Annotated in this window: 108 protein-coding genes, 6 tRNA genes and 1 pseudogene (1 of these 115 only partly in view); 79 read left to right on the forward strand and 36 right to left on the reverse strand. The window is 61.2% G+C overall.

Annotated elements, in window-relative coordinates; all coding sequences use genetic code 11:
* From CAF80_RS23450 to CAF80_RS23460, 3 genes are all read left to right on the forward strand, one after another.
* On the forward strand, positions 1-548 hold the 3' portion of the coding sequence (locus CAF80_RS23450; protein WP_064598671.1) for a hypothetical protein. 58 nt of this gene lie to the left of the window's left edge; 548 of the gene's 606 nt are visible here — the last part of the coding sequence; the start codon falls outside the window, past its left edge; the stop codon is at positions 546-548.
* Between the two features lie 104 nt (positions 549-652).
* Positions 653-1330, forward strand: coding sequence for a response regulator transcription factor (locus CAF80_RS23455; protein ID WP_039772894.1), 678 nt, complete (start codon positions 653-655; stop codon positions 1328-1330).
* Positions 1327-2673: an ATP-binding protein gene (locus CAF80_RS23460; protein WP_039772893.1), complete on the forward strand. Its 1347-nt coding sequence runs from the start codon at positions 1327-1329 to the stop codon at positions 2671-2673. Before CAF80_RS23455 ends, CAF80_RS23460 begins: the two co-directional genes overlap by 4 nt.
* 4 nt (positions 2674-2677) lie before the next feature.
* On the opposite strand, the gene CAF80_RS23465 is transcribed toward CAF80_RS23460, so the two are convergent.
* Positions 2678-3676, reverse strand: coding sequence for an AraC family transcriptional regulator (locus CAF80_RS23465; RefSeq protein ID WP_085668008.1), 999 nt, complete (start codon positions 3674-3676; stop codon positions 2678-2680).
* Between the two features lie 353 nt (positions 3677-4029).
* Here CAF80_RS23465 and CAF80_RS23470 point away from each other — a divergent pair, with 353 nt between their 5' ends.
* Both CAF80_RS23470 and CAF80_RS23475 read left to right on the forward strand, forming a co-directional pair.
* Entirely contained in the window at positions 4030-5364 is a 1335-nt protein-coding gene (locus tag CAF80_RS23470) for a dicarboxylate/amino acid:cation symporter (protein WP_039772890.1), read from the forward strand.
* A 145-nt stretch (positions 5365-5509) separates the two neighbouring features.
* Positions 5510-6691, forward strand: a complete 1182-nt coding sequence (locus CAF80_RS23475) for a CaiB/BaiF CoA-transferase family protein (RefSeq protein WP_074688170.1) — start codon at positions 5510-5512, stop codon at positions 6689-6691.
* A 110-nt stretch (positions 6692-6801) separates the two neighbouring features.
* Here the strand turns inward: CAF80_RS23475 and CAF80_RS23480 are convergent, their stop codons facing one another.
* On the reverse strand, positions 6802-7296 hold the full coding sequence (locus tag CAF80_RS23480; protein ID WP_007957760.1) for a SprT family zinc-dependent metalloprotease: 495 nt from the start codon (positions 7294-7296) through the stop codon (positions 6802-6804).
* A gap of 160 nt (positions 7297-7456) precedes the next feature.
* The gene (locus tag CAF80_RS23485) at positions 7457-8059 is read right to left on the reverse strand and encodes a Yip1 family protein (protein WP_007957761.1); all 603 of its coding nucleotides are present in this window, start codon (positions 8057-8059) and stop codon (positions 7457-7459) included.
* A gap of 289 nt (positions 8060-8348) precedes the next feature.
* Between CAF80_RS23485 and ttcA the strand changes: the two genes are divergently transcribed.
* Together ttcA and CAF80_RS23495 are read left to right on the forward strand one after the other, a co-directional pair.
* Positions 8349-9173 (forward strand): tRNA 2-thiocytidine(32) synthetase TtcA, encoded by an 825-nt coding sequence (gene ttcA / locus CAF80_RS23490; RefSeq protein WP_064598661.1) that lies wholly within the window; start codon positions 8349-8351, stop codon positions 9171-9173.
* A 68-nt stretch (positions 9174-9241) separates the two neighbouring features.
* On the forward strand, positions 9242-9916 hold the full coding sequence (locus tag CAF80_RS23495; RefSeq protein ID WP_074688168.1) for a DNA-3-methyladenine glycosylase I: 675 nt from the start codon (positions 9242-9244) through the stop codon (positions 9914-9916).
* A gap of 129 nt (positions 9917-10045) precedes the next feature.
* Here the strand turns inward: CAF80_RS23495 and CAF80_RS23500 are convergent, their stop codons facing one another.
* The 3 genes from CAF80_RS23500 to arsC are packed head-to-tail and all read right to left on the reverse strand — an operon-like array spanning position 10046 to position 11419.
* Positions 10046-10471, reverse strand: coding sequence for a DUF2069 domain-containing protein (locus tag CAF80_RS23500; protein ID WP_074688166.1), 426 nt, complete (start codon positions 10469-10471; stop codon positions 10046-10048).
* 1 nt (position 10472) lies between these two features.
* On the reverse strand, positions 10473-11069 hold the full coding sequence (gene wrbA / locus CAF80_RS23505; protein ID WP_007957765.1) for an NAD(P)H:quinone oxidoreductase: 597 nt from the start codon (positions 11067-11069) through the stop codon (positions 10473-10475).
* Positions 11066-11419, reverse strand: coding sequence for an arsenate reductase (glutaredoxin) (arsC, locus tag CAF80_RS23510; protein WP_011335489.1), 354 nt, complete (start codon positions 11417-11419; stop codon positions 11066-11068). The genes wrbA and arsC overlap by 4 nt, the downstream gene beginning before the upstream one ends.
* Positions 11420-11533: 114 nt before the next feature.
* On the opposite strand from arsC, the gene CAF80_RS23515 reads away from it, so the two are divergent.
* Positions 11534-12001: a TlpA disulfide reductase family protein gene (locus tag CAF80_RS23515; protein WP_074688164.1), complete on the forward strand. Its 468-nt coding sequence runs from the start codon at positions 11534-11536 to the stop codon at positions 11999-12001.
* A gap of 142 nt (positions 12002-12143) precedes the next feature.
* Here the strand turns inward: CAF80_RS23515 and CAF80_RS23520 are convergent, their stop codons facing one another.
* Both CAF80_RS23520 and CAF80_RS23525 read right to left on the reverse strand, forming a co-directional pair.
* Positions 12144-12548 carry an META domain-containing protein gene (locus CAF80_RS23520; protein WP_007957769.1) on the reverse strand — a complete coding sequence of 135 codons (405 nt, stop codon included), beginning with the start codon at positions 12546-12548 and terminating at the stop codon, positions 12144-12146.
* A complete protein-coding gene (locus tag CAF80_RS23525; RefSeq protein WP_007957770.1) occupies positions 12548-12982 on the reverse strand; it encodes a hypothetical protein in 435 nt (144 codons plus the stop codon). The genes CAF80_RS23520 and CAF80_RS23525 overlap by 1 nt, the downstream gene beginning before the upstream one ends.
* Before the next feature lie 133 nt (positions 12983-13115).
* Between CAF80_RS23525 and CAF80_RS23530 the strand changes: the two genes are divergently transcribed.
* The gene (locus tag CAF80_RS23530) at positions 13116-13556 is read left to right on the forward strand and encodes a hypothetical protein (protein WP_074688522.1); all 441 of its coding nucleotides are present in this window, start codon (positions 13116-13118) and stop codon (positions 13554-13556) included.
* 10 nt (positions 13557-13566) lie between these two features.
* On the opposite strand, the gene CAF80_RS23535 is transcribed toward CAF80_RS23530, so the two are convergent.
* Entirely contained in the window at positions 13567-14556 is a 990-nt protein-coding gene (locus tag CAF80_RS23535) for a 2-hydroxyacid dehydrogenase (RefSeq protein ID WP_039772878.1), read from the reverse strand.
* A gap of 83 nt (positions 14557-14639) precedes the next feature.
* Positions 14640-17393, reverse strand: coding sequence for a response regulator (locus CAF80_RS23540; protein WP_074688520.1), 2754 nt, complete (start codon positions 17391-17393; stop codon positions 14640-14642).
* A gap of 216 nt (positions 17394-17609) precedes the next feature.
* Here CAF80_RS23540 and CAF80_RS23545 point away from each other — a divergent pair, with 216 nt between their 5' ends.
* From CAF80_RS23545 to CAF80_RS23575, 7 genes are all read left to right on the forward strand, one after another.
* A complete protein-coding gene (locus CAF80_RS23545) occupies positions 17610-18332 on the forward strand; it encodes a response regulator transcription factor (protein WP_074688162.1) in 723 nt (240 codons plus the stop codon).
* Positions 18319-19743, forward strand: coding sequence for a sensor histidine kinase (locus tag CAF80_RS23550; RefSeq protein WP_074688160.1), 1425 nt, complete (start codon positions 18319-18321; stop codon positions 19741-19743). Before CAF80_RS23545 ends, CAF80_RS23550 begins: the two co-directional genes overlap by 14 nt.
* A 140-nt stretch (positions 19744-19883) precedes the next feature.
* On the forward strand, positions 19884-20786 hold the full coding sequence (gene cysM, locus CAF80_RS23555; RefSeq protein ID WP_039772872.1) for a cysteine synthase CysM: 903 nt from the start codon (positions 19884-19886) through the stop codon (positions 20784-20786).
* The gene (rlmD, locus tag CAF80_RS23560; RefSeq protein ID WP_074688158.1) at positions 20786-22171 is read left to right on the forward strand and encodes a 23S rRNA (uracil(1939)-C(5))-methyltransferase RlmD; all 1386 of its coding nucleotides are present in this window, start codon (positions 20786-20788) and stop codon (positions 22169-22171) included. The genes cysM and rlmD overlap by 1 nt, the downstream gene beginning before the upstream one ends.
* An 88-nt stretch (positions 22172-22259) precedes the next feature.
* Positions 22260-24503: a GTP diphosphokinase gene (relA, locus tag CAF80_RS23565; protein ID WP_007957789.1), complete on the forward strand. Its 2244-nt coding sequence runs from the start codon at positions 22260-22262 to the stop codon at positions 24501-24503.
* Between the two features lie 5 nt (positions 24504-24508).
* Complete coding sequence (gene mazG, locus CAF80_RS23570; protein WP_074688518.1) at positions 24509-25342, forward strand: nucleoside triphosphate pyrophosphohydrolase; 834 nt, start codon at positions 24509-24511, stop codon at positions 25340-25342.
* A gap of 26 nt (positions 25343-25368) precedes the next feature.
* Entirely contained in the window at positions 25369-25911 is a 543-nt protein-coding gene (locus tag CAF80_RS23575; RefSeq protein ID WP_007957793.1) for a DUF2058 domain-containing protein, read from the forward strand.
* 97 nt (positions 25912-26008) lie between these two features.
* On the opposite strand, the gene CAF80_RS23580 is transcribed toward CAF80_RS23575, so the two are convergent.
* The 6 genes from CAF80_RS23580 to CAF80_RS23605 form a co-directional block, all read right to left on the reverse strand.
* Entirely contained in the window at positions 26009-26197 is a 189-nt protein-coding gene (locus tag CAF80_RS23580; RefSeq protein ID WP_039772867.1) for a hypothetical protein, read from the reverse strand.
* 278 nt (positions 26198-26475) lie between these two features.
* The gene (gene fabB, locus CAF80_RS23585) at positions 26476-27696 is read right to left on the reverse strand and encodes a beta-ketoacyl-ACP synthase I (protein WP_007957797.1); all 1221 of its coding nucleotides are present in this window, start codon (positions 27694-27696) and stop codon (positions 26476-26478) included.
* Between the two features lie 11 nt (positions 27697-27707).
* Positions 27708-28223, reverse strand: a complete 516-nt coding sequence (gene fabA, locus CAF80_RS23590) for a 3-hydroxyacyl-[acyl-carrier-protein] dehydratase FabA (RefSeq protein ID WP_003227150.1) — start codon at positions 28221-28223, stop codon at positions 27708-27710.
* 247 nt (positions 28224-28470) lie between these two features.
* Entirely contained in the window at positions 28471-30372 is a 1902-nt protein-coding gene (locus CAF80_RS23595) for an ATP-binding protein (RefSeq protein ID WP_039772865.1), read from the reverse strand.
* Positions 30369-31301 (reverse strand): ABC transporter substrate-binding protein, encoded by a 933-nt coding sequence (locus CAF80_RS23600; protein WP_039772863.1) that lies wholly within the window; start codon positions 31299-31301, stop codon positions 30369-30371. The genes CAF80_RS23595 and CAF80_RS23600 overlap by 4 nt, the downstream gene beginning before the upstream one ends.
* A complete protein-coding gene (locus CAF80_RS23605; protein WP_074688155.1) occupies positions 31302-33425 on the reverse strand; it encodes a TonB-dependent siderophore receptor in 2124 nt (707 codons plus the stop codon).
* 196 nt (positions 33426-33621) lie between these two features.
* On the opposite strand from CAF80_RS23605, the gene CAF80_RS23610 reads away from it, so the two are divergent.
* The 9 genes from CAF80_RS23610 to CAF80_RS23650 all read left to right on the forward strand — a co-directional run bounded on the left by CAF80_RS23610 (position 33622) and on the right by CAF80_RS23650 (position 41495).
* Positions 33622-34647 carry an NAD(P)H-dependent glycerol-3-phosphate dehydrogenase gene (locus CAF80_RS23610; RefSeq protein WP_039772860.1) on the forward strand — a complete coding sequence of 342 codons (1026 nt, stop codon included), beginning with the start codon at positions 33622-33624 and terminating at the stop codon, positions 34645-34647.
* Between the two features lie 18 nt (positions 34648-34665).
* Positions 34666-35013: a DUF4389 domain-containing protein gene (locus CAF80_RS23615; RefSeq protein ID WP_039772859.1), complete on the forward strand. Its 348-nt coding sequence runs from the start codon at positions 34666-34668 to the stop codon at positions 35011-35013.
* Entirely contained in the window at positions 35010-35462 is a 453-nt protein-coding gene (gene sixA, locus CAF80_RS23620; RefSeq protein ID WP_007957806.1) for a phosphohistidine phosphatase SixA, read from the forward strand. The genes CAF80_RS23615 and sixA overlap by 4 nt, the downstream gene beginning before the upstream one ends.
* An 81-nt stretch (positions 35463-35543) precedes the next feature.
* Positions 35544-37199 (forward strand): AMP-binding protein, encoded by a 1656-nt coding sequence (locus CAF80_RS23625; protein WP_074688153.1) that lies wholly within the window; start codon positions 35544-35546, stop codon positions 37197-37199.
* A 31-nt stretch (positions 37200-37230) separates the two neighbouring features.
* Positions 37231-37674: a hotdog fold thioesterase gene (locus CAF80_RS23630; protein ID WP_074688151.1), complete on the forward strand. Its 444-nt coding sequence runs from the start codon at positions 37231-37233 to the stop codon at positions 37672-37674.
* Positions 37675-37792: 118 nt separating this feature from the next.
* On the forward strand, positions 37793-38599 hold the full coding sequence (locus CAF80_RS23635) for an alpha/beta fold hydrolase (protein WP_039772855.1): 807 nt from the start codon (positions 37793-37795) through the stop codon (positions 38597-38599).
* The gene (locus CAF80_RS23640) at positions 38596-39450 is read left to right on the forward strand and encodes an alpha/beta hydrolase (protein WP_074688149.1); all 855 of its coding nucleotides are present in this window, start codon (positions 38596-38598) and stop codon (positions 39448-39450) included. The genes CAF80_RS23635 and CAF80_RS23640 overlap by 4 nt, the downstream gene beginning before the upstream one ends.
* Positions 39451-39577: 127 nt before the next feature.
* Positions 39578-40384: a DUF4892 domain-containing protein gene (locus tag CAF80_RS23645; RefSeq protein ID WP_007957816.1), complete on the forward strand. Its 807-nt coding sequence runs from the start codon at positions 39578-39580 to the stop codon at positions 40382-40384.
* Between the two features lie 70 nt (positions 40385-40454).
* Positions 40455-41495, forward strand: coding sequence for an AI-2E family transporter (locus CAF80_RS23650; RefSeq protein WP_039772850.1), 1041 nt, complete (start codon positions 40455-40457; stop codon positions 41493-41495).
* Between the two features lie 677 nt (positions 41496-42172).
* Here the strand turns inward: CAF80_RS23650 and xopAW are convergent.
* From xopAW to CAF80_RS23670, 3 genes are all read right to left on the reverse strand, one after another.
* Complete coding sequence (gene xopAW / locus CAF80_RS23660; RefSeq protein ID WP_074688147.1) at positions 42173-43030, reverse strand: XopAW family type III secretion system calcium-binding effector; 858 nt, start codon at positions 43028-43030, stop codon at positions 42173-42175.
* Positions 43031-43140: 110 nt separating this feature from the next.
* A complete protein-coding gene (locus CAF80_RS23665; RefSeq protein WP_074688145.1) occupies positions 43141-44190 on the reverse strand; it encodes a cell wall metabolism sensor histidine kinase WalK in 1050 nt (349 codons plus the stop codon).
* Positions 44190-44939, reverse strand: coding sequence for a response regulator (locus tag CAF80_RS23670; RefSeq protein ID WP_085668032.1), 750 nt, complete (start codon positions 44937-44939; stop codon positions 44190-44192). The genes CAF80_RS23665 and CAF80_RS23670 overlap by 1 nt, the downstream gene beginning before the upstream one ends.
* Before the next feature lie 295 nt (positions 44940-45234).
* On the opposite strand from CAF80_RS23670, the gene pyrF reads away from it, so the two are divergent.
* Complete coding sequence (gene pyrF, locus CAF80_RS23675) at positions 45235-45933, forward strand: orotidine-5'-phosphate decarboxylase (RefSeq protein ID WP_007960372.1); 699 nt, start codon at positions 45235-45237, stop codon at positions 45931-45933.
* Positions 45934-45985: 52 nt separating this feature from the next.
* On the opposite strand, the gene CAF80_RS23680 is transcribed toward pyrF, so the two are convergent.
* Complete coding sequence (locus CAF80_RS23680; RefSeq protein WP_039772847.1) at positions 45986-46990, reverse strand: NADP-dependent oxidoreductase; 1005 nt, start codon at positions 46988-46990, stop codon at positions 45986-45988.
* A 228-nt stretch (positions 46991-47218) separates the two neighbouring features.
* Here CAF80_RS23680 and CAF80_RS23685 point away from each other — a divergent pair, with 228 nt between their 5' ends.
* The 4 genes and pseudogenes from CAF80_RS23685 to CAF80_RS29330 all read left to right on the forward strand — a co-directional run bounded on the left by CAF80_RS23685 (position 47219) and on the right by CAF80_RS29330 (position 51650).
* Entirely contained in the window at positions 47219-47980 is a 762-nt protein-coding gene (locus CAF80_RS23685) for an SDR family oxidoreductase (RefSeq protein WP_007917441.1), read from the forward strand.
* A gap of 196 nt (positions 47981-48176) precedes the next feature.
* A complete protein-coding gene (locus CAF80_RS23690) occupies positions 48177-49577 on the forward strand; it encodes a PLP-dependent aminotransferase family protein (protein WP_085668009.1) in 1401 nt (466 codons plus the stop codon).
* Positions 49578-50564: 987 nt separating this feature from the next.
* Positions 50565-50789, forward strand: a pseudogene (locus tag CAF80_RS29325) (HAMP domain-containing protein); the annotation flags it as partial.
* Positions 50787-51650: a methyl-accepting chemotaxis protein gene (locus CAF80_RS29330; protein ID WP_371916413.1), complete on the forward strand. Its 864-nt coding sequence runs from the start codon at positions 50787-50789 to the stop codon at positions 51648-51650. The pseudogene CAF80_RS29325 and the gene CAF80_RS29330, both read left to right, overlap by 3 nt.
* Positions 51651-51995: 345 nt before the next feature.
* Here CAF80_RS29330 and CAF80_RS28750 read toward each other — a convergent pair whose 3' ends face one another.
* Both CAF80_RS28750 and CAF80_RS23705 read right to left on the reverse strand, forming a co-directional pair.
* Positions 51996-52148 carry a hypothetical protein gene (locus CAF80_RS28750; protein WP_170928292.1) on the reverse strand — a complete coding sequence of 51 codons (153 nt, stop codon included), beginning with the start codon at positions 52146-52148 and terminating at the stop codon, positions 51996-51998.
* A 172-nt stretch (positions 52149-52320) separates the two neighbouring features.
* A complete protein-coding gene (locus tag CAF80_RS23705; RefSeq protein WP_011335462.1) occupies positions 52321-53079 on the reverse strand; it encodes a hypothetical protein in 759 nt (252 codons plus the stop codon).
* Between the two features lie 388 nt (positions 53080-53467).
* On the opposite strand from CAF80_RS23705, the gene CAF80_RS23710 reads away from it, so the two are divergent.
* The 6 genes from CAF80_RS23710 (at position 53468) to CAF80_RS23735 (ending at position 54095) form a co-directional block, all read left to right on the forward strand.
* Positions 53468-53543 (forward strand) — tRNA-Glu (locus CAF80_RS23710).
* Positions 53544-53545: 2 nt separating this feature from the next.
* Positions 53546-53621, forward strand: a tRNA-Gly gene (locus tag CAF80_RS23715).
* A gap of 104 nt (positions 53622-53725) precedes the next feature.
* Positions 53726-53801 (forward strand) — tRNA-Glu (locus CAF80_RS23720).
* 3 nt (positions 53802-53804) lie between these two features.
* Positions 53805-53880 (forward strand) — tRNA-Gly (locus CAF80_RS23725).
* A 61-nt stretch (positions 53881-53941) separates the two neighbouring features.
* Positions 53942-54017, forward strand: a tRNA-Glu gene (locus CAF80_RS23730).
* Between the two features lie 2 nt (positions 54018-54019).
* Positions 54020-54095 (forward strand) — tRNA-Gly (locus CAF80_RS23735).
* 343 nt (positions 54096-54438) lie between these two features.
* Here the strand turns inward: CAF80_RS23735 and CAF80_RS23740 are convergent.
* From CAF80_RS23740 to CAF80_RS23780, 9 genes are all read right to left on the reverse strand, one after another.
* Positions 54439-56004, reverse strand: a complete 1566-nt coding sequence (locus tag CAF80_RS23740) for a type VI immunity family protein (RefSeq protein WP_085668012.1) — start codon at positions 56002-56004, stop codon at positions 54439-54441.
* A 2-nt stretch (positions 56005-56006) separates the two neighbouring features.
* A complete protein-coding gene (locus tag CAF80_RS23745; RefSeq protein WP_074688139.1) occupies positions 56007-56885 on the reverse strand; it encodes a VRR-NUC domain-containing protein in 879 nt (292 codons plus the stop codon).
* Complete coding sequence (locus CAF80_RS23750; RefSeq protein ID WP_085668013.1) at positions 56885-59251, reverse strand: type VI secretion system Vgr family protein; 2367 nt, start codon at positions 59249-59251, stop codon at positions 56885-56887. Before CAF80_RS23750 ends, CAF80_RS23745 begins: the two co-directional genes overlap by 1 nt.
* Before the next feature lie 25 nt (positions 59252-59276).
* A complete protein-coding gene (locus tag CAF80_RS23755) occupies positions 59277-59534 on the reverse strand; it encodes a PAAR domain-containing protein (RefSeq protein WP_074688135.1) in 258 nt (85 codons plus the stop codon).
* Between the two features lie 29 nt (positions 59535-59563).
* Positions 59564-60385, reverse strand: a complete 822-nt coding sequence (gene icmH / locus CAF80_RS23760; protein ID WP_085668014.1) for a type IVB secretion system protein IcmH/DotU — start codon at positions 60383-60385, stop codon at positions 59564-59566.
* A gap of 524 nt (positions 60386-60909) precedes the next feature.
* Complete coding sequence (locus CAF80_RS23765) at positions 60910-62649, reverse strand: dipeptidase (protein WP_085668015.1); 1740 nt, start codon at positions 62647-62649, stop codon at positions 60910-60912.
* 195 nt (positions 62650-62844) lie between these two features.
* Positions 62845-63483, reverse strand: a complete 639-nt coding sequence (locus CAF80_RS23770) for a LysE family translocator (protein WP_085668016.1) — start codon at positions 63481-63483, stop codon at positions 62845-62847.
* 1 nt (position 63484) lies between these two features.
* Positions 63485-64255, reverse strand: coding sequence for a 2OG-Fe(II) oxygenase (locus tag CAF80_RS23775; protein WP_085668017.1), 771 nt, complete (start codon positions 64253-64255; stop codon positions 63485-63487).
* Positions 64256-64345: 90 nt separating this feature from the next.
* Positions 64346-64972: a hypothetical protein gene (locus CAF80_RS23780; protein WP_085668018.1), complete on the reverse strand. Its 627-nt coding sequence runs from the start codon at positions 64970-64972 to the stop codon at positions 64346-64348.
* 90 nt (positions 64973-65062) lie between these two features.
* On the opposite strand from CAF80_RS23780, the gene CAF80_RS23785 reads away from it, so the two are divergent.
* Positions 65063-66058 (forward strand): LysR family transcriptional regulator, encoded by a 996-nt coding sequence (locus tag CAF80_RS23785; protein WP_064598590.1) that lies wholly within the window; start codon positions 65063-65065, stop codon positions 66056-66058.
* Positions 66059-66111: 53 nt separating this feature from the next.
* On the opposite strand, the gene CAF80_RS23790 is transcribed toward CAF80_RS23785, so the two are convergent.
* Both CAF80_RS23790 and CAF80_RS23795 read right to left on the reverse strand, forming a co-directional pair.
* The gene (locus CAF80_RS23790) at positions 66112-66519 is read right to left on the reverse strand and encodes a PA2817 family protein (protein ID WP_039770706.1); all 408 of its coding nucleotides are present in this window, start codon (positions 66517-66519) and stop codon (positions 66112-66114) included.
* A gap of 74 nt (positions 66520-66593) precedes the next feature.
* Complete coding sequence (locus CAF80_RS23795) at positions 66594-69041, reverse strand: acyl-CoA dehydrogenase (RefSeq protein WP_085668019.1); 2448 nt, start codon at positions 69039-69041, stop codon at positions 66594-66596.
* Between the two features lie 248 nt (positions 69042-69289).
* Between CAF80_RS23795 and CAF80_RS23800 the strand changes: the two genes are divergently transcribed.
* From CAF80_RS23800 to CAF80_RS23815, 4 genes are all read left to right on the forward strand, one after another.
* Complete coding sequence (locus CAF80_RS23800) at positions 69290-69949, forward strand: transglutaminase family protein (protein WP_039770701.1); 660 nt, start codon at positions 69290-69292, stop codon at positions 69947-69949.
* Positions 69950-69992: 43 nt separating this feature from the next.
* Positions 69993-70616, forward strand: coding sequence for a glutathione S-transferase family protein (locus CAF80_RS23805; protein ID WP_085668020.1), 624 nt, complete (start codon positions 69993-69995; stop codon positions 70614-70616).
* Between the two features lie 133 nt (positions 70617-70749).
* Complete coding sequence (locus CAF80_RS23810) at positions 70750-71682, forward strand: ABC transporter ATP-binding protein (RefSeq protein ID WP_085668033.1); 933 nt, start codon at positions 70750-70752, stop codon at positions 71680-71682.
* Complete coding sequence (locus CAF80_RS23815) at positions 71679-72458, forward strand: ABC transporter permease (RefSeq protein ID WP_007950763.1); 780 nt, start codon at positions 71679-71681, stop codon at positions 72456-72458. Before CAF80_RS23810 ends, CAF80_RS23815 begins: the two co-directional genes overlap by 4 nt.
* A 54-nt stretch (positions 72459-72512) precedes the next feature.
* On the opposite strand, the gene CAF80_RS23820 is transcribed toward CAF80_RS23815, so the two are convergent.
* A complete protein-coding gene (locus tag CAF80_RS23820) occupies positions 72513-73031 on the reverse strand; it encodes a DUF2062 domain-containing protein (RefSeq protein ID WP_064598575.1) in 519 nt (172 codons plus the stop codon).
* Between the two features lie 136 nt (positions 73032-73167).
* Between CAF80_RS23820 and CAF80_RS23825 the strand changes: the two genes are divergently transcribed.
* From CAF80_RS23825 to CAF80_RS23880, 12 genes are all read left to right on the forward strand, one after another.
* On the forward strand, positions 73168-75411 hold the full coding sequence (locus CAF80_RS23825; protein ID WP_085668021.1) for a DNA internalization-related competence protein ComEC/Rec2: 2244 nt from the start codon (positions 73168-73170) through the stop codon (positions 75409-75411).
* A 78-nt stretch (positions 75412-75489) separates the two neighbouring features.
* On the forward strand, positions 75490-76125 hold the full coding sequence (locus CAF80_RS23830) for a MotA/TolQ/ExbB proton channel family protein (protein ID WP_163976130.1): 636 nt from the start codon (positions 75490-75492) through the stop codon (positions 76123-76125).
* On the forward strand, positions 76122-76550 hold the full coding sequence (locus tag CAF80_RS23835) for a biopolymer transporter ExbD (RefSeq protein WP_039770694.1): 429 nt from the start codon (positions 76122-76124) through the stop codon (positions 76548-76550). Before CAF80_RS23830 ends, CAF80_RS23835 begins: the two co-directional genes overlap by 4 nt.
* Positions 76550-77560 carry a tetraacyldisaccharide 4'-kinase gene (lpxK, locus tag CAF80_RS23840; protein ID WP_085668022.1) on the forward strand — a complete coding sequence of 337 codons (1011 nt, stop codon included), beginning with the start codon at positions 76550-76552 and terminating at the stop codon, positions 77558-77560. Before CAF80_RS23835 ends, lpxK begins: the two co-directional genes overlap by 1 nt.
* 24 nt (positions 77561-77584) lie before the next feature.
* Positions 77585-77770: a Trm112 family protein gene (locus CAF80_RS23845; RefSeq protein WP_003179363.1), complete on the forward strand. Its 186-nt coding sequence runs from the start codon at positions 77585-77587 to the stop codon at positions 77768-77770.
* Positions 77767-78531: a 3-deoxy-manno-octulosonate cytidylyltransferase gene (gene kdsB / locus CAF80_RS23850; protein ID WP_074688122.1), complete on the forward strand. Its 765-nt coding sequence runs from the start codon at positions 77767-77769 to the stop codon at positions 78529-78531. Before CAF80_RS23845 ends, kdsB begins: the two co-directional genes overlap by 4 nt.
* A complete protein-coding gene (locus CAF80_RS23855) occupies positions 78531-78995 on the forward strand; it encodes a low molecular weight protein-tyrosine-phosphatase (RefSeq protein WP_064598568.1) in 465 nt (154 codons plus the stop codon). The genes kdsB and CAF80_RS23855 overlap by 1 nt, the downstream gene beginning before the upstream one ends.
* A complete protein-coding gene (gene murB, locus CAF80_RS23860) occupies positions 78992-80011 on the forward strand; it encodes a UDP-N-acetylmuramate dehydrogenase (protein ID WP_085668023.1) in 1020 nt (339 codons plus the stop codon). Before CAF80_RS23855 ends, murB begins: the two co-directional genes overlap by 4 nt.
* A gap of 247 nt (positions 80012-80258) precedes the next feature.
* Positions 80259-80729, forward strand: a complete 471-nt coding sequence (locus CAF80_RS23865) for a (2Fe-2S)-binding protein (protein WP_039770687.1) — start codon at positions 80259-80261, stop codon at positions 80727-80729.
* Positions 80726-83047, forward strand: coding sequence for a xanthine dehydrogenase family protein molybdopterin-binding subunit (locus tag CAF80_RS23870; protein ID WP_074688116.1), 2322 nt, complete (start codon positions 80726-80728; stop codon positions 83045-83047). The genes CAF80_RS23865 and CAF80_RS23870 overlap by 4 nt, the downstream gene beginning before the upstream one ends.
* Positions 83047-84027 (forward strand): XdhC family protein, encoded by a 981-nt coding sequence (locus tag CAF80_RS23875; RefSeq protein WP_074688114.1) that lies wholly within the window; start codon positions 83047-83049, stop codon positions 84025-84027. The genes CAF80_RS23870 and CAF80_RS23875 overlap by 1 nt, the downstream gene beginning before the upstream one ends.
* Positions 84024-84620 carry a nucleotidyltransferase family protein gene (locus tag CAF80_RS23880; RefSeq protein WP_074688112.1) on the forward strand — a complete coding sequence of 199 codons (597 nt, stop codon included), beginning with the start codon at positions 84024-84026 and terminating at the stop codon, positions 84618-84620. The genes CAF80_RS23875 and CAF80_RS23880 overlap by 4 nt, the downstream gene beginning before the upstream one ends.
* Positions 84621-84687: 67 nt before the next feature.
* Here CAF80_RS23880 and rne read toward each other — a convergent pair whose 3' ends face one another.
* Entirely contained in the window at positions 84688-87918 is a 3231-nt protein-coding gene (gene rne, locus CAF80_RS23885) for a ribonuclease E (protein ID WP_085668024.1), read from the reverse strand.
* Positions 87919-88617: 699 nt separating this feature from the next.
* On the opposite strand from rne, the gene rluC reads away from it, so the two are divergent.
* The 3 genes from rluC to sppA are packed head-to-tail and all read left to right on the forward strand — an operon-like array spanning position 88618 to position 91243.
* Positions 88618-89580, forward strand: a complete 963-nt coding sequence (gene rluC, locus CAF80_RS23890; RefSeq protein WP_039770677.1) for a 23S rRNA pseudouridine(955/2504/2580) synthase RluC — start codon at positions 88618-88620, stop codon at positions 89578-89580.
* Positions 89567-90229, forward strand: a complete 663-nt coding sequence (locus tag CAF80_RS23895) for an HAD-IA family hydrolase (protein ID WP_039770675.1) — start codon at positions 89567-89569, stop codon at positions 90227-90229. The genes rluC and CAF80_RS23895 overlap by 14 nt, the downstream gene beginning before the upstream one ends.
* A 24-nt stretch (positions 90230-90253) precedes the next feature.
* Positions 90254-91243 carry a signal peptide peptidase SppA gene (sppA, locus tag CAF80_RS23900; protein WP_039770673.1) on the forward strand — a complete coding sequence of 330 codons (990 nt, stop codon included), beginning with the start codon at positions 90254-90256 and terminating at the stop codon, positions 91241-91243.
* Between the two features lie 47 nt (positions 91244-91290).
* Here the strand turns inward: sppA and CAF80_RS23905 are convergent, their stop codons facing one another.
* Positions 91291-91869, reverse strand: coding sequence for a nucleoside triphosphate pyrophosphatase (locus CAF80_RS23905; RefSeq protein ID WP_074688108.1), 579 nt, complete (start codon positions 91867-91869; stop codon positions 91291-91293).
* A 106-nt stretch (positions 91870-91975) separates the two neighbouring features.
* Between CAF80_RS23905 and CAF80_RS23910 the strand changes: the two genes are divergently transcribed.
* The 23 genes from CAF80_RS23910 (at position 91976) to araH (ending at position 112082) form a co-directional block, all read left to right on the forward strand.
* Positions 91976-92503 carry a YceD family protein gene (locus CAF80_RS23910; RefSeq protein WP_003204262.1) on the forward strand — a complete coding sequence of 176 codons (528 nt, stop codon included), beginning with the start codon at positions 91976-91978 and terminating at the stop codon, positions 92501-92503.
* Between the two features lie 13 nt (positions 92504-92516).
* A complete protein-coding gene (gene rpmF, locus CAF80_RS23915; RefSeq protein ID WP_003179396.1) occupies positions 92517-92699 on the forward strand; it encodes a 50S ribosomal protein L32 in 183 nt (60 codons plus the stop codon).
* A 4-nt stretch (positions 92700-92703) separates the two neighbouring features.
* Positions 92704-93714 carry a phosphate acyltransferase PlsX gene (gene plsX / locus CAF80_RS23920; protein ID WP_074688106.1) on the forward strand — a complete coding sequence of 337 codons (1011 nt, stop codon included), beginning with the start codon at positions 92704-92706 and terminating at the stop codon, positions 93712-93714.
* A 125-nt stretch (positions 93715-93839) separates the two neighbouring features.
* Positions 93840-94778: an ACP S-malonyltransferase gene (gene fabD, locus CAF80_RS23925; protein ID WP_007950787.1), complete on the forward strand. Its 939-nt coding sequence runs from the start codon at positions 93840-93842 to the stop codon at positions 94776-94778.
* A gap of 16 nt (positions 94779-94794) precedes the next feature.
* A complete protein-coding gene (gene fabG, locus CAF80_RS23930; protein WP_007950790.1) occupies positions 94795-95538 on the forward strand; it encodes a 3-oxoacyl-ACP reductase FabG in 744 nt (247 codons plus the stop codon).
* Between the two features lie 196 nt (positions 95539-95734).
* On the forward strand, positions 95735-95971 hold the full coding sequence (acpP, locus tag CAF80_RS23935) for an acyl carrier protein (RefSeq protein ID WP_003175607.1): 237 nt from the start codon (positions 95735-95737) through the stop codon (positions 95969-95971).
* A gap of 108 nt (positions 95972-96079) precedes the next feature.
* Positions 96080-97324, forward strand: a complete 1245-nt coding sequence (gene fabF, locus CAF80_RS23940) for a beta-ketoacyl-ACP synthase II (protein WP_007908259.1) — start codon at positions 96080-96082, stop codon at positions 97322-97324.
* The gene (gene pabC / locus CAF80_RS23945) at positions 97324-98139 is read left to right on the forward strand and encodes an aminodeoxychorismate lyase (protein ID WP_074688103.1); all 816 of its coding nucleotides are present in this window, start codon (positions 97324-97326) and stop codon (positions 98137-98139) included. The genes fabF and pabC overlap by 1 nt, the downstream gene beginning before the upstream one ends.
* A 3-nt stretch (positions 98140-98142) precedes the next feature.
* A complete protein-coding gene (gene mltG, locus CAF80_RS23950) occupies positions 98143-99324 on the forward strand; it encodes an endolytic transglycosylase MltG (RefSeq protein WP_074688101.1) in 1182 nt (393 codons plus the stop codon).
* Between the two features lie 19 nt (positions 99325-99343).
* Positions 99344-99976, forward strand: coding sequence for a dTMP kinase (gene tmk / locus CAF80_RS23955; RefSeq protein ID WP_007950797.1), 633 nt, complete (start codon positions 99344-99346; stop codon positions 99974-99976).
* Positions 99969-100952: a DNA polymerase III subunit delta' gene (locus CAF80_RS23960; RefSeq protein ID WP_039770660.1), complete on the forward strand. Its 984-nt coding sequence runs from the start codon at positions 99969-99971 to the stop codon at positions 100950-100952. The genes tmk and CAF80_RS23960 overlap by 8 nt, the downstream gene beginning before the upstream one ends.
* Positions 100953-100994: 42 nt before the next feature.
* A complete protein-coding gene (locus CAF80_RS23965) occupies positions 100995-101351 on the forward strand; it encodes a PilZ domain-containing protein (protein ID WP_039770657.1) in 357 nt (118 codons plus the stop codon).
* A gap of 15 nt (positions 101352-101366) precedes the next feature.
* The gene (locus CAF80_RS23970; protein ID WP_085668025.1) at positions 101367-102152 is read left to right on the forward strand and encodes a TatD family hydrolase; all 786 of its coding nucleotides are present in this window, start codon (positions 101367-101369) and stop codon (positions 102150-102152) included.
* A gap of 341 nt (positions 102153-102493) precedes the next feature.
* Positions 102494-103132, forward strand: coding sequence for a TetR/AcrR family transcriptional regulator (locus CAF80_RS23975; RefSeq protein ID WP_007950805.1), 639 nt, complete (start codon positions 102494-102496; stop codon positions 103130-103132).
* Between the two features lie 138 nt (positions 103133-103270).
* Positions 103271-104239 carry a GTP 3',8-cyclase MoaA gene (locus tag CAF80_RS23980; RefSeq protein ID WP_039770652.1) on the forward strand — a complete coding sequence of 323 codons (969 nt, stop codon included), beginning with the start codon at positions 103271-103273 and terminating at the stop codon, positions 104237-104239.
* 121 nt (positions 104240-104360) lie between these two features.
* Positions 104361-104966: a DUF4823 domain-containing protein gene (locus tag CAF80_RS23985; protein ID WP_007950810.1), complete on the forward strand. Its 606-nt coding sequence runs from the start codon at positions 104361-104363 to the stop codon at positions 104964-104966.
* A gap of 15 nt (positions 104967-104981) precedes the next feature.
* Entirely contained in the window at positions 104982-105542 is a 561-nt protein-coding gene (locus tag CAF80_RS23990) for a DUF1285 domain-containing protein (protein WP_085668026.1), read from the forward strand.
* 102 nt (positions 105543-105644) lie between these two features.
* Positions 105645-106361 (forward strand): FadR/GntR family transcriptional regulator, encoded by a 717-nt coding sequence (locus CAF80_RS23995; protein WP_007950814.1) that lies wholly within the window; start codon positions 105645-105647, stop codon positions 106359-106361.
* A gap of 25 nt (positions 106362-106386) precedes the next feature.
* A complete protein-coding gene (locus CAF80_RS24000) occupies positions 106387-107262 on the forward strand; it encodes an SMP-30/gluconolactonase/LRE family protein (protein ID WP_039770647.1) in 876 nt (291 codons plus the stop codon).
* A 270-nt stretch (positions 107263-107532) separates the two neighbouring features.
* On the forward strand, positions 107533-108351 hold the full coding sequence (locus CAF80_RS24005) for an SDR family oxidoreductase (protein WP_085668027.1): 819 nt from the start codon (positions 107533-107535) through the stop codon (positions 108349-108351).
* 144 nt (positions 108352-108495) lie between these two features.
* The gene (locus CAF80_RS24010; RefSeq protein ID WP_039770643.1) at positions 108496-109500 is read left to right on the forward strand and encodes a substrate-binding domain-containing protein; all 1005 of its coding nucleotides are present in this window, start codon (positions 108496-108498) and stop codon (positions 109498-109500) included.
* Between the two features lie 56 nt (positions 109501-109556).
* Positions 109557-111101: an L-arabinose ABC transporter ATP-binding protein AraG gene (gene araG / locus CAF80_RS24015; RefSeq protein WP_039770641.1), complete on the forward strand. Its 1545-nt coding sequence runs from the start codon at positions 109557-109559 to the stop codon at positions 111099-111101.
* A gap of 12 nt (positions 111102-111113) precedes the next feature.
* Positions 111114-112082, forward strand: a complete 969-nt coding sequence (gene araH / locus CAF80_RS24020) for an L-arabinose ABC transporter permease AraH (RefSeq protein ID WP_011335422.1) — start codon at positions 111114-111116, stop codon at positions 112080-112082.
* The last annotated feature ends 340 nt before the right edge of the window (positions 112083-112422 follow it).

Here is a 112422-nt window from a genome sequence, read left to right on the forward strand (position 1 = left end):
CCCACGCCGACACCACCAGCAACTTCGCCGGCCTGACCTTTGGCCAGACCAGCGACAAGATCAAGAAATCCAACGCCCTGAACGACAACCTCGGCCACCCGGACGCCACCGCGGCCATCGACGGCAACAACACCTACGGCCTGCGTCTGGGTCAGCAAAACAGCCAGGGTCGCTACTACGCCACCTACGACAACGTGTCGGGCTCGCACAATGGCATTAAACTGCGCCAGGAAAACCTGCTGGGCAGCTACGATCTGTTCTACCCGGTGGGCGGCAGCACCAAGCTGTTCGGCGGTGCCACGGCGGGTCTGACCAAGCTGACCCAGGATTCGCCAGGCTACAGCCGCGACAGTGACATCGGTTACGCCGTCGGCGGTCAGTTCGGTGTGCTGCAGCAAGTCTCGCAGAACACCTCGGTCGAACTCGGTTACCGTTACCTGCGCAGCAACGCCAGCACCGAGATGAAAGAGAGCGGCGGCAGCAAGCAAGGCTCGCTGGACTTGACCAGCAGCGCCCAGACTTACCTGTCGGCCAACTACGCTTTCTAAGCGATTGGCGTCAGGCCCGCGCCGGGTCGTCCTTTGAGGGGCGACCCGGCGCAGCCATGTGAGGCGAAAGCCTTTGGAGTTGTCGATTTACCCGGGAGAGCGTCATGAAACTGTTGGTCGTCGAAGATGAAGCGCTGTTGCGCCATCACCTGCAAACCCGCCTGACGGAGAGCGGTCACGTGGTCGAGTCCGTGGCCAATGCCGAAGAGGCGTTGTACCAGACCGGGCAATTCAACTTTGACCTGGCGGTGATCGACCTCGGCCTGCCGGGCATGGGCGGGCTCGACCTGATCCGTCAGTTGCGCTCGGGCGGCAAGACCTTTCCGATCCTGATCCTCACCGCGCGCGGCAACTGGCAGGACAAGGTCGAAGGCCTGGCCGCCGGCGCCGACGATTACGTGGTCAAGCCGTTCCAGTTCGAAGAGCTCGAAGCGCGGCTCAATGCGTTGCTGCGCCGCTCCAGCGGTTTCACCCAGTCGACCATCGTCGCCGGCCCGCTTTTGCTGGATCTGAATCGCAAGCAGGCGAGTCTCGACGAGCAACCGCTGGCGCTGACGGCCTACGAATACCGGATCCTCGAATACCTCATGCGCCATCACCAGCAAGTGGTGCCCAAGGATCGGCTGATGGAGCAGTTGTACCCGGATGACGACGAGCGCGATCCGAACGTGATCGAAGTGCTGGTCGGCCGTCTGCGCCGCAAGCTCGAAGGCCCGGCCGGATTCAAGCCGATCGACACCGTGCGCGGCCTCGGTTACCTGTTCAATGAGCGCTGCACTTGATCCGTTCCCTTCGCGTCCGGCTGATGCTCGCCGCCACCACCCTGGCGGTGTTGTTCATGCTCGCGTTGCTCCCGGCGATGCAGGGCGCATTCAGCCTGGCGCTGCAGGACTCGATCGAGCAGCGGCTGGCGTCCGACGTCACCACGCTGATCTCCGCCGCGCGGGTTGAAAACAACCACCTGATGATGCCGGCACAGTTGCCCGACGAGCGCTTCAACCTCACGGACAATCGCCTGCTCGGCTACATCTATGACCGCGAAGGCCATCTGGTCTGGCGTTCGAAAGGCACCCAGGAAGAGAAGATCAACTACACGCCGCGCTACGACGGCCTCGGCAACGAGTTCGCGCGGATCCGCGAAGCCAACGGTCAGGAATTCTTTGTCTACGACGTCGAAGTCAAACTGCTCGGCGGCAAGAGCGCAGCCTTCAGTATCGTGGCCCTGCAACCGGTGCGCGAATACGAAACCACCCTCGAAGGTCTGCGGGAAAATCTCTACCTCGGTTTCGGCGCGGCGCTGCTGGTGCTGCTCGCACTGCTGTGGATCGGCCTGACCTGGGGCCTGAAAGCCTTGCGCCGGCTCAGTCAGGAACTCGACGAGATCGAAGGCGGAACCCTCGAAAGCCTCAGCGAACAGCACCCGCGAGAGCTGCTGCGCCTGACCGGCTCCCTCAACCGCCTGCTGCACAGTGAACGCCAGCAGCGCAGCCGTTATCGCGACTCCCTCGACGACCTGGCCCACAGCCTGAAAACCCCGCTGGCGGTATTGCAAGGCGTCAGCGAAGACATGGCCCAGCGACCCGAAGACCGCGATCAGGCCTGGGTGCTGCAAACCCAGATCGAACGCATGAGCCAGCAGATCGGTTACCAGTTGCAACGCGCCAGCCTGCGCAAAAGCGGTCTGGTGCGCCATCAGGTGCGCCTGCGCCCGGTGCTGCAAAGCCTGTGCGACACGCTGGACAAGGTCTACCGCGACAAACACGTGCGCGTCGCCTTCGATCTGCCGGAGCACTGTTACGTGCCGATCGAGCAGGGCGCCTTGCTGGAGATGATGGGCAACCTGCTGGAAAACGCCTATCGCCTGTGCCTGGGCGAAGTGCGCATCAGCGTGCGTGAAAGTCTGGACGGAATCGAACTGTGCATCGAAGACGACGGCCCCGGCGTACCACCGGATCAGCGCGCACGGATTCTCGAACGCGGCGAACGTCTGGACCGCCAGCATCCGGGGCAGGGCATCGGGCTGGCGGTGGTCAAGGACATCATCGAGAGCTACAGCGCCAAGCTGACCCTGGGGGATTCGCCGATGGGCGGGGCGGCGTTCAGGATTCATTTTCCGGCGGTGTGACCGCTCACTGCTCCTGCGCTCGATAAGCCCCCGGCGTCAGCCCCGTCCACTTCTTGAACGCCCGATGAAACGCCGACGGCTCGGAAAACCCGAGCTGTTCGGCGATCTGTTGCAACGACAGATCCGCGCGCCCCAGGTGATAAATCGCAATGTCCCGCCGTAACTGGTCCTTCAATTCCTGAAAACTGGTGCCTTCTTCGCGCAGATGCCGGCGCAGGGTTTGCGGGCTGATGTGCAGGTGCGCGGCCACGGCTTCCAAGTCCGGCCAGCGCGTGCTGTCGTGGCTGAGCAAGCGGCGCAGCCGGCTGCTCAGGCTGTTGCCGTCGTCCGGGCGGGACAGCAGATCGGCGGGGGAGCGTTCGAGAAAATGCTTGAGGGTGCGTTCGTCCTGCAACAGCGGCATATGCAGATAGCGGCTGTGAAACACCAGGCTGCTTTGCGTTGCGGAAAATTCCAGCGGGCAGGAAAACAGCAAATCGTATTCCGCCCCGTGCGCCGGTTTCGGGTAGCTGAAGTTCGCCTGTTCGAGGCGAATCCGCTGGCCGATCAGCCAGCTGCCGAGGCGATGCCAGATCACCAGCAGGCTCTCGCTGAGAAAGTGATCCGGGTCCCACAATTGCGCATCGTCGAGACTCAGGCGCACCCATTCGTCTTCATGGCTCAGGGTCAGGCGCGGGGCTTCGGGGAATAGGCTATAAAACAATAAGCCGCGTTGCAGAGCCTTTTCCAGGCTGCGGCAATGAATAATCGCGTGGCACATCATGGCGAAGCTGCCGGGTTTGCTCGGTGCGTTGCCGAAGCCCAGGTATTCGTCGTTCAGGGCCAGCCACAGGTTCTGGATCAGCTGGGTGAATTGCTCCGGGGCGATCCGCGCGCGCGGCTCGTCGAGCAGTTCGGGGCTGATGCCCAGTTGCTGCAGCAGGTCCGAATAGTCGTAACCCGAGCGCCGCGCGCCACCGAGGGCGGCGCGGGCAAAGTGACTGGCGATGGTGCGTTCGCGCATGGGCGGCAGGTCCTTCCTCTGGCGACCGATGGTAGCGGCTGCCTTTGATCGGTAACAAGGCGGATTTCCGCCAAATTGTAGGACGAGGTCGGGCGAGTTGGCGGAAATCCGCCACACTTGAGTCACCGAACGGTGACACAGAAAAACCCGTATCCCCTGATATCAAAAGGCTTGCAGCGATTTGCACCAAAGTGGCACGACGTTTGCGATAAGAGCCACAGAAGCGTGCGCCGAGCCGGTCCGGAAAAGCGCCGTTCGACACAACAAATCCCTCCAGTGCAGGAGGGTTCGCAATTCAGGTTTCGCGTTCAACAGATGGATGTTGCCACGCGGGACTCTTGAGGAACTTTGCAATGACGACTCGTCAGCCACTGTACAAATCCCTGTATTTCCAGGTGATCGTTGCCATCGCCATCGGCATCCTGCTCGGTCACTTCTACCCACAGACCGGTGTGGCGCTCAAGCCACTGGGTGACGGGTTCATCAAACTGATCAAAATGGTCATTGCGCCGATCATCTTCTGTACCGTTGTCAGCGGCATCGCTGGCATGCAGAACATGAAATCTGTGGGCAAGACCGGCGGCTACGCGCTGCTGTACTTCGAAATCGTTTCCACCATTGCCCTGCTGATCGGTCTGGTCGTGGTCAACGTTGTGCAACCGGGCGCCGGCATGCACATCGACGTCACCACCCTGGACGCCTCGAAAATCGCCACTTATGTGACGGCCAGTAAAGACCAGAGCATCGTTGGTTTCCTCCTCAACGTGATCCCGAACACCATCGTCGGCGCATTCGCCACCGGTGACATCCTGCAAGTGCTGATGTTCTCGGTGATCTTTGGCTATGCGCTGCATCGCCTGGGTTCATACGGTCGTCCGCTGCTGGACATGATCGATCGCTTCGCCCACGTGATGTTCAACATCATCAACATGATCATGAAACTGGCGCCACTCGGTGCGCTGGGCGCCATGGCGTTCACCATCGGTGCCTACGGTGTCGGCTCGCTGGTGCAGCTGGGTCAGCTGATGATCTGCTTCTACATCACCTGCGTACTGTTCGTCGTGCTGGTGCTGGGTGCGATCTGCCGGGCTCACGGTTTCAGCGTGTTCAAACTGGTGCGCTACATCCGTGAAGAGCTGTTGATCGTACTGGGTACGTCCTCGTCGGAATCGGCGCTGCCACGCATGCTGATCAAGATGGAACGTCTGGGCGCGAAGAAATCGGTGGTAGGTCTGGTCATCCCGACCGGCTACTCGTTCAACCTCGACGGTACCTCGATCTACCTGACCATGGCGGCCGTGTTCATCGCTCAGGCGACCGACACCCACATGGACATCACCCATCAGATCACCCTGCTGCTGGTGCTGCTGCTGTCCTCCAAAGGCGCAGCCGGTGTGACCGGTTCGGGCTTCATCGTACTGGCGGCCACCCTGTCGGCCGTAGGTCACCTGCCGGTGGCCGGTCTGGCGCTGATCCTCGGTATCGACCGCTTCATGTCCGAAGCCCGCGCCCTGACCAACCTGGTCGGCAACGCCGTAGCGACTATCGTCGTGGCCAAGTGGGTCAAGGAGCTGGACACCGACGTGCTGCAATCCGAGCTGGCCTCGGGCGGTCGCGGTATCTCTGACGAGCGTCAAGAAGACGACCTGGGCGTGGCCGAAGGCCCGACCCCGAGCAATGTGAAGTAAGCATCGCTCGAATGGAAAAACCCGCTTCGGCGGGTTTTTTCTTGTCTGCTGTTTGAGCGCAACGGTCAGCGCAACTGATGGATCCGGTAATTGCCCCATCGCCGATGGCTGCCTAGGCTGCATGCATCGTTGATGGAGAATGCCCATGTCTGCACCGCTGGCCTCACTGAAGATTCTGGATTTCTCGACCCTGCTGCCGGGGCCGTTCGCCTCGCTGCTGCTGGCGGACATGGGCGCCGAGGTACTGCGCATCGAATCGCCGACCCGCCTCGACCTGGTGCGGGTGTTGCCGCCCCACGATCACGGTGTCTCGGCCAGTCACGCTTATCTCAATCGCAACAAGCGCAGCCTGGCCCTGGACCTCAAGCAGCCCGAGGCGCTGGAGCTGGTGAAGCAGTTGCTGGTGGATTACGACATCGTGCTGGAGCAATTCCGACCCGGAGTGATGGAGCGGCTGGGGCTGGGTTACGAGACGCTGAAGGCGATCAATCCGAAGCTGATTTACGTGTCGATCACCGGTTACGGCCAGACCGGACCGTACAGGGATCGCGCCGGCCACGACATCAACTACTTGGCGCTGGCGGGGCTCTCCAGTTACACCGGGCGCGCCGACAGCGGGCCGTTGCCGCTGGGCATGCAGGTGGCGGACGTCGCGGGCGGCTCGCTGCACGGGGTGATCGGTCTGCTGGCAGCGGTGATTTCCCGCCAGCAAACCGGGCAGGGCACGCATCTGGACGTGAGCATGACCGACTGCGCGTTCAGCCTGAACGCCATGGCGGGTGCCGGCTATCTGGCCTGCGGCGAGGAGCCGGGCTGGGAAGATCAGATGCTCAATGGCGGCAGCTTCTACGATTACTACCGCTCTCGCGACGGGCGCTGGATGTCGGTGGGCAGTCTGGAGCCGGCCTTCATGCAGCAACTGTGTGCGGCGTTGGGCCGGCCGGAACTGACGGCGCAGGGCTTGTCGCCCAAGCCCGAGCAGCAGCGGGCGCTCAAGGACGCCTTGAAGGTCGAGTTCGAGAAGCATGACTTTGCTGAACTGTGCGAGCTGTTCGCCGGGATCGATGCCTGTGTCGAACCGGTATTGAATCTGGGCGAGGCGGTGCAGCATCCGCAATTGCAGGCGCGGGAACTGGTGACGCAGGTGTCGCGTGGGGATGGCACGGTGCAGGCGCAGATCGCCTGTCCGCTGAAGTTTTCCGTAGCGTTGCCGGCGCCGCGGCATGTCGGCGCGGCGCTGGGGCAGCATACGGATCAGGTGTTGGCGGAGTTGGGGGTGAGCCCTGAGCGGATTGCCGAACTACGTGCCGCGAAAGTGGTTTTGTAGCTCGTTCCCACGCTCTGCGTGGGAATGCCGCCATGGACGCTCTGCGTCCACTGTGACGCAGAGCGTCACGGGATACATTCCCACGCAGAGCGTGGGAACGAGGTGGGGACTTACTCGACCCGCATCTCGCCACTGAACACCAGCGTGTTGCGGCAACGCCGGCACAGATAGCGCCGCCCCTGCCGGACCAGACTATGGCGCTGCGCCGAAAACGGAAAATCGCTATCCGCACACGGGCACTTATAGATATAGCGGGTCACGCTGCGGCGTTTGACTTCATAGGTATGGCAGCGGTCCGGCGGCAATTCGTAAACGCCGCGCATGATCAGTTGCCACTCCTCGCCGTGGGGCTGGATGCGGTCGCCGAACAGCTGGTGGGCGATCAGGTGCGCGACTTCGTGGGCCACGGTCTGCTTGAGGAAATGTTCGGTGTTCTCCCGGTACAGCTGCGGATTGAAGCGCAGCAGGTTCTCGTGCAGATGCGCGACTCCGGCTTTTTGCCCGCGCAGCTTGAGGCTCACCACGGGGCGTTTGAAGGGACGTTTGAAAAAGGATTCAGCGAGTTGGAAACAGTCTTCGACGCGGGTATTGAGTTGCTCGGGCATGCTTGATGGATCTCCAGAGGCGTCGAGTATGCCGCAACCCCGGGGCGTTGCGAATCGTCGAACTGCCGAATGGTCGTCGCTCTTTTTCAACCGGCACGAGAAGGCCGCCTTGCGGCGGCCTGTGTTGGCGGATCTTGTTTTTCTCGGGATGAACCGATTGCTAATTGGTGTAGACGGGCCCCACGCCCAGTCCCCAGACAATCACGGTGAACGCCATGATGGCCACCAGCACCACCAGACCCACCGCCAGTACCGAGCTGGAAAACAGGAAACCCTCGTCGGACGGAATGTTCATGAAGGTCGGCAGCCCCACATACAGCAGGTACACCGTGTAGCAGATGGCCGCCGTGCCGACGATCATCCCCAGCCACATGTGCGGGTAGAGCGCCGCCAGCCCGCCGACGAACAACGGTGTCGCGGTGTAGGTGGCAAATGCCACGCAACGGGCCAGGCTCGGGTTGGCGTCATAGGTGCGGGCCATCCAGTGCACGAAGGCACCCATGACCGCGACCCCGCCGAGCATTGCCAGATAAGACATGATCGTCATCCACAACGCGCTTTCGACGGTGAGCATCACCGGTGCGCGGTTGCCGATCACCCAGCCGACCTGGGTGGTGCCGATAAATGCCGAAACAGCGGGGATCGCCGCCAGAATCAGCGTGTGCGTCAGGTACATGTGGCTGATGCTTTCTTCCTGGTCGCCACGGATTTCCTTCCATTCCTGATCGGGGTGGGTAAAAAGTCCCACTACGTGATGGATCATGCCAGTCACTCCTCTCGTTATTGCCATCGCCCCCCAGCGGAGCGCCTACGGGCCAATGCGGCCGAGCAAATACAGGTCTTCAGATTGTGTGCGACCTTATGTCGCAGTATAGAAAGGTCTTAACCGCACGGGTGATAGGGGCTTAGAGCAAATCGCGCTGTAAAACCTCGGGGTAATCGCGTCGAGGTCTGTGTAGAAGGGCGCTGCGAGCGGCGACAACCTGTGGCCACAAGCCCAGTGTTTTTGCGTAAAATGCCCGCCTTTCGTCACACCTCACGGATTTCGCGTCATGGGCACTCTTACGGTCAACCAGAACAAACTGCAAAAGCGCCTGCGCCGCCTGGCGGGCGAAGCCGTCACCGACTTCAACATGATCGAAGACGGCGACAAGGTCATGGTCTGCCTGTCCGGAGGCAAGGACAGCTACACCATGCTCGACGTGCTGATGCACCTGCAGAAGGTTGCACCGATCAAGTTCGAGATCGTCGCCGTGAACATGGACCAGAAGCAGCCGGGCTTTCCCGAGCACGTGCTGCCGGCCTACCTGAAAGAGCTGGGCATCGAGTATCACATCGTCGAGAAGGACACCTACTCGGTAGTCAAGGAGCTGATCCCGGAAGGCAAGACCACCTGCTCGCTGTGCTCGCGCCTGCGTCGCGGCACGCTGTACACCTTTGCCGACGAAATCGGCGCGACCAAAATGGCTCTCGGTCATCATCGCGACGACATCGTCGAGACATTCTTCCTCAACATGTTCTTCAACGGCAGTCTCAAGGCCATGCCGCCGAAGCTGCGCGCCGACGATGGTCGCAACGTGGTGATCCGTCCGCTGGCCTACTGCAACGAGAAAGACATCCAGGCCTACTCGGACTTCAAGCAATTCCCGATCATCCCGTGCAACCTTTGCGGCTCCCAGGAAAACCTGCAGCGTCAGGTGGTCAAGGAAATGCTGGTGGACTGGGAACGCAAGACCCCGGGCCGTACCGAGAGCATTTTCCGCAGCCTGCAGAACGTGATCCCGTCGCAACTGGCTGACCGTAACCTGTTTGACTTCACCAGCCTGAAGATCGACGAGACGGCGGCTTCGCGTTTCGTCAATGTGGTGAACCTGTAAGTGATCTGATCGCTCGAAAGAAACGGCGCTCGCGGGCGCCGTTTTCAATTCATTTTTTAGGAGAGGGCATGCGCGACTACAAGTGGCTGCACGAATACTGTCTGAACCGCTTCGGTTCGGCGGCTGAACTGGAAGCCCATCTGCCCGTTCCCAAGACCCCGGCGCAACTGCGCAAGATCAGCGACGACCGTTATCTCTCGACCATGGCCCTGCGGGTATTTCGTGCCGGGCTCAAGCACAGTCTGGTGGACGCCAAGTGGCCGGCCTTCGAGGAAGTGTTCTTCAAGTTCGACCCGGAAAAGGTCGTGTTGATGAGTGCCGAACACCTTGAGCGGCTGATGCAGGATGCGCGGATCATCCGTCACCTGGGCAAGCTGAAAAGCGTGCCACGCAATGCGCAGTTCATTCTGGACGTCGAGAAAGAGAAGGGCAGTTTCGGTGCGTTGCTGGCCGACTGGCCGGTGACCGACATCGTCGGTTTGTGGACCTACCTGAAAAAGCACGGCCATCAATTGGGCGGGCTGTCGGCGCCGCGGTTTTTGCGGATGGTCGGCAAGGATACGTTTGTGCCGAGCTACGACGTGGTCGCGGCGCTGAATGCTCAGAAGATCGTCGACAAGGTGCCGAGCAGTCTGCGGGATCTGGCCACCGTGCAGAATGTGTTCAACCAGTGGCATGAAGAGAGTGGCGGACGGCCGATGAGCCAGATCTCGATGATGCTGGCTTACACCGTCAATCATTGAGCCTAGGGTGATCGTTCCCACGCTCTGCGTGGGAATGCCGCCCGGGACGCTCTGCGTCCCTGAGACGCGGAGCGTCTCTTGATGCATTCCCACGCGGAGCGTGGGAACGATCTTGGAGTTGGAGCGCAGTCAGGCGACGGAGATTTCGCCTTCGCCCGCCAGTTTGCGGTTCAGCTGATACCGCCACCGCACATACAGCAACGCCGAGCAGAACACCGCCAGACTGGCGATCATTTCCAGCACGCCGAACAGCTGCCGGCTCGGGTCGTATGCGGCCAGCGCGCCCTTGATGAAATACAGGTTCACCACAAAGCACATCCACGAATGCCCGCGTGCGCTGCCCATGATCATGCCCGGTGCGAGCACGACCCATGGGATCAGCTCGATCAGCAGAATCACCCACGGCCGCGCGCCGTGCAGGTCGGCGAACACCAGGTAATACGCGGCGAGCAATCCAGCCAGGCCGAAAAAGCACAGCAGACTGATCACCCGCATGGCCCGCACCCGTGGCTCCAGCCACTCGACGGCGGGCAGGACTTTCGGCTTTCTGGCCATCTCAGTTCCCCAGTTTCTGGGCGGTCTTGGCCAGACGTGCGCCGAGTGCGCGGCACAGCGCCACTTCGTGCTGATCGAGACCACTTTTGCCGTCGGCCCCGGCGTGATGGCTGGCGCCGTACGGCGTGCCGCCGCCCTGGGTTTCCAGCAGCGCCGATTCGCTGTAGGGCAGGCCGGTGATCAGCATGCCGTGGTGCAGCAGCGGCAGCATCATCGACAACAGGGTAGTTTCCTGGCCGCCATGCAGGCTGGCGGTGGAGGTAAACACCCCGGCCGGTTTGCCGACCAGCGCGCCGGTCAGCCACAGGTTGCTCGTGCCATCGAGGAAATACTTGAGCGGCGCGGCCATGTTGCCGAAACGGGTCGGGCTGCCGAGGGCCAGGCCGGCGCAGTTCTTCAGGTCATCCAGCGTGGCGTACAGCGCGCCTTCATCCGGAATGTCCGGTGCCACGGCTTCGCACTCGGTGGAGATCGCCGGCACGGTGCGCAGGCGTGCTTCGAGGCCGGCCTGCTCGACGCCACGGGCAATCTGCCGGGCCATCTCGTTGGTCGAGCCGCTGCGGCTGTAATACAGAACCAGAATGTACGGCGCACTCACGGCAGCAGCTCCAGGATCTGCTCCGGTGGACGGCCGATGACGGCTTTGTCGCCGGCTTCGAGAATCGGTCGCTCCATCAACTTCGGATGTGCCGCGATGGCTTCGATCAGTTGTTTTTCGGTGAGACTGGCGTCGGCCAGGTTCAGGGTCTTGTATTCGTCTTCGCCGGTGCGCAGCAGTTGCCGTGCGCTGATTCCCAGCTTGCCGAGCAGCGCCTTGATCTGCGCGGCGTCCAGCGGGGTTTCGAGGTAGCGCACCACGTTTGGCGTCAGGCCGCGGGCTTCGAGGAGTTCGAGCGCACCGCGGGATTTCGAGCAGCGCGGGTTGTGATAAAGCGTCAGATCGGTCATGGGCGGGTCGCTTCTTGCGTAGAGTGGCGGCTATTCTAACTGTGCAGCGCGCAATCCAGAACCTTGGGAGGCGATGGGTCGCAGGCGCATTCAATTTTTCACAAGGAACACGACATGACACGGGCACTGGCAGCGGCATTGACGATCATCGGGGCGTTGATGCTGGGGGGCTGCGGTAACGACTACGGCATCGACCAGAACGGGCAGAAAGTGGCGTCCGAGCGCCTCGACAAACAATGGGTCGTGCTCAACTACTGGGCCGAATGGTGCGGCCCGTGCCGCACGGAAATCCCGGAACTCAACCATCTGGCCGAAGAGCTCAAGGGCAAGAAAATCGGCGTGTTCGGGGTCAACTTCGACAACGTGCAGGGTGACGAGCTGAAGAGCGCCAGCGAAAAACTGGGCATCAAATTCACCGTACTGGCGCAGGACCCGGCGGAACTGTTCGAACTGCCGCGCAGTGAGGCCTTGCCGGTGACCTACATCATCGACAACAAGGGCAAGGTGCGGGAGCAGTTGATGGGTGAGCAGACGGCGGCGGGGGTGATGGCCAAGCTTGAGGCGTTGCAGGCGACCAACTGATTCGCCTTGGCTGTTCGTCGCTGATCGTTCCCACGCTCCGCGTGGTAACGCCGCCCCGGACGCTCCGCGTCCGCTGTGACGCAGAGCGTCACGGGATGCATTCCCACGCAGAGCGTGGGAACGATCATTCAGGGCAGCAGGATCAGCCTTCTTCCAGCCACCAGCGCAATGGCTTGCCTTCAGCCGGCCAGAAGCGCATCTGCTCGATCGGCGAGATATCCCAGCGTTCCACGTGTTCCAGGGCCTGGAGGAAGCGTTGCTCCTGCTCCATGAGCGCCGGTGCGCAGAGTTTGCGGGTCTTGCCGATCTTGCCGAAGCTCAGCTTGTCGCCTTCCAGGGTGTACGGCGCGAACCAGTGGTTGCAGCCGCCATTGCCATACGCCCGCCCGTCATCGCCGAGGGTCACGGTCAGGTGGCTGTAATCCATCAGCGGACGCTCGCCGATCCATTCCAGAATGTAGCTACGGTTCTGTTGCAGTTGCACAGGCTCCGCGGCGCAACCCATCAGGCCGGCGCCGACAGCGGCGGTCAGGGCCAGGTGTTTCATCACGCCGGCTCCTGGCATTTCGGGCACAGATGCTTGTCGCCGACGGCTTTCCAGCCCAGCTCCGCAATACGTGCCGTGGCGGCCGGTTTTTCCGCAGGCTTGCCCAGTTTGGCGTCCACGGCGAATTCGAAGCTCAGCTCCTTGGCGCAGCTGTCGCAGTTGACCTGCCAGGTGTGGATCGCCAGTTCACCGAACACCGGGCCGGTGGTCATGGCAGTCCATTGACCCGGCGGGTTGATCAGGTGGCGGACGGTGTCGACGGTCAGGCGCATGGACAAGTCCTTGCTGCCTTTGAGGGTCACGACCAGCACGTCGCCGATGCGGATCGAGCCACCGTTGCCGGTGACCTGATAACGGCCCGGAACCAGGGCGCGGCATTCGGTGAGGGTGTGTTGCGGGTTCATCAGGGTGTAGCGGAAATCGTGTTCGACCATGGGTCCTCCAAATATGCGCGACATGCTAGCACGGGCTTGATTGCAGAATGATGCGCGCGTGCAACCTTCGATCAGGTTCAAATCGACACCGCAGTCGTGGCAAACTGCCGCCTTCATTTTCAAGGAACGGAACATGGCGCTGATCGAATGTTATGAATGCAAGCGGAGCATCAGCTCCGAAGCCACGGCGTGCATTCATTGCGGGGCTCCGCTGGCAGAGGCGCAGGCGTCTCACGCCGAAAAGGGCGCGTCGACGATTTCCTTTGGCAGCCTGCCGCGTAACAAGGCAGTGCCCGAGGCCCACGTTCCGCCACCGGCCCCCGAGCGGCCGAAGATCATGCCGGCCGCGGCGGGGCGACGTCGTCGTTCGCAGCCTGTCGAGCCCGTGGCAAACCCGGACGGCTCGCGTCCGGTGGAAGGCTGGCTGAAGATCATGGCGTTTCTGATGCCGCTGGTGTTTGTCTGGTTCCTGCTGCGCAGCGGGCACTCCCTCAAGCAACGTTTACTGGGGTTCGGCTGGCTGGCGCTGTTGATCCTGTGCGTAGCGATTACCCCGACGCCACCTCCGGTCTGAGTCCGACCGTTCAGCCCTCGACCTGGTTCTGCGGCGTACCCGCCGCCCAGGTCGCGATGTTGTGCAGGGTGGTCGCGGCAATCGCGCCCAGCGCCTCATGGGTCAGAAACGCCTGATGGGCGGTGACGATCACATTGGGGAACGTCAGCAGCCGCGCCAGCACGTCGTCCTGTAGCGGCAGGTCGGAACGGTCCTCGAAGAACAGCTGCGCCTCCTCTTCATACACATCCAGTCCCAGATAACCGAGCTGGCCGTCCTTCAGGGCGTCGATCAGCGCCGGCGTGTCCACCAGACCGCCGCGCCCGGTGTTGATCAGCATCGCCCCCGGTTGCATGTGCGCCAGCGAATCACGGTTGATCAGGTGTCTGCTCTGTTCGTTGAGCGGGCAGTGCAGGCTGATGATCCGCGCTTGCGCCAGCAGGTCCGGCAGACTCAGGTAGCGCGCGCCCAACGCTTCGACGGCAGGGTTCGGATAAGGGTCGTAGGCCAGCAGTTCGCAGCCGAAGCCATGCATGATTTTCGCGAAGGTCGCGCCGATCTGTCCGGTGCCGACGATGCCGACCGTCTTGCCCACCAGATCGAAACCGGTGAGCCCGTGCAGGCTGAAATCGCCTTCGCGGGTGCGGTTGTAGGCACGGTGCAGGCGTCGGTTGAGGGCGAGGATCAACGCCACCGCGTGCTCGGCCACCGCGTGGGGCGAGTAGGCCGGTACACGCACGACGGCCAGCCCGAGGCGTTTGGCGACGGCCAGATCCACATGGTTGTAGCCGGCCGAACGCAAGGCGATCAGGCGAGTGCCGCCGGCGGCCAGACGTTCCAGCACCGGCGCGCTCAGGTCATCGTTGATGAAGGCGCAGACTACTTCGTGATGTTCGGCCAACGCTGCGGTATCGAGACTGAGCCGGGCGGGCTGAAAGTGCAGTTCGATCCCGTCCGGGCAGTCGGCGGCGAGGAAACTGTCGCGGTCGTAGGTCTGGCTGCTGAAAACGATCGTGCGCATGAAATCCTCCTGGAGCATCGACGCGGGCGCAAATCACCCGCGACAACTGTAGCCGCGTCGGCGTTGACCGGCATTGCCGTGGATCAGGCGCTGATCTTCGCCTGGGCCGCCAGACGATTGATCGCCCGTTCCAGCTCGTCCAGCGCGGTCGAGGCCTTGGGATCCTGCTGCTTGAGCAGGGTTTCGCTGCGCTGGCAGGCGGCGCGCAGTTGCGGCACGCCGCAGTAACGGGTGGCACCATGCAGGCGGTGCACCCGTTCGAGCAGACCGTTCTGATCCTGACTGTCGCGGGCGGTGCGAATGGCTTCGCGATCGGCCTCGAGCGAAGCCAGCAGCATCGCCAGCATGTCCGCCGCCAGATCCGCCTTGCCGGCAGCCAGGCGCAAACCTTCTTCGTGATCGAGAATCGGCAGTTCCTGATTGCCCAGCAGGCTTTCGCCGCCACGATCCGGCGCCTGATTGCGCAATGCCAGGCCGGTCCACTTCAGCACGACCTGCGCCAGTTGCCGCTCGCTGATCGGCTTGGTCAGGTAGTCGTCCATGCCGCTTTGCAGCAGCGCGCGTTTTTCATTGGCCATGGCGTGGGCGGTGAGGGCAACGATCGGCAGCGGCGTGCAGTGCCGCTCGCTTTCCCACTGGCGAATCGTCTCGGTGCTCTGGCGTCCGTCCATGCCGGGCATCTGCACGTCCATCAGCACCAGATCGAAGGTTTCGTTCTGCACCGCCTTGACCGCGGCATAACCGCTTTCCACGGCCAGCACCTTGGCGCCCATGTCTTCGAGCAGCGTCTGCACCAGCAACAGGTTGGCCGGGTTGTCGTCGACGCACAGCACTTTCGGCGCGCGGCTCGACAACGGTTCGCCCGGTTCGCTGCGCTGCTGGCGCGGGTTGACCATGTCCGACAAGGCCCGGCGCAGTTTGCGGGTGCAGGCCGGTTTCGATTGCAGCTGACTGTGAGGGTTGGGCACCGAAAGGTGATAGAGCGTCAGCTCGGTGGTCGGGCACAACACCAGCACCCGGCAACCGAGGTGCTCAAGGTCCCAGATGTGCTGGTTGAGGCGCTCCGGCGGCATGTCGTTGCTGGTGATGCCGAGCACCGCCAGATCGATGGCCTGATCGGTCTGATGGGCGCCGGTAACGCCATTGGTCAGGCTTTCCAACGTGTTGAACGGCGTGACGTCGAGGCCGCAGTCTTCCAGTTGATGCTGCAGGGCCTGACGCGCCAGTTCGTGATTTTCCAGCACCGCCACCCGGCGCCCGAGCAACGGCGCGGCGGGCAGGTCTTCGGCATCGTCGCGGGTCTTGGGCAGGTTCAGGCTGATCCAGAATTCCGAACCTTCGCCCGGCGTGCTGTCGACGCCGATTTCGCCGCCCATCTGCTCGATCAGGCGCTTGGAAATCACCAGCCCCAGGCCGGTGCCACCGGGTTGGCGCGACAGCGAATTGTCGGCCTGGCTGAAAGCCTGGAACAACGCGCGCACATCCTGGTTCGACAGGCCGATGCCGGTGTCCTGAATGCTGATGCGCAACTGCACGCTGTCGTCGTTTTCTTCTTCGAGCATGGCGCGGGCGACGATGGTGCCCTCGCGGGTGAACTTGATTGCGTTGCTCACCAGATTCGTCAGGATCTGCTTGAGCCGCAGCGGATCGCCGACCAGCGACAGCGGCGTATCGCGGTACACCAGACTCACCAGTTCCAGCTGCTTGGCGTGGGCGGCGGGGGCGAGAATGGTCAGGGTGTCCTGCAACAGGTCGCGCAGGTTGAACGGAATATGGTCGAGCACCAGTTTGCCGGCTTCGATCTTCGAGAAATCGAGGATCTCGTTGATGATCCCCAGCAGGCTGTCGGCGGATTTTTCGATCGTGCCCAGGTAGTCGAGCTGGCGCGGGGTCAGTTCGCTTTTCTGCAACAGGTGGGTGAAACCCAGAATGCCGTTGAGCGGCGTGCGGATCTCGTGGCTCATGTTGGCGAGGAATTCGGATTTGATCCGGCTCGCTTCCAGCGCTTCCTTGCGGGCCAGGTCCAGCTCGATGTTCTGGATCTCGATGGTTTCCAGGTTCTGGCGCACGTCTTCGGTGGCCTGATCGACGCTGTGCTGCAATTCTTCCCGGGCGTTCTGCAGGGTGCCGGCCATGCGGTTGATGCCGGACGCCAGTTCATCCAGTTCCTGACTGCCCAGCGGTGGCAGGCGGGTTTCCAGGTGACCGTCCTTGAGCTGCGCGACGGCCTGTTTGATCTGGCTCAGCGGGCGGTTGATCGTGCGGCCCATGCGCAAGGCCAGCAGCGCGGCGCCGGCCAGCCCCGCACCAATCAGCAACAGACTGGCGAACAGGCTCCGATAGCCGCGCAACAGCATGCCGTTGTGCGACAGCTCCAGCTCGACCCAGCCGAGCAGGCGGTCGGACTCTTGCGGGATCAGCTCGCCGGCGAGGTTGCGGTGTTTGCCGAAGACCGGCAGCAGATAGCGGGTGGCATCGTTGCCGCTGCGTCGCAGCAGGTGCGCGCTGTCGCCGCTCGGCGCCTGGTTGAGCATGGTCGGGCCGGCGTGGGCGAGGGGAGAGCGATCGGGCGCGAGGAAGGTGACGGCGCGCACGTCTGGTTGTTCGAGGGACTGGGTGGCGATGCGCTCGAGCAGTTCGGCATCGCCGCGGCCCATGGCCGGTGCCACCAGCGGAGCCAGTTGCTCGGCGATCATTTCGCCGCGCTGCATCAGTTGGGTTTGCAGGTCGGACTGCTGCGTCCAGGTGAAATACCCGCCCAGCACCAGTGCCATCAGGCTGGTCGGCAACAGGGTCAGCAACAATACGCGACCTTTGATTCCCAGTTTCTTGAGCACGCCTTTCTCCTGCATCCCGCTGATCGTTGACTCACACGTGCGTCCGGCACGCGGTATCGGCGCAGTGTAGCGATTTGCTTGCGGGCAATCTTGGGAAAAATGATGTCGTGTTTGTTCACTTGCAGGCCGGTCATCTGTCCGACAGGTCAAGCTTGGGTTGCCGGGCGCCGGGCAATCTTGAATAATCGCCCAACTGAGAATTATTTGCAGATAGTCATGACTCCTGTCTCTATTGGCCAACCCCGCATTCTTTCCATCGAAGACGATCCCGTCCTCGGTGCCTATGTCCATGAACAACTGGGCCGCAGCGGCTTCCAGGTCACCTGGTGCCAGAACGGCAGCGAAGGCCTGAGCATTGCCCGGCGCCAGCCGTTCGATGTGGTGTTGATGGACATTCTGTTGCCGGGGCTGGATGGATTGAACGTCCTGACTCAACTGCGTCAGAGCCATTCCACGCCGGTGCTGCTGATGTCAGCCCTCGGTGCCGAAGCCGACCGTATCAGCGGTTTCCGCCTCGGCGCCGACGACTATCTGCCCAAACCCTTCAGCATGGCCGAGCTGCATGTGCGGATCGAAGCGATCCTGCGCCGTGTCGCCCTCGACCGTCGTCCGGCGGCTATCGCTCCGGCGGTGCCGGTCGGCGGACTGCGTTTCGACGATGAGCAGTGCGATGTGTTCTACGTCGACCAGCCCGCCGGCCTGACTCGCAGCGAATACCGCCTGCTGGAAACCCTCAACCGCAACGACGAGGAAGTGCTGAGCAAGGCCTTCCTTTATCAGCACGTTCTGCAACGCGGCTATGCGGCCCACGACCGCAGCCTCGACATGCACATCAGCCAGATCCGCCGCAAACTCAAGTCGGTCGGTTACACCGAGCGGGAAGTACGCACGGTGTGGGGCAAGGGTTACGTCCTGAGTGCCGTCGATGAAAGTGTCTGACCTGCCGGGCCGGCACTCGCTGTTCTGGAAACTCGCCTGCCTGCTGGTGGCGTTCTGTCTGTTGATGATCTGGCTGAGCTGGTCCTGGGGCCGGTACATGGAACAGCGCAACCAGTTCCTCTCCGACGACGCCCGTCGCACGCTGAGCCGTTATGCCTCCGAGGCCGAGCGCGCCTGGCAGCAGGGCGGGCGCGATGGCATCGATAGCTGGTTGCAGAGCATGGAGTTGCGCGAAGCCGGCTGGGTCGGCGTGATCGGCGGCAACCTGCAGTCGCTGGGCAGCCAGCCGTTGAACGCTCAAGAGCTTCAACGCCTGACCTTCCTGCGTGGCCTTGACTGGCCGATTCACAAAAAGGGCCGGCCGTGGATGCGGGTCCCATTTCCCAATGACCCGACCGCCGGCAGTCTGGTGATCGAGTTGCCCGAGCGATTTCTGCCGGGCAAATACCGGGTGTTCTGGCGGGTCATCACCAATGGTGTGATTCCCGGTCTGTTCACCTTGCTGCTGTGCGTCGGCCTGTATCGCCTGCTGGTGGTGCCGCTGAACAATCTGCGCGAGCAGGCCAATGCGTGGCGCGCCGATCAACTGAATGTGCGGTTGTCGAGCGGCATCACTCAGCGCCCCGATGAGCTCGGTGAACTGGCCCGCGCCTTCGACTCGATGTCCGAACGCCTGCAATCCACCGTGGCCCTGCAACAGCAACTGCTGCGCGACCTGTCCCACGAACTGCGCACGCCCCTGAGCCGGTTGCGGGTTGCCAGCGAAAGCGAGCAGCAGCTGCAACCGTTGCGCGAACGTATCGGTCGCGAAGTCGACGTGATGCAGCGGCTGGTGGAAGACACTCTGCAACTGGCCTGGCTCGACACCGAACGCGCGCCGTTGCCGGATGAAGCGATCCAGATTCAGGCGCTGTGGGAAATGCTCACGGAAAACGCCTGCTACGAAAGCTGCTGTCCGATGGGCCGGTTGCGGTGCGGGGTGGAGGCTTCCTGCTGGGTGCGCGGCAATCTCAACACCCTGGCCCAGGCCCTGGAAAACATTCTGCGCAATGCGATTCGTCATTCGCCACCGGGCGGCATCGTGCGGCTCGACGGTCGACGGGACGGCGATTACTGGCACCTGTGGCTGGAGGACGAGGGCGGCGGCGTGGCCGAGGCGGATCTGGAGCGGATCTTCTCGCCCTTCATCCGACTCGACGGCTCGCGGCCGGGAGACGGTGGATTTGGGTTGGGGCTGAGCATCGCCAGGAACGCGGTGCAACGCCAGGGCGGAACCCTGTGGGCCGAGAACGGGCCATCGGGATTGCGACTGAATCTGCGGTTGGTGGCGGATGACAGTGCTGTCAGTCCCGACGTCTTCGCTGGCAAGCCAGCTCCCACCGTGGACTTGAACCGCCCGCAGATTGTGTGAGCGGCACAGGAAAGTCTCACCACTGGTCAGACTTTTCTGCTTATTCCAATAAACCATAAGCACCACACTTTGCGTGATATGGCCTGCGCAGGTTTGCCGGTATGATAGGCGCCCCCGCTGTCCGGATTGCGAAAAACGCCATGACCTTGCAGTACCCAACCATCGCCGATTGCGTCGGCAACACGCCGCTGGTGCGTTTGCAGCGCCTGCCCGGTGTCACCAGCAACACCCTTTTGCTCAAGCTCGAAGGGAACAACCCGGCGGGTTCGGTCAAGGATCGTCCGGCGCTGTCGATGATCACCCGTGCCGAGTTGCGCGGGCAGATCCACGAAGGCGATACGCTGATCGAAGCGACCTCGGGCAACACCGGGATCGCCCTGGCGATGGCCGCCGCGATCAAGGGTTACAAGATGATCCTGATCATGCCGGACAACTCCAGCGCCGAGCGTAAGGCGGCGATGACCGCTTACGGCGCGCAGCTGATTCTGGTCAGCCAGGAAGAGGGCATGGAAGGCGCTCGCGATCTCGCCCAGCGGATGGAAGCCGAAGGCCGTGGCAAGGTGCTGGATCAGTTCGCCAACGGCGACAACCCTGAAGCGCACTACACCACCACCGGCCCGGAAATCTGGCGTCAGACCCAGGGCTCCATCACCCATTTCGTCAGCTCCATGGGCACCACCGGCACCATCATGGGCGTGTCGCGCTACCTCAAGGAACAGAACGACAACGTGCAGATCATCGGCCTGCAACCGATGGAAGGCTCGGCCATTCCCGGCATCCGCCGCTGGCCGCAGGAATACCTGCCGAAGATCTACCAGGCCGACCGCGTTGACCGCATCGTCGACATGGCGCAAAGCGAAGCCGAGGACGTCACCCGGCGTCTGGCCCGCGAAGAAGGCATCTTCTGTGGCGTGTCCTCGGGCGGTGCGGTGGCAGCGATGCTGCGCCTGTCCAAAGAAGTTGAAAACGCGGTGATCGTCGCGATCATCTGCGACCGTGGCGACCGTTACCTGTCGACCGGCATTTTCGACGCGCCCAACTGATGGCCAAGCATGAGAGAGGCCTGCGCTTCCAGCCCACCGGCGGCAGCAAGGCCGCGCAAATCCCGACCGGCAAAAAGCAGCGCCTGAGCATCGAGCGCCTGGCCAATGACGGTCGCGGCATCGCGTTTTTTGAAGGCAAGACCTGGTTCGTCCTCGGCGCTCTGGCGGGTGAGGAGGTCGAAGCGCGGGTGCTCGGCGCCCACGGCAAAGTGGTCGAGGCGCGCACCGAGCGCGTGTTCAGCGCCAGTCAATTGCGTCGTCCCGCACCTTGCCAGCACGCCGGCCGTTGCGGCGGTTGCAGCGTCCAGCATTTGCCCCACAACGAACAGCTTGCCCTGAAACAGCGCATGCTCGCCGAGCAGTTGTCGCGAGTCGCCGGTGCCGAGCCCGAAGAGTGGGCGGCGCCGTTGACCGGCCCCGAATTCGGCTACCGTCGCCGCGCCCGGATCGCCGTGCGCTGGGACAGCAAGGCCAAACAGCTTGAAGTCGGTTTCCGTGCCGCCGGCAGTCAGGATATCGTCGCGATCAGCGAATGCCCGGTGCTGGTACAGCCCTTGCAGCCGATCATGACCCGCTTGCCGGAGATGCTGCGACGCTTGAGCAAACCTCAGGCGCTGGGGCATGTCGAATTGTTCAGCGGCTCGTCACTCGCCGTCCTGCTGCGTCACATGGCGCCGCTGTCCGAGGCCGACCTGACGATCCTCAAGGATTTCTGCGCGTTCCATGAAGCGCAGCTCTGGCTGCATGGCGAAGGCGAACCGCAGCCGGTGGATGATGCACAGTCGCTTGGCTATCACCTGGAACAGTGGGATCTGCAATTGGCTTACCGGCCGGGGGATTTCATCCAGGTCAATGCCGGGGTCAACGAGGCCATGGTCGCCCAGGCGCTGGACTGGTTGAAACCGACGAGCGATGAGCGCGTGCTCGACCTGTTTTGCGGCCTCGGCAACTTCGCCCTGCCGCTGGCGAAAGCTGCGCGTGAAGTGGTGGCGGTCGAAGGCGTGCAGACCATGGTCGATCGCGCGGCAGCGAATGCCGCCAGCAACAATTTGCATAACACAAAGTTTTTTCAGGCCGATTTATCCCAGCCTTTGACCGATGCCCAGTGGATCGGAAACGGCTTTTCTGCGGTACTCTTGGATCCACCGCGCGACGGTGCTTTCGAGGTGGTGCGCAAGCTGGCGGCCTTGGGCGCCAAACGGTTGGTGTACGTGTCGTGCAACCCTGCAACTCTGGCGCGCGATACGGTCGAATTGATCAAGCAGGGCTACCGGTTAAAACGTGCCGGGATTCTCGATATGTTTCCTCAGACGGCACATGTCGAGGCCATGGCGTTATTTGAAGCGAGCCAGGATGGCTCGTCTGATCCGACTGGTCGTCCGTAGCGCTCGCCTTGGCCCCGCGAGCGCGAACGGGCATTGACGGTCAGTGATTTGACGCATTGAATCTGCGTCGTAGGGAAGGTAAAGCAAGATGGTACAGGTGAGAGCACACCAGCCGATCAACACTGACGGCAGTATCAATCTCGAGGCTTGGCTCGATCACGCGGTCAGTGTCGATCTGGCACTGGATCGCGAAGCCTTGAAAGAGGCCTGCGAGTACGCTCGCCAGGCCGAGCAGCAATCCAATGCGGCGAAGAATCTCTGGTCCGAAGGCAGCGGCAGTTTCAGCACCGGCCTTGAGATCGCCGAGATCCTCGCCGACCTCAAGCTCGATCAGGATTCGCTGGTTGCCGCGGTTCTGTATCGCGGCGTACGCGAAGGCCAGATTGAACTCGCAGCGGTCAGCCAGCGCTTCGGCCCGGTGGTCGCCAAGCTGATCGACGGCGTGCTGCGCATGGCGGCGATCAGTGCCAGCCTCAGCCCGCGCCAGTCGATGGTGCTCGGCACTCAGGGCCAGGTGGAAAACCTGCGCAAGATGCTGGTGGCGATGGTCGACGACGTGCGTGTCGCGCTGATCAAACTCGCCGAACGCACCTGCGCGATCCGTGCAGTGAAAACCGCCGACGACGAAAAACGTAACCGGGTCGCCCGGGAAGTGTTCGACATCTATGCGCCGCTCGCGCATCGACTCGGCATCGGTCATATCAAATGGGAACTGGAGGACCTGTCCTTCCGTTACCTGGAACCCGATCAATACAAACAGATTGCCAAGCTGCTGCATGAGCGGCGGCTGGATCGTGAGCGTTTCATCGCCGACGTGATGACCCAGCTCAAGGACGAACTGCAGGCCACCGGCGTCGAAGCCGACATCAGCGGTCGGGCCAAACACATCTATTCGATCTGGCGCAAAATGCAGCGCAAGGGTCTGGAGTTCAGCCAGATCTACGACGTGCGTGCGGTGCGCGTGCTGGTGCCGGAAATGCGCGACTGCTACACCGCGCTCGGTATCGTCCACACCCTGTGGCGGCATATCCCGAAAGAGTTCGACGACTACATCGCCAACCCGAAAGAGAACGGCTACCGCTCGCTGCACACGGCGGTAATCGGCCCGGAAGGCAAGGTGCTGGAAGTCCAGATCCGGACCCATTCGATGCACGAAGAGGCCGAACTCGGTGTCTGCGCGCACTGGCGCTACAAGGGCACCGACGTCAAGTCCGGCTCCAATCACTACGAAGAGAAAATCTCCTGGCTGCGTCAGGTCCTCGAGTGGCACGAAGAGCTGGGCGACATCGGTGGTCTGGCCGAACAGCTGCGGGTCGATATCGAGCCGGACCGGGTCTACATCTTCACCCCGGACGGTCACGCCATCGACTTGCCGAAGGGCGCGACTCCACTGGACTTCGCCTACCGCGTGCACACCGAAATCGGTCACAACTGCCGTGGCGCGAAGATCAACGGGCGCATCGTTCCGCTCAACTACAGCCTGCAGACCGGTGAACAGGTCGAGATCATCACCAGCAAGCACGGCACTCCGAGCCGTGACTGGCTGAACCCGAATCTGGGCTACGTCACCACGTCCCGGGCGCGGGCGAAGATCGTGCACTGGTTCAAGTTGCAGGCGCGCGATCAGAACGTCGCGGCGGGCAAGACCCTGCTCGAGCGCGAGCTCAATCGCCTCGGCCTGCCGGCGGTGGATTTTGACAAGCTGGCCGACAAGGCCAACATGAAAACCGCCGAAGACATGTTCGCCGCCCTCGGTGCCGGCGACCTGCGTCTGGCGCAACTGGTCAACCTGGCGCAACAGCTGGTCGAGCCGGAACGCGGCAACGAACAGCTGGAACTGATCCCGCGCAAGGCCACCGGCTACAAGCCGGGCAAGCGCGGCGACATTCAGATCCAGGGCGTCGGCAACCTGATGACGCAGATGGCCGGCTGCTGCCAGCCGTTGCCGGGCGATGCGATCGTCGGTTACATCACCCAGGGCCGTGGCGTGAGCATTCACCGTCAGGACTGCGCCTCGGTGCTGCAACTGGCCGGGCGCGAGCCGGAGCGGATCATCCAGGTCAGCTGGGGGCCGGTGCCGGTGCTCACCTACCCGGTGGATATCGTCATCCGCGCCTACGACCGATCCGGTCTGCTGCGTGACGTTTCGCAGGTGTTGCTCAACGAGCGGATCAACGTGCTGGCGGTCAACACCCGCTCGAACAAGGAGGACAACACCGCGCTGATGTCCCTGACCATCGAGATTCCGGGTCTGGACGCGCTGGGGCGGTTGCTGGGGCGGATTTCCCAGTTGCCGAACATCATCGAAACGCGGCGTAACCGGACTCCATGAAACCGATCTACAGCCTTGAAGATCTGCTGCACCTGATGAACCGTCTGCGCGACCCGCAGTATGGTTGCCCGTGGGACATCAAGCAGACTTACGCGACCATCGTCCCGCACACCCTTGAAGAGGCCTACGAAGTCGCCGACGCCATCGAGCGCGGCGACTTCGACCACTTGCAGGGCGAGTTGGGCGATCTGCTGTTTCAGGTGGTGTATTACAGCCAACTGGCGCGGGAGGAGGGACGGTTCGAATTTGCCGGGGTGGTCGACAGCATCACTCGCAAGCTGATCCGTCGCCATCCGCACGTGTTCCCCACTGGCGATCTGTATGCGCCGCTGGACGTGCCGCGTCTGAACGAGGAGCAGGTCAAGCAGCGCTGGGAGGAGATCAAGGCCGAAGAGCGTGCCGAGAAATCCGCCGAGCCGCAGCAACTGTCACTGCTCGACGATGTGCCGGCTGCATTGCCGGCCCTGTCCCGCTCGGCCAAGTTGCAGAAGCGCGCAGGGCAGGTCGGTTTCGACTGGCCGGATGCGTTGCCGGTGCTGGACAAGGTCCGTGAAGAACTCGATGAAGTGCTCGAAGCCATGTCCGAAAATGACCCGCAAGCGGTGGCCGACGAGATCGGCGATCTGCTGTTTTCGGTGGTCAATCTGGCCCGGCACCTGAAGGTCGATCCGGAAACTGCGTTGCGTGGCGCCAACGCCAAGTTCGAACGACGTTTCCGTTTTATCGAACAGGCATTGCGCGAAACCCACCGACCCATGGAAGATTGCACCCTCGAAGAGTTGGACGCCCTGTGGGGCGAAGCCAAACGTCAGGAAAAGAATTCGCCCAGCTGTGGCTGAGCCGTTGCCCAAGTGAGTAAGCATCAATGAGCCTTTCCCTTCGCGACCAGTTGCTCAAGGCAGGACTGGTCAACCAAAAGCAGGCCAAGCAGGTCAGCAAAGACAAACAGAAACAACAGCGCCTGGCCCACAAAGGCCAGATCGAACTGGACGACTCCCAGCAGCGTGCTGCCCAGGAAGCCCAGGCCGAGAAGGTCAAGCGCGACCAGGAGCTGAACCGTCAGCAGCAGGAGAAGGCCGAGGCCAAGGCCCGCGCCGCCCAGGTCAAGCAGTTGATCGAGGTCTCGCGTCTGCCGAAGCTGACCACCGAGGACTACTACAACTTCGTCGACGACAAGAAGGTCAAGCGCATCTCGGTCAACACGCTGATGCGCAACAAGCTCAGCAGCGGTTCGCTGGCGATCGTGCACCACGCCGGCGGCTACGAAGTGATTCCTCGTGAGGCCGCCCTGAAGATTCAGGAGCGCGATCCACAGCGCATCGTCCAGCTCAACGAGAAGGTCGAAGAGGTCAATGCCGAGGACGATCCGTACGCGGCCTACGTGATCCCTGATGATCTGATGTGGTAATCGGGTCTCGCCGGGCTGCGAAGCGGCCCTGAAGCACTCAACAACGACAAACCCCGCTCATGGCGGGGTTTGTCGTTTTCAATGCTGTGGTTTTGTTTCAGGCGGATTTCCGATCCCGCTGCTGTTCCTGCAGTTCCAGTTCGGCCTTGTAGTTGTGGGCGTCGATCTCGTTGTGGAACATGCCGACCAGCAAGTCTTGTTGATGCACATCCCAGATCCGTACGCCGGCGGCTACGCCTTCATGGGACATGTGTGAATCGTCGCGTTCAGTTACTTTTACAGTCATCTGCTAGCTCCAAATCTCAAGTTATCTGCAGCAAGGCGTGTGCAGGACTCTGTTATAGATTTTGTTAGCCTGCTAAGTAAACGCCCGATTCGTGCAATGTATTCTTGCGAAATCTGCAACAGCGCTGGAGCCCGCAGAAACCGCGACATTCAGTCGCAGGGCGGTAAGTTGCATGACAAACGTTTCATCTTGGCGCCGCTGAAAATGCCTTTCTCCAGGCAAAAAAAAACGCCCCGAACCAGTCGGGGCGTTTTCATGTGCGGCTCAGCGGGAGGGAATTACTTGCCTTCCCAGCGCTTCAGCACGAGGGTGGCGTTGGTGCCACCGAAGCCGAAGCTGTTGCTCATCACGGTGTTGATGGTGGCGTTCTCGCGGGTCTTGGTCAGCACCGGCAGATCGGCCACTTCAGGGTCCAGTTCGTCGATGTTGGCCGAACCGGCGATGAAGTTGCCTTCCATCATCAGCATGCAGTAGATCGCTTCGTGAACGCCGGCGGCGCCCAGGGAGTGACCCGACAGGCTCTTGGTGGAGCTGATAGCCGGGGCCTTGTCGCCGAACACTTCGCGCACACCTTTCATTTCCGCGACGTCGCCGACCGGAGTCGAAGTGCCGTGGGTGTTCAGGTAGTCGATCGGGGTGTCGACGGTGGACAGCGCCTGCTGCATGCAGCGGATCGCGCCTTCGCCGCTTGGAGCCACCATGTCGTAGCCGTCGGAAGTCGCGCCGTAGCCAACGATTTCCGCGTAGATCTTCGCGCCACGGGCGAGAGCGTGTTCCAGTTCCTCGACCACCACCATGCCGCCACCACCGGCGATGACGAAACCGTCACGGTCGGCGTCGTAGGCGCGGGAAGCTTGTTCCGGGGTGTCGTTACGCTTGCTGGACAGTGCGCCCATCGCGTCGAACAGGAACGACTGGCTCCAGTGCTCTTCTTCACCGCCACCGGCGAACACGATGTCCTGCTTGCCCATCTGGATCTGTTCCATGGCGGTACCGATGCAGTGAGCACTGGTGGCGCAGGCAGAAGCGATGGAGTAGTTCAGGCCCTTGATCTTGAACGGTGTGGCCAGGCACGCCGAAACGGTGCTGCTCATGGTCCGCGTTACACGGTATGGGCCGACGCGCTTGACGCCTTTCTCGCGCAGGATGTCCAGCGCTTCCATCTGGTTCAGGGTCGATGCGCCGCCGGAACCTGCGATCAGGCCGGTACGCGGGTTGGACACCTGCTCTTCGGTCAGACCGGAGTCGGCGATGGCGTCTTTCATGGCCAGGTAGGCGTAAGCCGCTGCGTGGCCGACGAAGCGATAGATCTTGCGATCGATCAGCTCTTCAAGGTTGAGGTCGATGGAGCCGGAAACCTGGCTACGCAGACCCATTTCGGCGTATTCCGGGTTGAACCGGATGCCAGGGCGGCTTGCACGCAGGTTAGCGGAGACGGTCTCTTTGTCATTGCCCAGGCACGAAACGATGCCCAGACCAGTGATAACGACGCGGCGCATGCGAATAACCCTTAGAAGTTGTCAGTGGAGGTGAACACGCCGACGCGAAGGCCTTCGGCGGTGTAGATTTCGCGACCGTCGACAGTCACCGAACCGTCGGCGATGGCCAGGTTCAGTTTGCCCTTGAGGACGCGCTTGATATGAATGTTGTAGGTGACTTTCTTGGCGGTCGGCAGGACCTGACCGAAGAATTTCACTTCGCCCGAACCCAGCGCTCGGCCGCGGCCCGGCAGGCCTTGCCAGCCCAGGAAGAAGCCGACCAGTTGCCACATGGCGTCCAGACCCAGGCAGCCCGGCATCACCGGATCGCCTTCGAAGTGACACGCGAAGAACCACAGGTCAGGGTTGATATCCAGCTCGGCGACCAATTCACCTTTGCCGTACTTGCCGCCTTCTTCGCTGATCAGGGTGATGCGATCCACCATCAGCATGTTCGGGGCGGGCAGTTGCGCGTTACCTGGGCCGAACAGCTCACCGCGACTGCAGCGCAGCAGGTCTTCCCGAGTAAAGGCGTTTTGTTTGGTCATGCGAGCTCCTCAATAATCCCATGCGGCAGGTGGGGCAAATCTTCCCGGCCGATCGACGCGTTCATGCCTCGAACCGGCAGCCTACTCATAGACTATTGCGTTGTGGTGAAAGTCACAGCACCAAGGACATGAATGTACACTTGTGCACTGAAATTTTTAATCAAGCCCCTTTTGAGGCCCGTTCGGGTGCCTAAGACTGCCGCACTTTCGCTTTTCACGCCAGTCGCAGATGCTCGAAAGGGCCTCTCTACTGCACCCAGCGCTGCAGAATCTGCTGCAGGTCATTGCGTTTGAATGGCTTGGCCAGGTAATCGTTCATCCCCGCCGACAGGCAGTTTTCGCGATCACCCTGCAACGCGTTGGCGGTCAGGGCGATGATCGGCACCTGGCCGCAGCCGGGCAGGCGGCGGATCTGTCGGGTCGCCTCGTAACCGTCGATGAGCGGCAGGCGGCAATCCATCAGGATCGCTTCGAAACGGCTGTCCCCGGCACTGCGCACCGCCTGCACGCCATCGGTGGCGACGCTGACGGTAAAGCCCAGGCTGCGCAGCATCGCTTCGATCACGGTCTGGTTGACCGGGTTGTCCTCGACCAGCAACACATGGCGTCCTTCGCCGTGACCGTTACCGTTCAATGCGCGCGGTGCCGCCAGCGCGGGCAGTGCCTGCTTATATAGGGCCAGTGGTATTTCCAGGGTGAACACCGAGCCGCGACCTTCTTCACTCTGGGCACGCAAGGTGCCGCCCATCCGCTCGGCGAGGGTGCGGGCAATCGGCAGGCCCAGGCCGGTGCCGCCATAACGACGGGAAATCGAGCTGTCGGCCTGCTGGAACGCGTTGAACATCAGCTCCAGGCTCTGCGGCGAAATCCCGATGCCACTGTCACGCACCGCGCAGGTGAACCACAACAACTCGTGATCCAGCGACTGCCACTGCGCCTCGATGCTGACGCGCCCCTGCTCGGTGAACTTCAGCGCATTGCCCACCAGGTTGACCAGAATCTGCCGGATCCGCGTCGGATCGCCCTGTACCTGCAAGTCGTGCATGTCATCGGGGATCCGCAGTTGCAGGGCCAACCCGCGTTGCGCCGCGCTGTGCTGGAAGGAATGGGCGCAGGCGCCGATCAGGTCGGCTAGGTTGAACGGAATGTGCTCCAGCTCCAGCTCCGAACGTTCGATGCGCGAGAAATCCAGAATGTCGTTGATCACCTTGAGCAAGTGCTCGGTGGACTCGGAAGCCAGCGCCGCGTACTCGACCTGCTCCTCGGTCATGTCGGTGGTTTCCAGCAATTGCAGCATGCCCAGCACGCCGTTCATCGGAGTGCGCAGCTCATGGCTCATCATCGCCAGGAAATCCGATTTGGCGTTGTTGGCCTTTTCCGCCTCTTCGCGGGTCTGGATCAGTTGCGCCATCGCCTGATGCTGTTCGCGGCTGGCCTGCTCCAGCGCCTGGGCCAGGTTGTTGATGTGCTGGGACAGTGCGCCCAGCTCGGTGTCATCGACGATCGGCAGCGGGGTTTTGTAGTCGCCCTCCTGAATCGCCTTGACCGCATTGCCGATGTCGCGGATCGGCTGCGACAGGCTGCCGGCCAGTCGCCGCGCCAGCACAAAGGTGAAGAGCAGGGCGAACAACGCCAGAATCCCGGCCTTGAGCAGGATCTCCTGTTGGCGCTGACTGAAGGCATCGTTGGACAGACCGACGATCACCCGCCCCAGATAATCCTCGCTGGCCACCCCGGGGCTGCTTTTGCCGTCCTGAAAGAAATCGTTGTGCAAGGCGATGCGTTGCAGCCGCACCGGTGCCTGGAACACCTCGACCTGATGCGGACGATTGTGCGCATCCGCCGGCTGTTCGACGTAGGCCAGAATCCGGTTGGCGCTGTCCTGCACTTCCAGAAACCGCACGTTCGGCGTGGCCAGCGTGGCCTTGAGCAGGCTTTCCAGGACTTCGTTATTGCCGGAAATCACCCCGTACTCGGTGGCCGGTGCGAGTTGGTTGGCGATCAACTGGCCGGTGTGGTTCAGCTCCTGACGCAAATCCTGAATGCGCACGAAGGTGAAAAAGCTGATCAGCAGCAAGGTCAGCAACAGCGCAGGGCCCAGACTGATCAACTGAGTGCGGGTGTTGATGTCCCAACGGCGGAAAATCATGGGCGGCGCTCTCCTTCGGCCAGCTCTGCGGCGACAGACGCTTCATTGATCGGTTCTATCCCTAAGGAACGAGCCACCTGCGCATTACTTGAGACTTTAAAACGTCCGGGGTAGAGCGTGCGCGGCCAGGTGGCCGGTGGCCGGTCCAGCAATTCGTCGAGGACGGCCAGCCAGTCGTTCTGATCGCTGTAGGTACTGGCCAGGCTGCCGGCGCGAACGAACGAGACATTCGGCCCGACCAGTGCCAGTTGCCGAGAGTAACTGCTGAGCAACAGGTTCTTCGCGGTTTTCGGGTTGTACAGGTCAGGGTCGTCGAGGCCCAGCAGCACGTCGCTGCTTTTCAGCACGGTCTGCAAGGGGCGGCTGTCATGGGTGTTGTCCCAGCGCTGCGGGACGATTTGCAGATTCAGCGGCTGGGCGGCCGATTGCAGCTCCTTGAGCAGGAACTCGCTGTGCTGATCGAACAGCACGCCGACGCGCCCGGCCTGGGGCAGAATCCGGCGGATCAGTTGCAACTGACGACTCAGCGGCGGATCGGCCCACAGCAGGCTCAAGTGGGGTGGTTGCGCGTCGCCGAAGCGTTGCCGGGCCTGCAAACGGCTGATGCGCAGGACCAACGTCGCCGGCCCTTGGGATTCCTGCATGCGCCAGTCGAGGCTCGGCAGATCCAGCAGAATCAGGCGCAGGCTCGACGGCAACTTGCCCGGCGCCGGCAGGCTGGCCAGCGGCTGGAAATGCACGCGGTCGGTCGGGCGCAGTTCGCTCAGGGCCTGAACGAAGGACTGCACACCGGGGCTTTCCTCGGCGCCGGTCAGCAGAATATCGGCCGCCTGCACGGCCACGCCATGCAGCCACGCTGTCAGGAACAGACACAGCCCGGCCAGCCATTGGCCGAGCGTTGGCATCTTCCGTGACATGGCGTAACGCATCTAGAACTCCAGCTCGGCGCTGAAATACACCACGCGGCGTTCGTCGTAATTGTTGTCGACGAAGGTGGTCGGCTCATGGTCGAGGCGTTGTTGCAGCACGCCGGCCAGTTGCAGCTGGGCCTTGCCCAGGGCGATGCGTTTGGCGATCCGCGTGTCCACCCGCTCGAAGCGGTAACCGTTGAGCGCGTTGTCACCGTAATAGAAGAGGGCGCTGTTCCAGCCGTGGCCCCAATCGCGCAGCCAGCCCGCCGAACCGCTGTTGCGCGCGGTGAATTGCTGATCCAGCGGATTGCTCGCCTCGGCGTCGACGAAGGCGTATGTCAGGCGCAAGCGGTCAGCCGCACTCAGGCGCCAGTCCAGTTGCGTCTCGGTGCCGCGAAACCGCGAATCGTTGGCGTTGCTGGCGATGTACTGATTGTTGCGCAGCGGCTCGCTGATCATCCCGGTGATTTCGTCGTAGAACAGCTTCACGTCCAGCGCCAAGCCCCACTCCGGGAAATAGCCGTTGTAGCCCAGTTCCCGCGAGCGCATGTGCTCCTGGTCCAGATCGCCGGGGCCCCGGGTCTTGACGAAGTAGCGTGCCGAAGACTGGCCATAGGCGGCGGGCCGCAGGTTGGTCACCTGATAACTCCAGTTGACGTTGTTCTCGAACATGTCCGGCGAACGGATGGCTTCCGAATACACCGCGCGCAGGCTGTGGCGTGGATTGAACAGGTAGTTGACCGCAAACCGGGGCGTCAGCGAGCTGCCGATCAATTGCGTGTCTTCGAACATGGCGCCGCCCTGCAACAGCCAGTGTTCGCTGGCGCGCCATTCGAGTTGGCCGAAAGCGCGCCAGGTGGTGTCGTCCAGCGTGCCGTTGAAATAGGTCTCGGAATCGGCCCGGTCGTAACGATAGTTCAGGCCGCTGACCAGACGCAGGCTATCGGACAGGCTGAGGGTGTCCTGCAATTCCAGGTCGTAGCGCGATTCCCGGGCACTCTGATCAATGTCGCCGCACAGAGTCTGGCGCGCGCCGTTGCGCCACTGATCCAGCACCTGATTGGCCAGGGTCATTTCCTGTGGCGTGCCGGCGGGTGCGCCGGGCCCGGTGAACAGCGTCATGTTGCGGGCCAGGCGTTCGGTGTAGTTCGGATTGAGTTGCCACAGCTCGGTCAATTGCGGGCTGAACGACACTTCGGCGTCACAGGCGCGCCAGGTCTGCTGGCGATCCCAGTGTTGCGCCGAGCCTTGCACATAAAGGCTGTGATCGGGGTTGATGTCCAGGTTCCAGCGCACCGAACCGGCGTAGTCCTTGGCAACCACGTCGGAATTGTTCCCGGCAGCGGTAATTCCGGAGAACACCGGGCGGTAGGTGTAAGGCCGCTGATTGGTCCCGTCCTTGGCATTGACCTGCCAGTCCAGGCTCTGGTTGTCGCTCAGGGTCTGGCTGACCGCGAGGCTGAAGCGGTTCAAGCGACGGTTGTCGCGGTAATCGGCGCCGGTGCGGTCGCTGTCAAAGCCGTCGTCCTCCTGGCCGGACAGCGACAGACGCAGGTCGCCGCCATTCCAGCCGGTGCTCTGGCTGGCATAGAAATCGTTGATGCCGCGTTGGCCGCGGGTCAGCTTCAGTCGTGTGCCGTGGCTGTCCGCCGGGTTGCGGGTGATGATGTTGATCACCGCCATCAGCGCGTTGGCGCCGTAGCTGACGGTGTTCGGGCCGCGAAAGACTTCGATGCGCTCGATGTCTTCCATGGCCACCGGGATATCGCTCCAGTCCACGGTCGCCAGACCGGCGCGGTACACCGAGCGGCCGTCGATCAACACCTGCATGCGCCGGGCTTCGCTGGCGTTGGTCCCGTGATAGTTCACCGCCGCCTGATTGCCGCTGATATTGCCGACCATCATCCCCGGCACCAGGCGCAGCAGTTCACTGATGTCCCGGGCGCCACTGGCGGCAATCAGTTCGCTGTCGAGCACGGTCATGCTGCCGGGTACTTCCGCCGGTGACTGTTTCAGGCGGGTGGCGGTCAGGATCTGCGGCAAGGCCTCACTGTCGACAAACAGGTCGTCCGCCAACAGCACCGGGCTGAACAGCAGCGCCAGCAGCAGGGACGAACGCGGGGAAGGGGGGCCAGAAAACACGACGCAGCCTTGATAGCAAAGAATTGGCGCGCATGTTAACCGAGGTCGACGACTTTTCCAGTCACGTTGCAGGCATTTTCCTCGGTTTTATTGGTCTTCTTCCTACAAGTGCGGGTAATTGACGCCGGGGCTGTCCGAGAAGGGGACGCTCCGTATAATGCCGGCATCGCCACTGGTATGGATTAACGGATTACATATGACTGAACAGCGCCCGATTGCGGTCCTGGGAGGCGGAAGTTTCGGTACCGCCGTGGCCAATCTGTTGGCCGGGAACGGCCATCATGTCCGGCAGTGGATGCGTGACCCCGAACAGGCCGAGGCCATCCGGGTCAATCGCGAGAACCCGCGTTACCTCAAAGGCATCAAGATTCTGCCCGGCGTGACGGCGGTCACCGACCTGCAGGAAACCCTCGACGCCTGCGATTTGTGTTTCGTCGCGTTGCCGTCCAGCGCGCTGCGCACGGTATTGGCGGCACACGCCGAACGCCTGAGCGGCAAGATGCTGGTCAGCCTGACCAAGGGCATCGAAGCCCACACCTTCAAACTGATGAGCCAGATCCTCGAAGAGATCGCCCCGCAGGCACGTATCGGCGTGCTGTCCGGGCCAAACCTGGCGCGGGAAATCGCCGAGCACGCGCTGACTGCCACCGTGGTTGCCAGCGAAGACGAAGAACTCTGCAAAGCCGTGCAGGCCGCGTTGCATGGCCGCACTTTCCGCGTCTACGCCAGCGCCGACCGTTTCGGCGTGGAATTGGGCGGCGCACTGAAAAACGTCTACGCGATCATCGCCGGCATGGCGGTGGCGCTGGAAATGGGCGAGAACACCAAGAGCATGCTGATCACCCGCGCCCTGGCCGAAATGACCCGGTTTGCGGTGAATCAGGGCGCCAACCCGATGACCTTCCTCGGTCTGGCCGGTGTCGGTGACCTGATCGTCACTTGCTCGTCGCCGAAAAGCCGCAACTACCAGGTCGGTTTCGCCCTCGGTCAGGGCTTGAGTCTCGACGAAGCAGTGTCGCGCCTGGGTGAAGTGGCCGAAGGGGTCAACACCCTGAAAGTGCTCAAGGCCAAGGCCCAGGAGGTCGGCGTGTACATGCCGCTGGTCGCCGGACTGCATGCAATCCTGTTTGAAGGGCGCACGCTTGAGCAGGTGATCGGTCTGCTGATGCGTGCCGAACCGAAAACCGATGTCGACTTTATTTCCACAAGTGGTTTCAACTGATTCAGCAGGGAGCAGGCCATGAACGATCCGAAAACCGAAGCCAAATATGAATCCATCCTCCTGCGGGTGTTGTGGATGATTGTTTACATCCTGGTCTGGCAGGTGGCGCAGTTCATCCTCGGCGCGGTGGTGCTGGTGCAGTTGATCTATCGTTTGTTCTATGGCGCCCCAAGCGCCAGCCTGATGAATTTCGGCGACAGCCTGAGCCAGTTTCTGGCGCAGATCGGCCGTTTCGGCAGCTTCCACAGCGACCAGAAACCCTGGCCGTTCGCCGACTGGCCGGCGCCGCGTACGCCGGAAGGTGAAGCGCCACACGTTGTCGCGCCGGCACCGCATCCGGCCCGGGATGAGGAACCCAAGCTATGAAACTCTGGGTATTGCGTCACGGTGAGGCCGAGCCCTATGGCTCGCGCCCCGACTCCGAGCGAGAACTCACCGCCCACGGTCGCAAGGAAGTGTTGAGCAGCGCGGCCCGTTTGATGGGTCAGCCGCTGACCGCCATCTACGCCAGCCCGTACCTGCGGGCGCAGCAGACGGCGCAACTGGTGCGCGAGGCGCTGGGCTTCGAGCCGGAAATCCGTACAGTCGAGTGGTTGACCCCGGAAGTTGACCCGGACCGCGTGGCCGAGCAACTGGTGTCGGTGAGCAACGTGCTGCTGGTCAGCCACAATCCGCTGGTGGGCAATCTGCTCAGCTACCTGCAACACGGTGCGGGCTACCCACCGGAAAAGGTCAGCACCGCCGGGCTCGCCGAGCTTGAACACAGCGAGTTGCTGATCGGCTCGATGACGCTCAACAGCCTTAAACATCCCTGAAATTTTTTGTATGAAATAGTCAACCAAGCACTTGCTTGGTTGACTACGCTTGCTCCAGACCAAAAAACAGGAGCGAGTCGAATGTCTTCCGCCTTCCGTTTGCCGCTGGACGTGTTTTACGAACGCGAGGCCCGGCACCCGCGTCAGCGTTTTCTGGTGCAGCCGATCGGCGGCGGGCAGGTCGAGACACTGACCTGGGCCGACGTCGGCCATCAGGCCCGCTGCGCGGCGCACTGGCTGCGCTCCCGGGAATTGCCGCAAGGCAGCCACATCGCCCTGATCTCGAAAAACTGCGCGCACTGGATCATCGCCGATCTGGCGATCTGGATGGCCGGGCATGTCTCGGTGCCGCTCTATCCGAACCTCACCGCCGAGTCGGTGAATCAGGTGCTGACCCACTCGGAAAGCGTGCTGGCGTTCATCGGCAAGCTCGATGACTGGCCGAGCATGTCAGCGGGCATACCGGCCGGCCTGACCACCGTCAGCCTGCCGCTGCATCCACCGGGCACATTCGATTTCAACTGGGATGACCTGCAACGCAGCTCGCCGATCCAGGACGATCCGCGTCCCGCCGCCGAGCAACTGGCGACCATCATTTACACCTCCGGCACCACCGGCCTGCCCAAGGGCGTGATGCACAGCTTCGCCAATCTCGGGTTTGCGACGACGCGCGGCACGCAGCTGTTCGGCCTCAATGAGAACGACCGGCTGCTGTCGTATCTGCCGCTGTGTCATGTGGCCGAACGGATGTTCGTTGAACTGGCGTCGATCTATACCGGGCAGACAGTTTTTTTCGCCGAAAGCCTCGACACCTTTCTTGCCGATCTCAAGCGGGCGCGGCCGACGGCGATGTTCGGGGTGCCGCGGATCTGGACCAAGTTCCAGATGGGCGTCTACAGCAAGATCCCGGCAAAACGTCTGGATTTCCTGCTCGGTCTGCCCTTTATCGGCAAACGGATCGGCCACAAGGTATTGGCGGGGTTGGGGCTGGATGCGTTGCGCGTGGCGCTGTCCGGTGCGGCGCCGGTGCCGCTGACCCTGTTGCGCTGGTATCAGAAACTCGGGCTCGACGTGCTGGAGGTCTACGGCATGACCGAAAGCTGCGGTTATTCGCACATCTGCCTGCCGGGGCAATACAAGGAAGGCTGGATCGGCCGGCCGTGCCCCGAAGTTGAAGTGCGGATCGACGAGTCGGGCGAAGTGCAGGTGCGCAGCCAGGCGAACATGCTCGGCTATTTCAAGGAACCGCAGAAAACCGCCGAGACCCTCACCGAAGACGGCTTCCTGCGCACTGGCGACAAGGGTGAGCAGGATGCGGAAGGGCGTTTGCGCCTGACCGGGCGGCTCAAGGAAATCTTCAAGACCAGCAAGGGCAAATACGTCGCCCCGGCGCCGATCGAAAACCGTCTGGCGGTGCATTCGCGGATCGAGCAGGTCTGCGTGGTCGGCGATGGCCTGAGTGCGCCGCTGGGGTTGTGCGTGCTCTCGGCGGTGGGCCGGGAAGAGCCCCGCGCGCCGCTGCATTCGAGCCTGGAAAAATTGCTGGAGGAGGTCAACGCCGTGCTCGACAAGCACGAGCGCCTGCGTCGGCTGGTGGTGGTCAAGGACAGTTGGGCAGTGGAGAACGGCTTCCTCACCCCGACCTTGAAGATCAAACGCAACATCATCGAAGACACCTACGGGGCACGTTTCGAAGAATGGAGCGAGCGCAGCGAGGCGGTGCTGTGGCAGGATTGAGCGTCGATCAAAACAACAAAGGAAGCCTGCGATGACCTTGTGGCGCACCACTCCGAACATCGAGCAGTTGAACGCAATCCAGAATAACACCATCGGCGAAGTGCTGGACATTCGCTTCGAGTCCTTCGACGAAGAATCGCTGACGGCCAGCATGGTCATCGACCATCGCACCCATCAGCCTTACGGCCTGTTGCACGGCGGCGCCTCGGTGGTGCTGGCGGAAACGGTCGGGTCGATGGCCAGTTACCTGTGCATCGACGCCAGCAAGTTCTATTGCGTGGGTCTGGAAATCAACGCCAACCACTTGCGCGGCTTGCGCAGCGGACGAGTGACGGCGGTGGCCAAACCGATTCACATCGGCCGCACCACCCACGTCTGGGACATCCGCCTGACCAGCGATGAAGGCAAGGCCAGTTGTGTGTCGCGCTTGACCATGGCAGTGGTGCCGCTGGGAGAACAACCGCCGGCGCGTTAATGGCCGCAGCGTCATAGCCCTGACCGGACTGTCATCATTCCTGGCAGTTACGGTCATTGCTGTGGGACGCGGTCTTACGGACAATCAACGCCTGTTTTCCGCTCATGGATTTGCCGGTATGTCGCAACCGATCTTCTTCGCCCACGCCAACGGTTTCCCTTCGGGCACCTACGGCAAACTGTTCGCGGCGCTGGCGCCCGAGTACCGGGTCGCGCATCTGGAACAACATGCCCATGACCCGCGTTTTCCGGCGGGTGACAACTGGTATCACCTGGTCGATGAACTCATCCATCATCTTCAACAGCAAGACGAGCCGGTGTGGGGCGTTGGCCATTCCTTCGGCGGCATGCTGCATTTGCACGCCGCACTGCGTTGCCCAGAACTGTATCGGGGCGTGGTGATGCTCGATTCACCGGTGCTGACCCGCACCGATCAATGGGTGATCCGCGCCGCCAAGCGCTTTGGTTTCATCGACAAACTGACCCCGGCCGGCCGCACGCTGGGGCGCCGCGAAGAGTTTGCCGATCTGGACAGTGCCCGCGGTTATTTCGCTGGCAAGACGTTGTTCCGCAGCTTTGATCCGGAATGTTTCGATGCCTATCTGCAACACGGTCTGCACAAGGTCGGTGACAAGCTGCGTCTGCGCTTCGATCCCGCGACCGAGATCAGCATCTATCGCGGCGTGCCGCACACCAGTCCTGCGCATACCCGGCAATTGAAAGTGCCGCTGGCGGTGGTGCGTGGACACAAGAGCCGCGTGGTGATGAACCATCACACCCGATTTGTCGGACGCCTGCCTCAGGGCGAGTCGCTGACCGTACCCGGCGGGCACATGTTTCCGCTTGAGCGTCCGCAGGACACCGCACAATTACTGAAAAACCTGTTCAATCGCTGGGAGCGCCGGCAAGACAAGGATTGCGCATGAACCCCGCCGTTGAAGAAGTGCGCCTGAGCCTGCCGCATATCGAACTGGCGGCACACCTGTTCGGCCCGGAAGACGGGTTGCCGGTGATCGCCCTGCACGGCTGGCTGGATAACGCCAACAGCTTCGCGCGCCTGGCGCCGAAGCTCAAAGGCTTGCGCATCGTGGCGCTGGACATGGCTGGTCACGGGCATTCCGGGCATCGTCCGAACGGCGCCGGTTACGCGCTGTGGGATTACGCCCACGACGTGCTGCAGGTCGCCGAGCAACTGGGCTGGAAACGTTTCGGCCTGCTCGGGCATTCCATGGGTGCGATCGTGTCGCTGGTGCTGGCCGGGTCGTTGCCCGAACGCATCACCCATCTGGCGTTGATCGACGGGGTGATTCCTCCTACCGACAAAGGCGAAAATGCCGCCGAGCGCATGGGCATGGCCTTACAGGCGCAGCTCGATCTTCGGGAAAAGCGCAAACCGGTCTACAACACCCTCGACCGGGCGATCGAAGCGCGGATGAAAGGGCTGGTGGCGGTCAGTCGCGAAGCCGCCGAACTGCTGGCGCAACGCGGTCTGATGCCGGTGCCCGGCGGTTACACCTGGCGCACTGACAATCGTCTGACGTTGCCGTCGCCGCTGCGTCTGACCCAGGAACAGGCGATGGCGTTCGTCCAGCGCATTGCCTGCCCCGCGCAGTTGGTGGTCGCCGCCGACGGCATGCTGGCCAAACATCCCGAGCTGCTGGAACGTCTACCCTTTGCCCGGGAACAGCTGCCGGGCGGGCACCATCTGCACCTGAACGATGAGGCCGGGGCCGAGCTTGTCGCAGACTGTTTCAATCGGTTCTTCGCCATTCCTTGACTTGCTCCCGGCAACTGTCGAGGCTGGGCGGGTTGAAATGGGAGACAACCAAGATGGATTTCTACACCGCTGCGACTTCGAACTGCCCTCAAGGCACCCAGGCCATGCCCCTGCGATGAGCCTGTCCATGCGATCTATCAGTCTGCTGGCGCTGTGCTGTTTCAGTCCCTTTCTATTCGCTGCCGACCTGCCGGGCAGTCAGGATCTGCCGATCGTGCCGCGTGTGGCCGATGCGCAGATCGTCGACTATCGCCCCGCCGTGGAGCTGGAGCGGATCTACCCGCTCGGCTCGATCCGCAAGATCAGCGGCCAGTTGCGTTTCGACGGCCAGGTCAGCGCCCGGGGGCAAACCACCTCGGTGACCTATGAATTACCGCCGGAACATTCCGCCACCGAAGCCTTTACCCTTGCCCGCGAAGCCCTGCAAAAGCAGGATGCCCAGCTGTTGTTCTGGTGTCAGGCCCGGGATTGCGGCGAGAGCAGCCTGTGGGCCAACGAAGTGTTCGGCAACGCCAAGCTGTACGGTGCCGACGAGCAGCAGGCCTATCTGCTGCTGAGGCTCGCGGCCCCGCGCGACAACACGCTGGTGGCGCTGTACAGCATCACCCGCGGCAATCGCAAAGCCTATCTGCACGTTGAACAGTTCGAGGCGCTGGCCCCGCTGGGTGACCTGCTGCCGACTTCGGCCACGCTGCTGCGGGAACTGAAAAGCACCGGCGAACTGGACTTTCCCAAGCTCGCCGGCGATCCGGATGACACCTGGCTGCGCTTGCTGTCCCGTGGTTTGAACCTCGACACCACCTTGCGGGTGACGGTGTCCGGGCCCAAGGCCGAGGCCTGGCGGCAGGCGCTGATCGGGCAGGGCGTGCGCGCCGCGCGAATGGAAACCGGCAGTGTCGACGGCGAAGGTCTGCGCATCGATCTGTTGCGATAAGGTGTCTTTGGCGGACACGCTCGACGTGTTCGCCTACTCTTTGCCTGACTGATTTTTTTCGAGATTTCACATGCCCAATAATGATCGTCTGTTGGTGCAGATCCTGTTGCTGGTGCTGTTTGGTGCCAGTTTCTGGGTGATGGCGCCGTTCTGGTCGGCGCTGTTCTGGGGCGCGGTGCTGGCGTTTGCCAGTTGGCCGCTGATGCGCTTGCTGACCCGCTGGCTCAATGGCCGGGAATCCCTGGCGGCCCTGGTTCTGACCATGGGCTGGATGTTGCTGGTAGCGGGGCCGCTGGTGTGGCTCGGCTTTAACCTGGCCGATCACGTACGTGACGCTACGGCGTTCATCAAGGATGTGCAGGTCGACGGGCTGCCCGAGGCGCCGAGCTGGCTGGGTGGCGTGCCTTTGGTGGGCGAACGGCTGGTGGGGATCTGGAACAGCATCGATCAGCAGGGCGCGGCGCTGATGGTGACGGTCAAACCCTATCTGGGGCAGGTCGGCAACTGGCTGCTGGCGCGCAGTGCGCAGATCGGCAGCGGGATTCTCGAGCTGACCCTGAGCATTGTCTTCGTGTTCTTTTTCTACCGCGACGGGCCGCGGCTGGCGGCATTCGTGCACAGTCTGCTGGAGCGCTTGATCGGTGATCGGGCCGGATACTACATCGATCTGGTGGCCGGTACCGTGCAACGGGTGGTCAACGGGGTGATTGGTACAGCGGCAGCGCAAGCGGTGCTGGCGCTGATCGGGTTCCTGATTGCCGGCGTGCCGGGGGCGCTGGTGCTGGGGATCGTGACGTTTCTGCTCAGTCTGATTCCGATGGGGCCGCCGCTGGTGTGGATTCCGGCCACGGCATGGCTGGCCTGGAAGGGCGAGTACGGGATGGCGGTGTTTCTCGGGATCTGGGGGACGTTCATCATCAGTGGCGTGGATAACGTGCTCAAGCCGTATCTGATCAGCCGGGGCGGGAATCTGCCGTTGGTGATTGTGTTGCTTGGGGTGTTTGGCGGGTTGATTGCGTTTGGGTTTATCGGGTTGTTTATCGGGCCTACGCTTTTGGCTGTTGCTTATAGTTTGTTGACGGATTGGAGTAAGAGTCAGGCTCGGGTTTGAGGCTTTGGACTTGGCGGCCTTTGGGCCGACCAGGTTTTGGGTTGACTGTGTACATATCCGTTTCTTCGGGTGCTGCGGGTGACGGTTTCGCCCTTACGGCGAGTCCCTTTTGGCAAACGCCCCAAAAGGAACCAAAAGGGCTTGCCCCAACGTCCGGCGCCTCGCTGTGGCTCGGCGTTCCTTCGCTCCGGGATTGATCCGGGGGCATCGCCTACGGTTTGCTTCGCTGCACCTCCTCTCGATGCATGCGGCTGCGCCGCACGGTCGCTGCGCTCCCACCCCCGGATAAATCCCTCCACTCAGCCTGCCGATGGGGCCGGTACGTCAAAAGCGGTACTCGAGCTAACGCTCATTGTGTTGAGTGGTTGGAACAAAAGCAAAAGCCAAAGCCAAAGCGAAAGCGAAAGCGAAAGCGAAAGCAGATTCTGGTGCTGGTGCTGGTGCTGGTGCCAATGTCGATGCAGGAGCAGGTGCTGGCGCAGTAGTGAACTTATGTGTTTCAAAACCCGAGTTCACCTCGGTATTTCACGTCGGTGTAGTTCGCTTAAACACCTCGGTCGGTCCCCTCTCCCTCTGGGAGAGGGCTAGGGTGAGGGCAGCTTTGATGACACACCGCAAAGCCAAAGCAAACCACTCACCCAGCCAACCTCAGTCGTCCCTTAAATCCTCACCCAATCTCAAGTCGCCACATTCAAATACTTGCCCACCGACGCAGTGCTTTCGAGCGAGTACTGCTTGCTCAGATTGGCAATCATGCGGTTCAGCGCTTCGGTGGTGGTTTGAGTATTGCTGGCGGTCTGTTCGTCGTCCGGGCGTTCGCGACCTGCATGCAGTGCAGCTTTCAGTTCGTCGCTGCTGACGTCTCCGCTGCTGTCGCTGTCCAGCATCTTGAGCAGGGCGGCGGCGGTGTCGGTGTTGTTCGAGGAGGTGCTGTCGCTGACTTGCAGCGCGCTGTTCAGTTCGGTGGCGGTAACCGTGCCGTCGCCGTCGGCATCGAGTTGGCTGAAGAGTTCGTCGCTGGAGGCTTGAGGCGGCGGGGGTGGCGGTGGGGTGAGGCTGGCGGCGAGTTCGTCCTGGCTGACGACGCCGTCTTCGTTCTTGTCCAGGGCCGAGAAGATTTTGCTGCTGTCGGCACTGCTGCCGGCGCTGGTCAGGCCGTTGCTCAGTTCGTCGCTGCTGATGGCGCCGTCGCCGTCGGCGTCCAGGGCGCTGATCAGGGCGTCGGCCAGTTCAGTGTTGGGGGCCTGGTCGCCAGGAGGCGGTGGGGGCGGGGCCATGGCGGTCATTTCTTCGGCGCTGAGGCTGCCGCTGGCATCGCTGTCCAGATCGCCGAACTGTTTGTTCAGGCTGACCAGCAGGCCGTCGTTGGACTTCTGCGACAGGGCGCTGCCGAGTTCGTCCTGATCCACCGCGCCGTCGCCGTTGCTGTCGAGTTTGGCGAACAGTTCTTTTTGCAGCTGCTGGCTGCGGGCGTTTTGGGTGGAGGTGCTGCTGGTGCTGGTATAGCTCGTGTAGTTGCTGACGCTACCGATCATCGGGCTCACTCCTTGGACTGGAAAACCGGTGGGTGTACCGGCTTATGCAGCCTCAAGGTGCAAGGTGTCGTGGGTATGTGAGGTTTGTACCGGCCGGCACACAGTCAAACTCAGTGGCGAGGCAGCTGGATCACGGCGGTCAGGCCGCCGCCGGGCGTTTCTTCCAGGGTCAGTTGTCCGCCCTGGCGCTGCGCCGCTTCCCGGGCGATGGTCATGCCCAGGCCGACGCCGCCGGAGTTGCGGTTGCGTGAGCCCTCGAGGCGGAAGAACGGCTCGAATACCGCTTCACGCTTGTCCGCCGCGATGCCCGGGCCGTGGTCGATGACGCGGATCAGCAGTTGTTCGCGCTGGTCTTGCAGTTCGATGTGCGCTTGGCCGGCGTAGCGCAGGGCGTTGTCCATCAGGTTGTTGATGCACGAGCGCAGGGCCATCGGTTGTACCTGCAAGGGGGCGCAGTGGCCGCTGACCTGTACGTCGGCGCCTTGGTCCTGGGCGTTTTCGCACAGTGATTCGACCAGCGCCTGCACGTCCATCAACTGCAAGGCTTCGCTGGTGCGCTGTTCGTGCAGGTAGGTGAGGGTGGCGTCGAGCATGCCGATCATGTCGTCCAGATCCTGGCGCATCTGGCCCTGCAGTTTGTCGTCGCTGATATTTTCCAGACGCAGTTTCAGTCGCGACAGCGGGGTGCGCAGGTCGTGGGAGACGGCGCCGAGCATCCGCGCCCGTTGCTGCACCTGTTCGCGGATGCGCTGCTGCATCAGGTTGAAGGTGTACGCAGCCTGCCGTGCTTCCCGCGGGCCGGTTTCGTCCAGTGGCGGGCTGTCGAGGTCTTCGCTCAGGCGCTCGGCCGCATCGCTCAGACGCTGGATCGGCCGGGTCAGCAGCTTGGCGCCGTACCAGGCGGCGATGATCAGCGAGATGAACTGGAAGGTCAGCGGCACGACCGGCCCGCCGAACCAGGGTCGCGGCGGACGGGGCGGGTAGCGTGGATCCTGAGCCGGCTGTTGACCGTCGAGGTTTTGCGAGAACTCCGGCGGCGGTGGCGGGGGCGGTGGGCCGTAGAGGCGGAACCAGGCGAAGGCCAGCAGGTGCGCCAGGACGATCGCCACCAACAGCATGCCAAACAGGCGGCCGAACAGCGTGTCGAAGCGCGCCCGCATCAGCCGATGTCTCGCGCGTCGAACAGGTAGCCTTCACCCCGTACGGTCTTGATCAGTTGCGGGGCTTTCGGGTCGTCGCCGAGTTTTTGCCGCAGACGCGAGACCAACAGGTCGATGCTGCGGTCGAAGGCTTCGATCGAGCGGCCACGGGCGGCGTCCAGCAACTGTTCGCGGCTGAGCACCCGGCGCGGACGTTCGATGAATACCCAGAGCAGGCGGAATTCGGCGTTGGACAGCGGCACCACCAGGCCATCGTCGGCGATGAGCTGGCGCAGGACGCTGTTCAGGCGCCAGTTGTCGAAGCGAATGTTCGCACGCTGTTCGCTGCGGTCGTCGCGCACCCGACGCAGAATTGTCTGGATCCGTGCCACCAGTTCGCGGGGTTCGAACGGTTTGGCCATGTAGTCATCGGCGCCCAGTTCCAGGCCGATGATCCGGTCGGTGGGCTCGCAGCGGGCGGTGAGCATCAGGATCGGGATATCGGATTCAGCGCGCAGCCAGCGGCACAGCGACAGACCGTCTTCGCCGGGCAGCATCAGGTCGAGCACTATCACGTCGAAATGCTCGGCCTGCATCGCCTGGCGCATGGCCGCGCCGTCGGTGACGCCGCTGGCGTGAATGTTGAAGCGGGCCAGGTAATCGATCATCAGTTCACGGATCGGCACGTCATCGTCGACGATCAGGGCGCGGATGCTCCAGCGCTTGTCGTCTTTCTGCTCGTCGTTCACGGAGGCTTGGGAGTTGTGCATGAGGCTGTTCATCTGCCAGTAGGCCGCCAACCACAAAGATAGGCTGCGAGGTTGTGGTTTCAGCATAGGCGTCCGGCCGTGAGGCGGGAAGGGCTGCTGTAAGGACTTGTTGCGGCTGGCGAGGCTAGCGCGGGCGCATGTTGTCGGCGTGTCGGTTGTGTATCGGGTTCGACACAATACCCTGCAAGGCTATGCTGATCACGGTTGGCGCGACGATTTACCGATCATCGGGTGCCGCGCCGCCGCCGGTTCCGCTACAATGCGCGCCGATTTCGACTTGCCTGAGAGCCCATCCATGTCCGCCTGCCAGACTCCTATCATCGTCGCCCTGGATTTCCCTACCCGTGACGCCGCACTGAAGCTGGCCGACCAGTTGGACCCGAAACTGTGCCGGGTCAAAGTGGGCAAGGAACTGTTCACCAGCTGCGCCGCGGAAATCGTCGGCACCCTGCGTGACAAGGGTTTTGAAGTATTCCTCGACCTTAAATTCCACGACATTCCCAACACCACGGCGATGGCGGTCAAGGCCGCTGCCGAGATGGGTGTGTGGATGGTCAACGTTCACTGCTCCGGCGGCCTGCGCATGATGGCGGCCTGCCGTGAAGAGCTGGACAAGCGCAGCGGCCCGCAGCCGTTGCTGATCGGCGTGACCGTGCTGACCAGCATGGAGCGCGAGGATCTGGCGGGTATCGGTCTGGACATCGAGCCGCAGGAGCAGGTGCTGCGTCTGGCGGCGCTGGCCGAAAAGGCCGGGATGGACGGTCTGGTGTGCTCGGCGCTGGAAGCCACTGCGCTGAAAACCGCGCATCCATCGCTGCAACTGGTGACCCCGGGGATTCGTCCGGCGGGCAGCGCCCAGGACGACCAGCGTCGCATCCTGACCCCGCGTCAAGCGCTGGATGCCGGTTCCGACTATCTGGTGATCGGCCGTCCGATCAGCCAGGCGGCGGATCCGGCCAAGGCGCTGGCCTCGGTGGTTGCCGAACTGGCCTGAGCGAACAGCTGAAGCATCAAAGAAGGGAGCCCGATGGCTCCCTTCTTTGTTTTCAGACCTTCAACACCAGCTTGCCGAAGTTCTCGCCGCTGAACAGTTTGCCCAAGGTTTCCGGAAAGGTTTCCAGGCCTTCGACGATGTCTTCCTTGCTCTTGAGTTGACCTTTGGCCATCCAGCCGGCCATTTCCTGGGCGGCGCTGGCGTACCGCGCGGCGTAATCCATCACCACAAAACCTTCCATCCGCGCGCGGTTGACCAGCAGCGACAGGTAGTTGGCCGGGCCTTTGACAGCTTCCTTGTTGTTGTACTGGCTGATCGCGCCGCAGATCACCACGCGTGCTTTCAGGTTGATACGGCTGAGCACGGCGTCGAGTATATCGCCGCCGACGTTGTCGAAATACACGTCCACGCCTTTCGGGCATTCGCGTTTGAGACCGGCCAGCACGTCTTCGCTCTTGTAGTCGATGGCGCCGTCGAAGCCCAGTTCGTCGATCAGGAACTTGCACTTGTCGGCGCCACCGGCGATGCCGACCACCCGGCAGCCTTTGATCTTGGCGATCTGACCGGCGATGCTGCCGACCGCGCCCGCTGCACCGGACAACACCACGGTGTCACCGGCCTTCGGTGCGCCGACATCGAGCAGGGCGAAGTAGGCGGTCATGCCGGTCATGCCCAGTGCGGACAGATAAACCGGCAGCGGTGCCAGTTTCGGATCGACCTTGTAGAAACCTCTTGGCTCACCGAGGAAATAATCCTGCACGCCAATGGCACCGTTGACGTAGTCGCCGACGGCAAACCCCGGATTGTTTGACGCGACGACTTTGCCTACGCCCAACGCGCGCATGACTTCGCCCAGACCCACCGGCGGGATGTAGGACTTGCCTTCGTTCATCCAGCCGCGCATGGCCGGGTCGAGGGACAGGTATTCGTTCTTGACCAGAATCTGCCCCGCCGCCGGCTCGCCGACCGGTACTTCCTGATAGGTGAAGGTCTCGCGGGTGGCGGCGCCCACCGGGCGTTTGGCGAGCAGGAACTGGCGATTGGTCTGGTTGGTCATGACAGGCACTCGAATTGAATGAAGCCTTGTTGATAGACCTTCATGGGCGATGCCGCAAGGTTGGCTCACGGGGCGAATGCAGGTTGATCCAGTACGGTGATAGTCCCCGGCGGGGTTTCATCACTGCGATTCATGCAAGCCTAACCGGCCTTTTGATAGTGCTGACGTCACTCAGGCCCCTGTGGCTATGCTGCCTTCATCAATCCCCCCGCATTCGAGGACATAACAATGAGCATGACGTTTTCCGGTCAGGTCGCCGTCGTCACCGGCGCGGCCAACGGCATTGGCCGCGCGACGGCCCAGGCGTTCGCCGCCGAAGGTCTGAAAGTGGTGGTGGCCGATCTGGATGCGGCCGGGGGCGAGGGCACCGTGGCGCTGATTCGTACAGCCGGTGGCGAAGCGACCTTCGTGCGCTGCAACGTGACCGTCGAAAGCGAAGTGAAAAATCTGATGGACGAGGTGATCAATACCTATGGCCGTCTCGACTACGCCTTCAACAATGCCGGGATCGAAATCGAGAAAGGCAAACTGGCCGAAGGCTCGATGGACGAGTTCGACGCGATCATGGGCGTCAACGTCAAGGGCGTCTGGCTGTGTATGAAGTATCAGTTGCCGTTGCTGCTGGCGCAGGGCGGCGGGGCGATCGTCAACACCGCGTCGGTGGCTGGATTGGGCGCCGCGCCGAAGATGAGCATCTATGCCGCCTCCAAGCATGCGGTGATCGGTCTGACCAAATCGGCTGCGATCGAATACGCCAAAAAGAAAATCCGCGTCAACGCCGTATGCCCGGCGGTGATCGACACTGACATGTTCCGCCGCGCCTATGAGGCCGACCCGAAGAAAGGCGAATTCGCCAACGCCATGCACCCGGTCGGCCGCATCGGCAAGGTCGAGGAAATTGCCAGTGCCGTGCTGTATCTGTGCAGCGACGGTGCGGCTTTTACCACCGGCCATTCGCTGGCCGTGGATGGCGGCGTGACCGCCTTCTAAAGTGGCGTCGACCGAGACAAAGAATGACCCGCCCACTGGCGGGTTTTTTTTCGCCTCGGGAGCGGTTCCGTGAGTCCGCTAAACAATGTGTTTCAAATGGTGAGAACGGAGCCTTTTGGCGGTTTTGTCGCACAGCCTCAAGGGCGTGGCTGTGATTTACTGCCGCCAGCAAAAACGGACAGGAGTTTGCGTGCTCATGGAATTGAGAATTGACCGACAGGCAATGGTGCCGGTCGTACAGCAGATTGTTGACGGGTTGACCGAGTGGATCATGCAGGGGCAGGTGCCGCCGACGACGCGTCTGCCCTCCGTGCGGGAGATCGCACGGTGCAATCTGCTCAGCCAGTCCTGCGTCATGGAGGCTTGCGAGCGGCTGGTGGCGCAAGGGGTTCTGGCCTCGCGTCAGGGCTCGGGATTCATGGTGGCGGCTTCGTCGCCTGGTTGCTGCAAGGCGATCGATGGCTCGGGCTGTGAGGGGGAGCGCACCGGGGGCGATCCGGCCCTCCGATGGCGCGGCGGTTTGACGCTGGGGAGTGGCGTCCTGCCAGAGAGTTGGCGCGAGCCCGATGATCTCGGCTATGCGATCCGCGAGGTGACACGCGCCGACATGGCCAGCCTGTTCAACTACAGCACGCCTCTTGGGCTGCCGGCGTTGCGCGAACAGATTGTCAGGCGCCTCGGATTGCTGAATATCAAGGCTGCTGACGAGCAGGTGATGACCACCGCCGGCGCCAGTCACGCACTCGACCTGATCGTGCGGACCTTGTTCAAGGCCGGTGATTGCGTCGTGGTAGAAACCCCCGGTTATGCGCCGCTGTTCGATCTCCTGCGCTTGCACGGCGTGCGCATGCTGGAGGTTCGCCGTACGGCGGGCGGGCCGGATGTCGAGGCGCTCGAGGTGTTGTTGCAACAGTTTCGGCCCAGCGCGCTGTTCGTCAACAGTCACCATCACAATCCCACGGGCAGTTGCCTGCTGCCGGCGGTCGCCCGACGCATCCTGGAGTTGAGCAGGATCTACGATCTGCGACTGATCGAAGACGATGTATACGCCGATCTGCACAACGGCAGCGGTACTCGCCTGGCAGCACTGGATGACGAGGGGCGGGTGATTTACGTCGGCAGTTTTTCCAAGACCCTGAGCAGCTCGCTACGGGTGGGTTTCGTGCTGGCCGATGGCGAGCTGATCGAGCGGATGGCGCGGGTCAAGATGATCAGTTGCATGGGGACCCCGAGGTTCTGCGAGGCGGTGCTGGCCGGGATGCTGGCCAGTGGCGCCTATCGAAAACTGGTACAGCGTCAGCGTCAGCGGCTTTCCACTGATCGTGCGGCTGCTCTTCAGACGCTGGAAGACGCTGACTGGGAGGTGTTCGGCAAGCCCACGGGCGGCCTGTTCATCTGGGCTCGTTCACCAGTGGCCGATGAGGCGCGCCTGCGCTGGCATGCTCTGCGATGCGGTGTGCAGTTGTCCTGCACAACGTCGTTCAGTCCCAGTGGCGAAGCCTGCGACTGGCAGCGGATCAACGTGGCTTACGCCTGCGATCCGCGGGCACGGCAGTTTTTTCGCGATACAGCCATGGATCGACCTCGAACGTTCTGAAAACGACGCGTGCGTAGCTTTTTGCCATTATTCCGACGCCAGAGACTTGTGCTGGTTCAAGGCCGTTGCGAATCTTCGGCTACAGACTATGGCAGGGGACTACGCGCAATGATTTCGGCCGTGCAAGGACGTTTTGCCAACCTCGGTATGGCAAAAAAACTGGGTATCGGGTTTGTGCTGGTGTTGTTGCTGACTGCACTGGTGGCGGCGATTGGCGTCTGGTCCCTGCAGACCATCAGTCAGCGCTTCGACGGCCTCAAGCAGATGTCATCGCTCAACAGTGGCCTGCTCAAGGTGCGACTGCTGGAGCAGGACTACGCCTTGCACGGCAACCCGAAAACCGTCGATGCCTTGCATGAGGGGGTCGACGGCTTGATTGCCATGGCCGACCAACTCAAGGTTTTGTCGCCGGGCAATGAGTCGGTCATGAACGACGTCCAACAGTCATTGGGCGCTTACCGCAAGGCGTTCGATGAGTTCGTCTCGTTGTCCCAGGCCAAGGACCTGGCGCTGGAGATGGCCAGTTGGTCGGTGTCCAGCGTTGCCAACAATCTCGATGTGTTGCAGGCCGGTCTGGCCGACGACGGCGCGTACACCCTGAAAGACAGCGAGGGCAAGGACGGGGCGCAATTCATCGAGCAGGCCGGCCAGGTCAGTCAGGTCTCACGCTTGATGTTGCAGGCGATGAACGAGGCGCGGGTACGCCTGGATCAAAGCCGCAAGGGTGATGACAGCGCAGGTCAGGGCAATATCGAGCAGGCTGCCCAGGCTCAGGCCCAGGCCGAACAGCTCAAGTCCACGGTCAAGGACGAAGGCTATCTGACGGTGCTCAATGAAGTGTCGGGGCACATTGCCGGTTTCAGCGACAAGCTGGCCGAGTACACCGGGTTGCTGGCCCAGGAAAAGACTGTCTATCAACAGCTGCACCAACGGGCCGACGAAGTCGTGGCACGGGTCCAACAGGCCTATGTCGCGCAAGACGGCGCCATGCAGAGCGAACTGAAAAAGAATTCGGTGCTGATCATCGGCTCATCGGCGTTGGCATTGCTGGTCGGGCTGATTGCGGCGTGGGTGATTACCCGGTTGATCGTTGCACCGTTGCGCAGCGTGATTCACGTGGCGCAACAGATTGCGGCCGGTGATTTGAGCGCAACGATCGAGGTCTCCCGCCGTGATGAAATCGGTCAATTGATGCTGGCCATGCAGCAGATGGGCGCGGGCTTGAGCACGATTGTCAGCGGGTTGCAGGCGGGAATCGAACAGTTGGCCAGTTCGGCGCAATCGCTGTCGGCGGTGACCGAGCAGACCAACCTGGAGGTCAGCAGCCAGAAAGAGGAAACCGAACAGGTGGCGACGGCGATGAACCAGATGACCGCCACCGTGCACGATGTGGCGCGTAATGCCGAAGAAGCGGCGCTCGCGGCGCAGACCGCCGATGGCAAGGTTGAAAGCGGTCAGCAGGTGGTGCGTCAGAGCATGGCGCGGATCGAGCAACTGGCGGATTCGGCGACGTCGGCCAGTTCGAGCATCGAAAGCCTCAGTGCGGAAATCCAGAATATCGGCACGGTGCTGGGGGTGATCAAGAGTGTCGCCGAGCAAACCAATCTGCTGGCGCTCAACGCGGCGATCGAAGCGGCGCGGGCGGGCGAGCAGGGCAGGGGCTTTGCGGTGGTCGCCGATGAGGTGCGGGCGCTGGCCCGGCGCACGCAGCAGTCGACCGAGGAAATCGAGCGGCTGGTCAGCGCCTTGCGCTCGGCGGCGCATTCGTCGGTGCAGCAGATTCAGAGCAGTGGCGAACTGGTGAAACTGGCGGTGAGCGATGCGTTGCAGACCGAGAGTGCGTTGGGGAGTATTGCGGCGGCGGTTTCGTTGATTCAGCAGATGAACCAGCAGATTGCGGCGGCGGCCGAGGAGCAGAGTTCGGTGGCCGAGGAGATCAATCGCAGTGTGACGAGTATTCGGGCGAGTGCGGATCAGTCTTCGATTGCCATGCGCGGGAATGCGGCTTCGAGTGTTGAGCTGGCGCAGTTGGGGAGTGAGCTCAGGGGCATGGTTGGGCATTTTCGGCTTTGATTTGGACTTGGCGGCCTTTAGGCCGACCAGGTTGTTGGTTGTTTGGGGTGAATATCCGTTGCTTCGGGTGCTGCCGCTGGCGGTTTCGCCCTTACGGCGAGTCCCTTTTTCAAACGCCAAAAAGGAACCAAAAGGCTGGGCCCCGGCGTTCGGCCCCTCGCTGTGGCTCGGCGTTCCTTCGTTCCGGGATTCATCCGGGGGCATCGCCTACGGTTTGCTTCGCTGCACCTCCTCTCGATGCATGCGGCTGCGCCGCACGGTCGCTGCGCTCCCACCCCCGGATAAATCCCTCCACTCAGCCTTCCGAAGGGGCCGGTACGTCAAAAGCGGTACTCGAGCTAACGCTCATCGTTTTGAGTGGTGGGAAGCCAAAGCCAAAGCCAAAGCCAAAGCCAAAGCCAAAGCCAAAGCCAAAGCCAAAGCCAAAGCCAAAGCAGAAGCAAGAGTAGAAGAAGCAGAGGATGCAGAAGGTGCAAGGTGCAGCAGAGTGAGTTGCATACTTTTTAAAACCTGAGTTCACCTCGGTATTTCACGTCGGCGTACTTCTCCCGAACAACTCGGTCAGTCCCCTCTCCCTCCGGGAGAGGGCTAGGGTGAGGGAAAGCTTTTGATCTTCTTCTTTCAGGCAATAAAAAAGCCACCTCCCGGTGGCTTCTCTCTTTGACTGCACTCAGTCGTAAATCACTTTCTTCTTCCAGTCCGCATCAGCCTCGACATCTTTGAGGCCGGCAGTCAGTTGGTTTTCTTCGCCTTCGACCGGGGCGATTTTGTCCATGACCTGGGCGTTGGCGCGGGCCAGAAGTTTTTCCAGGTATTGGAGTTGTTCGGCGTAGATTTGCGGGTCCTGCTGTTTGCGCAGGTATTGCACGCCGCGTTCGAAGGCGAGGCGGGCCTGGCCGGGTTGGTTTTGCTGGAGGGCGTGCTGGCCGAGGTTGTTGAAGAACTCGATGTGCAGCAGCACGAGGATGTGGCGTACTTCACGGATCCAGTGTTTGGCTTCGTTCGGTGGCAGGAAGCCGTCCTGGGCGGCGCGGGTGATCTGGCCGTGGAGGGCTTCGAGGAGGAAGCGGACGTCCTTGGCTTTTGCTTCGGTCTGGATCGGGGCCGGCGGGTTGTTGACCGGGATCGATTCGCCCTGGGCGACCAGGGCGCTGAGTTCGGTGATGCGGGCCTTGGTGGTGGCGCTGGTCTTTTCCAGGTTCAGCAGGCGCTGGCAGACGTTCAGCTCGAGGCGAGTCAGCAGCAGTTTGAGGGCCGGGGTCATGAACTGGCCGGGGAAGGTTTCGGTCAGTTCGCCGCAACGGCGCAGGCGGTCGTTGAGTTCGACCTTGGTGCGGGCCTTCTCCAGTTTGGTGTTTTCCACCACATGGTTCATGTAGCCAATGGCGATCAAGATTGCGATCCCGGCTATGACTAGCAGGGTGATCATGAGTGGTGTCACCGGTAAGACCTCTTTATAGGGTTCGCGTGCGAGTGTAGTGGCTTGGCATACAGGAGCCTAGCGCCGCTCGACGGGTTTGGATCGGCGAAGCTGAATCTGTATCGGCCAGGAACCGGCTTATATAAATGCTGGCCCTTGGGGTGCAGATTGCCATCACCTGTGCCGTGGACTATAACGCCTTGGCGAGTGTCGGAATATAGGCGTCAATCGTCGGGCGACGCAAAAGCCGGAAACGGTGCGTAAAGCAGGTCGAAGTCATTGATTTAAATAAATTTATATCTGGGGGTTGACGACCTTTCAATCCATCCATAGAATGCGCGCCACTTGCAGCGTAAAGCACACAGCGAAACGCGGCAGGGAGTGAATGTTGTAGTGTGTCCCCTTCGTCTAGTGGCCTAGGACACCGCCCTTTCACGGCGGTAACAGGGGTTCGAGTCCCCTAGGGGACGCCAATGCGGGAATAGCTCAGTTGGTAGAGCACGACCTTGCCAAGGTCGGGGTCGCGAGTTCGAGTCTCGTTTCCCGCTCCAATTTTAAACAGCAACGCTTCAGGGCGGTGCTGAGTGAAACCAGAGCCAACTCTTCGGAGGCGGATCTGGACACCGAAACACACACCATGTGTTCCGGGTAGCGTGTCCCCTTCGTCTAGTGGCCTAGGACACCGCCCTTTCACGGCGGTAACAGGGGTTCGAGTCCCCTAGGGGACGCCATTTGCGGGAATAGCTCAGTTGGTAGAGCACGACCTTGCCAAGGTCGGGGTCGCGAGTTCGAGTCTCGTTTCCCGCTCCAAATTCAAAAAAGCGCCGCTTTGCAAAGAGCGGCGTTTTTATTAGTCAAAGTTGTAGCCTGTGTCCCCTTCGTCTAGTGGCCTAGGACACCGCCCTTTCACGGCGGTAACAGGGGTTCGAGTCCCCTAGGGGACGCCATTGCGGGAATAGCTCAGTTGGTAGAGCACGACCTTGCCAAGGTCGGGGTCGCGAGTTCGAGTCTCGTTTCCCGCTCCAAATTCACAAAAACGCCGCTCAATAGAGCGGCGTTTTTGTATGCATGCGATTTGTGGTTAGCTGACTTCAATTCCAATGCAAAAAGGCCCGCTGAAGCGATTCGGTGGGCCTTTTTGCATTGGGTGTCTGTTTACCAGGACATCATCAAACCATCGTTGTCAGGCGCAGGAGGCGGTAAACGCGGCAGCTACCAAAACTTTCAGGCTGTCGTCGCGTCGTGGCGCTGCTTCAAGGCCCTGAACCCGAAGCCTGGACGAAAAAGCACGCTGTCGCAGATTGCCCTGTATTTTTCGGCCACTGGCGCGCGAACCGAGTTGTCGTATTGGGCTGCTGTCCGTCGCTATCACGATGGCTCCAGTCCCATCCAGAGCCAGACTACTCGCTCACCATCCACTGTCGGCATCAGAACGCCATGCTCGATGACTTGCTTACTCCCCGGCTTATACTCACACACCCAGGCGCCCGGATACGGACAGGGTTGACCGCTGTTCGCACGCATGCCGCTGACCGTCCAGTGCCAGCGCACGACCCGACCCTCGTGGGCGGGTAACGGTTCGTTCAACTGAACATCGCGAGCGATGAAACGGTCGCTTTCAACTTCCCAGCGCCCTTCGCGAGGAGCCGGATCATAGGTATTGGCATAGCGGGCAGGCTCTGGTGGTGTTTGATCAAGGTCACGCTGCCATGTCACCAAATCGTCTGTGGATGCTGCATCGAGGTTTGGCATCATTTCGCCCTGTTTGAACGCTCGCCGGGTTTCCGCCTGTCCTGGAACCAGCCACCATCCGTCTTGAATACAAGCTGTTCCAGCTACCATACGAAGAGGCATTGGCGTAGAGATTTGGACGGAAGGCATGGGCGATGGAGCGATGAAGCGCATTGCTGGCGTAGGCCAATCGCTGTCGGTGTCAAAGCGGGATATCCAGCGACGGCTGTCAGCGTCAGTGAAACGCTCGTTGGGGTCGCCGTCCCATTGGCCGAAGCCCAGCAATCCCAAGTCGTCGTTGCGGATCGGCTTGAGCAGTTTGTTCAAGAGCATGGGCAGTTCGGGCACACCTTTTTCAACCGGATACAATTCTGGCTGTTCGCCCAGTTCGATCCATTGGCCGCTTTGTAATTCGGTAATGCTGATACGTGGGTGAGAGAGTGTCGTACGTACTTGCTCGCGGGTCAGGTCAAGTTTTTCGCGCCAGTGGTCTGCGAGCAGGAAGGCCCAGGTGGGAGGGCGGATGCCGTGGACCAGTTCACTGTTCATACAGAAGGCGTAGTCGATATCCAGGCCGTAGAAACTCGGGGTGAGTGCCCGCTCCCAAGTGGTGATGGCTGATCGCGTACCAAATTCAAGCGGGTTGGCCATGGCGAAGCCGCTGTAGACCTGATGCGCCTTGAGCAGGTCAATGGTCTTAAGCACAAAGCGGCGCCACGCTTCGCGGGTGTCCAGCCACCATTGCCAGCGGTAATAGAACGTGATTGAGGAATAAGGGTTATAACTACCTTCGTATTCTAAAAATGATGTTCGCCAGAAGTAACCTGCCGTTGTGGGTGACGTGGCATGGTTTTTTTCATCAGTGAAGTTAAAGACAAAAGTTTTATCGCTAGAAATTTTCCTGGCCTGTTCACGAAGATCTGGCAATCGTGTAGAGCCATATGGATGTGGACGTTCTGAAACGGGGTGGGTGCCAACGGTGTAAGGTTTGCCAAGGAGTTGTTCGAAGGCTTCGTGGATATCCACCATCATCAGCGCTGCTTCTTGGTGGTTGTCTGGAGCAGGGGGGAAGTAGAAACTGATGAAAGGGCTGACGCTGTGTCGAGCATCGTCCGTACCCCAATCAGTGTTTGGCCACTCCTTGAGCTCTGCAATAAATTCATCACGCTCATCTTCATCAAACAAATTATGGGTAGTGCTCACGTTCACCTCCTGTTTTTGGCGCCCTTGGATGTAGGGGGTTGTTTGTTATCCGTTTCAGGGCCAGTGCAATCTTCCGGAACGCGTAGCAAGGCCACTTTCTCCCGCCCAATCTTTTCTCGGTTGACGCCTGTTTTGGGTCTCATCAGTCGCGCGTAATCGTTTATTTGTGTTTGTTTTACCCAATCCCCCGGAAACTTGATCTCGACTGCCGCAAATACATTTTCGATCTCGAACGGTTCCTGGCGGTATTCCACGACCACCAGATCAGGTGCCAGAGAACGCGGGCGGGGCCAGAATGGCTGTATCGCGCTTCCAAACCGTTTGGGGCGAGTTGCTGGATCGCCAAGCAATGCTTTTTGGCTGCTTTGGTTGTAGTTCGGCTCCGCCTTGAGTGGGCTTCGCCATTCCAACGCCTCGTCCACGGACTCAAAGAACAGCGAGGCGGTGAACTGCTTGAGTGCAACCTCAATTATGGTTTCCACCCTATCGCCGGCGATCTTTTTGCGAATGCGGCGTGGCACCTTGATTGGCATCTGTAGGGCAACTGTGCAGACTTGGCTGATGGCTGGGCGAAAAGGCACTTTACGTTCGATGTATTCCTTGAAATTCAAGTTCTCCTTGCCTCTGCGAGAAGCCGTGCTATTGCCGCCCCGGTCCACCGTGGCAAACGTGGAGCTTTTGACGTCGATTTCACGCGTCATTGCTTCGATAGTTGCTCGAAGCATGTTTTTAATCTGCTTTCTTCGCTCCTTAATCTCTACTGCGAGTTGGTCCAACTCGGCGGCGGTTTTGGCGTTTTCATAAGCCTGGTTTGCTCGGTAGGCCCGATAGGCTCTGTCGATAACGTGAGCGAGCGTTCGGGCAATGGGGACTACTGGCATCAGTCGAGGCCTTCGCTGTAATGAGCAAGAAAGTCTTCAGGAAACATGACTTTGGTCTCTGCGGGTGGAGCTTCATCATCGAAAGCCATCAGATAGGGTTGCCAGGTTTCGGTGATTCGCTGATCGTCGCGCATGATTGCTTTATGGGCCTGCACGGATTTGGATGCCTCGGTAACAGTCCAGTCAGTTCCCCCTTGGGGGCAGGTCAGGCCTTCGGTGAGTAGGGTGGCGCCATCAGTGATGCGATATCGATAGCCCGCGAAAACACGTTGATCGTTCTTCAGCAACGTGTAACGTCCCAGGAATGCTCCAAGCGGTGCGGGAGGCGATTGTGGATTGCCAAGCGGATTGCCCGTACCGATTGCATCTGTGGTGACGGGGCCTTTGATCTTGATGGTCAGCCCATCAAGGGTAATGCCATCGCTATCAATCGTGATGCTGCCACCGGGGGCTTTCAGAACAATGCGTTCGCCCGAGGTGACATCGAACACTGTCGTTTTTTGCTCAATGCGTTGCCCTGCGGACAGGTAGTAGCGGTTCCGGACTGATTGCTCAGCACTGCCTCCGATCTGGATGTTATGGTCAGCGGCAATTCTGTCATTCCGATTGTTGGCAATTTCCTCGAATCGGTCCCCACCGATGGTGGCGTGATAATTACGCCCCAGCGTCTGAATTCGATCACGGCCCAGTTCCAGATGCTGATCCTGCACAATAGCAATGTGTTCATCGTTACCTACTCGCTCGCTGCGGTTACGGCCGATTTCAACCTGCTCGTCGTGTTCGACCTTCTCGCTTCGGTCGTTACCCACGTAGGTGGTGTTGTTGTGCTTGATATGGACGTTCTTGTCTTTTTCGGCGTGGATAAAGACTTCCTGCTGCCCCAGTTCATCCTCAAAGCGCAGTTCGTTGAAGCCCGAGCCCTTATGAGTGCGGCTTTTGATGGTCATCCGCGTTTTGTGTTTCGGCAGCTCGTACGGCGGCAGATTGGTTTGGCGGTAGGTGCGGCCCGTGGCGATAGGCTGGTCCGGGTCGCCATCCAGAAAGCTGATGATCAGTTCCTGGCCCACACGCGGAATCGCCATCGCGCCCCAGGTGGCGCCCGCCCAACCTTGCGCCACACGAATCCAGCACGAACTCTGATCGTTGTTTTTATCCGCGCGGTCCCACGGAAACTGCACCTTGACCCGGCCCCATTCATCGCAATAGATCTCCTCACCGGGAGGCCCAACCACCGTGGCGATCTGCGGGCCGTCGATGCAGGGTTTGTCACGCAGCGGTGCTTTCCAGTCCGAGGTCCAGCGGATGGCGCTGGCCTTCATTTCATAGGACGTGCCAAGGCCACTGCCAAACGATTCTTCCTGCAGGCTGGTGTGCTGCTTGCCCTCGTGCTGGATGGCGATGGTGCGCCAGCGATCGTTGAAATCGTCGCGGGGATGCTCGTTCAGGTCGAAGGCCAATCCCGGTTGCAGGCGAGCATCGTCGCCTTCCAGATGGGCCAGCTTGGCGTCGTTGCGCAGGGCAGCCAGCCGGGTTTTGGTGAAGGGCTTGCCGGCAACGTCGCGCTTGTAACGGCCGGGGTAGTCGTAGCGTTCGTAGTCCTTGTGCTGGTTGTTCAGGTCCTGGTCGCCAGTCGCCGTGTGCTGCTGGTTGTAGCGCGGGTGGGTGAAGGTGTAGTCGCGCTGCACCTGCACGGCGGTGCGGACCTGTTCGGTATAGTGGAAGCGGTTCAGTGCCGGTTCCGTGGCGTCTCCACCAGCCATCGGCTGATAGATCACCGGGCAATCGGTGTGGGTGCCGATGGTGCCCAGGCCGCCGACGCGGTCGGTGAGGACGAGGGTGTGGCCGTCGGCGCGGTGTTCGAAGGTGTAGAGCAGGCCCTCTTCGGCGGCGAGGCGGGCGATGAAGTCGAGGTCGGTTTCACCGGCCTGTACGCAGTATTCGCGGGGTTGGTGCTCGAAGCAGATTTCGCTGCGGATGTCGGTCAGTTTTTGTTCGGTAAGGACGCGGGTGATGATGTCGGGCACGGTCTGGCCCTGGAAGATGCGCCAGTTGGAACGCAGGTCGAAACGCTTCAGGGTCGGCTCGACCACGGCGGTATAGCGGGTGCGGCGAAAGCCGGTGTCGCCCTGTGTGAACAGGCTGACCAGGCCGTGGACGTAACGCACCGGAGTCTCGCCACGCCAGATCGTGAATAGCCCCGCCAGATCGAGCATGCGGTAGAAGTCGATGGCCGGGTGGTGACTGACCAGCTTCAGCTCAAGTTTGAAGGGCTGGGAAAGGCCCTCTTCAAGGTTGAACGAGACCACTTCGAAGGGATCGCCCCGCAGCGGTTCGAAGGTGTAACGCAGGTCGCTTTGACGGGGCATGAAACCTCCTTGTAGTCAGTGCGGGTCAGTTGATCAGCCAACTGTCATCGCCGTTTTCCAGGGTGCCTTCGTGGTCGGTGCTGTCGCCGACGCGGGCCACGGCTTTTCCGTTGATGTTCATTGAAGGCGAGCCACTGGTGATTACGGCTCCACAACTGAGTGTGTCGCCAGCGCGGGCTACAGCCCGGTCGTTGACAGTGAAACTCTCTGACCCACTGGCGACAGTGACTGGGCCACACACTGGACACGCATGGTCGTGACCGACCAAAACGACAGCAGGCATAGAGCCTCCTTATGGTTTTCACATGGGGGTTAGAGCTTGAGGATTTTGTCCAGCGAGGCAAGGACCTCTTGGGTGATGGCGTTCAGTCGCAGGGTATAGATCGTGTAAGCCATGACTAGTACGGCGGCGGCCAGTGCCCATGGCGTCCACAATGGCCACGTGCGTTTGATCCGGTAGTTACGCGGCGCAACGTTGGTCAACGGGTCGGTCAGGCGCTTGGGTGTTTCGCCGCGCAGGGGGCGCAGCAGGCCGTGCAGCTGGTTGATGATTTTTTGTATTTCGTCATCTCCCTTGGCATGGGCACCATATTTGCCTTTGAGACCAGAGATCAGGCACTGGTACATGAACTCCAGCACATGCTGGTACCGGGCCGCTTCGGGGATCATGTTGTTCATGACGGTAAAGAATTTTTCGCCGCCCCACGTCTCCTCATGAAACTGACTGAGCAGTGAGCGCGCACTCCAAGTGGAAGACTTGCCCCAAGTAGTGCTCATGACTACTTCATCCAACAACAGGCACAGACTGTAGGAGTAGGCCTTGAGCATGCCGGCGTCGTAGTCGAGCTGATTGACTTCTTCCATGATCGTGGTGATTTGGTTGCTGACGCTTCGGTACAGCGCGGGCACATCGTCGTGCTGGTACAGACGGCGCAGGCGAATGACCAGTCCGATCAGGGGCGTGGCAGCGTCGCATAACGGGTTCCAGGCCAGGCCACGCATATCGAATTCGGGATCTGCGAGCAGTGGTTCAGATTTGGTGCCAGTAGACGTCGGTTCAAGAGTGTTTTCGGGCGAGGTGGCAGCAGGTGTTGGTTCAGTGTGGGTGGCTCTGTTCGAAATGGCGTCACTCATCGCGTGCACTCTATTTTATCTATCTAGTTGCGTTGCAGAGCTGCAACGCCTAAGTCCTGCATGGAAGCCACTCTAGGCAGACAAGATTTGGAGCTTCAATAGGGCGTGGACGATCAAGAGCTGTCCTACAAATGCTGGCGTAATAGGCTGTCAGTTTTGACTGTCTTTGGTGGGCGCTTTTCGGTGGCGGATGCGGCTAGAGATCTGCGAATGGGTTGGGCATACTCGGTACAGCGTTCCACGGACGTGCCTGGACTGCTGGCTATCGGCCTTTCATGTAGGGGTTGTCAGCTTGCCGAAGTAGTACGCAATGTAGCCCGTCAATCAACGAGGCGTATCTAAAACATCCTGGAAATCAACGGATTGCTCGAAAAAACGAGTGTCTCGTTTCCCGCTCCAAATTCACAAAAACGCCGCTCAGTGATGAGCGGCGTTTTTGTTTGTGCGGTTTTTGTCAGGCAATAGAAAAGGACCTCGCGGTCCTTTTTTTGTGGGCCCGCCAATGTGGCGAGCCCGGTACGCGATCAGAGCTTCGGCAATTGCCCGATGCGTCCCATCATTTCGGTGACGATCTGCAGGTCCAGCAGGAACTGGTCAACGGTCTTGAATTCGCCATCGGTGTGACCGGTGTACTTGACCTCCGGTCGCGCCAGGCCGAATTGCACGCCGTTCGGCAGTTCATGCACCGAGGTGGCGCCGGCCGACGTGCCGAATTCGTGTTTCATGCCCAGGTTTTCGGTGGCCACGGCCAGCAGCGCCTTGACCCATTCGCCTTCAGGGTTGCGGTACATCGGTTCGGCGATCGAATAGTCGAAGTTGACCGCGACATGGGTCTTCTTGCTCCAGGCCGCCAGTTTGTCGGCGATTTCGCGCTTGAGCACTTCCGGCGACTTGCCCTTCGGCACGCGCAGGTTGACCGCGAGTTTGAAGGTTTTGTCGTCCATGCCGACGTAGGTCAGGGACGTGGTCAGCGGGCCCATGAAGTCATCGGCGAAGCCGACGCCCAGCTTGCCACCCTTGTAATCCAGGCCCCAGTTGTCGGCGGCGTAGTGGGCAGCGTCGGTGATGTGGTTGTGCTTGAAGGCGATCTTGCCGTCCACGCTATGGATGAAATCGAGCATGCGCGCGACCGGATTAACGCCGGATTCTGGCTCGGACGAGTGCGCGGAAACACCGGTAACGGTGAGTTTGACGTCTTTGCCATCGACCTTGGCGTTCACTTCGAAATCGCCGCCATTGCGCTTGGCGTATTCAGCGCCGGCCTTTTGCAGGCTGGCCGCCAGCTCGGCGGGTTTGTCAGTCACCAGCGTGACGACCGAAACCGATGGAATCTGGTTGGTCGCCAGGCCGCCGGTCATCGAGATGATTTCCGCGCCTTTACCCTCGGCCTTGCGCTTGGCGAACTTGGCCATGACTGTGCCGTAGCCTTTCTCGGCAATCACCACCGGGTAACCACCGTCCAGCGCCAGGTTGTACTCCGGCGTCGGGTTGCGTTCGAAGTAGTAGGGAATCGCGTCGCCGGTGGTTTCTTCGGTGGTGTCCACCAGCAGTTTGAAATTGCGCGCCAGTGGCAGCTTCTCTTCCTTGATCACCTTCATGGCATACAGCGTCACAACGATGCCGTTCTTGTCGTCCTCAGTGCCGCGGCCGTACATGCGGTCGCCGATCAGCGTGACCTTGAACGGATCAAGTTTGGTGCCGTCCTTCAGCACCCAGTTTTCCGGCGTTACCGGCACCACGTCGGCGTGAGCGTGAATGCCGACGACATCCTTGCCGCTGCCGTCGAGGGAGATTTCGTAAACGCGGTTGTCGATGTTGCGGTAGTTCAGGCCGAAAGACTCAGCCAGATCCTTGATCTTGCCGGCGATCTTGATGAATTCGGGGTTGTCGTGCTGATCGACACCGTCCTTGCGGAAGGTCGGGATTTCCACCAGTTCGCGCAGGGTTTCCAGCGCAGCTTTGCCGTACTTCACACGGGTGTAGAGGCCGAGCAGGCGATGGATTTCGTTTTGCTGTTCAGCGGTCAGCGTCTTGTTGTCGAGGAAGGCGCTGATGGCCGGGCGCAGATCGTCGGTCTTGCTCAGGTCGTTCTTGGCCAGATCACCGAGAAATGCTCTGAAGTCACTGACCTTTGCCTCATTGAATGTCTTGAGAATGGTCGCGCTCTGCTGCTCGGTAAGGTTGGCATGGGCTGGCAGTGTGACGGATGAAAGGCTGGCCAGGATCAGTGTCGATGCGGCCAGTTGCTTGAGTGAAAAATCCATTGCTAAGGGCATTCCTTTGCAGGCAGTGAGTAGGAGGTGTCTGATCGAAGCGTCAGACGGTTTTGCAAACTAACACCACCAGCGAGTGATAGGGGAGCCCCCGAAGTGGGACGCGTCGCACAGAAATGCAAAAGCGGCGCAGAATCGAAAAAGCCCGTCCAATCTGTCTGGATCGGGCTTCTCCGATCAGCATGCTTACATCGACAGCACCAGACGCCCGGCAAACAGGATCAGAATCACCCCCATGCTGCGCTCGAACCAGTGGCCCATGCGCATGAACAGCACGCGCACTTTGCTGCTGGAAAAGAACAGCGCGACGATCACGAACCACAACGCATTCACCCCGCACATCCACAACCCGTACAGGGCCTGAATTTGCAGCGGTGTGCTGGCGCTGATGATCGTGGTGAAGATCGCCAGGAAAAACAGCGTGGCCTTGGGGTTGGTGGCGTTGGTCAGGAAACCGGTGGAAAACGCCTTGAACAGCGATTGCTCGACCAGTGGTTCGTCGCTGTTCTTTTCGCCTTCCATTGTCGTCTTGGGTTTGCTGCGGATCAGGCTGACGCCCAGATAAAGAATGTAAGCACCGCCGACCACTTTGGCGACGGTCAGCAACCACGGCGTGGTGTGCATCAAGGCGCCGACGCCCAGCAGGGTGTACAGCACGTGCACGGAAATCCCCGCGCCGATGCCCAGTGCCGTGCAGATGCCGACCAAACGGCCGAAACGCACACTCTGGCGGATGGTCACGGCGAAGTCCGGGCCGGGAGCGACCACGGCCAGAAAGTGGATGGTGGCCAGCGCCAGAAACTCGCCCAGGTAATTCGATGTCATTTCAGCTCCAGAAAGTCAGGGGTGAAGCATTGCCGCGATAGCCGACAAAAAACGAAAGGCTCAAGCGCGGATCGGCCACGCCCGGCGTTACCGAGTGCATGCGGCGCGAATTGAACATGATGAAATCCCCCGGTTCCGGGCGTACTTCGAGGGCGGGCGGGCCGAGCAGCGCCGGGTCGATGCCGTAGCTGTCGCCGCGCATTTCGTCGAAGCGGCCCGGGGAAATGTCGTCTTCCCACATCTGCAATGCGCCGCCTTCGGTTGGCATGTTGAGGTAGACGTTGCAGGCAAACTGCGCCTCCAGGCTGCGGGCCTGAAAACTGTCCGGGGCGTCCTTGGCGAAGATGTCGTGGTGGGCCAGAAAGCACACTCCCGGTTTCACCACGCGGGACAGGCCGACGTACATCTTGCGACCGTAGAGGTTTTCCAGGTGGGCACCCGCCGGCCAGGATTCGTCGAGCATGCAGCGCAAGGTATCGACCGGCGACGAGTAGGGTGCGCAACGGTTACGTAGTTCGGCGATGTTGCTGGTGGCGCGCTCGAAATAATCTTCGATCAGCAGCGGCTGGTTTTCCGCCTCGTAGAACGCCATGCCGATACGACCGATACTGGGCGCGTTGATGTAGCCCTCGAAGCCGGGGGCGAGGATCTTGTCGCCAATCTGGATCGCCTGCGCCTGGGGCAGAAAGCCTTTGACGCGGATGGCAAGGACTTCTTCGTTGGCCAGTTTTTTTATGCACGTCTCATCGAGACGCTCGACGTCAAGCATCATGGTTTCAGGTCCATCTATCGAATAGTCAACGGAACCGGCGAACGCGGTTCCCCCGGCGTCGGACGCTGCATCTGACAGCGCCCGAAATCCTCAATCCACGCTGTAGTGGACGGACAACGTGCCTTTCTTCTGCGAAAGGGACGCGATCGTGACTGTGCCCAAATCCTTCAGGCTGCGTACATGGGTGCCACCGCAGCCATAGGCTGGCAGTTCACCGAAACCGATTTCCCGCGCGCCTTCGCGCAGGGACGTCAGGCGCGGCAGGTCGTGTTCGATCCATTGCCCGATGCCGTATTGAACGGTTTGCGCATCGACTTCCTGCGCCGAATCTCCGGGTTTGAATTGAACCCGGCCCTCGTCCGGCCAGTGGTGCGCCTTGACCGGCATCCAGCCCATGGCCTGGACGAAGTGGCCGATCAAATGTCCGGCAGAGTGCATGCGGGTGTTGAAGCGTCTGCGTTCTTCATCGACACGGATCTGGGTCATGCCCAGTGGCACCGGTTGATCGACGAAATGAATGATCCGGTCCGCTTCCTGGACGACGCGCAGAACCTGGCTGTCGCCGATCCAGCCGGTATCACAGGGTTGGCCACCGCCCTGGGGATGGAAAAGCGTGGCGCGCAACACAACGGCGAATTCGTTCTCGTGGGGCGTGCAGTCGAGGACTTCCACATTGGCCTTGAGGTCATCACTATGGAAAAAGAGGCGAAGCGTCATATTCCATGCCCTTATTAAAGTTTCTTTTTTAATTATATGAATCGTGCAATAACGTGATAATCCGTTCAAACATCAAAGGACTGTTGCGCTGTGAGCATAAATCTTCCACTGCCGCTGCTCGGTGAAATGGCGATTTTCGTCAAGGTCGTCGAGACCGGCAGTTTCTCCGAAGCCGCTCGCCAGTTGGGCTCATCGCCCTCGGCAGTCAGTCGCAGTATTTCCCGACTGGAGAAGGCGCTGGCCACGCGTCTGCTGCAACGCACCACGCGCAAACTGCGCTTGAGCGATGGCGGGGAAGAGGTGTTCAAGCGCTGCCAGGAAATGGTCAGCGCGGCGAAGTCGGTGATGGAGATCAGCGGTCAGTTCACCCACGAAGCGGAGGGGCTGGTGCGGGTCAGCGTGCCGAAAGCGGTTGGGCGCTTCGTGATTCATCCGCACATGCCGGAGTTTCTGCGGCGCTATCCGAAGGTCGACGTGGAGCTGTTGCTGGAGGACCGCCAGGTCGATCTGATCGATGACCATGTCGACCTGGCCATTCGCATCACGGATCGTCCACCGGCGGGACTGGTGGGACGACAACTGCTGACCATCGACCATTTGCTCTGCGCCACACCGCAATACCTGGCCGAACACGGGACGCCAACTCATCCCCACGACTTGCTCAATCACAGTTGCATTTACCTGGGCGAGACCCCGAGTGATGCGCGCTGGAAATTCAAGAAAGGTACGAAAGCCGTTACCGTCGGCGTGCGCGGCCGGTATGCCGCCAATCACACCGGCGTGCGTCTGGGCGCCGTGTTGCAACACATCGGTATTGGCAGCCTGCCGTATTTCACCGCCCGTTATGCGCTGGAGCAGGGGCTGATCGTACAAGTGTTGCCGGACTGGACATTCCTGGCGTCGTACCACGGCGGATTGTGGTTGCTGCATTCGCCGACGCGCTATCTGCCGCCGAAGCTGCGGGTGTTCATCGACTATCTGGTGGAGTGCCTGGAGAAAGAGCCGACCTTGAGCAAGCCGGGGAAGTCCGGCGGTTCAAAACCGTTGGCCGAGTACGAATTGCCCGAGAGTGAGGGGTTACTCTGACCCAATAAAAAAAGGCCCGCCTGGACCATGCGGGCCTTTTTATTGGGCGAAAATCAGTGCTTGCTGTCCTGGGCGGACATCGCCAGCAGCTGTTTTTCCTGGTTCCAGTCGAACGGTTCGTCGTTCTGTTCGGCTTCGTAGCGGCGTTCTTCCAGTGCCTGATACAGGTCGATTTCTTCGTCGGACAGGTAATGCAGGCAGTCGCCGGCGAAGAACCACAGTAGATCCCGCGGGATCAGGTGGGCAATTTGCGGGTAACGGGTAATCACTTGAGTCAGGATGTCCTGGCCCAGGTATTGGCTTTCGATCGGCTCGATCGGCAGTGACGCCAGCAGTTCGTCGAAACGCTCCAGGAACAGGGCATGGCTTTCTTCGGGAACCTGATCGGCCTCACCTACGGCGACCAGGATACTGCGCAGATGGTCGAGCAAAACCAGATGATCGGCAACGACGTTGGACACGAGATAAGTCCTCAAGAGCAAAACGGGCGCGGGAGTATAAAGCGCCCGCGCCCGTTTTTCACTGATTGAAGGGATCAGCGGATTTTGCCTTCCGCGGGTTTGAGTTGCTCCTTGTCGAAATCATCGACATCGATCACCTTGCGCCGCGCCGCCTCGGCATCACGCAGGGTCTGGGCTTCCACGGCCTGCAACACGCCGGCTTCCAGTGCCGCATCGATGGCGTGTTCGCCAGCTACCGGTTTGACCTGACCGCTCTTGAGCGACGAGTGCAATTTCTTGTGCAGCGGTTGCGCAGCGTTCAGTTGATCGCAGGCGTGCTGCAGCGCACCGACGGCATCATCGGCCGATTGCGGGCGATAGCAGCCGGCAAGCAGTTCTTCCAGCGCCGGATCGCCCTTGGCCCGGCCGATGACCGCAGCCACCTCGGCACCGAGTTTGTCCGACGGGCCTTTGTGACGGCGGCCGAACGGGAACACGATCACACGCAACAGGCAGCCAAAGACTCGGTTCGGGAAGTTGGTCAGCAGTTCATCCAGCGCCTTTTCCGACTGGCCGAGGCTTTCCTCCATGGCCCATCTGAACAGCGGTTCCATGTACGCCGGGGAATCGAGGTCGTGATAACGCTTGAGCGCCGCCGACGCCAGATACAGGTTGCTCAGTACATCGCCCAATCGTGCCGACAGACGCTCGCGGCGTTTCAGTTCGCCGCCCAGCAGCATCATGCTCAGGTCGGCGAGCATGGCAAACGCGGCAGCCTGACGGTTGAGGGCGCGGAAATAACCCTGGCTGAGCTTGTCTCCCGGTGCATGTTCGAAATGGCCAAAACCTAGGTTCAGCACCAGCGTGCTGGCGGCGTTGCTCACGGCAAAGCCGATGTGCTTGAGCAGCAGGTCATCGAATTCCTTGAGTGCCTGATCCTTGTCCTCGCGCCCGGCGAGGGCCATTTCCTTGAGGACGAACGGATGGCAGCGGATGGCGCCCTGGCCGAAGATCATCAGGTTGCGCGAAAGAATGTTCGCGCCTTCCACCGTGATGAAGATCGGCGCGCCGTTCCAGCTGCGGCCCAGGTAGTTGTTCGGGCCCATGATGATCGCCTTGCCGCCGTGTACGTCCATGGCGTGGCTGATGCACTCGCGACCGCGTTCGGTGAGGTGATATTTGAGGATCGCCGACAGCACGGAAGGCTTCTCGCCCAGATCCACCGCGTTGGCGGTCAGCATCCGCGCGGCGTCCATCATCCAGGCGTTGCCGCCGATCCGTGCCATGGCTTCCTGAATGCCTTCGAATGCTGAGAGTGGCACGTTGAACTGCTCGCGAATCTGCGCGTACTGCCCGGTCACCAGACTGGTGAACTTGGCCGCGCCGGTGCCCACTGCCGGCAGCGAGATCGAGCGCCCGACCGACAGGCAGTTCATCAGCATCATCCAGCCTTTGCCGAGCATGTCCTGGCCGCCAATGAGGAAGTCCAGCGGGATGAATACGTCCTTGCCGGAGTTCGGGCCGTTCATGAACGCAGCGCCCAGCGGCAGGTGGCGACGACCGATTTCCACGCCGGGGGTGTCGGTCGGGATCAGCGCCAGGCTGATGCCGAGGTCTTCCTTGTCGCCGAGCAGGTGATCCGGGTCATAGGCCTTGAAGGCCAGGCCGAGCAAGGTCGCGACCGGGCCGAGGGTGATGTAGCGTTTTTCCCAGTTCAGGCGCAGGCCGAGGATTTCCTGACCTTCCCATTCGCCTTTGCAGATGACCCCGGTGTCGGGCATCGCACCCGCGTCTGAACCCGCGAGCGGGCCAGTCAGCGCAAAGCACGGAATGTCGTCGCCCCGGGCCAGCCGTGGCAGGTAATGATTGCGTTGTTCGTCGGTGCCGTAATGCAGCAGCAGTTCAGCCGGACCGAGGGAGTTGGGCACCATTACGGTGGAGGCAAGATCGCCGCTGCGGGTCGCCAGTTTCATCGCCACCTGGGAGTGGGCGTAGGCGGAGAAACCCTTGCCGCCGAATTCCTTGGGGATGATCAGGGCGAAGAAACCGTGTTCCTTGATGTGAGTCCAGGCTTCGGGCGGCAGGTCCATCGACTGGCCGATCTGCCAGTCGGTGACCATCGCGCAGAGCTCTTCGGTCGGGCCGTCGATGAACGCCTGTTCTTCTTCACTCAGTTGCACTTTGGGATAGGACAGCAGCTTGTCCCAGTCCGGACGGCCGCTGAACAGTTCGCCGTCCCACCACACCGTGCCGGCGTCGATCGCGTCGCGCTCGGTCTGCGACATCGGTGGCAGGGTTTTCTGGAACCAGCTGAACAGCGGCGCGGTGAAGTGTTTGCGGCGCAGGTCAGGCAACAGCAACGGGGCGGCGACCAGGGCCAGCACGACCCAGAAAATCAGCAACAACCAGCCCGGTGCGTGGCTGAAAATCCCCATCGCCAACAGGTAAGCGGCCACGATGCCCAGTACCGGCAGCGGGGCGATGCGCCGGTGGGCCAGATACGCCACGCCGACGATCAGAACCAGTATCCACAACAACAGCATATTTAATCCTCCGTGAACCAGGGCGAACCGACCCTCCAGAGCTTAGACGGCATCTGCAAAACGGGGCGGTCAGAGCAAGGTGATTGAAATCGTGGGAAACCCCGGATGTCTTTTGTAGGTTCGGTGGGCAACACGCGTGGGAAATCGTTCGCCGCTTCCGCGTCTTTGCGTGCATGTTTGGCCGAAACGTCGTTATCTCTGTGCTGAACCTCTCGCTAGACTCGGGGCTCAATCAGGAGAATGTCGTCATGCACGAGTATCTGAGCCCCGGCCGCTTCATCGATAGTGACCACCCCTCGGTGGTGGAGTTCGCCGAGCAGCACCGTGGTGCCAGCCGCGATCCACTCGCGCAGGCGATCAGTCTTTATTACGCCGTGCGCGAGGCGGTGCGTTACAACATGTACACCTTCAGCCGCGACCCGCAGACCTTGCGCGGCAGCTATGCGCTGGCGGCGGGTGAGAGTTATTGCGTGCCCAAGGCCACGTTGCTCGCCGGTTGCGCGCGCCATTGCGGGATCCCCGCACGCATTGGTCTGGCGGATGTGAAAAATCATCTGTCGACGCCGCGTCTGCTTGAACTGCTGAGAAGTGAAGTGTTCGCCATGCATGGTTATACCGAGCTGTTTCTCAATGATCGCTGGGTGAAAGCCACACCCGCGTTCAACCAGAAGCTCTGCGAAATGTTCAACGTTGCGCCGCTGGAATTCGACGGCATGAACGACAGCGTTTTCCACCCGTACAACAGCGATGGTGCGCTGCTGATGGAGTACCTGGTCGATCACGGCCAGTTCGCTGATGTACCGGAATCTTTTTTCTTCGAACATCTGCAGAAATGTTATCCGCACCTGTTCAACGATCAGCAGACGCCACTGTCCAGTGACATGCGCGGTGATGTCGGCCGCCTCTGATCCGGCGTATGCTGCCTGCCCATTTACTGGAAAAGAGGCGGTCATGCTGAAGATCTGGGGTCGCAAGAATTCGTCGAATGTCCGAAAGCCCTTGTGGGCTGCCGAAGAGCTCGGGTTGGCCTACGAGGCCATCGATGCCGGTGGCGCGTTTGGTGTGGTCGACACGCCGGAGTATCGGGCAATGAACCCGAACGGGCGGGTGCCGGTCATTCAGGACGACGGTTTCGTGTTGTGGGAATCGAATGCCATCGTGCGTTACCTGCTGGCAAAACATGCAGCCGACACTTCGTGGTATCCGGCGGATCCGCAGATCCGCGCCACCGCTGACAAATGGATGGACTGGACGACTTCCAGTTTTGCAGGACCGTTTCGCACGGTGTTCTGGGGCGTTTTGCGTACCCCGGCAGACAAGCAGGACTGGCCGGCAATCCATGCGGCGATCAAGGAATGTGACGGCTTGCTGGCGATGGTCGATCAGGCACTGAAGCACCAGCCGTATCTGTCCGGCAATGAAATCGGCATGGGCGATATCCCGCTCGGCAGTTTCATTTATGCCTGGTTCGAGATGCCCATCGAGCGCGCGCCACAGCCGAATCTTGAAGCCTGGTACGCGCGGTTGGAGCAGCGTCCGGCGTATCAGAAAGCCGTCATGACCGCGTTGACTTAATACCTACTATCGACACACTTGACTGTACTTGTGCGGCGACGGCAAGCACCATTGCGCTCGAGCGCTGCGGTTGTCCTCCTCGCCGCCGGCTTTTTATCAGTCCTTTTTTCCTTACTGGGTGCGTAAATCCGATATGAGTTCCGCTCTGTCCATCCGGCAGCTAACCAAAACCTACGGCAACGGGTTCCAGGCCTTGAGTGGTATCGATCTGGACGTCGCCGAAGGTGACTTCTTCGCCTTGCTCGGCCCCAACGGCGCCGGCAAATCCACGACCATCGGCATCCTCTCGACCCTGGTCAACAAGACCAGCGGCACCGTGAATATCTTTGGCCACGACCTGGACAAGAACCCGGCGGTGCTCAAGCGCTCGATCGGCGTGGTGCCCCAGGAATTCAACTTCAACCAGTTCGAAAAGACGTTCGACATCGTCGTGACCCAGGCCGGTTACTACGGCATTCCGGCGAAGGTCGCCAAGGAACGCGCCGAGCAGTATCTGACCCAACTCGGCCTGTGGGACAAGCGCGATGTGCCGTCGCGTTCGCTGTCCGGCGGCATGAAGCGGCGTCTTATGATCGCCCGTGCGCTGGTGCATGAACCGCGTCTGCTGATCCTCGACGAGCCGACTGCCGGCGTCGACATCGAGCTGCGCCGCTCGATGTGGACGTTCCTCACCGAACTGAACCAGAAAGGCATCACCATCATCCTCACCACCCACTACCTGGAAGAGGCTGAGCAGTTGTGCCGCAACATCGGCATCATCGACCACGGCACCATCGTCGAGAACACCAGCATGCGTCAGCTGCTCGGCCAGCTGCATGTGGAAACCTTCCTGCTCGACCTGAAGAGTGATCTGGCGGTTGCGCCGCAACTGGTCGGCTATCCCGCCCGGCTGGTAGACGCACATACACTGGAAGTCCAGGTCGACAAGTCCATGGGCATCACTGCGCTGTTCGGCCAGCTGGCCCTGCAGAACATCGAAGTGCTGAGCCTGCGCAATAAAACCAATCGCCTCGAGGAGCTGTTCGTGTCCCTGGTGGAGAAAAATCTGTCGAAGGTGGCGGTATGAGTTCCGAGCTGCGCCCCAACCTCGTTGCCCTCAATACCATCGTTTATCGCGAAGTCAGACGCTTCACCCGGATCTGGCCGCAGACTTTGCTGCCGCCGGCGATCACCATGGTCCTGTACTTCGTGATCTTCGGTAACCTGATCGGTCGGCAGATCGGCGACATGGGTGGCTTCACCTACATGGAGTACATCGTGCCGGGGCTGATCATGATGTCGGTGATCACCAACTCCTACGGCAACGTGGTGTCGAGTTTCTTCGGCAGCAAGTTCCAGCGCTCCATCGAAGAACTGATGGTCTCGCCGGTTTCGCCGCACACGATCCTGATCGGTTACACCATTGGTGGTGTGCTGCGAGGCCTGATGGTGGGCGTGATCGTTACGATTCTGTCGCTGTTCTTCACCCATTTGCAGGTACACCATCTCGGTGTGACGGTGCTGGTGGTGGTGCTGACCGCGACGATCTTCTCGCTGCTGGGCTTCATCAACGCGGTGTTTGCACGCAACTTCGATGACATCTCGATCATCCCGACCTTCGTGCTGACCCCGCTGACCTACCTCGGTGGCGTGTTCTACTCGATCACCTTGCTGCCGCCGTTCTGGCAGACCGTGTCGCTGGCCAACCCGGTGCTGCACATGGTCAACGCCTTCCGTTACGGTATCCTCGGTGTGTCGGATATCCGTATCGGTATCGCGATCACCTTCATGCTGGTGGCGACGGTGGTGCTGTATATCGGTTGTTCGCGGTTGCTGGTGAGCGGGCGCGGCATGCGCACCTGATCCCTTCGACGCTGCAACGAAAAACGGCCTCCCACAGTGGAGGCCGTTTTGCATTCACGCCTGACGTCTTTTCTTGCGCCGCGCCCATTGCCGGGCCACCCACCAGCGCCAGTACAGCATCACCAGACAGTAGGCGAGGGCGCCCAGTGCCAGCCCGACCACCACAGAACCCAGCAGGAACGGTTGCCACAAGGTCGAGAGCTCACCGCTGATCCATTCCCAGGTCAACTCGTCCGGAAGTGTGCGGGCCGGAACGTCCATCAGCCAGGCCCCGGCCTGATAGGTGCAGAAGAACACCGCCGGCATGGTGATCGGATTGGTCAGCCAGACCAGGCTGACCGCAATCGGCATGTTGCCGCGCACCATGATCGCGAGGACGGCGGCCACCAGCATTTGTGCGGGAATCGGCAGGAACGCGGCGAACAGGCCGACGGCCATGGCGCGGGCCACCGAGTGTCGGTTGAGGTGCCAGAGGTTCGGGTCATGCAGCAACGTGCCGAGAAAGCGTAAGGATTTGTGTTCCCTGATGCTCGTCGGGTCGGGCATGTAACGTTTGAATAAGCGCCGGGGCATAAGGCTTCTCGGTCGGTTAAGGCGGCAAGTATGTCTGGATTCTACGAACCGCCCATTCAGACTTTGTGACAATTGATAACGACGCCCTTGCCCCGCAGCCGCTATGCCTGAAGGTGGGACTCTCAAGGACGGGCTTATGCGCACAGGGATGATGGCGCTGGCGGTCGGTCTGCTGGCAGCGGTTTTTTTACCGGCCCTGCCGCCGGTCGGGTTATTGCTGGTGTTGCCGTGGGTGGCGCTGATGCTGCTGCCGTTTCGCAGCTATCCACTGGCGTTTTTGCTGCTTGGATTTACATGGGCGGGTTTCAACGCGCAGATGGCGTTGAATGATCGACTGCCTTCCCGGCTGGATGGCGAAACGCGCTGGGTGGAAGGGCGGGTCGTCGGCTTGCCGCAGAACGCCGAGGGCGTCGTGCGCTTCGAACTGGCCGATGCGCGCTCGCGTCACGACAAACTGCCATCGCTGATGCGTCTGGCCTGGTACGCCGGGCCCGAAGTCAAAAGCGGCGAACGCTGGCGATTGGCGGTCAAGCTCAAGCGTCCCGGTGGCCTGCTCAATCCGGATGTGTTCGATTACGAGGCCTGGCTGCTGGCGCAACGCATTGGTGCTACCGGGACGGTGAAGGATGGCCAGCGTCTGGCGCCGGCGCAGTGGGCCTGGCGCGACAGTATTCGCCAGCGCCTGCTTGCCGTTGACGCCCAGGGTCGTAACGGCGCCTTGGCCGCGTTGGTGCTCGGCGATGGTTCCGGCCTCAGTCGCGAAGACTGGCAAATCTTGCAGGACACCGGCACCGTGCATCTGCTGGTGATTTCCGGCCAGCACATCGGGCTGTTGGCAGCGTTGATGTACGCGCTGGTTGCCGGGTTGGCCCGATTCGGATTTTGGCCGCTGCGTTGGCCCTGGCTGCCCTGGGCGTGCGGTCTGGCATTCGCGGCGGCGCTGGGTTACGGCCTGCTGGCTGGATTCGATGTGCCGGTACGACGGGCCTGCGTGATGGTTGCGCTGGTGCTGTTGTGGCGTTTGCGTTTTCGCCACCTCGGTGCCTGGTGGCCGTTGCTGCTGGCCTTCAACGGCGTGTTGTTGATGGATCCGCTGGCCAGTCTGCGTCCGGGATTGTGGCTGTCGTTCGTGGCCGTGGCCGTGTTGATCTTCACCTTCGGTGGCCGTTTGGGACCGTGGCGCTGGTGGCAGACCTGGACACGCGCGCAGTGGCTGATCGCAATCGGATTGTGCCCGGTGCTGCTGGCGTTGAGTCTGCCGATCAGTCTCAGCGGGCCGCTGGCCAATCTGCTGGCGGTGCCGTGGGTCAGTTTTGCGGTGCTGCCGCCGGCGTTGCTCGGGACTTTGTTGCTGCCAATTCCTTATGTCGGTGAAGGGCTGCTGTGGCTGGCCGGTGGACTGATCGATGGATTGTTCCGGGCACTGGCCCTGATTGCCGGGCGCTGGCCGGCGTGGGTTGCACAATCGATGCCGGGCTGGATCGCGGCGCTGGGTTGCATCGGTGCAGTGCTGTTATTGCTGCCCCGAGGCGTTCCCCTGCGTCCCTTGGGCTGGCCGTTGCTGCTGGTGCTGGCATTTCCGCCTCGAGAACGCCTGACCGAAGGCGTAGCGGATGTGTGGCAACTGGATGTCGGCCAGGGTCTGGCAATTCTGATCCGCACCCGGCATCACACCTTGCTGTACGACAGCGGCCCGCGTTTCGGCGACTTTGACCTCGGCGAGCGAGTGGTGCTGCCGGCATTGCGCAAATTGGGCGTGGAACACCTCGACCTGATGCTGCTCAGCCATGCCGATGCCGATCACGCAGGTGGCGCACTCGCCGTAGCGAAAGGATTGCCGGTCAGCCGGGTCATCAGCGGCGATCCGCAGGGGTTGGCCGAAGCGCTGAACGCCGAAGCCTGTGAAAGCGGTCGGCAATGGCAGTGGGACGGCGTTGCCTTTCATCTATGGCAATGGGCAGAAGCCCATGACAGCAACCAGCGTTCCTGCGTGTTGCAGATCGAAGCCAACGGCGAGCGGCTGCTGCTGACCGGTGACATCGACACCAATGCCGAGCGGGATTTGCTCAACAGCGCGCTGGCGGTTCCGACCCAGTGGCTGCAAGCCCCGCATCACGGCAGCCGCAGTTCCTCATCGATGGCCTTGCTCAAGGTTTTGCAGCCCCAGGCCGTGCTGATTTCCCGAGGGCAGGGCAACTCGTTCGGCCATCCGCACCCGACGGTCATTGCCCGTTACCGCAAGCAGGGAATACACATCCACGACAGCGCCGAGCAGGGCGCCATTCATCTGCAACTGGGGCGGTTTGAGCCGGCCCGGTCGATGCGTCAACAACGCCGGTTCTGGCGCGCCCCTCCGTTGCCGGGGACGGAGTACCGTTGAGCACGGTCGTCGGGGCGACGGGTCTTTATCGCGAACCGGTATGGTAAAGTGGCGCACTTTTTCGAGGGGGCTGTCACTGTGTGGGAATTGGTCAAATCCGGCGGCTGGATGATGTTGCCGATCATTCTGAGTTCCATCGCCGCCATGGCGATCGTCGCCGAGCGCCTGTGGACCCTGCGCGCCAGTCGCGTCACCCCTGAGCATTTGCTGGGTCAGGTCTGGGTCTGGATCAAGGACAAGCAGCTCAACAAGGAAAAACTCAAGGAATTGCGCGCCAACTCGCCGCTGGGGGAAATCCTCGCCGCGGGCCTGGCCAACTCCAAGCATGGTCGCGAGATCATGAAGGAGTGCATCGAAGAGGCCGCCGCCCGGGTCATCCACGAGCTGGAACGCTACGTCAACGCGCTGGGCACCATCGCTGCCATGTCGCCGTTGCTCGGTCTGCTGGGCACGGTGCTGGGCATGATCGACATTTTCAGTGCCTTCACCGGCTCCGGCATGACCACCAATGCTGCGGTGCTGGCCGGCGGTATTTCCAAGGCGCTGATCACTACCGCTGCGGGTCTGATGGTCGGTATTCCGGCAGTGTTCTTCCACCGTTTCCTGCAACGCCGCATCGATGAACTGGTGGTGGGCATGGAACAGGAAGCGATCAAACTGGTGGAAGTGGTGCAGGGAGACCGTGACGTCGATCTGGCCGGGGGCAAAGCGTGAAATTCCGTCGCAAGCCCCGGGAAACGATCGACATCAACCTCGCGTCGCTGATCGACGTGGTGTTCATCCTGTTGCTGTTTTTCGTCGTGACCACCACCTTCACCCGCGAAACCCAACTGCGTGTCGACCTGCCGGAAGCGGTCAGCGGCTCGCCGGCCGAGGATCAGCAGGTCAAGCAACTGGATGTGGCCATCAGCGCCGAAGGCGTGTTTTCGGTGAACAACAGGATTCTGCCGAAAAACGATCTGGCCACCCTGATGGAAGCCATGCAGAAAGAAGCCAACGGCGACACCAACATGCCGTTGTCGATCAGTGCTGACGGCAAGGCTCAGCATCAATCCGTGATCACCGCCATGGACGCGGCCGGCAAGCTCGGTTTCAGCCATCTGCGCATGACCACGGTCGAGGCGGCGCCCAAATCCTGATGGCCATGTCCGATCGTCTGCTCGCCGCGTGGTATCAGGGGCACCCGGCCCTGACGCTGTTGCGGCCGCTGGAGTGGCTGTACCGCCGCGTGGTGGCCGGCAAGCGTCAGCGTTTTCTCGATGGCGAAGGTGAGATCTACCAGTCGCCGGTGCCGGTGATCGTGGTCGGCAACATCACCGTCGGCGGCACCGGCAAGACGCCTATGATCCTGTGGCTGATCGAGCACTGCCGACGCCACGGGCTGCGGGTCGGTGTGGTCAGTCGTGGTTACGGCGCCAAACCGGCGCAACTGCCGTGGCGGGTCGACGCTGACCAGACTGCCGACATCGCCGGCGACGAGCCGTTGCTGATCGTGCAGCGCACCGGCGTACCGCTGATGATCGATCCCGATCGCAGCGCCGCCGTCAGAGCCCTGCTGGACAGCGAGCCGCTGGACCTGATCCTGTCCGATGACGGCATGCAGCATTACCGCCTCGCGCGGGATCTGGAACTGGTGCTGATCGACGCCGCCCGAGGGCTTGGCAACCGGCGCTGTCTGCCCGCCGGCCCCCTGCGCGAACCGGTCGAGCGCCTGCAAAGCGTTGACGGTATGCTGTTCAATGGCGCCCTTGAGGATCGCGACGGCGGTTTCGCCTTCCGTCTCAAGCCCTCGGCGCTGGTCAACCTGCGCAGCGGTGAACGCCGGCCGCTCGATCATTTTCCGCCCGGCCAGGCCGTGCACGCGGTGGCCGGGATCGGCAACCCGCAACGTTTCTTCAATACCCTCGAGGCGCTAGACTGGCGGCCTGTGCCCCACGCCTTCGCCGACCACGCCGAATACAGCGTGCAGGCCTTGAGTTTCACGCCGTCATTGCCAGTGGTGATGACTGAAAAGGACGCGGTGAAGTGCCGTGCCTTCGCCGCTGCCGACTGGTGGTACCTGGCGGTCGATGCTGTGCCGTCACCGGCCTTCGTGGCCTGGTTCGACACGCAGTTGATGCGCCTGTTGCCGGATCGTCTTTTGCCTTAATCCGTTTTTATCCAGGGAATGTTCATGGACACCAAATTGCTCGACATCCTCGCCTGCCCGGTCTGCAAAGGCCCGCTCAAGCTCAGCGCCGACAAGACCGAACTGATCAGCAAGGGCGCCGGTCTGGCGTATCCGATCCGCGACGGCATCCCGGTCATGCTGGAAAGTGAAGCCCGCACCCTGACCACCGACGAGCGTCTGGATAAATGACCACCGCCTTCACCGTTGTCATCCCGTCGCGCTACGCCTCGACCCGTCTGCCGGGCAAACCGCTGCTGGACATCGCCGGCAAGCCGATGATCCAGCACGTCTGGGAACAGGCCAGCAAAAGCAGCGCCAGCCGCGTGGTCGTGGCGACCGACGATGCGCGTATCGTCGAGGCCTGCAAGGCTTTCGGCGCCGAAGTGGTGCTGACCCGTGAAGATCACAACTCCGGTACCGATCGTCTGGCTGAAGTGGCGGCGAAGCTGGGCCTGGAGCCGGATGCCATCGTGGTCAACGTGCAGGGTGACGAACCGCTGATCCCGCCGAGCGTGATCGATCAGGTCGCCGCGAATCTTGCGGCCCACACCGAAGCGCGCATGGCCACCCTGGCCGAGCCGATCGAAGACGTGGAAACCCTGTTCAACCCGAACGTGGTCAAGGTCGTCAGCGACCTCAACGGTCTGGCGCTGACCTTCAGTCGAGCGACCCTGCCATGGGCCCGCGATGCTTTCGCCAAGAGCCGCGACGTGCTGCCGGAAGGCGTGCCGTATCGTCGCCACATCGGCATTTATGCCTACCGCGCAGGCTTCCTTCAGGACTTCGTGAACTGGGGACCGTGCTGGCTGGAAAACACCGAATCCCTCGAACAGCTGCGTGCCCTGTGGCACGGCGTGCGGATTCATGTGGCTGACGCGTTGATCGCGCCGCCGACCGGGGTCGACACCGCCGAAGACCTCGAGCGCGTCCGTCGCCTGCTGGAGGCCTGATGCGCGTTCTGTTCGTGTGCCTGGGCAACATCTGCCGTTCGCCCACCGCCGAAGGCGTGTTGCGCCACAAGTTGCGTGAAGCGGGGCTGGCGGATCAGGTCGAAGTGGCCTCTGCCGGCACTGGCGACTGGCATGTTGGCAATCCGCCGGACAAGCGCAGCCAGGCGGCGGCCAAGCTGCGCGGTTATGACCTGTCGGCGCAACGCGCGCAGCAGGTCAGCCGCGCCGATTTCGCCAGCTACGACCTGATCCTCGCCATGGACAACAGCAACCTGCGCAATCTCAAGGCGCTGCAACCGTCCACCGGCAAGGCCGAGCTGGACTTGTTCCTGCGCCGCTACGAAGGTGAAGTCGACGAGGTGCCGGATCCGTATTACGACGGCGATCAGGGCTTCGAGCAGGTGCTGGATCTGATCGAGCGTGCCTGCGATCAGTTGTTGATTGAAGTGAAGGGGCGGTTATGAGTTTGCAGATACAACCGCAGGTTTCCCTGAAGCCCTTCAATACCTTCGGCGTTGATGTGCGCGCACAGCTGTTTGCCGAAGCCCACAGTGACGCCGATGTGCGCGAAGCCCTGGCGTATGCGAGTGCCCATGATGTGCCGTTGCTGGTGATTGGCGGCGGCAGCAATCTGTTGCTCACGGCGGACATTCCGGCGCTGGTGCTGCGTATGGCCAGCCGTGGCATCCGCGTCATCAGCGACGACGGCAATCGTGTGGTGATTGAAGCCGAAGCTGGCGAACCGTGGCACCCGTTCGTGCAGCACACGCTGGCGCAGGGTTTTTCCGGGCTGGAGAATCTCAGCCTGATCCCCGGCACTGTCGGTGCTGCGCCGATGCAGAACATCGGTGCTTACGGCGTCGAGATCAAGGATGTGTTCGCCGGCCTGACGGCACTGGATCGCCAGACCGGCAAGCTGCGCGACTTCAGTCTGGAGGAATGCCGGTTCGCCTACCGCGACAGCGTGTTCAAGCAGCAGCCGGGGCGTTGGCTGATTCTGCGGGTGCGCTTCGTACTGGACCGAGTCGCGCATTTGCATCTGGAATACGGTCCGGTGCGTCAGCGTCTGACCGAGCAGGGCATCGAGCAACCGACGCCGACGGATGTCAGCCGCGCGATCTGCAGCATCCGCAGCGAAAAACTGCCGGACCCGGCGGTGCTCGGCAATGCCGGCAGCTTCTTCAAGAACCCGCTGGTGTCGGCGGCCGTGGTTGCACAGATCAAGGCGCAGCATCCGGATCTGGTGGCCTACGCGCAACCGGACGGGCAGATGAAACTGGCGGCCGGCTGGTTGATCGAGCGTGCCGGCTGGAAAGGTTTCCGTGAGGCCGATGCCGGCGTGCATAAATTGCAGGCGCTGGTGCTGGTCAACTACGGCACGGCGACCGGGCTGCAATTACTGGATCTGGCCCAGCGCATCCAGAAAGACATTTCAGAACGTTTCAATGTCGAGCTGGAAATGGAGCCCAACAGGTATTGAGGCTACGCTTTCAAGGCTGAACCCAAAGCCCTGCACTTATTTAAAAAGTGCAGGGCTTTTTTGTTAATCGCGGGTTAACGTAGCCAGCTAACGATACCAGTCATTTGCTCCACCAAAGGCCCGGTGCAGACGTTCCCGTCCGTACAAGAGAGCCTGATTAGCCTGAGCCGATCTGCGCGAACCACTACCGTCCCTGCGGTGGCAGATGGCTCGACCCCATAACCTCCAAGAATATGCGGGCGTGCCCATGATTACCCTGAAACTCAATGGTCAAGATCATCCACTCGATGTCACCGAGGACATGCCGCTGTTGTGGGCGATCCGCGACGTCGCCGGTTACAACGGCACCAAGTTCGGCTGCGGCATGGGCCTGTGCGGTGCATGCACCATTCATATCGACGGCGCGCCGGCGCGCAGTTGCATCACCCCGATCGGTTCGGTGGTCGGGCAGAACGTGACCACCATCGACAACCTGCATGCCGACCCGGTCGGTCAGATCGTCCAGCAAGCCTGGCTCGACACCGCTGTGGCCCAATGCGGTTACTGCCAGGGCGGCCAGATCATGTCCGCCACCGCGTTGCTCAAGACCAACCCGAACCCGAGCGACGAGCAGATCGAAGAAGCGATGGTCGGCAACATTTGCCGCTGCGGTACCTATAACCGGATCAAGACCGCGATCCGTCAGGCATCCACTCACCTGAAGGAGGCCAAGGCATGAGCCGTCTACCGAACGATTTTGCCCTGAGCAACCTGAGTCGCCGGGGCTTCCTCAAGGGCGTCGGCGCCACGGGTGCGCTGGTGCTGGCGGCGAGCTGGGGCTGGCAGGATGCGCTGGCCGAAGACAAGCCCAAGCAGTTCGGCGCCGATGGCATGCCCAACGGCTGGATCGACGATCCGAAGGTCTACGTCAGCATTGCCGCCGACGGCACGGTGACCGTGGTCTGTAACCGTTCGGAAATGGGCCAGGGCGTGCGCACCAGCCTGACCATGGTGGTCGCCGATGAACTGGAAGCCGACTGGGCGCACGTCAAGGTTCAGCAGGCGCCGGGTGATGAGGTGCGCTTCGGCAACCAGGACACCGACGGCTCGCGCAGCATGCGGCACTGGTACGAACCGATGCGCCGTTGCGGCGCCGCCGCCCGTACCATGCTGGAACAAGCCGCCGCTGCGCAGTGGAAGGTGCCGGTCGGCGAATGCCGCGCGCAACTGCATAAAGTCATTCACACACCGTCCGGGCGTGAGCTGGGTTACGGTGAGCTGGCCGCTGCGGCCAGTGCGCTGACGGTGCCGGCCCGTGACAGTCTGCGGCTCAAGCAACCGTCGGAATTCCGCTACATCGGCAAGGAAGGCACCAAAGCCATCGACGGTGCCGACATCGTCAATGGCCGCGCGGTGTACGGGGCCGACGTGCATTTCGACGGCCTGCTGTTCGCGGTTATCGCGCGTCCGGCGGTGTATGGCGGCAAGGTCAAGTCGGTGGATGACAGCGCCGCGCTGAAAGTGCCGGGCGTCCTCAAAGTCATCCAGATCGAGCCCCGGCCATTGCCTTCGGAATTCCAGCCATTGGGCGGCGTGGCCGTGGTGGCCAGCAACACCTGGGCGGCATTGAAGGGCCGTGAAGCGCTGAAGATCGAGTGGGACGATGGCCCGAACGCCACTTATGACTCGGTCGCCTATCGCAAAGAGATCGAAGGCGCTTCGCTGAAACCGGGCAAAGTGGTGCGCAATACCGGCGACATCGACAAAGCCATCGGCAGCGCCGCCAGCACGCTCGAAGCCTCTTATTACTTGCCGCATCTGGCCCAGGCACCGATGGAGCCGATGGTCGCCATCGCCCGTTACAAGGATGGCACTTGCGAAGCCTGGGCACCGAGCCAGGCGCCGCAGGTCACCCGCGAGCGGATCGCTGAACGCCTGGGGCTGCCGTTCGATAACGTCACTTTCAATGTCACGCTGCTGGGCGGTGGATTCGGGCGCAAGTCCAAACCGGACTTCGTCGTTGAGGCTGCTGTGCTCGCCAAGGAATTCCCCGGCAAAGCGGTGCGTGTGCAGTGGACCCGGGAAGACGACATCCACAATTCGTATTTCCACACCGTGTCCGCCGAATACCTCAAGGCCGGTGTGGGCAAGGACGGTTTGCCGTCCGCCTGGTTGCACCGCACGGTGGCGCCGAGCATCACCGCGCTGTTCGCACCGGGCATGAACCACGAAGCCGCCTTCGAGCTGGGCATGGGTTTCACCAACATGGCCTACGCGATTCCCAACGTGCGCCTGGAAAACCCTGAGGCCACGGTGCACACGCGGGTGGGCTGGTATCGCTCGGTGTCGAACATTCCCCATGGCTTCGCGATCCAGAGCTTCGTCGATGAACTGGCGCACAAAGCCAAGGAGGATCCGCTCAAGTACCAGATCAAATTGCTCGGCCCGGATCGGCAGATCGACCCGCGTACGCTCAGTGAAGAGTGGAATTACGGCGAATCCCCCGAGCGTTATCCGATCGACACCGGGCGCATGCGCACCGTGCTCGAAACGGCAGCCAAGGCGGCGGGGTGGGGGCGTCAATTGCCCAAGGGTCGTGGTCTCGGATTGGCGGTGCATTACAGCTTCGTCACCTATGTGGCGGCGGTGATCGAAGTCGAGGTCAAGGACGACGGCACGCTGATCGTGCACAAGGCCGATATCGCCGTGGATTGCGGCCCGCAGATCAACCCCGAGCGCATCCGTTCGCAGTTCGAAGGCGCCTGCGTGATGGGCCTGGGCAACGCCGTGTGGGGCGAAATCAGCTTCAAGGACGGCAAGGTGCAGCAGGACAACTTCCATATGTATGAAGTCGCGCGCATGTCGTTGGCGCCGAAGGAAGTCGCGGTGCATCTGGTAACGCCGCCGGGCGAGGTGCCGCTGGGTGGCGTCGGCGAACCGGGCGTGCCGCCGATTGCGCCGGCGCTGTGCAATGCGATCTTCGCCGCCACCGGCCAGCGCATCCGTAACCTGCCGGTGCGTTACCAGTTGCAGGGCTGGCAGAAGGCGCAAGCGTAATGGACAGCGCCGATCTTAATGTCCTGCGCAGCGTGCTCGAATGGCGCCGCGCCGGACAGCGGGTAATGTTGTTCAGCGTCGTGCAGACCTGGGGCACCGCGCCCCGGGCACCCGGCGCAATGCTGGCGTTGCGCGAAGATGGCGTGGTGATCGGTTCGGTGTCCGGCGGGTGCGTCGAGGACGATCTGATAGCCCGGCTGCACGACGGACGGATTCCCGCCGACGGGCCGCCGGTGCAGTTGATCACCTACGGCGTGACGCAGGAAGAAGCGGCGCGCTTCGGCCTGCCTTGCGGCGGCACCCTGCGCCTGACCGAGGAGCGGGTCGGCGATCCGGCGTGGGTCGCCGAGTTGCTGGATCGCTGCGAGGCCCACGAAATCGTCGCGCGCGAACTGAACATCGGCACTGGCGAGGTGGTGTTGCGACCGGCCGGCAAGACCGATGTCTTGAGTTTCGACGGCCAGACCCTGCGCGCCATTTACGGCCCGCGCTGGCGCCTGCTGTTGATCGGCGCCGGGCAGTTGTCGCGGTATGTGGCCGAGATGGCGCGATTGCTGGATTTCGAAGTACTGATCTGTGATCCGCGCACCGAGTTCGTCTATGGCTGGGAAGAGCAGCATGGACGTTTTGTCCCCGGCATGCCGGACGAAGCAGTGCTGAATATCCAGACCGATGAACGCACGGCGATTGTCGCGCTGACTCACGACCCACGGCTGGATGACATGGCGTTGCTCACGGCGCTCGACTCCAAGGCGTTCTACGTCGGCGCACTCGGCTCACGGGTCAACAGCCGCAAGCGTCGGGAAAACCTGGCTGAGCTAGGCTTGTCGGAAGCGGCCATCGCCCGTTTGCACGGGCCGATCGGTTTGCATATCGGCAGCCATTCACCGGCGGAAATCGCCCTGTCGCTGTTGGCGGAAATCGTCGCGATCAAGAATGGTGTCGAGCTCAAGCAGAAGAAGACACTGGAGAGCGTATGAGCCGATCCATCGGAGTGATTGTGCTGGCGGCGGGCGAGGGCAGCCGCTTTCGCGAAGTGGCGGGTGTCGACAAGGACAAGCTGCTGGCTGATTGCACCGGGCGCGACGGCGCGGTGCGTTCGGTGATCGAGCAGGTGTTGGTGAACCTGCCGGCGAGTCTCGACCAGCGGGTGCTGGTGACGACCGAGGCGCGGCCGCAGGCGATGCGCATGGCGCAGGCTTACGGGTGTGACATTGTCTCGATCGAGTCCACGGGAATGGGCGACAGCATCGCGGCGGGTGTGGCGGCTTGCCCGGAAGCCGATGGCTGGCTGATTGTGCTGGGCGACATGCCGTTCATCCTGCCGTCGAGTATTGAGCGGGTCGTGGCGGCGATGGCCGAGGATGCGGTCAGCGTACCGACGTTGAACGGTGATTATGGGCATCCGGTCGGGTTTGGTCGTTCGTACGGAGCGGGGCTGATGGCTTTGTCCGGTGATCGAGGCGCGCGACCGTTGTTTGCCCAAGGTCGGGTGATTGAAGTCGCGGTGGATGACCCAGGGGTGTTGTGGGATGTCGATGTGCCGGATGCGCTGGTTTTCCAGCTGTCCTGATAAAACCTTGAGGCATAAAAAAGCCCCGCCTGGATCACCAGGCGGGGCTTTTTAGTGGCTTTTGGAATCAGACGAGGGGTTTAGGCTCGTGTTCTTTTTCCTGGGCCTCTTCGTGTTGCTCGACCGCTTCCTGAACGGAGCGTGGTGCTTCGGCAATCACGGCTTCAACGGCAACTTCCTCAGCGACCGGGGCAGGAGCCGCCTCGACCACTTCGGCAGCTGGAGCAGCAGCGGCGGCAGCGGCAGCCAGTTCGGCTTCCTTCTGCAGACGCTCTTCTTCACGCTTGCGACGACGCACTTCACGCGGGTCGTTCGGCGCGCGGCCGCTTGGGGTCAGGGCGCTGACCGGAGCTGCTTCAACCACTGGCGCTGGTGCTTCGGCTACAACTGGCGCTTCAACCACAGGGGCTTCAACGACCGGTGCCGGTTCAGCAACAACTACTGGCTCGGCAGCCTTGGCTTCTTGAACAACAGGCGCTTCAACCACTGGCGCTGGTGTTTCAGTGACAGCCTGCTCGGCGACCCAGTTGAACGCGGTCTGTTCTTCGCGAACTTCACGCACGGTTTCGGTCACGGTTTCCGCGACGGTTTCGACAACCGACTGTTCAGCGACGGCTGGCGCTTCAAAGGACACAGCTGGTTCGGCAGCGACTTCAACCTGAGGCTGAGCTTCGCGAGCCGGAGCTACTTCGACTTCCGGAGCAGCAGGCGCTACGACCGGAGTGGTGGCTTCAACAACGGGCGCTTCTACTGGAGCAGTTTCCAGTGTTGCAGCGGTAGCGCGTTCAGCTTGCTCGTGGGCCTGAGCTTCAGCCGGAGCGCTGATCACGGTGCTGGCAACAGCAGCGGTAACAGCCAGACCAGCAGCCAGATCGGCAGTGCTTGGCGCCTGGGCGTTTTCGCCGGTCTCGGACTCTTCCGAACCTTCGATCACGTTGCCATTGGCATCACGCTGACGCTCGCGACGGTTGCTGCGACGACGCTGACCACGGGAGCGGCGGCGTGGACGATCGCCTTCGGCGTTCTCCGAACCGTCTTCCGGCAGTTGCTCTTCGTTGGTGGTGGTTTCTTCTTCAGCGACGGCAGCAGCGGCCTGTTCGGCGCGCGGTTGACGCTCTTCACGCGGAGGACGTGGCGCACGTTCTTCACGTGGCTGACGGACCGGACGCTCTTCAGCGGTGGCGGCGGCAGCAACGGCCGGAGCGGCATCCAGCGGCTCGCGCAGTTCACGTACGCGTTCTTCACGCTCGCCACGCGGCTTGCGATCTTCACGCGGAGCACGTGGTGCACGTTCTTCGCGAGGCGCGCGTGGTGCGCGTTCTTCGCGGGCTACCGGTGCTTCGTCACGGGATTCGCGTGGCTCGCGGACTTCACGTGGTTCGCGCGGTTGACGCTCTTCACGCGGCTCACGTGGTGCGCGCTCTTCACGCGGTGCACGCTCTTCGCGCGGCTTGCGTTCTTCATCGCGGCGACCGTTACGGTTGCGGCTCTGCTGACGACCGTTGCGACGCTCTTCGTTGCGGGCCGGACGCTCGGTGGCTGGTTTTTCAACCACGACCGGAGCAACCGGCTCTTCCTTGGTGGCGAACAGGCTGACCAGCGACTTCACCAGGCCTTTGAACAGGCTTGGCTCTGGCGCAGCAACCGGAGCAGGTGCCGGGGCCGGAGCGGCGACTTCGGTCGGAACCGGAGCGTTGGCGCGGGCCGGAGCGGTCTTGACCGCGGCTTCCTGGCGAACCAGGGTGCGGGTCGCGGCGGCTGGCTGGACGTCTTCGACATCGGCGGCAGCGGCAGCGATTTCGTAGCTGGACTGGTTGGTTGCGGCTTCCGGGCTGTCGTCACGCAGGCGCTGAACTTCGAAGTGCGGGGTTTCGAGGTGATCGTTCGGCAGGATGACGATGCGGGCGCGAGTGCGCAGTTCGATCTTGGTGATCGAGTTGCGTTTTTCATTGAGAAGGAACGCGGCCACCGGGATTGGCACTTGAGCGCGAACTTCGGCGGTGCGGTCTTTCAGGGCTTCTTCTTCGATCAGACGCAGGATCGCCAGGGACAGCGATTCGACGTCACGGATGATGCCGGTGCCGCTGCAGCGCGGGCAGACGATGCCGCTGCTTTCGCCCAGCGAAGGACGCAGGCGCTGACGGGACATTTCCAGCAGGCCGAAGCGCGAGATGCGGCCGATCTGCACGCGGGCGCGGTCGGCTTCCAGGCATTCGCGGACTTTCTCTTCCACGGCGCGCTGGTTCTTGGCAGGGGTCATGTCGATGAAGTCGATGACGATCAGGCCGCCGATGTCGCGCAGGCGCAACTGACGGGCGATTTCTTCGGCGGCTTCAAGGTTGGTCTGCAGGGCGGTTTCTTCGATGTCGCTACCTTTGGTGGCGCGCGCCGAGTTGATGTCGATGGACACCAGGGCTTCGGTCGGATCGATGACGATGGAGCCGCCGGATGGCAGTTCGACGACGCGCTGGAAAGCGGTCTCGATCTGGCTTTCGATCTGGAAACGGTTGAACAGCGGAACGCTGTCTTCGTACAGCTTGATCTTGCTGGCGTACTGCGGCATCACCTGGCGGATGAAGGTCAGGGCTTCGTCCTGGGCTTCAACGCTGTCGATCAGCACTTCGCCGATGTCCTGGCGCAGGTAATCGCGGATGGCGCGGATGATCACGTTGCTTTCCTGGTAGATCAGGAACGGCGCGGAACGATCCAGCGAGGCTTCTTTGATGGCGGTCCACAGTTGCAGCAGGTAATCGAGGTCCCACTGCATTTCTTCGCTGCTGCGGCCAAGGCCGGCAGTGCGCACGATCAGCCCCATATCGGCCGGAGCGACCAGACCGTTCAGCGCTTCACGCAGTTCGTTGCGCTCTTCGCCTTCGATGCGACGGGAGATGCCGCCGGCACGCGGGTTGTTCGGCATCAGAACGAGGTAACGACCGGCCAGGCTGATGAAGGTGGTCAGGGCTGCGCCCTTGTTGCCACGTTCTTCTTTTTCGACCTGAACGATGACTTCCTGGCCTTCGCTCAGGACGTCCTTGATGTTGACGCGGCCTTCAGGGGCTTTCTTGAAGTATTCGCGGGAGATTTCTTTGAGGGGCAGGAAGCCGTGGCGCTCGGAGCCGAAATCGACAAAGGCAGCCTCAAGGCTTGGTTCGATGCGAGTGATGCGGCCTTTATAGATGTTGGCCTTCTTCTGCTCGCGTGCACCGGATTCGATGTCCAGGTCGTAGAGGCGCTGGCCATCTACCAGTGCAACACGCAACTCTTCGGGTTGAGTTGCGTTAATCAGCATTCTTTTCATGTAGTACCGTCGGTTTCCGGGCTGCCGGAAACGGCGTTCGGCACACACGACTTCTCACGGTCGGTGTCAGGTGCGTCGGGAGTGGTTGGCCATTCCCGTGTCCAGCGATGTCCGGCCAATTGGGCCGTTATCGCGACGTACGCGTCCTGCTTGCTGTGGCTACTTAAGCACTCAGTCAGGAGGAGGAATCAACCGGTGGCTGTGGACGAGATGAAGCGTCTTGATAAAACCTGTTGCTACACAGTCCAGCGGTTGTGCATCTCCACCCTACACGTATCCCTGATAATTCGGGTGCTGCCGCGCGCAGAATCCGCAGCGGGTTGGCATTTACCGTGAGCTCCGAAAGGGGAGGTCACGCATCATGGCTAATTCAGGCGGTGTTTCCGGAGTCTTCGCTCGGGGTCATCCGCGGCTGACTGCACTTTGTGAACTGGCCGTGAATATGGCTCGCGTGGCGAGTCAAAACTCTGCTTTGCGGCGTGATTCAGGCCTCATGTCACCTGCGCTTGTTACAGCTGCAAACTCCACCGTTACGTAGCAAAAGCCCCGTAGGACGGCCTCGCGTCCTGGTGAATTGCGTTGGTCAGGGCCGGTTTTTGACCGTGATTCCTCTGTCCAGGCCGCTTTTGGCGGCGTTCGCGACTATAGCAGCAATGATTAAGTGCTTCAATTCCATAAAAAATTGTTATTATCCGCGCCATGACGACTACTGCCCCTACGACTCCAGGCGTTCAACTGCTTGAGGTCTCGCCGGAATATGCCGGCCAACGAATCGACAATTTCCTCCTCGCCCGGCTCAAAGGCGTGCCCAAAACCTTGATTTACCGCATTTTGCGCAAGGGCGAAGTGCGCGTGAACAAAGGTCGGATCAAGCCCGAATACAAGCTGCAGGCCGGCGATATCGTGCGCGTGCCGCCAGTGCGCGTGCCTGAGCGTGACGAACCGGTGCCTTTGGCCCAAGGCCTGTTGCAGCGCCTGGAAGCCTCGATTGTCTACGAAGACAAAGCCCTGATCGTGATCAACAAGCCCGCCGGCATTGCGGTTCACGGTGGCAGCGGCCTGAATTACGGCGTTATCGAAGCCTTTCGTCAGTTGCGCCCCGATGCCAAGGAGCTCGAGCTGGTTCACCGTCTCGATCGCGACACCTCCGGCCTGCTGATGATCGCCAAGAAACGCAGCATGTTGCGTCACTTGCATGCCGCGTTGCGCGGTGACGGTGTCGACAAGCGCTACATGGCACTGGTTCGCGGCAACTGGGCGACCTCGATCAAGCAGGTCCGTGCGGCGCTCGGCAAGAGCAATCTGCGCTCCGGTGAGCGCATGGTCGAGGTCGACGAGGAGGAGGGCAAGGAGTCTGTGACCGTGTTCAAGGTCCTGCGTCGCTTCGGCGATTTTGCCACTTTGATCGAGGCCAAACCGATCACCGGTCGCACGCACCAAATCCGCGTCCACACGTTGCACGCCGGGCACTGCATTGCCGGCGACACCAAATACGGCGATGACGGTTTCAGTAAGGAAATCCGTGATCTGGGCGGCAAGCGCCTGTTCCTGCACGCCTACATGCTGACCGTGCCGCTGCCCGATGGCGGTGAACTCAAGTTGCAGGCACCAGTCGATGAAATGTGGGCCAAGACTGTGGAGCGATTGAGTGCGCCCATCTGATTACAAGCTGCTGATTTTTGATTGGGACGGCACCCTGGCCGATTCCATTCATCGGATTGTCGAGGCGATGCACTCGGCGTCCGGGCGTTCAGGTTTCGAGTTGCGTGATGATTTTGCCGTTAAAGGCATCATCGGTCTGGGCTTGCCCGAGGCGATCCGCACCTTGTATCCGGAAATCAGCGATACCGAAATGACCTTGTTTCGCGAGTATTACGCGGATCACTACATCGCTGCAGAAGCCGTGCCTTCGCCGTTGTTCGAAGGCGTAGTCGAGTCGATGGCGTCCTTTCGCGAGCAGGGCTATCACCTGGCTGTCGCGACCGGCAAAAATCGTCGCGGGCTGGATCGGGTGCTCAAGGCCAATGGCTGGGAAGATTATTTCGATATCACCCGCGCAGCCGATGAAACTGCAAGCAAGCCGCACCCTCTGATGCTGGAGCAGATCCTTGCGCATTGCGGTGTGCGTGCCGAGCAAGCGCTGATGGTCGGTGACTCGTCCTTTGATCTGTTGATGGCGCGCAATGCGGGGATGGATTCGGTGGCGGTCAGTTATGGCGCGCAATCGATCGAATCACTGCAACAGTTCGAGCCGCGACTGTCGATCGACCATTTTTCCGAATTGCACGCCTGGCTGGGGCAGCAGGCTTAATACGTTTTTGCTGGGGTGGATGGCATGACCGACGAATGGAAAGCACCGGCCAAGGCAACTGCCGACGACGGTGATGCGAAAAGCTGGAAGCTGCTGGAAAAGACCTTGCTTGCCGGCGTGCAGGAGCAGCGTCGTTCGCGGCGCTGGGGCATCTTCTTCAAGTTGCTGACCTTTGTTTATCTGTTTGTTGCACTGATCCTGTTCACGCCGTTGATGGACATGGAAAAAAGCGCCACCCGCAGTGGTAACTACACCGCACTGATCGACGTCACCGGCATGATTGCCGACAAGGAACCGGCCAGCGCCGACAATATCGTCGGCAGCCTGCGCGCGGCGTTTGAGGACAAGAAGGTCAAGGGCGTAATCCTGCGCATCAACAGTCCGGGCGGCAGTCCGGTGCAGTCGGGTTATGTGTATGACGAGATCAAGCGCCTGCGCGGCCTGCATCCCGACACCAAGCTGTACGCGGTGATTTCCGACCTGGGCGCTTCCGGTGCCTATTACATTGCCAGTGCGGCGGATCAGATTTATGCCGACAAGGCCAGTCTGGTGGGTTCCATTGGTGTGACGGCAGCCGGTTACGGCTTTGTCGGCACCATGGAAAAGCTCGGTGTCGAGCGCCGCACTTACACCTCCGGCGAGCACAAGGCGTTCCTTGATCCGTTCCAGCCGCAGAAGCCGGAAGAAACGGCGTTCTGGCAGAGTGTGCTGGATACCACGCACAAGCAGTTCATCAACAGCGTCAAGCAGGGGCGTGGTGATCGCCTGAAGGACAAGGAGCATCCGGAGCTGTTCTCCGGGCTGGTCTGGTCTGGCGAGCAGGCGCTGCCATTGGGGCTGATCGATGGTCTGGGCAATGCCAGCTCGGTGGCGCGTGACGTGATTGGCGAAAAGGAGTTGGTGGACTTCACCGTTCAGGAATCGCCGTTTGATCGCTTCTCGAAGAAGCTCGGTGCCAGCGTTGCCGAGAAACTGGCAATGTGGATGGGTTTTAACGGCCCGTCGTTGCGCTGATCGGTTGCTGCAAGGAAAAACCGGCCTGAGGGCCGGTTTTTTGTGGGTCAGGGAATTTGTACGCCTTCGATCAACAGCATGTCGATCAGGCGAATCAGTGGCAGGCCGATCAGGCTGGTGGCGTCCGGGCCTTCGGTGGATTGGAAGAGGCTTACACCCAAGCCTTCGGCCTTGAAGCTGCCGGCGCAGTCGTAGGGTTGTTCGGCGTGCAAATAGCGCTCGACGCGGGCCTGATCCAGTACGCGCATGTGCACCGTGAAAGGCACGCAGTCGACCTGGCAGTGGCCGGTCTGGCTGTTGAGCAGGGCCAGGCCGGTGAGGAAGGTCACGCTGGCGCCGCTGGCGGCCATCAGTTGTTCGCGGGCATTTTCGAAGGTGTGCGGCTTGCCGATGATGCGCTCGCCGAGTACCGCAACCTGATCGGAGCCGATGATCAGGTGAGCAGGGTGGCTGTCGGCCAAGGCTCGGGCTTTCTGTTCGGCGAGGCGCTTGACCAGCTCGATTGCCGACTCGTCCGGGCGATGGCTTTCATCGATATCCGGCGAGCTGCAGACGAACGGCAGGCGCAGGCGGCTGAGCAATTCCCGACGATAGGTCGAGCTTGAAGCGAGTAATAAAGGCAGCATTCGCATCTCCAGAGGCAGGCGGCAGATTCTAGCGGAGCCGCGCAAGTGACGGACAGGGCACAATTTCCTTTGACATGGGTGGGTGCATCCCTATAATGCTGCGCCTATGTTGAATGACCCGATTCCACCTCACGTTGACCCGCGCAAATTGGCTGACCGTGGCACCACCCTCCAAGGTGAACTGCTGCTGGCCGATTTGAAGAGACTCTGCGACCCGCTTTCCGACGATGTCGGTACGGTGCAGGCCAAATTCGTTTTTGAACGAGATGAACGTAAATCTGTGGTGATCCACAGCTTTATCGACACCGAAGTCAAAATGGTTTGCCAGCGTTGTCTTGAGCTGGTCACCCTGCCGATCCACAGCGAATGCAGTTACGCCGTGGTGAAGGAGGGTGCGAATACCCAGTCGTTACCGAAAGGTTATGACGTGCTGGAACTGGGCGAAGATCCATTGGATCTGCAGTCACTGATCGAGGAGGAGCTTTTGCTCGCCTTGCCCATTGTGCCTGCTCATCATCCGGAAGAATGCCAGCAGCCGGCGGGAGCAGATGAGCCCGAACCGAGCGAGGACGAGGTAACGCGGTCCAACCCGTTCAGTGTATTGGCGCAGTTAAAGCGTGACCCAAACGTTTAGGAGTTAATCAATTATGGCTGTTCAGCAGAACAAAAAATCCCGCTCTGCCCGTGACATGCGCCGTTCGCACGACGCTCTCGAGGCTAGCACCCTGTCTGTAGAAAAAACCACTGGTGAAGTTCACCTGCGTCACCACGTATCGCCAGAAGGCGTATACCGTGGCCGTAAAGTGATCGACAAGGGCGCTGACGAGTAATCACTTGTCCGCTCAAGTCATCGCGATTGACGCAATGGGCGGGGACTTCGGTCCCCGCAGCATTGTTCAGGCCAGCCTCGCTTGCCTTTCTGCTACACCCTCGCTGCACCTGACCCTCGTCGGTCAACCCTCCCTTCTTGAAGAACTGATCACCGGCCAATCGGCTGCCGATCGTGCGCGCCTGACAATTGTTCCGGCGTCCGAAGTCATCACCATGGACGAAAAACCTGCCCAGGCCCTGCGTGGCAAGCCGGACTCGTCGATGCGTGTCGCCCTTGAGTTGCTGCGTGATGGTAAGGTCCAGGCCTGTGTCAGTGCCGGCAATACCGGGGCACTGATGGCCCTGTCGCGATTCGTGCTCAAGACCCTGCCGGGGATTGATCGTCCGGCCATGGTCGCCGCGATCCCCACTCAGAAAGGCTACTGCCAGTTGCTTGATCTCGGCGCCAACGTCGATTGCAGTGCCGAGCATCTGTTGCAGTTTGCTGTAATGGGGTCCGTGGCGGCGCAGACGCTGGGCATTGCCCGTCCGCGCGTTGCGCTGTTGAATATCGGCACTGAAGACATCAAGGGTAATCAGCAGGTCAAGCTGGCTGCGACGTTATTGCAGGCTGCGCGGGGTATCAATTACATCGGTTTCATCGAAGGTGACGGCTTGTATCGCGGCGAGGCGGATGTGGTGGTGTGCGACGGTTTTGTCGGCAATATCCTGCTCAAGTCCAGCGAAGGCCTGGCGACGATGATCGCTGCGCGCATCGAGGCCTTGTTCAAAAAAAACCTCGCTTCCCGTGCTGTTGGTGCTCTGGCGCTGCCATTGATGAAGCGTCTACAGGCTGATCTGGCGCCGGCGCGACATAACGGCGCAAGCTTCCTCGGTTTGCAGGGCATTGTTGTGAAAAGTCACGGTTCGGCCGGGGTTCAGGGGTTTCAGAGTGCGATTCAGCGAGCGCTGATTGAGATTCAGGAGAATCTTCCCGAGCGCCTGCACGGCCGTCTGGAGGATTTGTTGTCTTAGGCGTTTTCGTCGGACAATGCTTAAATGTGACCGCCCGGTTCAAAGGGCCATCCAACTGTCAGTTTCTTGCGTCCCTCTAGCGGGATGCCATTTTTCCGACGACAAGATCATTAGGGGCTTGTTACATGTCTGCTTCCCTCGCATTCGTCTTTCCAGGACAGGGTTCGCAGTCCCTCGGCATGCTGGCCGAGCTGGGCGCGCAACATCCGCTGATCCTTGAAACTTTCAAAGAAGCATCTGATGCTCTGGGCTACGACCTGTGGGCGCTGACCCAGCAGGGCCCGGAAGAGCTGCTCAATCAAACCGACAAAACCCAACCGGCCATTCTGACCGCTTCGATCGCCCTGTGGCGTCTGTGGCTGGCTGAAGGTGGCGCGCGTCCGGCCTTTGTTGCCGGTCACAGCCTGGGTGAATACAGCGCGCTGGTCGCTGCTGGCAGCTTGAGCCTGGCCGACGCGGTAAAGCTCGTCGAGCGCCGTGGCCAATTGATGCAGGAAGCCGTACCGGCCGGGCAGGGCGGCATGGCTGCCATCCTCGGTCTGGAAGATGCTGACGTTCTCGCTGCCTGTGCCGAAGCGGCGCAAGGCGAAGTGGTCAGCGCGGTGAACTTCAACTCCCCGGGCCAGGTAGTGATCGCCGGTGCCAAGGCGGCAGTTGAACGCGCCATCGAGGGTTGCAAGGCCCGTGGCGCCAAGCGCGCCATGCCGCTGCCGGTCAGCGTGCCGTCGCACTGTGAACTGATGCGCCCGGCTGCCGAGCGCTTCGCCGAGTCCATCGCTGCCATCGACTGGCAGGCGCCGCAGATCCCTGTGGTACAGAACGTCAGCGCCCAGGTGCCGGCGGATCTGGAAACCCTCAAGCGTGATCTGCTGGAGCAACTCTACAAGCCGGTTCGCTGGGTTGAATCGGTCCAGACCCTGGCCGCCAAAGGCGCGACCAACCTGGTCGAATGTGGCCCTGGCAAAGTGCTGGCCGGTCTGAACAAACGTTGCGCCGAAGGCGTTTCGACTTCCAACCTCAATACCCCAGACGCTTTCGCTGCTGCTCGCGCAGCGGCTGTCTGAATCAGGAGAAGCTTGCATGAGTCTGCAAGGTAAAGTTGCACTGGTCACCGGCGCAAGCCGTGGCATCGGCCAGGCTATCGCACTGGAACTGGGTCGTCAGGGCGCCATCGTTGTTGGCACCGCGACTTCCGCTTCGGGCGCCGAGCGTATTGCTGCGACCCTGAAGGAAAACGGCATTCAGGGCGCAGGTTTCGAACTGAACGTCACCAGCGACGAATCGGTCACCAAGGTGCTGGCGAGCATCCAGGAGCAGTTCGGTGCGCCGGTAGCGATTCTGGTCAACAATGCCGGCATCACCCGCGATAACCTGATGATGCGCATGAAAGACGACGAGTGGTACGACGTGATCGATACCAACCTGAACAGTCTGTATCGCCTGTCCAAGGGCGTTCTGCGCGGCATGACCAAGGCGCGGTGGGGCCGAATTATCAGTATTGGCTCGGTGGTGGGTGCCATGGGCAACGCTGGCCAAGTAAACTATGCAGCCGCCAAGGCCGGTCTGGAAGGTTTCAGTCGTGCCATGGCGCGTGAAGTCGGTTCGCGTTCGATTACGGTCAACTCGGTAACCCCAGGGTTCATCGACACCGATATGACGCGCGAGCTGCCTGAAGCACAGCGTGAAGCCTTGCAGACGCAGATTCCGCTGGGCCGTCTGGGACAAGCTCAAGAGATCGCGTCCGTGGTCGCTTTTCTTGCATCCGACGGTGCGGCATACGTGACCGGGGCTACAATCCCGGTTAACGGCGGGATGTACATGTAATTCAAATGTGACGGATTGCTTCAAAAAAATGTCATACGAGCTGTCTAAAATCCGTTATAAAGCTGCAATCTATTTATAGGCAGAGGGCCGCAGGGTTTGAGGAGTGAAGCTTTCAGTTGAAAAGCTGAAAAGTCTTTCTATACACTTACCCACTGGCCAGCTGCCTGAATTTGTCCATTAGGAGTGAAAACAAGGTATGAGCACCATCGAAGAGCGCGTCAAGAAAATCGTTGCCGAGCAACTGGGTGTTAAAGAAGAAGAAGTGGTCAACACCGCTTCCTTCGTAGAAGACCTGGGTGCCGACTCCCTTGACACCGTTGAGCTGGTGATGGCTCTGGAAGAGGAATTCGAGACCGAAATCCCTGACGAAGAAGCTGAGAAGATCACTACTGTACAAGCTGCAATCGACTACGTTACCAGCCACCAGGCGTAATAGTTTGTAATCGTTGCTTGCTGTCATGGAAAAACCGCACTGCCATCATGGCGTGCGGTTTTTTCTTTAGGCCTGATGCAAAGTCGTCATTTGAAAAAGGAGAGTGCTGTGTCGCGTAGACGCGTCGTAGTCACCGGTATGGGTATGTTGTCGCCACTGGGCACGGATGTGCCGAGCAGTTGGCAGGGCATTCTGGCTGGCCGCAGTGGCATTGGTCTGATCGAACACACCGACCTTTCTGCCTATTCCACCCGCTTTGGCGGCTCGGTAAAGGGCTTCAATGTCGAGGAATACCTGTCGGTCAAGGAAGCGCGCAAGCTCGACCTGTTCATTCAGTACGGTCTGGCGGCCGGCTTTCAAGCCGTACGCAATGCCGGTCTGGAAGTCACCGATGCCAACCGTGAACGCATAGGCGTGGCCATGGGTTCGGGTATCGGCGGTCTGACCAACATCGAAGAAACCAGCCGCACCCTGCACGAGACCGGCCCGCGCCGGATTTCTCCGTTCTTTGTGCCTGGCTCGATCATCAATATGATTTCCGGTTTCCTGTCCATCCATTTGGGTGCACAGGGGCCTAACTACGCCATCGCCACGGCGTGTACCACCGGTACGCACTGCATCGGCATGGCGGCGCGCAACATCATGTACGACGAAGCCGACGTGATGATTGCCGGCGGTGCCGAGATGGCCGCGTGCGGTCTGGGCATGGGCGGCTTTGGTGCTTCCCGTGCGCTGTCGACCCGCAACGACGAGCCGACCCGCGCCAGCCGTCCGTGGGACAAGGGCCGTGACGGCTTCGTGCTGTCCGACGGTGCCGGCGCCCTGGTGCTCGAAGAACTCGAGCACGCCAAGGCCCGTGGCGCAACCATCTACGCCGAGCTGATCGGCTTCGGCACCAGTGGCGACGCCTTCCACATGACTTCGCCACCCGCCGACGGCGCCGGTGCTGCACGCTGCATCACCAACGCGCTGCGCGATGCGAAGATCAACGTCGATCAAGTGCAATACATCAACGCCCACGGCACTTCGACCCCGGCCGGCGACCTCGCTGAAGCCAACGCGATCAAGTCGGTGTTCGGTGATCACGCCTACAAGCTGGCTGTCAGCTCCACCAAGTCCATGACCGGTCACCTGCTGGGTGCGGCGGGCGCGGTCGAGGCGATCTTCAGCGTGCTGGCGATCAACAGCCAGGTGGCACCGCCGACCATCAACCTCGATGAGCCGGACGAAGGCTGCGACCTCGATTTCGTGCCGCATACCGCGCGCAACATGGACATCGATGTCGTGCTGTCCAACTCGTTCGGATTTGGCGGCACCAACGGCACGTTGGCGTTCCGTCGGTTCGCCGGCTGATGGACTGCTGGGTCGACGGTCTGCCGGCTGACGCTCTGTCGCTGAAAGATCGCGGCCTGGCTTACGGCGACGGTCTGTTCGAGACCATCGCCGTGCGAGGCGGCCAGCCGTTGCTGCTGGATCGGCATCTGACGCGTCTGGCCGACGGCTGTATGCGTCTGGCCATTGCGACGGATGTCGAGCTGATTCGCCATGAGCTGCAATCCTATGCTGCCGCGATGGGCGAGGGTGTGCTCAAGCTCATCCTCACCCGTGGCGACGGATTGCGCGGTTATGCGCCGGATCCTTCGGCGCAGGGCCGACGCATTCTGCAAGGCAATCCTCCCGCCGCTTATCCAGCGGCTCACGCCGAGCAGGGCGTTCGCCTGTTTCCGTGCAGCACGCGCCTGTCGAGGCAGCCGTTGCTCGCCGGGCTCAAACACCTCAATCGACTGGAACAGGTCATTGCCCGCGCAGAATGGCAGGACAGTGAGCATGCCGAAGGTTTGATGCTCGATCAGGCCGGTCGGGTGATCGAAGGTGTGTTCAGCAATCTGTTCCTGGTACGTGACGGTGTGCTGATTACGGCGGACCTGAAACGCTGCGGTGTGGCCGGCGTGATGCGCGCAGAAATATTGTTTCAGGCCGAGTCCCTGGGCATTCCCGTGCAAATCACCGACATCCCCCTCGAACAGCTGCAATGGGCTGATGAAGTCTTTGTCTGCAACAGCGTGTATGGCGTCTGGCCGGTACGCGCCTGTGCTGCTCTGAGCTGGCCGGTTGGCCCGCTCACCCGTAAACTGCAAACCATTGCCCGCGCGCTACTGGATGCCTGATTCGTGAGACGTAAACTTTTGCTGCTGCTGGAAACCGGACTGGTTCTGGCAGGGCTGCTGTTGGGCGCCAGCGCCTGGAAGATTCATTCGGCACTGGAACAGCCCCTGAACATTACGCAGGAAGAACTGCTGGATGTGCCCAAGGGATCCACCCCGACCCGCACTTTTCTTGGACTCGAAGCCGATGGCGTCATCAAGGACGCGTTCTGGCTGCGGGTCTATTGGCGGTTCAATCTCGCTGGCACGCCGATTCATACGGGCGAGTACCGTATGCAACCGGGCATGACCGTCAACGGCCTGATCGACCTGTGGAAGCGTGGCGATGTGGTTCAGTACAGCCTGACGCTGGTCGAAGGCTGGAATTTCCATCAAGTGCGCGCCGCGCTGGCCAAGGATGAAAAGATCGAACAGACTCTCAATGGTCTGAGTGACAGCGAGGTCATGGCCAAAATCGGTCACAAGGGTCTGTTCCCTGAAGGCCGCTTCTTCCCCGACACCTACCGCTTCGTGCGCGGTGTGACCGATACCGAACTGTTGAAAAAGGCCTTCGACCGCCTCGACGAAGTGCTGGCCAAGGAGTGGGAAAAACGCTCCGCCGAGGTGCCTTACACCGAGCCCTATCAGGCGCTGATCATGGCGTCGCTGGTGGAGAAGGAAACGGGCGTGCCTCAGGAACGTGGCCAGATTGCTGGCGTCTTCGTACGTCGCATGGCGCTGGGCATGCAGTTGCAGACCGATCCGACGGTGATCTACGGCCTGGGCGACCGCTACAACGGCAAGCTGACCCGTGCTCATCTCAAGGAAGCCACGCCGTACAACACCTACATGATTCCCGGCCTGCCGCCGACGCCGATCGCCATGGTCGGACGTGAAGCCATTCACGCGGCTCTCAATCCGGTGGATGGCACCAGCCTCTACTTCGTTGCCCGTGGCGATGGCAGCCACGTGTTCTCCGATGATCTGGACGCGCACAACAACGCGGTGCGCGAGTACCAGCTCAAGCGGCGCGCGGATTACCGCTCGAGCCCGGCGCCTGCAACAGCGCCCGAGGCCGCTCCGGAAGCCGAGGAGGCGATACCTGCCGCCTCACCCGATACTGCACCGGAATCGTTGCCGCAGCCGCCCGCTCAAGCGCCTGCACCGACGCCGGAACCGGAAGCCTCCGCTCCCCAAAACACGCAATGACTTTGATTAAGGACTGCCTGTGACTGGCTTGTTTATTACCCTGGAAGGCCCGGAAGGCGCCGGCAAAAGCACCAACCGCGAATACCTCGCCGAGCGCCTGCGCGCCGCCGGTATCGAAGTGGTGCTGACCCGCGAGCCCGGCGGTACGCCGCTGGCCGAGCGCATTCGTGAGGTGTTGCTGGCCCCGGTCGACGAAGTGATGAACCCGGACACCGAGCTGTTGCTGGTGTTCGCCGCCCGTGCCCAGCATCTGGCTGAAGTCATTCGCCCGGCGCTGGCCCGTGGTGCGGTGGTGCTGTGTGACCGTTTCACCGATTCGACTTACGCCTATCAGGGCGGTGGTCGCGGCTTGTCGCTGGAGCGCATCGCGGCGCTGGAGACTTTCGTGCAGGGCGACCTGCGTCCCGACCTGACGCTGATTTTCGATCTGCCGGTGGAAATCGGCCTCGCTCGCGCCAGCGCTCGGGGTCGTCTGGATCGTTTCGAGCTGGAAGGCCGTGAGTTTTTCGAGGCCGTGCGCAGTGCATTCCTCAAGCGCGCGGAAGCCGATCCGGCGCGCTACGTGCGGATCGATGCCGGTCAGCCGTTGGCCAAGGTTCAACAATCGCTGGATACCCTGATTCCGAACTTGCTGGAGCTGAGCCGTGGCTGAGGCCTATCCGTGGCAGGACAGCCTCTGGCAGCAACTGGCCGGGCGCACTCAGCACGCTCACGCGTATCTGCTGCACGGGCCGGCCGGGATCGGCAAGCGCGCGCTGGCCGAACGACTGATGGCCAGTCTGCTGTGCCAGCGTCCGACGCCTGAAGCCTGCGGTGAGTGCAAATCCTGCCTGCTGCTCAAGGCCGGCAGCCACCCGGACAATTACATTCTCGAACCGGAAGAAGCGGACAAGGCGATCAAGGTCGATCAGGTGCGCGATCTGGTCAGTTTCGTGGTGCAGACCGCGCAACTGGGCGGGCGCAAGGTGGTGCTGATCGAGCCGGTGGAGTCGATGAACATCAACGCCGCCAACGCCTTGCTCAAGAGCCTTGAAGAGCCGTCCGGCGATACCGTGCTGTTATTGGTCAGCCACCAGCCGAGCCGGTTGTTGCCGACCATCAAAAGCCGCTGCGTGCAGCAGGCCTGCCCGCTGCCGAGCGAATCCATGAGTCTGCAGTGGCTGGCTCAGGCACTGCCGGAATGCTCCGAAGACGAACGTGTCGAACTGTTGACCCTGGCCGCCGGTTCGCCGTTGGCCGCCGTCACGTTGCAGGGGCAGGGCGTGCGTGAACAGCGCGCGCAGGTGGTGGAAGGCGTGAAGAAGCTGCTCAAGCAGCAACAATCGCCGACGCAACTGGCCGAGGAGTGGAAAAACATTCCGATGCTGCGTCTGTTCGACTGGTTCTGCGACTGGTCGAGCCTGATCCTGCGCTATCAGTTGACCCAGGATGAATCGGGTCTCGGCCTGACCGACATGCGCAAGGTCGTGCAATATCTGGCGCAGAAAAGTGCCCAGGCTAAAGTGCTGGATATTCAGGACTGGATTCTCGCCCAGCGCCAGAAAGTCCTGAGCAAGGCCAACCTCAATGCGGCGTTGCTGCTGGAAGCGTTGTTGGTGCAATGGGCGAGCTTGCCTGGTCAAAGATAAGAACGTGTACCTAGACTCTGAGCATCAGCAGTGGAGGTCAACATGAATGAACCTGTCAGCCCGGGGCCGCGCAACGGCATCTTGTCCCTGACCATCAAGGACAAGTCGGTCCTCTACGCCGCCTACATGCCGTTCATCAAGAACGGCGGCCTGTTCATCCCGACCAACAAGAACTACAAGTTGGGCGACGAGGTGTTCATGCTGCTGAACCTGATGGACGAGGCGGAGAAGATTCCGGTGGCCGGCAAAGTCGCCTGGATCACCCCCAAAGGCGCGCAGGGCAACCGCGCGGCCGGCGTCGGCGTGCAATTCAACGATGGCGACAACACCGCCCGCAGTCGCATCGAAACTCATCTGGCCGGAGCCCTGAAATCCGACCGTCCCACTCATACGATGTAAGTTGCAGTCCTTTTTATGCTCGTAGATTCCCATTGTCACCTTGATCGCCTCGACCTCGCCGCTCACGACGGTTCCCTGGATGCCGCGCTGGATGCGGCCCGCGAACGCGGCGTCGGGCATTTCCTGTGCATCGGCGTCAGCGCCGACAACGCGGCCGACGTCAAAGCCCTGGCCGAGCGTTACGACGATGTCGATTGTTCGGTCGGCGTGCATCCGCTGGATGTGCAGCCGGGCGCGGCGCCGGCGCTGGACTGGCTGCTGCATGAGCTCAATCACCCGAAAGTGGTGGCGATCGGTGAAACCGGTCTGGACTATCACTACGAGCCGGAAGCCGCCGAGTTACAGCAGGAATCGTTCCGTCTGCACCTGCAAGCCGCGCAGCAGACCGGCAAACCGGTGATCATCCACACCCGTGGCGCCCGTGCCGACACGCTCGAGTTGTTGCGCGAAGCCGCGTTGCCCCAGGCCGGTGTGCTGCATTGCTTCACCGAAGACTGGGACATGGCCAAGGCAGCGCTGGACATGGGTTATTACATTTCCCTGTCGGGCGTCGTCACCTTCCGCAATGCCGATGCGTTGCGCGATGTAGCGAGCAAGGTTCCGGTCGATCGCCTGCTGGTGGAAACCGATTCACCGTACCTGGCGCCGATCCCGTATCGCGGCAAGCCGAACCTGCCGCAATACGTGCGGGAAGTGGCAGAGTTTCTGGCGATGCTGCGCGGCGAGAACTACGAGCGTTTTGCCGAGCAGACTACCGAGAACTTCAAGCGACTGTTTCCAATGGCGAATGTAAAAGCCTGAATCGCAGGCAAAAAAAACCCGGGTTCTGGGGGGTGAATCCGGGTTAAGACCATTAGGAGTAAAACAAAGGCACGCGGTCCCTTGGTACCTTTACCGGCGCGACACTTGGGGGAGATGTCGCCCGACAGTTCAAGTATTGATCAGTCTGGCGCCGAGTCCAGTTGGCTGGCCGGGGTTTTTAAACAAATTTGGAATACGTTCGCTTCGGTTATGTTCTCATTCCCCTCGAAACGTTCGTGAAATGAACAAGAAACACAGATATGGTCGGATGATCCGTGCATTTTTGCGCGAGTTAGGCATAATACGCGGCTTCGAATTTTGACCCCTACAGACCTTTTCTTATGCACAAAGAACCTCGTAAGGTCCGTGAGTTTCGTCGCCGCGAGCAAGAAATTCTCGATACCGCGCTCAAGCTGTTCCTCGAACAAGGTGAAGACAGTGTCACCGTCGAGATGATTGCTGATGCCGTGGGTATCGGCAAAGGCACGATCTACAAGCACTTCAAGTCCAAGGCCGAAATCTATCTGCGCCTGATGCTCGATTACGAGCGCGACTTGAACGAGCTGTTGCACTCGGCCGATGTCGACAAGGACAAGGAAGCGCTGTCCCGTGCCTACTTTGAATTCCGCATGCGCGACCCGCAGCGCTATCGCCTGTTCGATCGCCTGGAAGAGAAGGTGGTCAAGGGCAATCAGGTGCCCGAGATGGTCGAGGAGTTGCACAAGATCCGTGCCTCGAACTTCGAACGCCTGACGCTGCTCATCAAGGGCCGCATCAGTGAAGGCAAGCTCGAAGACGTGCCGCCGTACTTCCACTACTGCGCATCCTGGGCGCTGGTGCACGGCGCGGTGGCGCTGTATCACTCGCCGTTCTGGAGCAATGTGCTGGAAGATCAGGAAGGTTTCTTCCAGTTCCTGATGGATATCGGCGTGCGCATGGGCAACAAGCGCAAGCGCGACCCTGAAACGCCAAGCAGCTGAATCATTCAGTTGCCTTATGCGCCGTGTTTTTCGCTACATGGCGCAGTACCGCAGGAATATACTCAGGCATAGGGCTTGCTAAAACTTGAATTGTGAGTCAAGTTTTAGCCGCTCGATTTTCCATCGCCGGAGTGCTTCATGATCGTTGACCGTCAAGGCAGGCGTTTTCGCAATTTGCGGATCAGTCTGACTTCAGCCTGCAATTACGCCTGTACCTACTGCGTGCCCAACGGCAAGCGGCTGGTGGCTGCGCAGGATGAACTGTCGGCCGAGGCCATGGCGCGTGGCGTAGCCTATCTGATCGAAGCCGCGGGCATCGAGCGTCTGCGCATCACCGGCGGCGAGCCGCTGGTCAGCCCCAAACTCGAATCTTTCATGAGCGCCGTCGGCAGGATGGGCCTGGAAGACATCAGCCTGACCACCAACGGCCAGCTCCTGGCGAAAAAACTTCCGCTGCTGGTCGATGCCGGCCTGCGGCGCATCAACGTTTCCCTCGATACCCTGGACGCCGGCGCGTTCCGCAGCATCGCCCGTGGCGGCGATCTGGCCACCGTGCTGGATGGCATGGATCAGGCGGCAGCGGCGGGGATGAAGATCAAGGTCAACATGGTGCCGTTACGCGGGCAGAACCTCGACCAGGTGCTGCCGCTGCTCGATTACTGCCTTGAACGCGGCTTTGAGCTGCGCTTCATCGAGCTGATGCGCATGGGCCACCTGGCCACTGATTCCAACGCCTTTCTGCAGCAGTTCGTCAGTCTGCAACAGCTGCTGAGCCTGATCGGCGAACATTACGAGTACGCGCAAACCGACGCTCCGGTGGATGCCACGGCAGTTCGCTATGCGATTCCCGGTCTGGGCAATTTCGGCGTGATCGCCAACGAAAGCGTGCCGTTCTGCCGAACCTGTTCGCGCCTGCGCCTGTCGTCCACCGGATGGCTGCATGGCTGCCTGTCGTCGAGCAACCGCCACTACGTCGGAGACCTGCTCGACAAACCACGTCATGAGGCGCTGCCGGCGTTGCAGCGACTGCTGGTCAAGGCGCTGGGCGACAAGCAGGAGGTCGCGTTCTCCGGCGGCGCGACCGTCATGAAGATCATCGGCGGCTAAGCATCCCGCCACAAAAAGTCCTGTTTCAAAGCGGATACCTGCACATTTCCAAGGACTGGCGCAAAAGCTGCATCCTACGGCCATTCGCCGGTTTTCCGTCACCGGCTTCTGGAGGATTAGGATGCGTAGCCTGGTTTTGCTGCTGGCCGTTTTGGCGCTGGGCGGCTGTATGACTGTCAGTGACATGGCCGAAGGGACTCGCTACCAGATGAGCGACGCGGGCTTGCTGGATCACAGCGACAGCCGTCGCGTAAACAATTTCCGCATTCAGCCGGATTCGTTCATCTACATCGCGCAAGGCTCGTTCGCGCCGCCGGGTGGTTCTTACCCGCGTCCCAATGTCGTCGCCGAAGAGGCCTTCAAGGGTTTCGTCGAATATTTCCCGATGGTCCGCCGCGCACGCGCGCCGGAAGGCCTCGACCAGGCAATGGGCGAAGCGCGCGACGCCGGTGCCCACTACCTGCTGTACACCCGTTTCGCCAAGGCCGACGACCGCATCGGCAACTCCGATGAATGGCTGGATCAGGAAGCTGTGGATCGTCTCGGTATCGACGGTGGCGTGATTCAGATCATGTTGATCGAGACCAGCACCCAGTATTTGATTGATACTGCACGGATCAAGAGTCGTGGCGGTTTACTGACGTTCCACGACAACAAGCCCGAAGACCTGATCGGCCCACCGCTTGCGCAGTACGCGCGCAGCCTGCTGGGCGTCGGGGACCAGTAATTCAAGGAGTACGCCATGAGTGGCCCGCAAAAAGCCAATGACCTGCTGGGGCAAATCCCCAAAACCAAAGGCTTGCCGCCGGTGCACTTGTGGAACCCGGATTTCTGCGGCGACATCGACATGCGCATCGCCCGCGACGGCACCTGGTACTACTTGGGTACGCCGATCGGGCGCAAGCCGATGGTCAAGCTGTTCTCCACCATCATCCGCCGCGATGGCGATGACTATTTCCTGATTACCCCGGTTGAGAAGGTCGGGATCAAAGTGGATGACGCGCCATTCGTGGCGATTGCCGTCGAGGTGGAAGGCGAGGGTGAAACGCAAGTGCTGCGCTTTACCACCAACGTCGATGAAACAACGGAAGCCGGCCCGGAGCATCCGATCCGGGTCGAGATCGATCCAGCGACGCAGGAACCTGCGCCTTACGTGCATGTACGCACCAATCTCGAAGCGCTGATCCATCGCAATGTTTTCTACCAATTGGTCGAGATGGCAGTCAGCCGTGAAATCGATGGTCAGCGCTGGCTGGGCGTCTGGAGCGGCGGCGAGTTCTTCCGCATCGGCCTCGAACCTTAAAAAAACCGCAGTCTGTGAAAGCAGGCTGCGGTTTTTTGTCGTTGACTCTCAATCATATGATGATTAGCGTAGGCACCCACAGCGAATGGCTTCGGGGTGTCCATGTCGAGCAGTTTTCACGCATCAACGGTTGACTGGCTGGGCGCCTGGATTGCTGCCGGCCAGGTGAAACCGGGGCAGGCGATCAAGGTCGAGGCCGATCTGGGCGAGCAGCTCGGGGTCAGCCGCACCGTGATCCGCGAAGCCATCAAGACCCTGGTCGCCAAAGGCATGCTCGAAGTCGGGCCGAAAGTCGGCACGCGGGTGCTGCCGATCAAGCGCTGGAACCTGTTCGATCCGCAAGTCGTGGGCTGGCTGTCGCGCAGCGGCCTGCCGGAAAACTTCGTCGATGACCTGCTCGACCTGCGCCGCACCATCGAACCGATGGCGGTGCGCTGGGCCTGCGAGCGGGCGACCGTTGAACAGGTGCAAGCCGTGCAGCAGGCCTACAACGCGCTGGAACGGGCGGTCGACAGCGGCATCGATTACAACCGCGCCGACCAGTTCTTCCACGAATGCATTCTCGCCGCCAGCCACAATCAATTCATCGAGCAAATGGTGCCGGCCCTCGGTGCGCTGCTCGCCGTGTCCTTCGAAGTCTCGGCGGCTGATCCCGACGAATTGCGCCGCACACTGCCCATTCACAAAGACATGGCCGACGCCATTGCCGCCCGGGATGCCGCGCGCGGGGTGTGGGCCTGCATGACCCTGATCGACAATGCCGACCTGGCCATCAAGCGGTTTTACCCGCAGGTGATGGCCGACAAGAAAGCCAGCTGACAAAAACAACAAGACAGGAGGTTGCATGACGTGGACTGCGGTGACAGAACATCGGGCGCAACTGGGTGAAGGCCCGTTCTGGGACGCGCCAACCCAGGCGCTGTACTGGGTGGACATCGCCGGCAGGCAGGCGCTGCGGCTGATCGGGCAGAACGTGCAGATCTGGCAGATGCCGGAGCACGTCTCGGCGTTCATTCCCTGCGCCAGCGGCGACGCGCTGGTGACCCTGAGCAGCGGCGTCTACCGGCTCGATCTGGATTCCCCCGGACTTGAGCCGCGACTGACGCTGTTCTGCGTCGCTGATCCGCAGCCGGGCAATCGTGCCAACGAAGCGCGTTGCGATGGCCAGGGTCGCTTGTGGCTCGGCACCATGCAAAACAACATCGGCGAGCAGGGCGAGGATCTGCCGATCACCCGTCGTTCCGGCGGTCTGTTCCGGATTGATCCGGATAAGAGGGTCACGCCATTGCTGCGCGGCCTGGGCATTCCCAACACGCTGCTCTGGAGCGACGACGGCACCACGCTGCTGTTCGGCGACAGCCTCGACAGCACCTTGTACCGCTATTTTATTCACACCGACGGCAACCTCGACACCGCCCAGCCCTGGTACAGCGCCGATCAGAACGGCGGCCCGGACGGTTCGGCGATGGACGCCGAAGGCTGCGTGTGGAACGCCCGCTGGGACGGCAGCTGCCTGCTGCGCCTGACGCCGGATGGCCAGATTGACCGCAAGATCGACCTGCCGATCAGTCGTCCGACCAGTTGCGTATTCGGCGGCGCCGACCTGAAAACCCTGTACATCACCAGCGCCAAAAGTCCGCTGAATCATCCGCTGGACGGCGCCGTACTGTCACTGCAAGTGGATGTCGCCGGAAAGCTCTGTACGCGATTCGCCAGTTAAATCCCAAAATATGGGATGCAAAATTATATATTGAGATTATTTGGCGGTCGGGTTTATAGTCGGCTCCAGCAGTAACACGCACTCACACTTAAAAAGAACAAAACAGGTGAAGTGATGCAGCGAATTTTCATCGCACTCCACAGCGGAGTCAGCGCTTCCGGCCGTTTCGGTACCGCGGCGTGCGCGCGCCTGTTTTGTTCCATAAGCCTTCCAGACCGGACATCGTCAGATGCCCGGTTTTTTTATGCTTTCGAACAGGAGTCCTGATTCATGGCTGAACCTCTGTCCCTGCCACCGGTGCCCGAGCCACCAAAAGGCGAGCGTCTGAAAAACAAGGTTGTGTTGCTGACCGGCGCCGCCCAAGGCATCGGCGAAGCAATCGTCGCGACCTTCGCCTCGCAGCAGGCCAAACTGGTGATCAGCGATATCCAGGCCGAAAAGGTCGAGAAAGTCGCCGCCCACTGGCGCGAGCAGGGCGCCGATGTACAAGCGATCAAGGCCGATGTATCGCGTCAGCAGGATCTGCATGCCATGGCCAAACTGGCCATCGAGCTGCACGGTCGCATCGATGTGCTGGTGAATTGCGCCGGGGTCAACGTATTCCGTGATCCGCTGGAAATGACCGAAGAAGACTGGAAACGCTGCTTCGCCATCGACCTCGACGGCGCCTGGTATGGCTGCAAGGCCGTGCTGCCGCAGATGATCGAACAGGGTGTCGGCAGCATCATCAACATCGCCTCGACCCATTCGACGAACATCATTCCCGGCTGCTTCCCGTACCCGGTGGCCAAGCATGGCCTGCTCGGCCTGACCCGCGCGCTGGGCATCGAGTACGCGCCGAAGGGTATTCGGGTCAACGCGATTGCGCCGGGCTACATCGAAACCCAGCTCAACGTCGATTACTGGAACGGCTTCGCCGACCCACACGCCGAACGCCAGCGCGCTTTCGATCTGCATCCACCGAAACGCATCGGCCAGCCGATTGAAGTGGCGATGACCGCCGTGTTTCTGGCCAGCGATGAAGCGCCGTTCATCAATGCCTCGTGCATCACCATCGATGGTGGTCGCTCGGTGATGTACCACGACTGAGAAAAGCGGATTTCAGGCGGAAAGGTCCGCCTGAAATTCAATCATCATACGATATGACTATTGTCGTCATGATTCGCAGGAAACGCTTCGACCGCTTTAACGTTTTTCAAATAACGCTCAAGAAAAATAACAAGGAGTCTGCTTATGAAACGTCGTTTCGGGATTCGTACCCTGTGCAGTACCGCGCTGGCGGTTACTGCGTTCAGCCTGAGCAGTTCGCTGCTGGCCGCCGATCCGGTGAAGATCGGTTTCCTGGTCAAGCAGGCCGAAGAGCCGTGGTTCCAGACTGAATGGGCCTTCGCCGAGAAAGCTGCCAAGGACAAAGGCTTCGAACTGATCAAGATCGCCGTGCCGGACGGCGAGAAAACCCTTTCTGCCATCGATAGCCTCGCGGCCAACGGCGCCAAGGGCTTCGTCATCTGCCCGCCGGACGTATCGCTCGGCCCGGCGATCATGGCCAAGGCCAAGCTCAATGACCTGAAAGTGATCGCCGTCGACGACCGCTTCGTCGATGCCAATGGCAAATTCATGGAAGACGTGCCGTACCTCGGCATGGCTGCCTTCGAAGTCGGCCAGAAGCAGGGCGCCGCCATGGCCGCCGAGGCGAAAAAGCGTAACTGGGACTGGAAAGACACCTACGCGGTGGTCAACACCTACAACGAACTCGACACCGGCAAGAAGCGCACCGACGGCTCGATGAAGGCGCTGGAAGATGCGGGCATGCCGAAAGATCACATTCTGACTGCCGCTCTGAAAACCCTCGACGTACCGGGCAGCATGGACGCCACCAACTCGGCGCTGGTCAAGCTGCCGGGCGCGGCGAAGAACCTGATCATCGGCGGCATGAACGACAACACCGTGCTCGGCGGCGTGCGCGCCACCGAAGCCGCCGGGTTTGCCGCGACCAACGTGATCGGTATCGGCATCAACGGCACCGACGCCATCGGCGAACTGAAAAAGCCCAACAGTGGCTTCTACGGTTCGATGCTGCCGAGCCCGCACATCGAAGGCTACAAGACCGCCGAGATGATGTACGAGTGGGTCACCACCGGCAAGGAACCGCCGAAGTACACCGCGATGGACGACGTCACCCTGATCACCCGCGACAACTTCAAGCAGGAGCTGGAGAAGATCGGCCTGTGGAACTGACGGCAGCGGCGGCCCGGGCAGCCGGGCCGCTTGAACGGTGTGATGAGGTGGCTTAAATGCACGCGCAAGTACAGACACAAGAACACAGCGCCAGCGGCAGCCTGCGTTTCAACGGGATCGGCAAGACCTTCCCGGGCGTGAAGGCGCTGGACGGCATCAGTTTCGTCGCTCACCCCGGACAGGTTCACGCCTTGATGGGCGAGAACGGCGCCGGCAAATCGACCCTGCTGAAAATCCTCGGCGGCGCCTACATTCCGAGCAGCGGCGAGCTGCAGATCGGCGAGCGGACGATGGCGTTCAAGTCCACCGCCGACAGCATCGGCAGCGGCGTGGCGGTGATTCACCAGGAGTTGCATCTGGTGCCGGAAATGACCGTGGCCGAGAACCTGTTCCTCGGTCACCTGCCGGCCAGCTTCGGCCTGATCAATCGCGGCGCGCTGCGCCAGCAGGCATTGGCATGCCTCAAAGGCCTGGCCGATGAAATCGACCCGCAGACCAAGGTCGGACGCCTGTCCCTCGGTCAGCGGCAACTGGTGGAAATCGCCAAGGCGCTGTCCCGTGGCGCCCATGTGATTGCTTTTGACGAACCGACCAGCAGCCTCTCGGCGCGGGAAATCGACCGGTTGATGGCGATCATCGGTCGGCTGCGCGACGAGGGCAAAGTGGTGCTCTACGTCTCCCACCGCATGGAAGAAGTGTTCCGCATCTGCGACGCGGTGACGGTGTTCAAGGATGGTCGCTACGTGCGCACCTTCGACGACATGAGCCAGCTGACCCACGATCAACTGGTGACCTGCATGGTCGGGCGCGACATTCAGGACATCTACGATTATCGCGGTCGCCCGCGCGGTGCCGTGGCGCTGAGAGTCGATGGCTTGCTCGGCCCGGGCCTGCGTGAGCCGATCAGTTTCGATGCGCACAAAGGCGAGATTCTGGGCCTGTTCGGACTGGTCGGGGCCGGGCGCACCGAGCTGTTCCGGCTGCTCAGCGGTCTGGAGCGCAACACCGCCGGACGCCTGGAATTGCGCGGCCATGAACTGAAACTGCGTTCGCCACGCGATGCGATTGCTGCCGGGATTCTGTTGTGCCCGGAAGACCGCAAGAAGGAAGGCATCATCCCGCTCGCCAGCGTCGCCGAGAACATCAACATCAGTGCGCGCGGTGCGCATTCCGGGCTCGGCTGCCTGCTGCGCGGGATCTGGGAAAAGGGCAACGCCGAGAAACAGATCAAGGCCCTGAAAGTGAAAACGCCCCATGCCGGGCAACAGATCAAGTTCCTGTCCGGCGGCAATCAGCAGAAAGCCATTCTCGGTCGCTGGCTGTCGATGCCGATGAAAGTGCTGCTGCTCGACGAGCCGACCCGGGGCATCGACATCGGTGCCAAGGCCGAGATCTACCAGATCATCCATAACCTGGCCGCCGACGGTATTTCGGTGATCGTGGTGTCCAGCGATCTGATGGAAGTCATGGGTATTTCCGACCGCATTCTGGTGCTGTGCGAGGGCGCCCTGCGTGGCGAAGTCAGCCGCGACCAGGCCAACGAATCCAACCTGCTGCAACTGGCTTTGCCGCGCCAACGCGCTGACGGCGTGGCGAACTGAGAGGTGACTATGATGACAACCCAAAACGAAACCCTGCCGACCGAGCGCAAACCTCTGGATATGCGGCGCTTCCTCGATGACTGGGTGATGCTGCTGGCGGCGGTGGGCATTTTTGTCGCCTGCACCCTGCTGATCGACAACTTCCTTTCGCCGCTGAACATGCGTGGCCTGGGTCTGGCGATCTCCACTACCGGGATCGCCGCGTGCACCATGTTGTATTGCCTGGCGTCGGGGCATTTCGACTTGTCGGTAGGCTCGGTAATCGCCTGCGCCGGGGTGGTGGCGGCGGTGGTGATGCGCGACACCAACAGCGTGTTTCTCGGTGTCAGCGCGGCGCTGGTGATGGGCCTGATCGTCGGCTTGATCAACGGCATCGTGATCGCCAAGTTGCGGGTCAACGCGTTGATTACGACGCTGGCGACCATGCAGATCGTCCGTGGCCTGGCCTACATCTTTGCCAACGGCAAAGCGGTGGGCGTGTCCCAGGAATCGTTCTTCGTGTTCGGCAACGGCCAGTTGTTCGGCGTGCCGGTGCCGATCCTGATCACCATCGTCTGCTTTCTGTTTTTTGGCTGGCTGCTGAACTACACGACCTACGGGCGCAACACCATGGCCATCGGCGGCAACCAGGAAGCGGCGCTGCTGGCGGGGGTGAATGTTGACCGTACGAAGATCATCATCTTTGCGGTGCACGGGGTTATTGGTGCGTTGGCGGGGGTGATTCTGGCGTCGCGGATGACTTCAGGGCAGCCGATGATCGGGCAGGGTTTTGAGCTGACGGTGATTTCGGCTTGCGTACTGGGCGGGGTGTCGTTGAGCGGCGGGATCGGGATGATCCGGCATGTGATTGCCGGGGTCTTGATTCTGGCGATTATCGAGAATGCGATGAATCTGAAGAATATCGACACGTTTTATCAGTATGTGATTCGTGGGTCGATTTTGTTGTTGGCTGTTGTCATTGACCGTCTGAAACAGCGCTGAGATCAAAAGCTCCCTCACCCCCCGCCCTCTCCCTGTATGTACCTGAGACATGGTGAACACCTGTCCACCATGTCTCCGGTACATACACTCCCGGAGGGAGAGGGAGCTGACCGAGGTGTCTTGCGCTCTACATTGACCTGAAGAATTCAGTCGATTATGGATTCAGCGAGCGGGCTCAGGTCGGCGTATCTCCCAAATATCCCCCATTCAGTTCCCTCTCCCTCCGGGAGAGGGCTAGGCGGGGTAAAGACCGGGTACATCCTTTACGTTTGAGACCGGGGACATGGTTTACAGGTATCAATCATGGTCAGGAGGTGCTGACCATGCCCTGGAATCAAGA

Origin of the sequence: Pseudomonas sp. B34(2017) (assembly GCF_002112915.1) — a bacterium.
Classification (GTDB): Bacteria; Pseudomonadota; Gammaproteobacteria; order Pseudomonadales; family Pseudomonadaceae; genus Aquipseudomonas; species Aquipseudomonas pharyngis.

Coding starts and splice junctions, on each gene's coding strand:
- CAF80_RS23455 (WP_039772894.1), top strand. CDS start 653: ATGAAACTGTTGGTCGTCGAAGATGAAGCGCTGTTGCGCCATCACCTG.
- CAF80_RS23465 (WP_085668008.1), bottom strand. CDS start 3,676: ATGCGCGAACGCACCATCGCCAGTCACTTTGCCCGCGCCGCCCTCGGT.
- CAF80_RS23470 (WP_039772890.1), top strand. CDS start 4,030: ATGACGACTCGTCAGCCACTGTACAAATCCCTGTATTTCCAGGTGATC.
- CAF80_RS23475 (WP_074688170.1), top strand. CDS start 5,510: ATGTCTGCACCGCTGGCCTCACTGAAGATTCTGGATTTCTCGACCCTG.
- CAF80_RS23480 (WP_007957760.1), bottom strand. CDS start 7,296: ATGCCCGAGCAACTCAATACCCGCGTCGAAGACTGTTTCCAACTCGCT.
- CAF80_RS23485 (WP_007957761.1), bottom strand. CDS start 8,059: ATGATCCATCACGTAGTGGGACTTTTTACCCACCCCGATCAGGAATGG.
- ttcA (WP_064598661.1), top strand. CDS start 8,349: ATGGGCACTCTTACGGTCAACCAGAACAAACTGCAAAAGCGCCTGCGC.
- CAF80_RS23495 (WP_074688168.1), top strand. CDS start 9,242: ATGCGCGACTACAAGTGGCTGCACGAATACTGTCTGAACCGCTTCGGT.
- CAF80_RS23500 (WP_074688166.1), bottom strand. CDS start 10,471: ATGGCCAGAAAGCCGAAAGTCCTGCCCGCCGTCGAGTGGCTGGAGCCA.
- arsC (WP_011335489.1), bottom strand. CDS start 11,419: ATGACCGATCTGACGCTTTATCACAACCCGCGCTGCTCGAAATCCCGC.
- CAF80_RS23515 (WP_074688164.1), top strand. CDS start 11,534: ATGACACGGGCACTGGCAGCGGCATTGACGATCATCGGGGCGTTGATG.
- CAF80_RS23520 (WP_007957769.1), bottom strand. CDS start 12,548: ATGAAACACCTGGCCCTGACCGCCGCTGTCGGCGCCGGCCTGATGGGT.
- CAF80_RS23525 (WP_007957770.1), bottom strand. CDS start 12,982: ATGGTCGAACACGATTTCCGCTACACCCTGATGAACCCGCAACACACC.
- CAF80_RS23530 (WP_074688522.1), top strand. CDS start 13,116: ATGGCGCTGATCGAATGTTATGAATGCAAGCGGAGCATCAGCTCCGAA.
- CAF80_RS23535 (WP_039772878.1), bottom strand. CDS start 14,556: ATGCGCACGATCGTTTTCAGCAGCCAGACCTACGACCGCGACAGTTTC.
- CAF80_RS23545 (WP_074688162.1), top strand. CDS start 17,610: ATGACTCCTGTCTCTATTGGCCAACCCCGCATTCTTTCCATCGAAGAC.
- CAF80_RS23550 (WP_074688160.1), top strand. CDS start 18,319: ATGAAAGTGTCTGACCTGCCGGGCCGGCACTCGCTGTTCTGGAAACTC.
- cysM (WP_039772872.1), top strand. CDS start 19,884: ATGACCTTGCAGTACCCAACCATCGCCGATTGCGTCGGCAACACGCCG.
- rlmD (WP_074688158.1), top strand. CDS start 20,786: ATGGCCAAGCATGAGAGAGGCCTGCGCTTCCAGCCCACCGGCGGCAGC.
- relA (WP_007957789.1), top strand. CDS start 22,260: ATGGTACAGGTGAGAGCACACCAGCCGATCAACACTGACGGCAGTATC.
- CAF80_RS23575 (WP_007957793.1), top strand. CDS start 25,369: ATGAGCCTTTCCCTTCGCGACCAGTTGCTCAAGGCAGGACTGGTCAAC.
- CAF80_RS23580 (WP_039772867.1), bottom strand. CDS start 26,197: ATGACTGTAAAAGTAACTGAACGCGACGATTCACACATGTCCCATGAA.
- fabB (WP_007957797.1), bottom strand. CDS start 27,696: ATGCGCCGCGTCGTTATCACTGGTCTGGGCATCGTTTCGTGCCTGGGC.
- fabA (WP_003227150.1), bottom strand. CDS start 28,223: ATGACCAAACAAAACGCCTTTACTCGGGAAGACCTGCTGCGCTGCAGT.
- CAF80_RS23595 (WP_039772865.1), bottom strand. CDS start 30,372: ATGATTTTCCGCCGTTGGGACATCAACACCCGCACTCAGTTGATCAGT.
- CAF80_RS23600 (WP_039772863.1), bottom strand. CDS start 31,301: ATGCGTTACGCCATGTCACGGAAGATGCCAACGCTCGGCCAATGGCTG.
- CAF80_RS23610 (WP_039772860.1), top strand. CDS start 33,622: ATGACTGAACAGCGCCCGATTGCGGTCCTGGGAGGCGGAAGTTTCGGT.
- CAF80_RS23615 (WP_039772859.1), top strand. CDS start 34,666: ATGAACGATCCGAAAACCGAAGCCAAATATGAATCCATCCTCCTGCGG.
- sixA (WP_007957806.1), top strand. CDS start 35,010: ATGAAACTCTGGGTATTGCGTCACGGTGAGGCCGAGCCCTATGGCTCG.
- CAF80_RS23625 (WP_074688153.1), top strand. CDS start 35,544: ATGTCTTCCGCCTTCCGTTTGCCGCTGGACGTGTTTTACGAACGCGAG.
- CAF80_RS23630 (WP_074688151.1), top strand. CDS start 37,231: ATGACCTTGTGGCGCACCACTCCGAACATCGAGCAGTTGAACGCAATC.
- CAF80_RS23635 (WP_039772855.1), top strand. CDS start 37,793: ATGTCGCAACCGATCTTCTTCGCCCACGCCAACGGTTTCCCTTCGGGC.
- CAF80_RS23640 (WP_074688149.1), top strand. CDS start 38,596: ATGAACCCCGCCGTTGAAGAAGTGCGCCTGAGCCTGCCGCATATCGAA.
- CAF80_RS23645 (WP_007957816.1), top strand. CDS start 39,578: ATGCGATCTATCAGTCTGCTGGCGCTGTGCTGTTTCAGTCCCTTTCTA.
- CAF80_RS23650 (WP_039772850.1), top strand. CDS start 40,455: ATGCCCAATAATGATCGTCTGTTGGTGCAGATCCTGTTGCTGGTGCTG.
- xopAW (WP_074688147.1), bottom strand. CDS start 43,030: ATGATCGGTAGCGTCAGCAACTACACGAGCTATACCAGCACCAGCAGC.
- CAF80_RS23665 (WP_074688145.1), bottom strand. CDS start 44,190: ATGCGGGCGCGCTTCGACACGCTGTTCGGCCGCCTGTTTGGCATGCTG.
- CAF80_RS23670 (WP_085668032.1), bottom strand. CDS start 44,939: ATGCACAACTCCCAAGCCTCCGTGAACGACGAGCAGAAAGACGACAAG.
- pyrF (WP_007960372.1), top strand. CDS start 45,235: ATGTCCGCCTGCCAGACTCCTATCATCGTCGCCCTGGATTTCCCTACC.
- CAF80_RS23680 (WP_039772847.1), bottom strand. CDS start 46,990: ATGACCAACCAGACCAATCGCCAGTTCCTGCTCGCCAAACGCCCGGTG.
- CAF80_RS23685 (WP_007917441.1), top strand. CDS start 47,219: ATGAGCATGACGTTTTCCGGTCAGGTCGCCGTCGTCACCGGCGCGGCC.
- CAF80_RS23690 (WP_085668009.1), top strand. CDS start 48,177: ATGGAATTGAGAATTGACCGACAGGCAATGGTGCCGGTCGTACAGCAG.
- CAF80_RS29330 (WP_371916413.1), top strand. CDS start 50,787: ATGGGCGCGGGCTTGAGCACGATTGTCAGCGGGTTGCAGGCGGGAATC.
- CAF80_RS28750 (WP_170928292.1), bottom strand. CDS start 52,148: ATGCAACTCACTCTGCTGCACCTTGCACCTTCTGCATCCTCTGCTTCT.
- CAF80_RS23705 (WP_011335462.1), bottom strand. CDS start 53,079: ATGATCACCCTGCTAGTCATAGCCGGGATCGCAATCTTGATCGCCATT.
- CAF80_RS23745 (WP_074688139.1), bottom strand. CDS start 56,885: ATGCCAGTAGTCCCCATTGCCCGAACGCTCGCTCACGTTATCGACAGA.
- CAF80_RS23750 (WP_085668013.1), bottom strand. CDS start 59,251: ATGCCCCGTCAAAGCGACCTGCGTTACACCTTCGAACCGCTGCGGGGC.
- CAF80_RS23755 (WP_074688135.1), bottom strand. CDS start 59,534: ATGCCTGCTGTCGTTTTGGTCGGTCACGACCATGCGTGTCCAGTGTGT.
- icmH (WP_085668014.1), bottom strand. CDS start 60,385: ATGAGTGACGCCATTTCGAACAGAGCCACCCACACTGAACCAACACCT.
- CAF80_RS23765 (WP_085668015.1), bottom strand. CDS start 62,649: ATGGATTTTTCACTCAAGCAACTGGCCGCATCGACACTGATCCTGGCC.
- CAF80_RS23770 (WP_085668016.1), bottom strand. CDS start 63,483: ATGACATCGAATTACCTGGGCGAGTTTCTGGCGCTGGCCACCATCCAC.
- CAF80_RS23775 (WP_085668017.1), bottom strand. CDS start 64,255: ATGATGCTTGACGTCGAGCGTCTCGATGAGACGTGCATAAAAAAACTG.
- CAF80_RS23780 (WP_085668018.1), bottom strand. CDS start 64,972: ATGACGCTTCGCCTCTTTTTCCATAGTGATGACCTCAAGGCCAATGTG.
- CAF80_RS23795 (WP_085668019.1), bottom strand. CDS start 69,041: ATGCTGTTGTTGTGGATACTGGTTCTGATCGTCGGCGTGGCGTATCTG.
- CAF80_RS23800 (WP_039770701.1), top strand. CDS start 69,290: ATGCACGAGTATCTGAGCCCCGGCCGCTTCATCGATAGTGACCACCCC.
- CAF80_RS23805 (WP_085668020.1), top strand. CDS start 69,993: ATGCTGAAGATCTGGGGTCGCAAGAATTCGTCGAATGTCCGAAAGCCC.
- CAF80_RS23810 (WP_085668033.1), top strand. CDS start 70,750: ATGAGTTCCGCTCTGTCCATCCGGCAGCTAACCAAAACCTACGGCAAC.
- CAF80_RS23815 (WP_007950763.1), top strand. CDS start 71,679: ATGAGTTCCGAGCTGCGCCCCAACCTCGTTGCCCTCAATACCATCGTT.
- CAF80_RS23820 (WP_064598575.1), bottom strand. CDS start 73,031: ATGCCCCGGCGCTTATTCAAACGTTACATGCCCGACCCGACGAGCATC.
- CAF80_RS23825 (WP_085668021.1), top strand. CDS start 73,168: ATGCGCACAGGGATGATGGCGCTGGCGGTCGGTCTGCTGGCAGCGGTT.
- lpxK (WP_085668022.1), top strand. CDS start 76,550: ATGGCCATGTCCGATCGTCTGCTCGCCGCGTGGTATCAGGGGCACCCG.
- CAF80_RS23845 (WP_003179363.1), top strand. CDS start 77,585: ATGGACACCAAATTGCTCGACATCCTCGCCTGCCCGGTCTGCAAAGGC.
- kdsB (WP_074688122.1), top strand. CDS start 77,767: ATGACCACCGCCTTCACCGTTGTCATCCCGTCGCGCTACGCCTCGACC.
- CAF80_RS23855 (WP_064598568.1), top strand. CDS start 78,531: ATGCGCGTTCTGTTCGTGTGCCTGGGCAACATCTGCCGTTCGCCCACC.
- murB (WP_085668023.1), top strand. CDS start 78,992: ATGAGTTTGCAGATACAACCGCAGGTTTCCCTGAAGCCCTTCAATACC.
- CAF80_RS23865 (WP_039770687.1), top strand. CDS start 80,259: ATGATTACCCTGAAACTCAATGGTCAAGATCATCCACTCGATGTCACC.
- CAF80_RS23870 (WP_074688116.1), top strand. CDS start 80,726: ATGAGCCGTCTACCGAACGATTTTGCCCTGAGCAACCTGAGTCGCCGG.
- CAF80_RS23875 (WP_074688114.1), top strand. CDS start 83,047: ATGGACAGCGCCGATCTTAATGTCCTGCGCAGCGTGCTCGAATGGCGC.
- CAF80_RS23880 (WP_074688112.1), top strand. CDS start 84,024: ATGAGCCGATCCATCGGAGTGATTGTGCTGGCGGCGGGCGAGGGCAGC.
- rne (WP_085668024.1), bottom strand. CDS start 87,918: ATGAAAAGAATGCTGATTAACGCAACTCAACCCGAAGAGTTGCGTGTT.
- rluC (WP_039770677.1), top strand. CDS start 88,618: ATGACGACTACTGCCCCTACGACTCCAGGCGTTCAACTGCTTGAGGTC.
- sppA (WP_039770673.1), top strand. CDS start 90,254: ATGACCGACGAATGGAAAGCACCGGCCAAGGCAACTGCCGACGACGGT.
- CAF80_RS23905 (WP_074688108.1), bottom strand. CDS start 91,869: ATGCTGCCTTTATTACTCGCTTCAAGCTCGACCTATCGTCGGGAATTG.
- CAF80_RS23910 (WP_003204262.1), top strand. CDS start 91,976: ATGTTGAATGACCCGATTCCACCTCACGTTGACCCGCGCAAATTGGCT.
- rpmF (WP_003179396.1), top strand. CDS start 92,517: ATGGCTGTTCAGCAGAACAAAAAATCCCGCTCTGCCCGTGACATGCGC.
- fabD (WP_007950787.1), top strand. CDS start 93,840: ATGTCTGCTTCCCTCGCATTCGTCTTTCCAGGACAGGGTTCGCAGTCC.
- fabG (WP_007950790.1), top strand. CDS start 94,795: ATGAGTCTGCAAGGTAAAGTTGCACTGGTCACCGGCGCAAGCCGTGGC.
- acpP (WP_003175607.1), top strand. CDS start 95,735: ATGAGCACCATCGAAGAGCGCGTCAAGAAAATCGTTGCCGAGCAACTG.
- pabC (WP_074688103.1), top strand. CDS start 97,324: ATGGACTGCTGGGTCGACGGTCTGCCGGCTGACGCTCTGTCGCTGAAA.
- CAF80_RS23965 (WP_039770657.1), top strand. CDS start 100,995: ATGAATGAACCTGTCAGCCCGGGGCCGCGCAACGGCATCTTGTCCCTG.
- CAF80_RS23970 (WP_085668025.1), top strand. CDS start 101,367: ATGCTCGTAGATTCCCATTGTCACCTTGATCGCCTCGACCTCGCCGCT.
- CAF80_RS23975 (WP_007950805.1), top strand. CDS start 102,494: ATGCACAAAGAACCTCGTAAGGTCCGTGAGTTTCGTCGCCGCGAGCAA.
- CAF80_RS23980 (WP_039770652.1), top strand. CDS start 103,271: ATGATCGTTGACCGTCAAGGCAGGCGTTTTCGCAATTTGCGGATCAGT.
- CAF80_RS23985 (WP_007950810.1), top strand. CDS start 104,361: ATGCGTAGCCTGGTTTTGCTGCTGGCCGTTTTGGCGCTGGGCGGCTGT.
- CAF80_RS23990 (WP_085668026.1), top strand. CDS start 104,982: ATGAGTGGCCCGCAAAAAGCCAATGACCTGCTGGGGCAAATCCCCAAA.
- CAF80_RS23995 (WP_007950814.1), top strand. CDS start 105,645: ATGTCGAGCAGTTTTCACGCATCAACGGTTGACTGGCTGGGCGCCTGG.
- CAF80_RS24000 (WP_039770647.1), top strand. CDS start 106,387: ATGACGTGGACTGCGGTGACAGAACATCGGGCGCAACTGGGTGAAGGC.
- CAF80_RS24005 (WP_085668027.1), top strand. CDS start 107,533: ATGGCTGAACCTCTGTCCCTGCCACCGGTGCCCGAGCCACCAAAAGGC.
- CAF80_RS24010 (WP_039770643.1), top strand. CDS start 108,496: ATGAAACGTCGTTTCGGGATTCGTACCCTGTGCAGTACCGCGCTGGCG.
- araG (WP_039770641.1), top strand. CDS start 109,557: ATGCACGCGCAAGTACAGACACAAGAACACAGCGCCAGCGGCAGCCTG.
- araH (WP_011335422.1), top strand. CDS start 111,114: ATGACAACCCAAAACGAAACCCTGCCGACCGAGCGCAAACCTCTGGAT.